The sequence below is a fragment of the Pantoea sp. Ap-967 genome, assembly GCF_011752565.1.
Lineage (GTDB): Bacteria > Pseudomonadota > Gammaproteobacteria > Pseudomonadales > Pseudomonadaceae > Aquipseudomonas.
On record NZ_VWXK01000018.1, the window covers coordinates 1 to 113,187 of the forward strand.

At 64.6% G+C, this 113,187-nt stretch carries 100 protein-coding genes; 52 read left to right on the plus strand and 48 right to left on the minus strand.

All coding sequences use genetic code 11. The annotated features are described in order from the left end of the window. Window positions 1-364 precede the first annotated feature (364 nt). The 4 genes from flhB to F3J45_RS18730 all read left to right on the plus strand — a co-directional run bounded on the left by flhB (window position 365) and on the right by F3J45_RS18730 (window position 5,787). On the plus strand, window positions 365-1,534 hold the full coding sequence (gene flhB, locus F3J45_RS18715) for a flagellar biosynthesis protein FlhB (RefSeq protein ID WP_167066000.1): 1,170 nt from the start codon (window positions 365-367) through the stop codon (window positions 1,532-1,534). Continuing rightward, window positions 1,531-3,624 carry a flagellar biosynthesis protein FlhA gene (flhA, locus tag F3J45_RS18720; RefSeq protein ID WP_167066003.1) on the plus strand — a complete coding sequence of 698 codons (2,094 nt, stop codon included), beginning with the start codon at window positions 1,531-1,533 and terminating at the stop codon, window positions 3,622-3,624. Before flhB ends, flhA begins: the two co-directional genes overlap by 4 nt. Before the next feature lie 113 nt (window positions 3,625-3,737). Further along, a complete protein-coding gene (locus tag F3J45_RS18725; protein WP_167066006.1) occupies window positions 3,738-4,430 on the plus strand; it encodes an RNA polymerase sigma factor FliA in 693 nt (230 codons plus the stop codon). Window positions 4,431-4,458: 28 nt separating this feature from the next. Next, entirely contained in the window at window positions 4,459-5,787 is a 1,329-nt protein-coding gene (locus F3J45_RS18730; RefSeq protein ID WP_167066009.1) for a UDP-glucose/GDP-mannose dehydrogenase family protein, read from the plus strand. A gap of 84 nt (window positions 5,788-5,871) precedes the next feature. Here the strand turns inward: F3J45_RS18730 and F3J45_RS18735 are convergent, their stop codons facing one another. Together F3J45_RS18735 and F3J45_RS18740 are read right to left on the minus strand one after the other, a co-directional pair. Next, window positions 5,872-8,586 (minus strand): tetratricopeptide repeat protein, encoded by a 2,715-nt coding sequence (locus F3J45_RS18735; protein ID WP_167066012.1) that lies wholly within the window; start codon window positions 8,584-8,586, stop codon window positions 5,872-5,874. Window positions 8,587-8,785: 199 nt separating this feature from the next. Continuing rightward, window positions 8,786-9,838 carry a FliC/FljB family flagellin gene (locus F3J45_RS18740; RefSeq protein WP_167066015.1) on the minus strand — a complete coding sequence of 351 codons (1,053 nt, stop codon included), beginning with the start codon at window positions 9,836-9,838 and terminating at the stop codon, window positions 8,786-8,788. 231 nt (window positions 9,839-10,069) lie between these two features. Between F3J45_RS18740 and F3J45_RS18745 the strand changes: the two genes are divergently transcribed. From F3J45_RS18745 to F3J45_RS18755, 3 genes are all read left to right on the plus strand, one after another. Further along, window positions 10,070-10,894 carry a motility protein A gene (locus F3J45_RS18745; protein ID WP_167066018.1) on the plus strand — a complete coding sequence of 275 codons (825 nt, stop codon included), beginning with the start codon at window positions 10,070-10,072 and terminating at the stop codon, window positions 10,892-10,894. After that, entirely contained in the window at window positions 10,891-11,766 is an 876-nt protein-coding gene (locus F3J45_RS18750; protein WP_205300589.1) for an OmpA family protein, read from the plus strand. Before F3J45_RS18745 ends, F3J45_RS18750 begins: the two co-directional genes overlap by 4 nt. A gap of 424 nt (window positions 11,767-12,190) precedes the next feature. Beyond that, window positions 12,191-13,681 carry a YifB family Mg chelatase-like AAA ATPase gene (locus tag F3J45_RS18755; protein WP_167066021.1) on the plus strand — a complete coding sequence of 497 codons (1,491 nt, stop codon included), beginning with the start codon at window positions 12,191-12,193 and terminating at the stop codon, window positions 13,679-13,681. An 89-nt stretch (window positions 13,682-13,770) separates the two neighbouring features. Here the strand turns inward: F3J45_RS18755 and F3J45_RS18760 are convergent, their stop codons facing one another. The 4 genes from F3J45_RS18760 to F3J45_RS18775 all read right to left on the minus strand — a co-directional run bounded on the left by F3J45_RS18760 (window position 13,771) and on the right by F3J45_RS18775 (window position 16,495). After that, window positions 13,771-14,199: a DoxX family protein gene (locus F3J45_RS18760; protein ID WP_167066024.1), complete on the minus strand. Its 429-nt coding sequence runs from the start codon at window positions 14,197-14,199 to the stop codon at window positions 13,771-13,773. Between the two features lie 85 nt (window positions 14,200-14,284). After that, window positions 14,285-15,076 carry a hypothetical protein gene (locus F3J45_RS18765; RefSeq protein ID WP_167066027.1) on the minus strand — a complete coding sequence of 264 codons (792 nt, stop codon included), beginning with the start codon at window positions 15,074-15,076 and terminating at the stop codon, window positions 14,285-14,287. A gap of 67 nt (window positions 15,077-15,143) precedes the next feature. After that, complete coding sequence (locus F3J45_RS18770; RefSeq protein WP_205299771.1) at window positions 15,144-15,518, minus strand: response regulator transcription factor; 375 nt, start codon at window positions 15,516-15,518, stop codon at window positions 15,144-15,146. Next, on the minus strand, window positions 15,515-16,495 hold the full coding sequence (locus F3J45_RS18775) for a response regulator (RefSeq protein WP_167066030.1): 981 nt from the start codon (window positions 16,493-16,495) through the stop codon (window positions 15,515-15,517). The genes F3J45_RS18770 and F3J45_RS18775 overlap by 4 nt, the downstream gene beginning before the upstream one ends. A 242-nt stretch (window positions 16,496-16,737) precedes the next feature. Here F3J45_RS18775 and F3J45_RS30390 point away from each other — a divergent pair, with 242 nt between their 5' ends. Beyond that, complete coding sequence (locus tag F3J45_RS30390; RefSeq protein WP_167066033.1) at window positions 16,738-21,783, plus strand: ATP-binding sensor histidine kinase; 5,046 nt, start codon at window positions 16,738-16,740, stop codon at window positions 21,781-21,783. A gap of 101 nt (window positions 21,784-21,884) precedes the next feature. Here the strand turns inward: F3J45_RS30390 and ycaC (F3J45_RS18785) are convergent, their stop codons facing one another. Together ycaC (F3J45_RS18785) and F3J45_RS18790 are read right to left on the minus strand one after the other, a co-directional pair. Further along, window positions 21,885-22,511 carry an isochorismate family cysteine hydrolase YcaC gene (gene ycaC / locus F3J45_RS18785; protein WP_060498171.1) on the minus strand — a complete coding sequence of 209 codons (627 nt, stop codon included), beginning with the start codon at window positions 22,509-22,511 and terminating at the stop codon, window positions 21,885-21,887. A 72-nt stretch (window positions 22,512-22,583) separates the two neighbouring features. After that, window positions 22,584-22,946, minus strand: coding sequence for an AraC family transcriptional regulator (locus F3J45_RS18790; protein ID WP_167066036.1), 363 nt, complete (start codon window positions 22,944-22,946; stop codon window positions 22,584-22,586). 132 nt (window positions 22,947-23,078) lie between these two features. Between F3J45_RS18790 and F3J45_RS18795 the strand changes: the two genes are divergently transcribed. Then, window positions 23,079-24,053, plus strand: a complete 975-nt coding sequence (locus tag F3J45_RS18795; RefSeq protein WP_167066039.1) for a GlxA family transcriptional regulator — start codon at window positions 23,079-23,081, stop codon at window positions 24,051-24,053. A gap of 229 nt (window positions 24,054-24,282) precedes the next feature. Further along, on the plus strand, window positions 24,283-26,070 hold the full coding sequence (locus F3J45_RS18800; protein WP_167066041.1) for a monovalent cation:proton antiporter-2 (CPA2) family protein: 1,788 nt from the start codon (window positions 24,283-24,285) through the stop codon (window positions 26,068-26,070). 154 nt (window positions 26,071-26,224) lie between these two features. Here F3J45_RS18800 and F3J45_RS18805 read toward each other — a convergent pair whose 3' ends face one another. The 3 genes from F3J45_RS18805 to ycaC (F3J45_RS18815) form a co-directional block, all read right to left on the minus strand. Then, on the minus strand, window positions 26,225-27,085 hold the full coding sequence (locus tag F3J45_RS18805; protein ID WP_167066044.1) for a hypothetical protein: 861 nt from the start codon (window positions 27,083-27,085) through the stop codon (window positions 26,225-26,227). A gap of 57 nt (window positions 27,086-27,142) precedes the next feature. After that, window positions 27,143-27,577 (minus strand): hypothetical protein, encoded by a 435-nt coding sequence (locus F3J45_RS18810; protein ID WP_167066047.1) that lies wholly within the window; start codon window positions 27,575-27,577, stop codon window positions 27,143-27,145. Between the two features lie 431 nt (window positions 27,578-28,008). Continuing rightward, a complete protein-coding gene (gene ycaC, locus F3J45_RS18815; protein ID WP_167066050.1) occupies window positions 28,009-28,638 on the minus strand; it encodes an isochorismate family cysteine hydrolase YcaC in 630 nt (209 codons plus the stop codon). Between the two features lie 135 nt (window positions 28,639-28,773). Here ycaC (F3J45_RS18815) and F3J45_RS18820 point away from each other — a divergent pair, with 135 nt between their 5' ends. The 3 genes from F3J45_RS18820 (at window position 28,774) to F3J45_RS18830 (ending at window position 32,784) form a co-directional block, all read left to right on the plus strand. After that, a complete protein-coding gene (locus tag F3J45_RS18820) occupies window positions 28,774-29,685 on the plus strand; it encodes a LysR substrate-binding domain-containing protein (protein ID WP_167066053.1) in 912 nt (303 codons plus the stop codon). A gap of 239 nt (window positions 29,686-29,924) precedes the next feature. Next, entirely contained in the window at window positions 29,925-31,187 is a 1,263-nt protein-coding gene (locus F3J45_RS18825; protein WP_167066056.1) for an OprD family porin, read from the plus strand. A gap of 1 nt (window position 31,188) precedes the next feature. Next, window positions 31,189-32,784 carry an MFS transporter gene (locus tag F3J45_RS18830; RefSeq protein WP_167066059.1) on the plus strand — a complete coding sequence of 532 codons (1,596 nt, stop codon included), beginning with the start codon at window positions 31,189-31,191 and terminating at the stop codon, window positions 32,782-32,784. 115 nt (window positions 32,785-32,899) lie between these two features. On the opposite strand, the gene F3J45_RS18835 is transcribed toward F3J45_RS18830, so the two are convergent. The 4 genes from F3J45_RS18835 to ycaC (F3J45_RS18850) all read right to left on the minus strand — a co-directional run bounded on the left by F3J45_RS18835 (window position 32,900) and on the right by ycaC (F3J45_RS18850) (window position 37,083). Beyond that, window positions 32,900-34,741, minus strand: coding sequence for an amidohydrolase (locus tag F3J45_RS18835; RefSeq protein ID WP_167066061.1), 1,842 nt, complete (start codon window positions 34,739-34,741; stop codon window positions 32,900-32,902). 172 nt (window positions 34,742-34,913) lie between these two features. Next, on the minus strand, window positions 34,914-35,732 hold the full coding sequence (locus F3J45_RS18840) for an alpha/beta fold hydrolase (RefSeq protein ID WP_167066064.1): 819 nt from the start codon (window positions 35,730-35,732) through the stop codon (window positions 34,914-34,916). A 39-nt stretch (window positions 35,733-35,771) separates the two neighbouring features. Beyond that, the gene (locus F3J45_RS18845) at window positions 35,772-36,338 is read right to left on the minus strand and encodes an antibiotic biosynthesis monooxygenase (protein ID WP_167066067.1); all 567 of its coding nucleotides are present in this window, start codon (window positions 36,336-36,338) and stop codon (window positions 35,772-35,774) included. Between the two features lie 115 nt (window positions 36,339-36,453). After that, window positions 36,454-37,083, minus strand: coding sequence for an isochorismate family cysteine hydrolase YcaC (gene ycaC, locus F3J45_RS18850; protein WP_167066070.1), 630 nt, complete (start codon window positions 37,081-37,083; stop codon window positions 36,454-36,456). Window positions 37,084-37,383: 300 nt separating this feature from the next. Between ycaC (F3J45_RS18850) and F3J45_RS18855 the strand changes: the two genes are divergently transcribed. Further along, window positions 37,384-38,811, plus strand: a complete 1,428-nt coding sequence (locus F3J45_RS18855; protein ID WP_167066072.1) for a mechanosensitive ion channel family protein — start codon at window positions 37,384-37,386, stop codon at window positions 38,809-38,811. A gap of 58 nt (window positions 38,812-38,869) precedes the next feature. On the opposite strand, the gene F3J45_RS18860 is transcribed toward F3J45_RS18855, so the two are convergent. Together F3J45_RS18860 and F3J45_RS18865 are read right to left on the minus strand one after the other, a co-directional pair. Beyond that, window positions 38,870-40,156 carry an FAD-binding oxidoreductase gene (locus F3J45_RS18860; protein WP_167066075.1) on the minus strand — a complete coding sequence of 429 codons (1,287 nt, stop codon included), beginning with the start codon at window positions 40,154-40,156 and terminating at the stop codon, window positions 38,870-38,872. Window positions 40,157-40,286: 130 nt separating this feature from the next. Further along, on the minus strand, window positions 40,287-41,777 hold the full coding sequence (locus tag F3J45_RS18865) for an aldehyde dehydrogenase family protein (protein WP_167066078.1): 1,491 nt from the start codon (window positions 41,775-41,777) through the stop codon (window positions 40,287-40,289). Window positions 41,778-41,913: 136 nt separating this feature from the next. Between F3J45_RS18865 and F3J45_RS18870 the strand changes: the two genes are divergently transcribed. Together F3J45_RS18870 and F3J45_RS18875 are read left to right on the plus strand one after the other, a co-directional pair. After that, window positions 41,914-42,804: a LysR family transcriptional regulator gene (locus F3J45_RS18870; protein WP_167066081.1), complete on the plus strand. Its 891-nt coding sequence runs from the start codon at window positions 41,914-41,916 to the stop codon at window positions 42,802-42,804. Window positions 42,805-42,971: 167 nt separating this feature from the next. Beyond that, the gene (locus tag F3J45_RS18875; protein ID WP_167066083.1) at window positions 42,972-44,357 is read left to right on the plus strand and encodes a VOC family protein; all 1,386 of its coding nucleotides are present in this window, start codon (window positions 42,972-42,974) and stop codon (window positions 44,355-44,357) included. A 100-nt stretch (window positions 44,358-44,457) separates the two neighbouring features. On the opposite strand, the gene F3J45_RS18880 is transcribed toward F3J45_RS18875, so the two are convergent. After that, window positions 44,458-46,356, minus strand: coding sequence for a methyl-accepting chemotaxis protein (locus F3J45_RS18880; RefSeq protein ID WP_167066086.1), 1,899 nt, complete (start codon window positions 46,354-46,356; stop codon window positions 44,458-44,460). A 256-nt stretch (window positions 46,357-46,612) separates the two neighbouring features. Then, window positions 46,613-47,539 carry a LysR substrate-binding domain-containing protein gene (locus F3J45_RS18885; protein WP_167066089.1) on the minus strand — a complete coding sequence of 309 codons (927 nt, stop codon included), beginning with the start codon at window positions 47,537-47,539 and terminating at the stop codon, window positions 46,613-46,615. Between the two features lie 156 nt (window positions 47,540-47,695). Between F3J45_RS18885 and F3J45_RS18890 the strand changes: the two genes are divergently transcribed. After that, window positions 47,696-49,078 carry a NorM family multidrug efflux MATE transporter gene (locus F3J45_RS18890; protein WP_167066092.1) on the plus strand — a complete coding sequence of 461 codons (1,383 nt, stop codon included), beginning with the start codon at window positions 47,696-47,698 and terminating at the stop codon, window positions 49,076-49,078. 65 nt (window positions 49,079-49,143) lie between these two features. On the opposite strand, the gene F3J45_RS18895 is transcribed toward F3J45_RS18890, so the two are convergent. Continuing rightward, window positions 49,144-50,811 (minus strand): bifunctional diguanylate cyclase/phosphodiesterase, encoded by a 1,668-nt coding sequence (locus F3J45_RS18895; RefSeq protein WP_167066095.1) that lies wholly within the window; start codon window positions 50,809-50,811, stop codon window positions 49,144-49,146. A gap of 300 nt (window positions 50,812-51,111) precedes the next feature. Here F3J45_RS18895 and rep point away from each other — a divergent pair, with 300 nt between their 5' ends. Both rep and F3J45_RS18905 read left to right on the plus strand, forming a co-directional pair. Further along, window positions 51,112-53,121, plus strand: a complete 2,010-nt coding sequence (gene rep / locus F3J45_RS18900; RefSeq protein WP_167066097.1) for a DNA helicase Rep — start codon at window positions 51,112-51,114, stop codon at window positions 53,119-53,121. A 65-nt stretch (window positions 53,122-53,186) separates the two neighbouring features. Further along, window positions 53,187-53,759: a xanthine phosphoribosyltransferase gene (locus F3J45_RS18905; RefSeq protein WP_003253535.1), complete on the plus strand. Its 573-nt coding sequence runs from the start codon at window positions 53,187-53,189 to the stop codon at window positions 53,757-53,759. A gap of 116 nt (window positions 53,760-53,875) precedes the next feature. On the opposite strand, the gene F3J45_RS18910 is transcribed toward F3J45_RS18905, so the two are convergent. From F3J45_RS18910 to dadA, 6 genes are all read right to left on the minus strand, one after another. Beyond that, complete coding sequence (locus F3J45_RS18910) at window positions 53,876-55,732, minus strand: acetyl-CoA hydrolase/transferase family protein (protein ID WP_167066100.1); 1,857 nt, start codon at window positions 55,730-55,732, stop codon at window positions 53,876-53,878. Between the two features lie 155 nt (window positions 55,733-55,887). Further along, the gene (locus tag F3J45_RS18915) at window positions 55,888-56,781 is read right to left on the minus strand and encodes an RHS repeat-associated core domain-containing protein (protein ID WP_167066103.1); all 894 of its coding nucleotides are present in this window, start codon (window positions 56,779-56,781) and stop codon (window positions 55,888-55,890) included. A 238-nt stretch (window positions 56,782-57,019) separates the two neighbouring features. Further along, window positions 57,020-57,442, minus strand: a complete 423-nt coding sequence (locus F3J45_RS18920) for a c-type cytochrome (protein ID WP_205299772.1) — start codon at window positions 57,440-57,442, stop codon at window positions 57,020-57,022. 136 nt (window positions 57,443-57,578) lie between these two features. Beyond that, window positions 57,579-58,127, minus strand: coding sequence for a cupin domain-containing protein (locus tag F3J45_RS18925; RefSeq protein ID WP_167066106.1), 549 nt, complete (start codon window positions 58,125-58,127; stop codon window positions 57,579-57,581). A gap of 109 nt (window positions 58,128-58,236) precedes the next feature. Continuing rightward, window positions 58,237-59,310, minus strand: a complete 1,074-nt coding sequence (gene alr, locus F3J45_RS18930) for an alanine racemase (RefSeq protein WP_167066109.1) — start codon at window positions 59,308-59,310, stop codon at window positions 58,237-58,239. A gap of 130 nt (window positions 59,311-59,440) precedes the next feature. Further along, on the minus strand, window positions 59,441-60,745 hold the full coding sequence (dadA, locus tag F3J45_RS18935; protein WP_167066111.1) for a D-amino acid dehydrogenase: 1,305 nt from the start codon (window positions 60,743-60,745) through the stop codon (window positions 59,441-59,443). A 154-nt stretch (window positions 60,746-60,899) separates the two neighbouring features. Here dadA and dadR point away from each other — a divergent pair, with 154 nt between their 5' ends. Next, window positions 60,900-61,388, plus strand: coding sequence for a transcriptional regulator DadR (gene dadR / locus F3J45_RS18940; protein WP_003258963.1), 489 nt, complete (start codon window positions 60,900-60,902; stop codon window positions 61,386-61,388). Between the two features lie 2 nt (window positions 61,389-61,390). Here dadR and F3J45_RS18945 read toward each other — a convergent pair whose 3' ends face one another. Beyond that, window positions 61,391-61,744, minus strand: coding sequence for a YkgJ family cysteine cluster protein (locus F3J45_RS18945; RefSeq protein ID WP_167066114.1), 354 nt, complete (start codon window positions 61,742-61,744; stop codon window positions 61,391-61,393). A gap of 195 nt (window positions 61,745-61,939) precedes the next feature. Between F3J45_RS18945 and F3J45_RS18950 the strand changes: the two genes are divergently transcribed. Then, on the plus strand, window positions 61,940-63,235 hold the full coding sequence (locus F3J45_RS18950; protein ID WP_167066117.1) for an FAD-binding oxidoreductase: 1,296 nt from the start codon (window positions 61,940-61,942) through the stop codon (window positions 63,233-63,235). A 120-nt stretch (window positions 63,236-63,355) separates the two neighbouring features. Here F3J45_RS18950 and F3J45_RS18955 read toward each other — a convergent pair whose 3' ends face one another. Next, window positions 63,356-63,577, minus strand: a complete 222-nt coding sequence (locus tag F3J45_RS18955; protein WP_205300591.1) for a DUF1127 domain-containing protein — start codon at window positions 63,575-63,577, stop codon at window positions 63,356-63,358. Window positions 63,578-63,766: 189 nt separating this feature from the next. Between F3J45_RS18955 and F3J45_RS18960 the strand changes: the two genes are divergently transcribed. Together F3J45_RS18960 and F3J45_RS18965 are read left to right on the plus strand one after the other, a co-directional pair. Beyond that, window positions 63,767-65,197 (plus strand): PLP-dependent aminotransferase family protein, encoded by a 1,431-nt coding sequence (locus F3J45_RS18960; protein ID WP_167066123.1) that lies wholly within the window; start codon window positions 63,767-63,769, stop codon window positions 65,195-65,197. 60 nt (window positions 65,198-65,257) lie between these two features. Continuing rightward, window positions 65,258-66,814, plus strand: a complete 1,557-nt coding sequence (locus tag F3J45_RS18965; RefSeq protein ID WP_167066126.1) for a phospholipase D family protein — start codon at window positions 65,258-65,260, stop codon at window positions 66,812-66,814. 120 nt (window positions 66,815-66,934) lie between these two features. On the opposite strand, the gene F3J45_RS18970 is transcribed toward F3J45_RS18965, so the two are convergent. Together F3J45_RS18970 and F3J45_RS18975 are read right to left on the minus strand one after the other, a co-directional pair. Further along, window positions 66,935-68,074, minus strand: coding sequence for an MFS transporter (locus F3J45_RS18970; protein WP_167066128.1), 1,140 nt, complete (start codon window positions 68,072-68,074; stop codon window positions 66,935-66,937). Between the two features lie 142 nt (window positions 68,075-68,216). Then, window positions 68,217-69,710 (minus strand): aldehyde dehydrogenase, encoded by a 1,494-nt coding sequence (locus tag F3J45_RS18975; RefSeq protein WP_167066131.1) that lies wholly within the window; start codon window positions 69,708-69,710, stop codon window positions 68,217-68,219. 196 nt (window positions 69,711-69,906) lie between these two features. Between F3J45_RS18975 and F3J45_RS18980 the strand changes: the two genes are divergently transcribed. Beyond that, window positions 69,907-70,266: a cupin domain-containing protein gene (locus F3J45_RS18980; RefSeq protein WP_167066134.1), complete on the plus strand. Its 360-nt coding sequence runs from the start codon at window positions 69,907-69,909 to the stop codon at window positions 70,264-70,266. 83 nt (window positions 70,267-70,349) lie between these two features. Continuing rightward, a complete protein-coding gene (locus F3J45_RS18985) occupies window positions 70,350-70,553 on the plus strand; it encodes an I78 family peptidase inhibitor (protein ID WP_167066137.1) in 204 nt (67 codons plus the stop codon). Between the two features lie 68 nt (window positions 70,554-70,621). Here the strand turns inward: F3J45_RS18985 and rpmG are convergent, their stop codons facing one another. Both rpmG and rpmB read right to left on the minus strand, forming a co-directional pair. Next, window positions 70,622-70,777: a 50S ribosomal protein L33 gene (gene rpmG / locus F3J45_RS18990; protein ID WP_003253507.1), complete on the minus strand. Its 156-nt coding sequence runs from the start codon at window positions 70,775-70,777 to the stop codon at window positions 70,622-70,624. 11 nt (window positions 70,778-70,788) lie between these two features. Then, window positions 70,789-71,025 carry a 50S ribosomal protein L28 gene (rpmB, locus tag F3J45_RS18995; RefSeq protein WP_054894119.1) on the minus strand — a complete coding sequence of 79 codons (237 nt, stop codon included), beginning with the start codon at window positions 71,023-71,025 and terminating at the stop codon, window positions 70,789-70,791. A 383-nt stretch (window positions 71,026-71,408) separates the two neighbouring features. Between rpmB and F3J45_RS19000 the strand changes: the two genes are divergently transcribed. Continuing rightward, window positions 71,409-72,998, plus strand: a complete 1,590-nt coding sequence (locus F3J45_RS19000) for an ABC transporter substrate-binding protein (protein ID WP_167066140.1) — start codon at window positions 71,409-71,411, stop codon at window positions 72,996-72,998. A 92-nt stretch (window positions 72,999-73,090) separates the two neighbouring features. Here the strand turns inward: F3J45_RS19000 and radC are convergent, their stop codons facing one another. After that, window positions 73,091-73,771: a DNA repair protein RadC gene (gene radC / locus F3J45_RS19005; protein WP_167066143.1), complete on the minus strand. Its 681-nt coding sequence runs from the start codon at window positions 73,769-73,771 to the stop codon at window positions 73,091-73,093. Window positions 73,772-73,899: 128 nt separating this feature from the next. On the opposite strand from radC, the gene coaBC reads away from it, so the two are divergent. The 7 genes from coaBC (at window position 73,900) to F3J45_RS19040 (ending at window position 79,858) form a co-directional block, all read left to right on the plus strand. Further along, window positions 73,900-75,111, plus strand: coding sequence for a bifunctional phosphopantothenoylcysteine decarboxylase/phosphopantothenate--cysteine ligase CoaBC (gene coaBC, locus F3J45_RS19010; RefSeq protein ID WP_167066146.1), 1,212 nt, complete (start codon window positions 73,900-73,902; stop codon window positions 75,109-75,111). Between the two features lie 5 nt (window positions 75,112-75,116). Then, complete coding sequence (gene dut, locus F3J45_RS19015) at window positions 75,117-75,572, plus strand: dUTP diphosphatase (protein ID WP_167066149.1); 456 nt, start codon at window positions 75,117-75,119, stop codon at window positions 75,570-75,572. A gap of 120 nt (window positions 75,573-75,692) precedes the next feature. Beyond that, entirely contained in the window at window positions 75,693-77,081 is a 1,389-nt protein-coding gene (locus F3J45_RS19020) for a phosphomannomutase/phosphoglucomutase (protein ID WP_205300599.1), read from the plus strand. Between the two features lie 30 nt (window positions 77,082-77,111). Next, entirely contained in the window at window positions 77,112-78,017 is a 906-nt protein-coding gene (gene argB / locus F3J45_RS19025; protein WP_167066154.1) for an acetylglutamate kinase, read from the plus strand. Window positions 78,018-78,125: 108 nt separating this feature from the next. After that, window positions 78,126-78,806 (plus strand): CsgG/HfaB family protein, encoded by a 681-nt coding sequence (locus F3J45_RS19030; protein WP_167066157.1) that lies wholly within the window; start codon window positions 78,126-78,128, stop codon window positions 78,804-78,806. Between the two features lie 27 nt (window positions 78,807-78,833). Beyond that, window positions 78,834-79,202 carry a DUF4810 domain-containing protein gene (locus tag F3J45_RS19035; protein WP_167066160.1) on the plus strand — a complete coding sequence of 123 codons (369 nt, stop codon included), beginning with the start codon at window positions 78,834-78,836 and terminating at the stop codon, window positions 79,200-79,202. Continuing rightward, entirely contained in the window at window positions 79,199-79,858 is a 660-nt protein-coding gene (locus F3J45_RS19040) for a DUF799 domain-containing protein (protein WP_167066163.1), read from the plus strand. Before F3J45_RS19035 ends, F3J45_RS19040 begins: the two co-directional genes overlap by 4 nt. A 122-nt stretch (window positions 79,859-79,980) precedes the next feature. On the opposite strand, the gene pyrE is transcribed toward F3J45_RS19040, so the two are convergent. Further along, entirely contained in the window at window positions 79,981-80,622 is a 642-nt protein-coding gene (gene pyrE, locus F3J45_RS19045; RefSeq protein ID WP_011536401.1) for an orotate phosphoribosyltransferase, read from the minus strand. A gap of 80 nt (window positions 80,623-80,702) precedes the next feature. Here pyrE and F3J45_RS19050 point away from each other — a divergent pair, with 80 nt between their 5' ends. Then, window positions 80,703-81,482, plus strand: a complete 780-nt coding sequence (locus F3J45_RS19050) for an exodeoxyribonuclease III (protein WP_008091582.1) — start codon at window positions 80,703-80,705, stop codon at window positions 81,480-81,482. A gap of 105 nt (window positions 81,483-81,587) precedes the next feature. On the opposite strand, the gene rph is transcribed toward F3J45_RS19050, so the two are convergent. Further along, the gene (gene rph / locus F3J45_RS19055) at window positions 81,588-82,310 is read right to left on the minus strand and encodes a ribonuclease PH (protein WP_167066166.1); all 723 of its coding nucleotides are present in this window, start codon (window positions 82,308-82,310) and stop codon (window positions 81,588-81,590) included. Window positions 82,311-82,517: 207 nt separating this feature from the next. On the opposite strand from rph, the gene F3J45_RS19060 reads away from it, so the two are divergent. Then, window positions 82,518-83,369 carry a YicC/YloC family endoribonuclease gene (locus F3J45_RS19060; protein ID WP_240164654.1) on the plus strand — a complete coding sequence of 284 codons (852 nt, stop codon included), beginning with the start codon at window positions 82,518-82,520 and terminating at the stop codon, window positions 83,367-83,369. A 13-nt stretch (window positions 83,370-83,382) separates the two neighbouring features. Further along, window positions 83,383-84,003 (plus strand): guanylate kinase, encoded by a 621-nt coding sequence (gene gmk, locus F3J45_RS19065; protein ID WP_167066172.1) that lies wholly within the window; start codon window positions 83,383-83,385, stop codon window positions 84,001-84,003. A gap of 97 nt (window positions 84,004-84,100) precedes the next feature. On the opposite strand, the gene F3J45_RS19070 is transcribed toward gmk, so the two are convergent. From F3J45_RS19070 to F3J45_RS19080, 3 genes are all read right to left on the minus strand, one after another. Continuing rightward, the gene (locus tag F3J45_RS19070) at window positions 84,101-85,639 is read right to left on the minus strand and encodes an APC family permease (protein WP_167066175.1); all 1,539 of its coding nucleotides are present in this window, start codon (window positions 85,637-85,639) and stop codon (window positions 84,101-84,103) included. 118 nt (window positions 85,640-85,757) lie between these two features. Beyond that, window positions 85,758-86,513 (minus strand): gamma-glutamyl-gamma-aminobutyrate hydrolase family protein, encoded by a 756-nt coding sequence (locus tag F3J45_RS19075; protein ID WP_167066178.1) that lies wholly within the window; start codon window positions 86,511-86,513, stop codon window positions 85,758-85,760. A 4-nt stretch (window positions 86,514-86,517) separates the two neighbouring features. Then, window positions 86,518-87,900: a glutamine synthetase family protein gene (locus F3J45_RS19080; protein WP_167066181.1), complete on the minus strand. Its 1,383-nt coding sequence runs from the start codon at window positions 87,898-87,900 to the stop codon at window positions 86,518-86,520. 207 nt (window positions 87,901-88,107) lie between these two features. Here F3J45_RS19080 and F3J45_RS19085 point away from each other — a divergent pair, with 207 nt between their 5' ends. From F3J45_RS19085 to F3J45_RS19105, 5 genes are all read left to right on the plus strand, one after another. Further along, a complete protein-coding gene (locus F3J45_RS19085; RefSeq protein ID WP_167066185.1) occupies window positions 88,108-88,980 on the plus strand; it encodes a LysR family transcriptional regulator in 873 nt (290 codons plus the stop codon). Between the two features lie 261 nt (window positions 88,981-89,241). Beyond that, the gene (gene rpoZ / locus F3J45_RS19090) at window positions 89,242-89,505 is read left to right on the plus strand and encodes a DNA-directed RNA polymerase subunit omega (RefSeq protein WP_016394025.1); all 264 of its coding nucleotides are present in this window, start codon (window positions 89,242-89,244) and stop codon (window positions 89,503-89,505) included. Between the two features lie 59 nt (window positions 89,506-89,564). Continuing rightward, window positions 89,565-91,673: a bifunctional GTP diphosphokinase/guanosine-3',5'-bis pyrophosphate 3'-pyrophosphohydrolase gene (gene spoT / locus F3J45_RS19095; protein ID WP_167066188.1), complete on the plus strand. Its 2,109-nt coding sequence runs from the start codon at window positions 89,565-89,567 to the stop codon at window positions 91,671-91,673. Between the two features lie 23 nt (window positions 91,674-91,696). Then, complete coding sequence (locus F3J45_RS19100; protein WP_009684531.1) at window positions 91,697-92,077, plus strand: RidA family protein; 381 nt, start codon at window positions 91,697-91,699, stop codon at window positions 92,075-92,077. 54 nt (window positions 92,078-92,131) lie between these two features. Next, a complete protein-coding gene (locus F3J45_RS19105) occupies window positions 92,132-92,857 on the plus strand; it encodes a hypothetical protein (protein ID WP_167066191.1) in 726 nt (241 codons plus the stop codon). Between the two features lie 158 nt (window positions 92,858-93,015). Here F3J45_RS19105 and F3J45_RS19110 read toward each other — a convergent pair whose 3' ends face one another. Then, entirely contained in the window at window positions 93,016-93,873 is an 858-nt protein-coding gene (locus tag F3J45_RS19110) for an SDR family oxidoreductase (protein ID WP_167066195.1), read from the minus strand. Between the two features lie 191 nt (window positions 93,874-94,064). Here F3J45_RS19110 and exbB point away from each other — a divergent pair, with 191 nt between their 5' ends. The 6 genes from exbB to F3J45_RS19140 all read left to right on the plus strand — a co-directional run bounded on the left by exbB (window position 94,065) and on the right by F3J45_RS19140 (window position 100,769). Further along, window positions 94,065-95,024 carry a tonB-system energizer ExbB gene (exbB, locus tag F3J45_RS19115; protein WP_167066198.1) on the plus strand — a complete coding sequence of 320 codons (960 nt, stop codon included), beginning with the start codon at window positions 94,065-94,067 and terminating at the stop codon, window positions 95,022-95,024. 3 nt (window positions 95,025-95,027) lie between these two features. Further along, the gene (exbD, locus tag F3J45_RS19120) at window positions 95,028-95,456 is read left to right on the plus strand and encodes a TonB system transport protein ExbD (RefSeq protein ID WP_167066201.1); all 429 of its coding nucleotides are present in this window, start codon (window positions 95,028-95,030) and stop codon (window positions 95,454-95,456) included. Between the two features lie 17 nt (window positions 95,457-95,473). After that, window positions 95,474-96,184, plus strand: a complete 711-nt coding sequence (locus tag F3J45_RS19125) for an energy transducer TonB (protein ID WP_205300594.1) — start codon at window positions 95,474-95,476, stop codon at window positions 96,182-96,184. Between the two features lie 94 nt (window positions 96,185-96,278). Further along, window positions 96,279-97,205 (plus strand): hydrogen peroxide-inducible genes activator, encoded by a 927-nt coding sequence (locus tag F3J45_RS19130; RefSeq protein ID WP_054884745.1) that lies wholly within the window; start codon window positions 96,279-96,281, stop codon window positions 97,203-97,205. A 3-nt stretch (window positions 97,206-97,208) separates the two neighbouring features. After that, on the plus strand, window positions 97,209-99,287 hold the full coding sequence (gene recG / locus F3J45_RS19135) for an ATP-dependent DNA helicase RecG (protein WP_167066207.1): 2,079 nt from the start codon (window positions 97,209-97,211) through the stop codon (window positions 99,285-99,287). Between the two features lie 78 nt (window positions 99,288-99,365). After that, entirely contained in the window at window positions 99,366-100,769 is a 1,404-nt protein-coding gene (locus F3J45_RS19140; RefSeq protein WP_167066210.1) for an aminoacyl-tRNA deacylase and HDOD domain-containing protein, read from the plus strand. A 140-nt stretch (window positions 100,770-100,909) separates the two neighbouring features. Here F3J45_RS19140 and F3J45_RS19145 read toward each other — a convergent pair whose 3' ends face one another. The 4 genes from F3J45_RS19145 to F3J45_RS19160 form a co-directional block, all read right to left on the minus strand. Then, entirely contained in the window at window positions 100,910-101,284 is a 375-nt protein-coding gene (locus F3J45_RS19145) for a helicase (RefSeq protein WP_167066213.1), read from the minus strand. 143 nt (window positions 101,285-101,427) lie between these two features. Next, the gene (locus F3J45_RS19150) at window positions 101,428-101,724 is read right to left on the minus strand and encodes an HU family DNA-binding protein (protein WP_167066215.1); all 297 of its coding nucleotides are present in this window, start codon (window positions 101,722-101,724) and stop codon (window positions 101,428-101,430) included. Between the two features lie 187 nt (window positions 101,725-101,911). Further along, window positions 101,912-103,060 (minus strand): NAD(P)/FAD-dependent oxidoreductase, encoded by a 1,149-nt coding sequence (locus tag F3J45_RS19155; RefSeq protein WP_167066217.1) that lies wholly within the window; start codon window positions 103,058-103,060, stop codon window positions 101,912-101,914. A 16-nt stretch (window positions 103,061-103,076) separates the two neighbouring features. Next, window positions 103,077-103,244 carry a rubredoxin gene (locus F3J45_RS19160; protein ID WP_008091623.1) on the minus strand — a complete coding sequence of 56 codons (168 nt, stop codon included), beginning with the start codon at window positions 103,242-103,244 and terminating at the stop codon, window positions 103,077-103,079. Between the two features lie 231 nt (window positions 103,245-103,475). Here F3J45_RS19160 and F3J45_RS19165 point away from each other — a divergent pair, with 231 nt between their 5' ends. After that, window positions 103,476-104,033, plus strand: a complete 558-nt coding sequence (locus F3J45_RS19165) for a chorismate lyase (protein WP_167066219.1) — start codon at window positions 103,476-103,478, stop codon at window positions 104,031-104,033. After that, a complete protein-coding gene (gene ubiA, locus F3J45_RS19170; protein ID WP_167066222.1) occupies window positions 104,033-104,923 on the plus strand; it encodes a 4-hydroxybenzoate octaprenyltransferase in 891 nt (296 codons plus the stop codon). Before F3J45_RS19165 ends, ubiA begins: the two co-directional genes overlap by 1 nt. Window positions 104,924-105,045: 122 nt before the next feature. Here the strand turns inward: ubiA and F3J45_RS19175 are convergent, their stop codons facing one another. Beyond that, entirely contained in the window at window positions 105,046-105,417 is a 372-nt protein-coding gene (locus F3J45_RS19175) for a hypothetical protein (RefSeq protein WP_167066224.1), read from the minus strand. A gap of 174 nt (window positions 105,418-105,591) precedes the next feature. Between F3J45_RS19175 and phoB the strand changes: the two genes are divergently transcribed. The 3 genes from phoB (at window position 105,592) to F3J45_RS19190 (ending at window position 109,183) form a co-directional block, all read left to right on the plus strand. Next, the gene (gene phoB / locus F3J45_RS19180; protein ID WP_003253341.1) at window positions 105,592-106,281 is read left to right on the plus strand and encodes a phosphate regulon transcriptional regulator PhoB; all 690 of its coding nucleotides are present in this window, start codon (window positions 105,592-105,594) and stop codon (window positions 106,279-106,281) included. Between the two features lie 48 nt (window positions 106,282-106,329). Then, window positions 106,330-107,637: a phosphate regulon sensor histidine kinase PhoR gene (gene phoR, locus F3J45_RS19185; RefSeq protein WP_167066227.1), complete on the plus strand. Its 1,308-nt coding sequence runs from the start codon at window positions 106,330-106,332 to the stop codon at window positions 107,635-107,637. Between the two features lie 205 nt (window positions 107,638-107,842). Then, window positions 107,843-109,183, plus strand: coding sequence for a hemolysin family protein (locus F3J45_RS19190; RefSeq protein WP_167066229.1), 1,341 nt, complete (start codon window positions 107,843-107,845; stop codon window positions 109,181-109,183). A 36-nt stretch (window positions 109,184-109,219) separates the two neighbouring features. Here the strand turns inward: F3J45_RS19190 and F3J45_RS19195 are convergent, their stop codons facing one another. The 4 genes from F3J45_RS19195 to pstB form a co-directional block, all read right to left on the minus strand. Beyond that, window positions 109,220-110,122 (minus strand): peptidoglycan DD-metalloendopeptidase family protein, encoded by a 903-nt coding sequence (locus F3J45_RS19195; protein ID WP_167066232.1) that lies wholly within the window; start codon window positions 110,120-110,122, stop codon window positions 109,220-109,222. Between the two features lie 187 nt (window positions 110,123-110,309). Then, window positions 110,310-111,203, minus strand: a complete 894-nt coding sequence (locus tag F3J45_RS19200) for a response regulator (RefSeq protein ID WP_167066235.1) — start codon at window positions 111,201-111,203, stop codon at window positions 110,310-110,312. 165 nt (window positions 111,204-111,368) lie between these two features. Beyond that, window positions 111,369-112,136, minus strand: a complete 768-nt coding sequence (gene phoU / locus F3J45_RS19205; protein ID WP_167066238.1) for a phosphate signaling complex protein PhoU — start codon at window positions 112,134-112,136, stop codon at window positions 111,369-111,371. A 139-nt stretch (window positions 112,137-112,275) separates the two neighbouring features. Beyond that, window positions 112,276-113,076, minus strand: coding sequence for a phosphate ABC transporter ATP-binding protein PstB (gene pstB / locus F3J45_RS19210; RefSeq protein ID WP_240158403.1), 801 nt, complete (start codon window positions 113,074-113,076; stop codon window positions 112,276-112,278). Between the last annotated feature and the right edge of the window lie 111 nt (window positions 113,077-113,187).

Here is a 113,187-nt window from a genome sequence, read left to right on the forward strand (position 1 = left end):
TGCTGTCATGCGCAAGTATCTGACAGGCATCTGGGCGTGCATGCGTGGGGATGAGCCATTTGATACGGCCAAGCTTTTCAGCTCTGAACACCTCAGAAAAGCTTGACCATCAACAGAGTATCTACATCTGTTTCGGGCCAATGTTCCTGTTGCCTGCGCGCGCGGCCCCTTGGCGCGCGACTGTAGGAGCAGGCTTGCCTGCGATGCGCCGCGCGGGCGGCGCTCGATCTCACAGGCCCTGAAAAACTCAAGCCAGGCACCCCATCAAAAAAACAAACCCGCATTTCACCGGTTGTTCCCCCCTTAACCCCACCCCGCCGCCGCCCACAATAGCGCCCCCAGCATCACCCCGGGTGGCCGAGCCATGGCCGAGACCAGCACAGAAGACCGGACGGAAGCGGCCACCCCGCGCCGCATCGAAAAGGCCCGCGAAGAAGGCCAGGTCGCCCGTTCCCGCGAACTGAGCACCTTCATCATGCTGCTGGCCGGCATCGGTGGCCTGTGGAGCCTGGGTGGCCACCTGTACGACCGCCTGGGCGGCATCGTCGAGCGTGGGCTGCTGTTCGACCGCGCCCAGCTGTTCGACACCGCGCTGATGCTCAGCACCCTCGCCTCCCTGGCCAGCTCTGCGCTGCTGGCGCTGGTGCCGTTCTTCGCCCTCATGCTGCTTGCCGCCATCGCCGCACCCACCCTGCTCGGCGGCCTGGTAATTACCCTGGGCGCGCTGAAACCACGGTTTTCCAGGCTCAACCCCGTCAGTGGCCTGGGCCGCCTGTTTTCCCTGCAGGTGCCGGTGGAACTGGCCAAGGCCGTGGCCAAGGCAGCGCTGATCGGCACCGTGCTGTACCTCTACCTGAAGGCCCATGTCGGCCAGCTGCTGGGCCTGCCCAAGCTACCGCCGCACCAGGCCCTGGCCACCTTGCTGGCCTTGACTGCCAAGTCCTGCGCCACCTGCGTGGCCGCGTTGATCGTGGTGGTCGGTATCGACACCCCCTACCAACTGTGGACCTACGCCAAGAACCTGCGCATGTCCAAGGAGGAGGTGCGCCAGGAACACAAGAACGCCGACGGCGACCCCCACGTCAAGGCGCGCATCCGCCGCCTGCAACAGGCCCGCGCGCGGCGGCGAATGATGAGCAAGGTGCCCAAGGCCGACGTGGTGGTCACCAACCCCAGCCACTTCGCCGTGGCCCTGAGCTACCGCCGCGACAAGGACGGCGCGCCGCGGGTCATCGCCAAGGGCGCCGATGCCGTGGCCCTGCGCATTCGCGAGATCGCCGCCGAACACCAGTTGCCGATTCTGCAAGCCCCGCCCCTGGCGCGGGCCCTGTACTTCAACGTCGACCTCGACCGGCAGATTCCCGGCGAGCTCTACACGGTGGTGGCCGAGGTGGTGGCCTGGGCCATTCGCCTCAAGCGCGTCGCCGAGCACGGCGGCCTGGTGCCGCCTACCCCCGTCAACCTCAACGTCCCTGAAGGCATGGACCAACCAGGGCGCAGCCGAACCCGAACCGAGGACCCAACACCCCCATGAAAGGCCTGACCGCCCTGCTCCGCCGCGACAACTGGCCCGCTGGCGCCGACCTGAAGATCATGACCGGCCCGGTGCTGATCGTGCTCATCCTGTCGATGATGATCCTGCCGCTGCCAAGCTTCATCCTCGACCTGCTGTTCACCTTCAACATCGCCCTGGCGATCATGGTGCTGATCGTCAGCATGCTCACCGAGAAGCCGCTGGATTTCTCCGCCTTCCCCTCGGTGCTGCTGTTCACCACCCTGCTGCGGCTGTCACTGAACGTGGCCTCCACGCGGGTCATCCTGATGCACGGGCACACCGGCACCGACGCTGCCGGCAAGGTCATCGAAGCGTTCGGCGAGTTCCTGGTGGGCGGTAACTTCGCGGTGGGCCTGGCGCTGTTCCTGATCCTGGTGACCATCAACTTCATGGTGATCACCAAGGGTGCCGGGCGTATCGCCGAGGTGGGCGCGCGCTTCACCCTCGACTCGATGCCCGGCAAGCAGATGGCCATCGACGCCGACCTCAACGCCGGCCTGATCGGTGAGCCAGAGGCGCGCAAGCGCCGCCGCGAGGTGGCCCAGGAGGCCGACTTCTTCGGTTCCATGGACGGCGCCAGCAAGTTCGTGCGCGGCGACGCCGTGGCCGGCCTGGTAATCATGGGCGTGTGCGTGGTCGGTGGCCTGGCCATCGGCCTGCTGCAACACGGCATGAGCTTCGCCGACGCCGCCCACACCTACACCATGCTGACCATTGGCGACGGCCTGGTGGCGCAGATTCCCGGGCTGGTGATTTCCATTGCCGCCGGCGTGATGGTGTCGCGGGTCAACACCGAGGAAGACGTCAGCCGGCAGATGATCGGCCAGCTGTTCAGCCGGCCCAAGATGCTGATGATGACGGCCGGGGTGATGGGCCTGCTGGGCCTGGTGCCGGGCATGCCGAACCTGGTGTTCCTGCTGCTCACCGCCCTGCTCGGCGGCCTGGGCTGGTGGTTCTCGCGCCAGGAGCAGGAAGCCGCGCAGGCCCCTGCCTTGGACGCCCAGCCCAAGGCCGCGGTGCAGAGCAGCGAGGCCAGCTGGGATGACGTGAAGCTGGTGGAAACCTTGAGCCTGCGGGTGGGCCACCGCCTGATCCCGCTGGTGGACGTGCGCCAGCAGGGCGAACTGAGCACGCGCATCAAGAGCCTGCGCAAGAAGTTCGCCCAGGACGTGGGCTTCCTGCCGCCCGTGGTGCATGTGCGCGACAACCTGGAGCTGCCGCCCAACACCTACATCATCAGCCTCAAGGGCGTGGAAGTGGGGCGCGGCGAGATCTACCCCGGCAAGTGGCTGGCGATCAACCCCGGCAAGGTCACCGGCCAGCTGGAGGGCAAGGAGGCCGTGGACCCGGCCTTCGGCCTGCCCGCCATCTGGATCGAGCAGAACCTGCGCGAGCACGGGCAGATCTACGGCTACACCGTGGTCGACGCCAGCACCGTGGCCGCCACCCACCTGAACCACCTGCTGCACCAGCACGCCAAGGATCTGCTGGGGCGCAGCGAGGTGCAGAAGCTGCTGGACAAGCTGGGCAACGACGGCAAGAGCCTGGCCGACGAGGTGGTGCCCAAGCTGCTGAGCCTCACCCAACTGCAGCGTATTCTGCAGAGCCTGCTGGAAGAACAGGTGCCGATTCGCGACCTGCGCACCCTGCTCGACACCCTGGCCGAACACGCCGGGGCCCAGCAGCCGCCAGACATCGCCGAGCTGACCGCACTGGTGCGCGTGGCCCTGGGCCGCTCCATCGTCAACCAGTACTACGCCAACAAGCCCGAGCTCAATGTCATCGGCCTGGACTTCAACCTGGAGCAGGTGGTGATGCAGGCGGTGGGCAATGGCGGCGCGCTGGAACCCAGCCTGGCAGACACCCTGATGAAGGAAACCACCCAGGCCTTGAAGCGCCAGGAGCTGGGCAACAACCCCGCCGTGCTGGTGGTGCCCAATCGCCTGCGCCCGGTGCTGTCGCGCTTCCTGCGCCGGCGCCTGCGCCAGTTGGCGGTGATCGCCCTCAGCGAAGTGCCCGACGACCGCACCCTGCGCATCACCAGCATCATTGGCGCGCCGGCCGGTTAAGGGGCGAATACCCCTGCAACTTCGGGGTTGTTCTCGGCTTAGCCTGCGCCCCGTCACGCCGATAATCGCGCCGTTACCCCCATCGCCACCCTTGTTCTTCACAGGCACGCACGATGTATACGGCACAAGGCAAGATGCACCAGCAGGAGCTGCTTCAGCAGTACTTGCCCTTGGTCAAGAAGCATGCGCTGAACCTCAAGACCCGCCTGCCGGCTGGCGTCGACATGGATGACCTGATCCAGGCCGGCAGCATCGGCCTGCTCGATGCCCTGACCCGCTACGACCAGAGCCTGGGCATTCCCTTCGGCACCTTTGCCGCGCACCGCATCCGCGGCGCGATGATCGACGAACTGCGCACCCGCGATTGGGCGCCACGGCGGGTGCGGCGCTACGCCCGCCTGCTCGAAGACACCCTGCACCGCCTGGAGCAAAGCCTGGGCCGCCCCCCCGGCGAGCGCGAGATCGCTGCCGCCATGGGCATGTCCCTGGGTGAATACCAGCAGCTGCTGTGGGACATCAACGGCAGCCACATGCTGGCCATCGACCAGGTGCACGAAGACACCCTGGAACACGACGAGCCCCATGGCCGCAACCCGCTCAATGCCTTGCTCGACGAACGCAACCACAGCGGCCTGATCCGCGCCATCGAGAACCTGCCGGAACGCGAGCGGCTGCTGATGGTGCTGTACCACCAGGAGAAGCTGAACATGCGCGAGATCGGCCTGGTGCTGGAGATCAGCGAATCGCGCGTGTGCCAGTTGCACAGCCTGGCAATCGCCCGGCTGCGCGCCTCGTTGGCGGCCTGACCGCCTTTTTGCCGAACGGAACCTCACCATGAAAATCAGCGTATTCGGCTCGGGCTACGTCGGCCTGGTGGCCAGCGCCTGCCTGGCCGATGTTGGCCATGACGTGCTGTGCATGGACATCGACCCGCAACGCATCGCCCAGCTTGAGCAAGGCGAAGTGCCTATCCATGAACCCGGCCTGGGCCTGCTGGTGCAAGCCAACCTGCGCGCCGGCCGGCTGCGCTTCAGCACCGGCGCGGCCGATGCGGTGGCCTTTGCCGAAGTGTTGTTCATCGCAGTGGGCACGCCACCTGACGAGGACGGCTCGGCCGACCTGCGCCACGTGCTGGCGGTGGCCCGCGACATTGGCCGCCACATGAATGCCTACAAGCTGGTGGTGGGCAAGTCCACGGTGCCGGTCGGCACCGGTGAGAAGGTGCATGACACCATTGCCGCCGAGCTGGCCGCACGGGGCCTGACGCTGCCGTTCGATGTGTGCTCGAACCCGGAATTTCTCAAGGAAGGCGCCGCCATCGAGGACTTCACCCGTGGCGCGCGCATCGTCGTCGGTAGCGACTCCGAGCAGGTGAAACGCCTGATGCGCGAATGCTACGCGCCGTACAACCGCCACCACGACAAGCTGATGTTCATGAGCCTGCGTGCCGCCGAGCTGACCAAGTACGCCGCCAACGCCATGCTGGCGACCAAGATCAGCTTCATGAACGAAATGGCCAACCTGGCCGAGCACCTGCAGGTCGACATCGAGCAAGTGCGCCTGGGCATCGGCAGCGACCCGCGTATCGGCTACGACTTCATCTACCCCGGCTGCGGCTATGGGGGCTCGTGTTTCCCCAAGGACATCCAGGCCCTGAGCCGCAGCGCCCAGGCGGTGGGCTACGAGGCGCAATTGCTGGAGGCGGTGGAGGCGATCAACCAGCGGCAGAAAGCTTCGCTGTTGCGCAAGTTGCAGCAGGCCCTGGGCGGTGAACTTGAAGGCCGGACCATCGCGGTATGGGGCCTGGCATTCAAGCCGAACACCGACGACATGCGCGCCGCGCCCAGCCGCGCGCTGATGGAGGCGCTGTGGCAGGCCGGTGCGCGGGTGCAGGCCTACGACCCGGAAGCCATGGCCGAATGCCGCCGCTTGTATGGCGAGCGCGATGACCTGTTGCTGGCCGGTGACCGGATTCAGGCCGTGAAAGGCGCCGATGCGCTGGTGATCTGCACCGAGTGGAAGGCGTTTCGCAGCGTCGATTTTCACTGGCTGCGCCAACAGCTGCGCTGCGCGGTGGTGATCGACGGGCGCAACCTCTACGACCCCCAGGCGGTGGCCGAAGCCGGCCTGATCTACCGGGCCGTGGGCCGCCAGTCCCTGTAGGAGCGGGCTTGCCCCGCGAACACCGGCGCAGCCGGTGCCATGCACCGCGTCGCTTGCTTCGCGGGGCAAGCCCGCTCCTACAGGTCACGCGCGGCAATGGCGCCGGTAGTGCTCGGCAACATCACCCTGCAGCACCTGCAGGGCCGCATCCTTGGCGTCGTAGACCGTGTGCAGCAGAAACGCCAGTTTCAGCCGCTGGTTATCGCTCAAGCTCGCCAAGCGCGTGGCATCTGGCAGATACAACGCATCTGCGCACATCAACTGCGACGCGCCCAGCCCAGCGCTTGGGGCATCGCCCTGGGTATAGCGGCGGTACTGCAGGTTATGCAGCCCGCACAGGCTGAACCCCAGCGGCGCCAGGCACTGGCTGAGGCGGCTGGCATCCGCCTGGCCCTCATGGGTCGGGGTGAAGTTGACCCGCGCTTGCACCAGCAGGCAATCGGCCAGTGTACGGCTGCCGTGCTCAAGCACCTTCAGGCTGTCATTGAGGTTGTCGAGCAGCAACCAGTCCAGCGAGCCCAGGCCCTCGATGGCGTCCAGGCGCAGGGACGGCATCGGCAGGCGCGCCAGCACCCGCGCAGGGTCCAACGCGCCAGCCGCGGGCAGCGGCGCCAGGGTCGCGCTCAGCGCTGGGTCCAGGCAGGCATGCAAGGTCAGCGGCTGGCCGTCGCCCAACGCCACCTTGGGGAAATGATGCAGCTCGCCCAACTGCGCCAGTTGTTCGGCGTTGCCCACACGCCCGGCCGGGTCGAAGGCCAGGGTCGACAGCACCCCCAGGCGCTGCAGCGCGACGTAGTGCGGCGAGGCCAGCAAGCTGGCGCCATGGTCGAGGGTGACGATGCGGCCCTGGAACTTGAAGCTGAACGCCTGCGCCTGGGCCGGGGCTGCCGGGTGCTGCAGCACCACCGCTTGGCTGTCGCCGTCGAACACTGCCTGCCCTTGCGGGTTCAGGGCCAGCGCCGCCGGTGCCTGGCCCGCGCAGTGGCGCTGCCAGATGGCCCGCAGGGCATTGCCCAGGTGGCCGGCAAAGCGCTTGCTGTCGCACACCGGTGAATTCATCAGCACCCCGCGCAGCAGGCTACGAATGGTGGCCAGGCTGCGCAGGTCGCGGGCCAGGCCCGCTGCGCGCTGGCAATAGGCATCCCAACTGTCGACCACCAGCTCAGGCAGCCCGGCATTGACCAGGTGCGTGGCAGAGTGACGGCCAGCGAAGGTCGGCCCTGGCAGCGTGACCACAGGCACCCCCATCAACAGCGCTTCGCAGGTGGTCAGGCCACCGGAATAGGGCCAGGGGTCGAGGGCGATATCGACTCGGTTGTAGCTTTCCAGCAGGCCCTTGTGGCCCACCGGCCCTTCGATCTGCACCCGCTCTGGCGCGATGCCGTGGTCTTGCAGCACCCCGTGCACATGCTGCTGCAGGCCAGGGTTGGCGAAGGCTCCGCCCTTGAGCAGCAGGCGCGAGCCGGGCACTTCGTGCAGCAGCTCGGCCCAGCGGGCCAGCAGCAGGTCGTTGACCTTGGTGGGGTTGTTGAAACAGCCGAAGGTGACATAACCGTTGGCCTGCGCCGGCAACGCCTGCACGTCCGGGGCGTAGGGCGGTGGGTCGTAGCAGATGTAGTCATCAGGCAGGCGGATCAGCTTTTCGGTGTAGAAGGCGTCTTCACCCGGCGGTGACTCGATGGCATCGCTGAGCAGGTAGTCGATGGCCGCAAGGCCTGTGGTGTTGATCAGGCCACCGACCCATTTGACCAGCAGCGGCGCTGGCTGCAAGGCCATGCAGCCCATGCGGTTGCCGGCGTTGTGGCCGCTCAGGTCGATCAGGATGTCGACCTGATCGTCGCGAATCTGCTGGGCCAGGCGCTCATCGTCCATGTGCTTGATCGGGCGCCAGGCCTGCACGCGGGCGCGGATGCGCCGGGTCAGGTGATCGCTGACCTGGCTGCTGCTGTAGGCCAGCAGCTGGAATTGATGAGCCGGCAGGTGTTCCAGCACGCCGACGATCATGTTGCCCACCGGGTGCTGGCGCAGGCCATCGGAAACCAGGCCGATGCGCAGGCACTTGTCAGGTGCCAGGTCGGCCATCCGTGGCCGTGGCGGCACATGGGCCGGGCCGAAGCGGGTTTGCCACTGCTTGCAGACCTCGAAGATGTAGTCGCGGCTGCGGGTGGGGTCGTAATGCAGGGTGGTCAGGCGGTTGGAATACGGCAGTACGTCCTTGCGCCCAGCCAGCTCGACGGCGCGGCTGTAGTGTTGGTCAGCCAGGGCCAGTTGGCCGATGTCCTTGTACAGGTTGGCCAGGTTGTTCCAGTGGCTGTAGTCGGTGGGTTCTTTTTTGACCAGCGTCTCGAACAGCGCGATGGCTTCGCCATGGCGGTCGAGGCGGCCCAGGGTCAGGGCCTTGCGCGAGAGCATGCGGCCATTGCCGGGCTCGGCGTGCAGGGCCTGCTCGATATGCGCCAGGGCCTGGGTGAAACGGCCTTTTTCGAAATGCAGCGTGGCCAGGCGGTGGTGCGCCGGGGCGAACTGCGGGGCCAGTTGCACGGCGTGGTTGGCCAGGGTTTCGGCACGCTCGCTGTCGCCCAGCTTCTGGGCTGCCTTGGCCACCAGCTCCAAGGCTTCGGGATGCGCGGGGCGCAGCTGCAGGGCTTGCTCGAAACTGGCCAGGGCCTGCTCCGGTGCCAAGGCCAGTTGCAGGTTGCCGAGGGTTTGCCAGGCAGCGGCATCGTCCGGGCGGCGCTGGCAGAGGCGGCGGGCCTGGGCGAGGTCGGTGGGGGCAGTGGAGCGGCTGGGTTTGGGCATGGGGGACGGCCTTGTGGCGGTGGAAGCTTGGGGAATCCTATGCCTGGGTCGCGCGGTTCAAAGCCGGGATAAACCCCATAAAAAGCAGCGCCGCCTTCGCGACGCATCGCGAGCTGCGCTCGCTCCTACGGGTTGTATGCAAAACCGGTAGGAGCGAGCGCAGCTCGCGATGCGCCGCGAAAGCGGCGCCCGTTGCGCATTACTGCAGCAGCGACAGCATCTGCTGTGGCATCGAGTTGGCTTGCGACAACACCGAAGTACCTGCCTGCTGCAGGATCTGCGCGCTGGTCATGGCCGACACTTCGGTGGCGTAGTCCACATCCTGAATCCCCGAACGCGCCGAGGTCAGGTTGGTCACCGTGGTGGAGATGTTGGTGATCGCCGAGTCGAAGCGGTTCTGGATCGCACCCAAGTCCGAACGCATCGAGTCGATGGTGTTCAGCGCGCTGTCCAGGGCAGTCAGGGTGTTGGTCGACTTCTTGGTGACCGCGTTGTCGGTGTCGATGGTGATGGTTGCGGTGGTGGTCGAGCCGCTGGTGGTGGTGTCCACGGTGGCCGCGTAAGTCTTGCCGCCCACGGTCAGGAAGTAGTCGCCATCGGCGTCCTGGGACAGGGTGCCGCCGCTGACGGTGGTGCCCGAGCTGTCGACGTAGCTGGTGTTGGTCGAGGTGATCGCGGTGCCCGAGTCGTCAGTCAGGGTAGTGGCGGTCAGGGTGGTGTCGTAGCCGTTGACGTTGAAGTCGCCCAGGCCCAGGGTGGTGGCGTTGATCTGGCTCAGGGAAATGCTGATGGTTTCACCGTCGTTGGCACCGACCTGGATGCTGATGGTCTGGTCCTTGGCCAGCACGCTCACGCCGTTGAACGAGGTCTGGTCGGAGATACGGTTGATCTCGTCCAGGCGCTGGGTGATTTCATCCTGGATCGACTGCAGGTCGGACTGCGAGTTGGTGCCGTTGGCAGCCTGTACCGCCAGCTCACGGATACGCTGCAGGTTGTCGTTCACCTGGTCCAGTGCGCCTTCGGTAGTCTGCGCCAGGGAGATGCCGTCGCTGGCGTTGCTGCTGGCCTGGTTGAGGCCGGTGATCTGCGAGGTCATGCGGTTGGCGATGGCCTGGCCGGCGGCGTCGTCGGAGGCGCTGTTGATCTTCAGGCCCGAGGACAGGCGCTCGATCGAGGTGCTCAGGCTGCTTTCCGAAGCGCTGAGGTTCTGCTGGGCGATAAGCGAGGTGATGTTGGTATTGATGACAGACATCGTGCAGTTCCTTTCGTGGTTGGGCAGTTGTCCTGCTGACAGCGCGAACATCGGCGCCTCGAAAACCCACCTTTAGCCCCACGCAAAAAAATTTTTGCCCCTGCTGCCGTCCCCCACGGTCGCTCAAGCTGAACGGCAAAAGTGCCTGTATTAGCGCCTTTGCCCAACCCGGGCTGGCGCTATAAAGCTCGCCATCATTGTTTACGGCCGGCTGCCGTCCACGGAGTGCCCATGAACCCCTCGACCCTGGTCGGGCTGCTCGCCAGCCTGCTCCTGCTGACCGTCCTGCTGCTGTTCACCGCCCAGCAACCGTCGCTGCTCATCGACCTGCCGGGCCTGGGCGTGGTGCTGCTGGGCACCTTCGCCGCCACCTGCATCAGCTACCCGCTGGCCGAAATACGCCGGGTGCCGCGCTTGTTCGGGGCGGTGCTGCGCACCGAACCGGACCGCACCGAGCGCGACATCGACGACCTGGTCAACCTGGCCCGGCGGCGCCTGGACGGCGACAGCCGCGCCGTGGAAAACGCCCTGGCCCAGGTGCACAACCCGTTCGTTTGCCACGGCGTGCAGCTGTTGGTGGACCAGGTGGCCGAGGAAGACATTCTGGAGCTGATGCAATGGCGCATCGCCCGCCTGCGCGCCAAGGAGCGCGCCGAAGCGCAGATTTTCCGCACCATGGCCAGCTACGCGCCAGCCTTCGGCATGCTTGGCACCCTGGTGGGCCTGGTGAACATGGTGTTCGTGCTGGGCGACGGTGACCTGGGCAGCGTTGGCCGGCAAATGGCCCTGAGTCTGACCACCACCCTGTATGGCGTGCTGCTGGCGAACCTGCTGTTCAAGCCGGTGGCGCTGAAGCTTGAGCGCCGTACCGAGCGGCGCGTGGTAATCATGAACATGATCCTGCAGGGCATCTCGATGATGGCGCGCAAGCGCAGCCCTGGCCTGATGCGCGAAACCCTCAAGGCCTTCGTCGCCCATTACCACGACGAACTGCAGGCCGAAGGCGCCCGGCCGGCACGCAAGCCACTGTCGCTGGCCTGGCGCAAACGCCCATGATGCCCACCACCTCCCCCAGCAGCCTGGCCGATAACCGCCACTGGCTGGCCCACCAGCGCACACTGGAAGTCGAGCTGAACAAGGCCCGCGAGCGCCAGAACAACCTCAAGCGCGCAGCCACCACCCCCGCCTGGCTGGACGAACCTGCGCCGGAGCCGGAAAGCGACAGCTGGATGCTGACCTACCTCGACTTGATGACCCTGTTGCTGGTGATGATCCTGGCAATGCTGGCCCAGGCGATGATCCACCATACCCCTGTGCCGCAAGCACCTGCCCGCTTCGCGTTGCCGGTCGACCTCGACCAGCTGACCCACATCGACCCACCGGGCACGCTGCTGCGGGTGCCGCCCGCCCCGGTCGAACCTGTGCCTGTCGAGCCCGTCATTGCCCAAGTGCCCGCCATCGAGGCCACCCCTGCCGCACCGCCGGAGCCTGAACCCGACCCACTGGCCGAGTTGCCGGTGGAGCAGCTGGGCGCTGATGTCGAAGTCATCCGCAACGCGCGCAGCGTGAGTTTTCGCATCGACAGCAGCATCCTGTTCCCTTCCGGGCAAACCGAACTCGACCCAAAGGGCATGCAGGTACTCCAGCGCCTGGCGCGGGTACTGGCCACGGTGCCGCACAGCATCGTCGTGGCCGGCCACACCGACACCCGCACCATCCGCAATGCCCGCTACCCGTCGAACTGGGAGCTGTCCGGGGCACGAGCAGGCAGCGTGGTGCGCTACCTGCAGCAGCAGGGTATTGCTGGCGGCAGGCTGAGTGCCGTCGGGCTCGCGGATACCCAACCGCTGGCGGACAACGGCACGGCTGAAGGGCGGGCGAAGAATCGGCGGGTGGAGTTGACGCTGGAGCAGCGGGAACAGCCGTGAGCTGCCCGGTTTGATCGCGTACCAGTCAACAAAGGGTATCCCCTATTGTTGGCTACAGATGATCGTTGAGTTACCGCTGCCCTCTTCCACGAGATCCCCTTGAGCATCCGGCATGGCCAGGTCGGCTTTCTCAGCAGGCACTTCGGTGCCCTTCTGGTGCTCGGGATTCCTTGCCCAAAAACACGAAAACCCGCTGCTTTCGCAAGGCGGGTCTCGGAAGGTAGGCACGAGAGTTAACCCTCATGCGTTGAGAAAAATGTAGGGATGGGAGATACGCATGTCAACCACATTACCCTCGAACAGCTGCTCTGGCTGCAATGCCCGACATTCCGTGACTCACTTTCCAACAGGATCGTTGATCTAGCCGATCTATGCTTGCCAAGCCGCAGGAAGCGGCCTCCCCATTTGCGACAACGGAGCGTCCATGTCCCTCGCCCTCGTCCACAGCCGCGCCCAGGTTGGCGTGCAGGCCCCAGCGGTCAGCGTCGAAACCCACCTGACCAACGGCCTGCCGCACCTGACCCTGGTTGGCCTGCCGGAAACCACCGTCAAGGAAAGCAAGGACCGGGTGCGCAGCGCCATCGTCAATTCCGGGCTGAACTATCCGCAGCGGCGGATTACCCAGAACCTCGCCCCGGCCGACTTGCCGAAAGACGGTGGGCGCTATGACCTGGCCATTGCCCTGGGCATCCTCGCCGCCGACGGCCAGGTGCCGATGGCCGCGCTGGCCGACCTGGAATGCCTGGGCGAGCTGGCGTTGTCGGGCAGCTTGCGCCCGGTGCAGGGGGTGCTGCCGGCAGCATTGGCGGCGCGCGAAGCCGGGCGGGCGTTGGTGGTGCCCAGGGAGAACGCCGAGGAGGCCAGCCTGGCTGGTGGCCTGGTGGTGTATGCCGTGGGGCACCTGCTGGAGCTGGTGGCGCACCTGAACGGGCAGGTGCCGCTGCCGCCATTCGCGGCCAATGGCCTGGTGCTGCATAGCCAGCCCTACCCCGACCTGAGCGAGGTGCAGGGCCAGGTTGGCGCCAAGCGCGCCTTGCTGCTGGCGGCGGCAGGGGCGCATAACCTGCTGTTCACAGGGCCGCCCGGTACCGGCAAGACCTTGCTCGCCAGCCGCCTGCCCGGCCTGCTGCCGCCCCTGGATGAGCAAGAAGCGCTGGAAGTGGCGGCGATCCAGTCGGTGAGCGGGCACACACCCCTGAGCAGTTGGCCGCAGCGGCCGTTTCGCCACCCCCACCACTCCGCATCGGGCCCGGCGCTGGTCGGTGGTAGTAGCCGCCCGCAACCAGGCGAAATTACCCTGGCCCACCATGGGGTGCTGTTTCTGGATGAACTGCCCGAGTTCGAACGGCGCGTGCTGGAAGTGCTGCGCGAACCCCTGGAGTCCGGCGAGATCGTGATTGCCCGGGCGCGGGACAAGGTCCGCTTTCCTGCCCGCTTCCAGTTGGTGGCGGCAATGAACCCCTGCCCCTGTGGCTACCTGGGCGACCCGACTGGCCGCTGCCGCTGCAGCACCGAGCAGATCGCGCGCTACCGCAACAAGTTGTCCGGGCCGTTGCTCGACCGCATCGACCTGCACCTGACAGTGGCACGTGAAACCACCACGCTCAACAACCAGCCCTGCGGCCAGAGCAGTGCCGAGGTGGCGGCGAAGGTGGCCCAGGCGCGTGAGGTGCAACAGCGGCGCCAGGGGTGCGCCAATGCATTTCTCGACCTTGAGGGGCTGCGCCGGCATTGTGCGTTGCAGGCGGCGGACCAGGCATGGCTGGAGAGTGCCTGTGAGCGGTTGAGCCTTTCCTTGCGGGCGGCGCACCGGTTATTGAAGGTGGCGCGGAGCTTGGCCGACCTGGAAGCAAGCCAGGCCATTGGCCGGGCGCATCTGGCTGAGGCCCTGCAGTACCGACCGGGGAGCGGATAGCGCCGGGGACCGCGAGATCGGTCAGGTGGCGTGATGCGTCGTAGGAGCGACCGCAGGTCGCGATAGGGCCCTCGAACGCCCCACAAACCTCAGGCCATCCCACGCCGCCCCATCAACCCGGCAATCGAATACGCCCCCGGCCCGGTCAACGCCAACCCGCCATACAGCGCCACCAGCAACCAGGCGAACTGCCCCTGTTCCAGCGTCCACTCCGGGTGCACCACCACCAGCGCCACCAGCAGCACGGCCAGCACCGGCAGGCACGCCAGCCGTACCATCACCCCCAGCAGCACCAACACCGGGCACAGTACCTCGGCAAATACCGCCACGCCCAAGGTCAACGGCGCGCCCAGGCCAAACGGGTCTTCGATCCGCTGCAATTCGCCACTCCAGTCCAGCACCTTGGGCAGGCCATGCACGAACAGCAGCAGCAAGGCCGCCATTACCCGCATGAACAGCAGGCCAGCAGCGGTCGAAGTGGCAGAAGCAGGGTTGAGCCAGTGTGTCGGGCGGTTCATGGGCAAGGCCTCGCGGATCGGTCAGCCGCCGAGCATCACCGATCCAGCACCCGATTGCTTGCTCAGGTGTGCTGAGCTGCGCAGGTCACGCCCGTAGGCCGGCGACCTGCTCGATCAGCAGTTGCCAGTTGCGCGCTTCCTGCCAGTCGTCGGCAAAGGGCAACTGAACCCAGAACGGCGCCTGCCCTTCGCACTGCAATTGAACCTGCAGGGTGAAGGTGCGCACCGTCTTGTGGGTGGTCGTGGTCGTCGAGCGGGACTTGCCGCCGCCAATCACGGCGATAAAACTGTTACTGGGCCCATAGATATTGCGCCAGCCATGTTTGGTAGTGGTCTTGCTGGTGCTGCTGGTGGTGGCCTGCTCATCCACGCTGACCTGCTTGACCACCCGCGCAGCGTCCATCAGCAGGTGGCGGTCGCCCACATCAGGCGCCAGCAGGTACAGTGCCCGGCTTTCCGGAAACACCCCAAGCATGCGCCCGCCACGGCTGACCCAGCGGTAAGGCCCCAGTGCCTGGCTGGCCAGAAATGCCTTGCCCGCCTCCATCCGCTCGGCGTCGGCCGCCCGGCAGGCCTGCTCGAACGCCCGCTGGCGCGGGTACCACAGCAGGCTGACCGGGTAGTAGAGGAACATCAGCAGGCCCCAGACCAGCACGGCGTAGATTGGCCCGCCGATGTAGTGCCCCTGCCAGATCCACTTGAGCATCAGGTACAGGCAGTAGCCCGTCTGCACCGCCAGGAACGCCTTGGACACCTGGCGCCTGCGGGCATGCAGGGCAAGCTCGGCCTGTGCCTGGCGCTCAAGCGCAGCGCGCAGTGAGTCCGAGGTCGGGGTGATTGTGGTATCGGGAGGGGTCGCGAGTTGCTGGGTCGACATGGGGCGTCCTTGCGCTGGGAAATCACAGCGCGCCAGTATACCTGTGGTCAAAAGCAGGTTCGACCCGTCAGGGGAGCCCGTCACCGGCCAGTGCCTCTTCAACCCCTTTGAGCAGCACATCTTCGGAAAACGGCTTGCCCAGGCACGCCAGTGCCCCCTCGCGCATGGCCGCCTGCAGCGTGCCCTCATCCCAATGCGCTGACATGCAGATCACCGGCACCCGCCAGCCCTGGCGCGCCAGTTCGCGCTGCACCTCCAGGCCGCCCAGCCCCGGCATCTTCAGGTCGAGCAGCAGGCACCCGGCGTCACGTGAAAGGTCCGAGGCCAGGAAGGCTTCCCCGGCTGCGAACGCCAACGTCTCGTACCCCGCCGAGCGCAGCAGGTTGGCCAGGCTTTTGCGCACCGACGCATCGTCGTCGACGATGCACACCACTCTGCTCATGCGCCTGGCCGCACCCCGATCACCTGGTGCATGGCCACCAGCTCCACCAGCGAGCGGGACTGCATCTTGTTCATGATGTTCTTCTTGTGCACCTTGGTGGTCACTTCACTGGTGCCGATCTGCTTGGCGATCTGTTTGTGCGACAGGCCGCCGACCACCAACGAGAACACCTCGCGCTCGCGCTGGGTCAGGCGCTGGTACTTCTCTTGCACCTGGCGCGCATGGCGCCATTTGCGCCCCTCGGCCACGGCGCGGGTACGCACCGAGGCCAGCAGTACCAGCAGTTGGTCTTCGTCGAAGGGCTTGGTAAGGAACTCCACGGCGCCCGCGCGCATGGCCTGCACCGTCATGGGAATGGTGCCGAACCCGGTCATGAACACGATCGGCCAAGGCAGCGCCAGCTGGCGCAACGCGGCCTGCACCTCCAGGCCGCTGGTTTCGGGCAGGTGCATGTCCAGCAGCAGGCAGGCGTAGGGGGTTTCCAGGCGCGCCTCGAAAAGCGCCTCGGCACTGGCGAACAGGCGATGGGGGATGTCTTGCGAGCGCAGCAGGCGGGACAGCGCCGTGCGTACCGACGGGTCATCGTCCACCACCAGCACGGGCACACCGGCGCTGTCGTCAAGCGGCTCGGCAGCCTCGGCGGTGTCGCTCAGCGGCGAGGCGGCCAGCGCCTGGCAGGGCACGTCGAAACTCATCTCGGCCGCCAGCCGATAGCCCCGGCGCGGCACGGTCTGAATCAGGCCACGGTCGCCGAATGCCTTGCGCAGCAGCGACACCTGCACCTGCAGGTTGTTGTCTTCGACCACCGTGCCGGCCCACACCTGGCTGAACAGCTCGTCCTTGCCAACCACCCGGCCCTTGGCCTTGATCAACGTGGCCAGCACCTCGAAGGCGCGCCCGCCCAGCGGGATCGGCCTGCCGTCGAGAAATGCTTCTCGCCGCTCCAGCGACACCTGGGCATTGCCTAGTCGGATCATGGTTTCCTCGCGCGGGCACGGGCGTTTGCGCAAACCCAACGAGCCTAGGGCAGCGCACGCATTCAGACAATTATCCCGAGGGATAGGTGGAACTGAAGGACTATACAAACCCCACGTCGCGGCCCAGGGGGCGATAACGGACAACAGCGTGCCCGTTCCTGCCAAGCCGGCTACAGGCCGCGTCCGCACTGGGCCCGCTGCGTATACTCGCGGCTCTGGATGTCGCTAGCAGGGGGTGCTTGATGCTCGATGAACGCCTTGCTCACAGGCCCATCGATTTCGACCAGTCGATCGACGAGGGCTGGCTGCAGCGGTGCGACATCACACCGCTGGGCCAGGAAGGAGAGCTCAGTTACTTCCGCTTGAGCGACCCGGTCACCCGCCAGGCCTGGACCGCCGTGCGCGCCCCGGTCGAGGCCCCGGCCGCCTGCCAGCGCCTGGAGCGTGATTACCGCCTGCAACTCGACCCGCAGTGGGCAGTGATCCCTTCGGCCTTCGTGCGTTCGGCCGAAGGCCCGTTGCTGGTGTACCCGGCCGGCCGCTCCCTGGCCGACCTGATCAGCCAGGGCCCGCTCGCCCTGGGGCCGTTACTGGACATTGCGGTGAACGCCGCCAACGCCCTGGCCCTGGCCCATGAACGCAACGTGCTGCACGGCGCGCTGCAGCCGGCGCACCTGTGCCTGCACAACCAGCGCGTGCGGCTGGGCTGCTTTCGCGCCGACACCCCGGAGCTGGTCAGCGACCAGGGCACCGCGCTGGGCAACTGGGCGTACCTGGCGCCCGAGCAGGTCTGCCCCCACGGCAGCAGCAGTGACCGGCGCAGCGATATCTACGCCTTGGGCGCGATTTTCTACCAGGCGCTGCTCGGCGAGCTGCCCTTGGCCGGGCGCGACACCCAGCACTGGCGCCAGCTGCACGCCGGCGTGCAGCCACGCGCGGCCCATGAGGTCAACGCCGATGTGCCGCCAGCACTGGGCCAGATCCTCGCCAAGGCCCTGGCCAAGGAGCCGGACGCCCGCTACCAGAGCGCCCGCGCCCTGGCCGTGGACCTGGCCCATTGCCAGCGACAATGGGCCAGCAATCAGGCTATCGAGCCTTTCGCGCCCGGCTGCGCCGACCCGGTTTCAACTGGCTGCGAGCGCTTGTATGGGCGCGACGCCGAGCAAAAGGCCATCGCCCTGCTGCTCAAGGCCCTGCGCCGCGAAAGCCAGCCGCACGCGCTGTTCATCAACGGCGCCGCCGGCATGGGCAAGACGCGCCTGGTCGAAACCACGCTGAAGGCCCACGCCCAGGGCTACTGGGCCGTCGGCAAGTGCAACAGCCTGGAGCAGGCAGTGCCCTACGCGCCCTGGGTCGAAATCCTTGGCGCACTGGCGACCCAGTTGCTGGCCAAGAACAGCCACGACCTCGACACCTTGCGCCGCGACATCCTGCGCCGCATCAAGGGCCAGGGCCGGCTACTCGGCAAACTGGCGCCAGACCTGCAACTGATCCTCGGCCCCCTGCCCGACCTGCCGGCCAAGCCCACGCGCCTGGCACTGCAGAAGGAGTACCGGGCCATCGTCGAATTCCTCCAGGCGCTCAGCCGCCCCGGCCAGCCGTTGGTGCTGTTTCTCGACGACCTGCAATGGGCCGACGACGCCTCACGGCACCTGCTGAGCCAACTGCTCGCCCAGGCATCGGGCAACCTGTTGCTGGTCTTCGCCCGGCGAAACGACCCGCAGGCGCCGGGCACGCCGCTGGCCACGCCCGCCTCGGTGCGCAGCACCACCCTGAACCTGCGCCCGCTGGCGGTTGGCGCGGTGACCGAGCTGATCGCCGAGCGCTACCACGTCCACCCCGATGCGGCCTTGCAGGTGGCCGAACTGGTGCACGACAAGACCGCGGGCAACCCGTTCTTCATCAACCAGATCCTGCGGGCGATGGTCGAAGACCAGCTGTTCACCTTCGACACCCAGGCCATGCGCTGGTCGTGGTGCCTGAAGGCCGTGGCTCGGCACCGTTACTCCGACAACGTCGCCGACCTGATGATCCACCGCCTGGCGCGCCTGCCAGCGCCACAGCGCGATGTGCTGCGCATCGCCAGCGCGTTGGGCAGCCGCTGCGACGGCAAACTGCTGGCCCAGGTGCTCGAAAAACCCCTGGGCGAGCCGTTGCGGGCCTTGATCGGCGCGGGTTTCCTGCTGCCTGGCCAGAAAGGCCTGGGCTTTGCCCATGATCGGGTCATGGAGGCCGCCTACGAACTTACCCCCGTGAACGAGCGCCCGGCGTTGCACGCCCGCATTGCCCAGGCCATGCACCAGGCCTGGCAGGGCGGCCAGAGCGAGGAGCTGTTCGAGATCGCCAACCAGCTGCAACGCGCCAGCCCACGCGGGTTTGCAGCGAATGACTGTGCGCTGTTCCTGGGGCTTTTGCATGAGGCTGCCCTGCGCACCCGCGACAGTGGCGCCCCGGAGCAGGCCGCCGCCTACCTGCGCACAGCCGAACACCTGCTGAGCCAGGCCGAATCGCGTGAAAGCCACGCCACGCACGGCTTTGCCATAGCCTGCCTGGCCTCCGAGTGCGACCTGCAACTGGCGCGCACGGGCGAAACCGAAGCCCGCATCATCGAATGCCGGCAACGGGCGCGTTCGGCGCTGGAGCAAGCCCAGGTCAGCCGGTTGCAGGCACGCCTTCACACCTTGCACGGCGACTACCAGGCGGCCATCGCCTGCGCGCTTTCGGGCCTTGAACTGCTAGGCATCGACTTGGCCCGCGGCAACGACCCACAGCACCTGGCAACCTGCTACGCCCATGTACAAGGCCTGATCGAGCGCAAGGGCCGCCACTGCCTGGAGTCGCTGCCGCGCACCGATTCACCCGAGGTAGCGGTGGCGATCAGCCTGCTGGCCACCCTGTCTGCTTCGTTTTCCGTGCAGGGTGATCTCTGCTTCCTGCACCTGGCGAAGATCATGGAACTGTCGCTGCTGCACGGCGTGGCGCCGGGCAGCACCTATGGCCTGGCCTGGTACGGGGTGATGATTGCCGAGCGCTTCGGCGCCTACCACGACGGCCATGCCTGCTGCCTGGCGGCGCTCAAGTTGATCGAGCGGCATGGCTTCGAAGCCGACCTCACCAGCGCGCTGCTGGCCCTGGACCAGGCCAGCGCCTGGACCTCGCCCATGGAGTTTGCCCGCCGCACCGCCCAGGAGGCCGTGGACTCGGCGCGCCTGAGCGGCGACCTGGCGATGACCTGCTACGCCTGCAGCCACCGGGTGTCCGACTCGCTGTTCATGGGCCGCTACCTGCCGGATGTGGCCGAGGAAGTCACCCAGGGCCTGGCCACCGTGCGCCGCCACGGCTACCCGGCCAACGAGCGGATCCTGCAGGCCCAGCAGGCGTTCGTCGCCAACCTTGGCGGTGCAACCTGCCCGCCCGTACCTGGGGCGGTGAACGCCCCCGCCACGCTGTTCTTCCAGCAGCTGTTCAACGGCATGTCGGCGTTCTACCTGGGCAACATCCCCCAGGCGATTTCCAGCCTGGCCCAGGCTGGCAACCACGCCTGGGCGGTGCCTGCGCACATCAACCTGGCCGATTACCACCTGTTCCGTGGCCTGGCCCTGGGCAGCCCGGAAGCCCCCGGCCAGGTGGCCGACAAACTGGCTGAACTGCAGGCCCTGCGCGAGCGCTTCAGCCACTGGGCCGGTTTCAACCCGGCCACGTTTCGCAACAAGCTGTTGCTGATCGAAGGTGTGATCGCCAAGCTCGAAGGTGACGGCCTGGCCGCCATCCGCTGTTTCGACCAGGCGCAGATTGCCGCCACCGCCGCCGGGTTCATTCACGAACAAGCCCTGGCCCACGAGCAACTGGCCGAGGTGTGCATTCCCAGTGGCCTGATTTCCGGCGCCAACCTGCACCTGCGCATTGCCCGCGATTGCTTCCATATCTGGGGCGCGACCGGCAAGGTGCACCAGCTGGAGGCCCTGCACCCGTTCCTGCGCACCCAGCCGATTCAGGAAACCTACCGCGCCACGCAGCAGGCCAGGCTCGACCTTGAGGCCGGCATCGAGGCGGCGCGAGCATTGTCCGAGGAAGTGCTGCTCGAAGGCCTGATCGAAACCTTGATGGGCCACCTGACCCAGCACTCCGGTGCCGACCACGGCGCCCTGCTGATCGTCAGTGGCGCCGAATTCCAGATGGCCGCCCTGGCCGATATCGACGACAGCGGGCTGCACGTGCGCATGGACAACTGCCAGAAGTTCATGACCCAGGCGCCGCTGTCGATCATCAACGCCACCCTGCGCACCAAGAAGCCGCTGCTGCTCAACGATGCCTTGAGCGACTGCCCTGAGGCCTTTCGCCAGGAACTGCTGGCACGGGGCGCTCGCTCGGTGCTGTGCCTGCCCCTGGTGATCCAGGGTGTGCTGATCGGCCTGGTGTACCTGGAAAACCGCCTGGTGCCGAACCTGTTCGGCAGCCAGCGCCTGGCCATGCTGGAAATCCTGGCGTCCCAGGCGGCGGTGTCGCTGCAAACCGCCAAGTTCTATACCCGCCTGGCCGAAGACAACCAGAGCCGTGCGCAAATGGAGGCCGAGCTGCGCCGCTCACGCGCCGAACTTGCGCGCAGCGCGCACCTGCAGGTGATGAACGAGCTGTCGGCGTCGATCGCCCACGAAATCAGCCAGCCGCTGTTGGGTATCACCTCCAATGCAGCCGCCAGCCTGCGCTGGCTCAAGCGCGCCGAGCCGAACCTGGAAGAGGCCATCGCCGGCCTGGAAGATATCCGCAACGACGGCGAACGGGCGGCGAATATCGTGCGTGCCCTGCGCTCGCTGGCCAAACAGTCGCCGATGCAGCTCAAGGCGGTGAAAGTGGATGAGCTGATCCGCGAAGTGGTTCGGCTGACCTCGGCCGATGCCGGCAAAGGTGCAGTGCAGGTGCAGACACGGTTGCAGGCGGGCGTCAGCGTGATGGCCGACCCGGTGCAGTTGCAGCAATTGGTGTTCAACTTGATCACCAATGCCCTGGAGGCGCTGGCCGGGTACCGTGACGACGGGCTGCTGCGCATTGGCTCGGCAGTGGTGGGTGACGCGGTGGAGATCTGCGTGGACGACAACGGGCCGGGAATTGCGGCCGAAGAGCGGGCGCGGGTGTTCGAGGCGTTCCATACCACCAAGCGCGAAGGGCTGGGGATGGGCTTGGCGATCTGCAGCTCGGTGGTGCAGGCCCATGGCGGGCAGTTGCAGGCGTTGGTGTCGGAGTGTGGCGGGTGCCGGATTCGCTTTACGTTGCCTTTGGGGCATGCGTAGTCTGTACCGGCCTCATCGCGAGCTCTGCTCGCTCCTACCAAGCGTTGAACTGCGCCTGTAGGAGCGAGCAGAGCTCGCGATGAGGCCGGTACAGGTCTACATCAACGCGAAGTCAAAGCCGCATAGCTGTTCATCAGGTTGCGGTAGTTGGGAATGCGCTGCGACAGCAGGTTGCCCAGGCCTTCGATGTCGTTGCGCCAGTCGCGGTGCAGCTCGCAGGCTACCGAGAACCAGTTCATCATCTGCGCACCGGCCTGGGTCATGCGCACCCACGCCGCCTGTTGCACCGTCTCGTTGAAGGTGCCCGAAGCATCGGTGACCACGAACACCTCGAAGCCTTCAGCCAGCGCCGACAGGGTCGGGAAGGCCACGCACACGTCGGTGACCACACCGGCGATGATCAGTTGCTTGCGGCCGGTGGCCTTGATCGCCTTGACGAAGTCTTCGTTGTCCCAGGCGTTGATCTGGCCAGGGCGGGCGATGTACGGCGCGTCCGGGAACATTTCCTTGAGTTCCGGCACCAGCGGGCCGTTCGGGCCTTGCTCGAAGCTGGTGGTGAGGATGGTCGGCAGGCCGAAGAACTTGGCCAGGTCGCCCAGCGCCAGCACGTTGTTCTTGAACTCGTTGGGCGAGAAGTCTTGCACCAGCGAGATCAGGCCGGTCTGGTGGTCCACCAGCAGCACCACGGCGTCGTCTTTGTTCAGGCGCTTGTAATCGGGTTGGCTCATTGGGGTGACTCCTTGGGTTGGGAAAACGAACCGGCACTGCCCGATGGGGCTATACCGGCGGATAGATCCGGCTTAAGGATGGGCCTGCGCCTGGCGCCAGGCCTTCGGTGGCTGGCCGACCAGGCGGCTGAAGGCGCGGGTGAAATGGGCCTGGTCGCAGAAGCCGCACTCCAGGCTCACATGGGTAATCGGGGCTTCGGTGGCAAGCAGGCGCTTGGCCTTCTCCATGCGCGCCAGCAGGCGCCAGGCCTGGGGCGAAAGGCCGGTGTTGACCTTGAAGGCGCGGGAAAAATGGCTGCGGGTCAGGTTGCACACGCTGGCGATCTCGATGATCGAAAGCGAACTGCGCAGCATCAGTTCCTTGGCCTGGCGCAGCCGCGCGGGCGTCAGGGCGCCGGTCGGCTGCAGGGGTTGTTGGGGCATCCCAGGGGGCATGGCGACTCTCCTGTTCAATGCAGAAAGTCTGGCCCCCGGCACATGACAAAGTCCTGAGCCAAAGCTGAATTGTTCTTAATTGTGCGGCACTGCCCTAAGATGCAGAGGTCACGACATGCAGGACTCTGGGGTATGCAGGAAAATCGCGCTCATCGAACCGTGGCCATGGTGCTGTTCAACGATGTATTGCTGCTGGATGTGACCGGGCCGATGGATGCCTTCGCCATCGCCAACCGGTTCCTCCCTGAAAACAAGCAATACCGGTTGCTCACTGTTGCCGAGCACCCCCACCCCATTCGCGGCTCATGCGGGCTGAAGGTGGTGGCCGACCTTTCTCTGCAGGACCTGCCTGCTGGCCTCGACCTGCTGCTGGTCCCCGGCGGGCCGGGCGCCTATGACGTGGCCCTGCCGGCGCTGGAGCGCTGGCTGCCGCAGGCGGTGGGCGCGGCGAAGCGCTTTGGCGCTATCTGCACCGGGGTGTTCCTGCTCGGCCGTGCCGGGTTGCTGGGCGGCTACCGCTGCACCACCCACTGGAACTACCTGGAACGCCTGGCGAAGGCATTTCCCGAGGCCAAGGTGCAAACCGAGCAGATCTACGTGATGGACCGCAACCTGATTACCTCCGGCGGCATTACCGCGGGTATCGACCTGGCGCTGGCCATCGTCGCCGAAGACCATGGCAAGGCGCTGGCGCTTGAGGTGGCCAAGGTGCTGCTGGTGGCACGCCACCGCCAGGGCGGGCAGACGCCTTACGGGCCGCTGCTGGCGGCCGTGCCGCGCGATGGGTCGCCGGTGGCCCGGGTGCAGGCCTACGTGGTCGACCATATCGACCAGGCGTTCACGGTGCAGAAGATGGCCGACCTGGTGGCCATGAGCGGGCGCAACTTTGCCCGCACGTTCCAGCGCGAAGTCGGCATCACGCCGCTGCAGTACCTGCAGAACGCGCGGATCGACCAGGCGCGCAAGTTGCTCGAAGGCAGCGACCTGCCATTGAAGGTGGTGGCGGCGCGCTGTGGGTTTGGCAGTGACCGGCACATGCGCAAGGTGTTCTGCGAGCGAATTGGCATGACACCGGCGCAGTACCGGGCGCAGTTCGGTGGGGTTTGAGTCGGGCTTCGTCCTGTGCGGGCGTTTTCGCGGGGCAAGCCCGCGCCTGCAACGCTCACGCTGGCCTTTGTAGGAGCGGGCTTGCCCCGCGAAGAGGCCCAAATAGGTTGTCTCATTTATCAGGACAATGTTTCTCCATCCAGGCAGATTGTCTGGCTCACCCCCAACCCACAGAATGGTCGGCCATATTGTTCTAACGCTGCCCCGGCAGCTCATGGAGTACGAGCCAATGCCACACGAAGGCAGCCTTCTGCAAACCGCGGTGATCTTCCTGCTCGCCGCTGTCCTCGCCGTTCCCTTGGCCAAGCGCCTGCAACTGGGGGCCGTGATCGGCTACCTGCTCGCAGGCGTCGCCATCGGCCCGCAGGCCCTGGGCCTGATCCGCGACACCGAAAGCGTCGCGCACATTTCCGAACTGGGCGTAGTCCTGCTGCTGTTCATCATCGGCCTGGAGCTTTCGCCCAAGCGCCTGTGGTTGATGCGCAAGTCGGTGTTCGGCGTTGGCACCGCCCAGGTGTTGCTGACCGGCGCGGTGATCGGCGCCATTGCCCTGTTCGGCTTTGGCCAGTCGCTGCCGGCGGCCATCGTGCTGGGCCTGGGCCTGGCGCTGTCGTCCACCGCCCTGGGCCTGCAGAGCCTGGCCGAAACCAAGCAGCTCAATGCCCCCCATGGCCGCCTGGCATTTGCCATCCTGCTGTTCCAGGACATCGCCGCGATCCCGCTGATCGCGCTGGTGCCACTGCTGGCAGCCAGCGGGCCGGACACCAGCCACGGCGACAGCCTGCAGCACGGCCTGAAGGTGTTCGCCAGCATCGCAGTGGTCATCATCGGCGGGCGCTACCTGCTGCGCCCGGTGTTCCGCACCGTGGCCCGCACCGGCCTGCCGGAGGTGTCCACGGCCACTGCGTTGCTGGTGGTCATCGGCACCGCCTGGCTGATGGAAGAAGCCGGCATTTCCATGGCCCTGGGCGCCTTCCTCGCGGGCCTGCTGCTGGCCGACTCGGAATACCGCCATGAACTGGAGTCGCAGATCGAGCCGTTCAAAGGCCTGCTGCTGGGGCTGTTCTTCATCAGCGTGGGCATGGGCGCCAACTTGAGCCTGCTGCTGGAAATGCCGCTGGTCCTGCTGGGCCTGACCCTGCTGCTGGTTGCCGTGAAGCTGGTGCTGCTGATTGGCGTCGGCCGCCTGGCCGGTGGCCTGAACAGCGCCAGCGCGCTGCGCCTGGGCATGGTGCTGGCGGCCGGTGGCGAGTTTGCCTTCGTGGTGTTCAAGCTGGGCAAGGACCAGGGCCTGTTCGACACCCAGACCTACGACCTGCTGCTGATGACCATCACCCTGTCGATGGCCATAACCCCACTGCTGATGCTCGGCTGCGCCCGCGCCCTCAAGCGCCCGCAGCCGGCGCGTGAGGTGCCGGAGCAGTACAAGAGCATCGATGCCGGTACGCCGCGGGTGGTGATCGTCGGCATGGGCCGCATGGGCCAGATCGTCGCGCGCATTCTGCGGGCGCAGAAGATCCCGTTCATTGCCCTGGAAACCTCGGTGGACACCATCGAGATGACGCGCATGTTCGAGCAGGTGCCGGTGTTCTACGGCGACCCCCTGCGCCCGGAGGTGCTACATGCGGCCAAGGTGGGCGAGGCGGAGTATTTCATCATCACCATCGATGACCCTGAAGCCGCCATTCACACGGCAGAACGGGTAAAACGCCTGTACCCGCACCTGAAAGTGCTGGCCCGCGCGCGTAACCGCCAGCATGTGCACAAGCTGGCCGACGTGGGCGCCGAGCCGATTCGCGAGACGTTCTATTCGAGCCTGGAGATGACCCGCCGGGCGCTGGTCGGGCTGGGCTTGAGCGAAGCGCAGGCCAGCGACCGCATCGAGCGCTTCACCCAGCATGACGAGGAAGTGCTGGAGGCCCAGGGGCAAGTGCGCGATGACCGGGCCAAGGTGATGCAGACGGCCAAGGAGGCACGGGTGGAATTGGCGCGGTTGTTTGATTCGGACGCCGATTGAGGCTTGTTGCGCCTGCCTTGAGGGCTGCAGCGTTATTGAGATCGGGCGCCGCCTGTGCGGCGCATCGCGAGCGTTGCTCGCTCCTACGGGATTGTTGAGCATTCCCGGTAGAAGCGTGGCTCGCGATGTGCAGCCACTTGATACCGAAGACAATCTAAATGTCTTTGGCTTGCCCCTTAGGTTGTTGATTGTAGATATCGATGAGTCTCGAAAGAAAATCCAGCGAATCGTCTGTCGCACTGCACAGTCCGGTTCTTGGGTTCAGAAGATACTCGACAAAGTCACCGGCCAGGCCTGTACCACCTTGTAGCTTGTTTCTGATTTCATCAGCTTTTTGCGTAATGGAGCCTGGCAACTGATTTTTCGCAGCGGCAATTTTATCCGGGTCAGTTTCGCTAAAGTCCCAGCCGTAGGGATAGATGTCGAATTCCTTCAATGTACTTCCGTACCGATTCTGAATACCTCGATCAATGGCCAAGCCGGCGACCTGCTCAAGGTCCAAGCCGTTTTCTTTGGCCGCTATATAAATGTCAGTAAAGTTGTCCAGGTCGGAAGATGTCAAGTTGTAGAGCACACTCTCTGCTCCCGCCCTACTCTTGCGATTCCGCTCATCCATTTGGATGTCGGCAATATCTTGGTTGTCCACTTTTAGCTGCGCCAGCACATCAGACACCTTCAAGGTTATACCAAGATCGCTCGCGGCCGACACCATCTTACCCGCCGCCTTTTCGAACAGGTAGTTATTATATTTTTCAATATTTATATAACCACTTGGCGGTGAATTTCCATTGACCCTGCCTGCATAGGGTTCCATGTACTGCCCTCTCACGTAATCACCAGCAGAAGCGTAAAGTTTCAATAATGCTTTGGCCTCATCCGAAATGGCGGGTTCATCGCCAACTTGCAGGGTGGTAGGCTGCTGACTCACGGAGTTTGCACCGCCCGTGGAAAGGTCCGATTTAGCAATGCGTGCTGAGTGGAGTTGATCGAGAGGGGTTGCGCTGATATGAACCATGAATTTCTCCCTGAAAACAATGCCTGCGCCTTGTTAAAGGCATCCTTGGCGGACTAATCAGTAATGGTAATCGACCTTGATGGTGTTCCTGTGGCTGGGATAGACAGGGTAGGAGCCGCCTGTTAGAACTCCGGTGATTTTAAATTTACCCTTGGCATCCTTCCCCTTGAAGTAATCGGTTGTACCGACACGACTTGCAGATATATCCCGGCACTCGCCGTAAGAGGTCTCATACCTTCCCGCATAGCAGATCTTAAAGTTCTGACTGGTAGCACCATTGGCATAGGCACCTACATTCCAAGATAGGGAGCTAATCAAGGCACCTTTAGGTACAGACTGAGGAGTGATATAGAAGTTTGAATTTTCAATTCCAGCACCGTAAACATTAGGTGCCAGATTGTTCGCTGTCCAACTGCCTGTCGTTGCCGCGAGCGATGCATGAGCCAGGCAGAGTGCGCTGAGCCCGAAGAGCACATGAGGAATTACGTTCATTTTTAGCCTCCCGCCAAAAAACGTGTGCCCTCCGTGGCGCTTCTAAGTATTGTTTCGTGCAGGCGACTTAATTTGCCTACCCTGCAAGCCAAAATGACTTGCCTAGTAGCGTATCGGCTTAACCCCTAGCAGCTTTAGAAAAAATATTATGTTTCAGATATTCATATTTTGATACACACTGATTTATCCAGACGTATGGAACAAGCAGCCCACGCATTATGGCCACCCGTTTACTGGCCCGAAAAAAACGTAGGAGCGAGCGCAGCTCGCGATGCGCCGCGCGGGCGGCGCTCGTTCTCATAGGCGCCACAACCATCAAGGCATACACCTGCTAGCCCTGACACGCCATGAAGGCAGGCATATCATCGCCATCACGCAAAAAAACCGGCCCCGCAATCGGGGCCGGCCTCTTCAACCAAAAATTGTCGCTATTACTTAGTCGCCGTCAGCGCATTGTAACTAGTCATCAGGTTGCGGTAGTCCGGGATGTGGTTGGAGCACAGCGCCGCCAGGCCTTCGATGTCGTTGCGCCAGTCGCGGTGCAGCTCGCAGGCCACGCCGAACCAGGTCATCAGTTGCGCGCCCGCCTGGCTCATGCGGTCGTGGGCGGCATCACGGGTCATTTCGTTGAAGGTGCCGGAAGCATCGGTCACCACGAACACATCGAACTCTTCTTCCAGGGCCGACAGGGCCGGGAAGGCGACGCACACTTCGGTCACCACGCCAGCAATGATCAGCTGCTTCTTACCGGTGGCCTTCACCGCTTTCACGAAGTCTTCGTTGTCCCAGGCGTTGATCTGGCCTGGGCGGGCGATGTACGGGGCGTCCGGGAACAGTTCCTTGAGTTCCGGCACCAGCGGGCCGTTGGGGCCTTGCTCGAAGCTGGTGGTGAGGATGGTCGGCAGGTTGAAGAACTTGGCCAGGTCAGCCAGGGCCAGCACGTTGTTCTTGAACTTGTCCGGCTCGATGTCGCGTACCAGGGACAGCAAGCCAGCCTGGTGGTCGACCAGCAGGACAGCGGCGTCGTCTTTGTTCAGGCGGTTGTAGGTGAATTTGCTCATGGTCTGTGCTCCTAAGGTTTATGAATTTTTCAGCAATTCGGGGTGTTTCGCGTTGATGGGCACAGATTAAAATCATCACCCTAAGGGCGGTAGTCAGCAGATTTTGGCTTTAGCGTTCCATCTGGAGAACGATCATTGGAAGACCTCAATTCCCTCTACTACTTCACCCAAGTGGTCGAGCACGGCGGCTTCGCACCCGCCGGGCGGGCGCTGGACATGCCCAAGTCGAAGCTCAGCCGGCGCATCGCCGACCTCGAAGACCGCCTGGGCGTGCGCCTGCTGCACCGCACCAGCCGCCTGTGCTCGCTGACCGAGATCGGCCAGGCCTATTACAACCGCTGCCTGGCCATGCGGGTGGAGGCCGAGGGCGCGGCAGAGATCATCGAGCGCAACCGCAGCGAGCCGCGCGGGCTGGTGCGCATCAGTTGCCCCACTACCCTGCTCAATTCCTGGGTCGGGCCGATGCTGACCCGCTACATGCTCAAGTACCCCCAGGTGGAGCTGTTCATCGAAAGCACCAACCGCCGCGTCGACCTGCTGCACGAAGGTTTCGACCTGGCCCTGCGGGTGCGCTTCCCGCCGCTGGAAAACACCGACATGGTGATGAAGGTGCTGAGCAACAGCACCCAGTGCCTGGTGGGCCAGCCGCAGTACCTGGAGCAGCTGCCCGAAGGCTTCGACCCGCAGCTGCTTGGCACCCTGCCCAGCCTGCACTGGGGCAGCGCCCAACGGGAGTACCAGTGGGAACTGTTCCAGGGCGAGGACACCAGCCGCAGCATCGTCATCCCGCACACCCCGCGCATGGTGACCGATGACCTGTTCGCCCTGCGCCATTTCGTGGTGGCCGGGGTGGGCATCGCGCACTTGCCGCGGGTGGCGGTGCGCGATGACCTGGCGGCGGGGCGGCTGGTGGAGCTGATTCCGGATTGGCACCCTCGGTGCGGCATCGTGCATGCAATTTTCCCGTCGCGGCGTGGGTTGCTGCCGTCGGTGCGGGCGCTGATCGATCACTTGGCCGAAGAGTTCGCCATCAGTGACATGGCTTGAGGCTAACTCGTCTCACCGGCCCTTTCGCGGGGCAAGCCCGCTCCTACAACCGCTGTTTTTGTAGGAGATAACCCAGCCCTCGCGCAGGGAACATTGCCAGCAGCCGCGCCGCAATTCCCTGTAGGAGCGGGCTTGCCCCGCGAAAGGGCCCGCACAGCCCCCCACACCAGCACACCCTTACAAGACCCCCACCCCACGCTTACCCCAAAGTCCCGGATCATAGCCCCCTCGGAGCCCCCATGATCCGCGCCACCCACGGACCAGGCCGCGCCCTGCTCGTCACCCTTGCCTTGTACCCGGCACTCAGCCAGGCCGACGAACCCGGCTGGTCGCTGCTCAGCCGCAACTATTTCCTCCACAGCGATTTCCGCTCCCCCTCCCCCAGTGGCCAGAACTACCGCCAGGAATGGGCCCAGGGTTTCATCGGCGAAGTGCGCTCCGGGTTCACCGAAGGCGTGATCGGCGTTGGCCTGGATGCCCACGGCTTTGTTGGCCTGAAGCTCGACGGTGGCCGTGGCCACGCGGGCACCGGCCTGCTGCCACGCGACAGCGATGGCCGCGCCGAGTCCGATTACGCCAGCGCCGGGGCCGCCCTCAAGCTGCGCCTGGGCGACACCCAGCTGCGCTATGGCGAGATGACCGTGGAAACCCCGGTGTTCGACACCGGCGACAAGCGCCTGCACCCCGAATACGCCACCGGCTGGTTTGTGGAAAACACCAGCCTGCCCGACTGGCGCCTGCAGGCCGGGCGTTTCACCGCGTTCAACAACCAGGACAACAGCTCCACCCACGATGACTTCACCGGCTACGGCGCCACCACCCGCAACCATGCCATCAGCCTGGCCGGGGCCACCTTCGCCCCGCACGGCCCCTTCGGCGGCGCGCTGTACGCAGGCCAACTGGAAGACACCTGGCGCCAGGCCTACCTGAACCTGAACCTGGCCCAAGGCAACTGGCGCCTGGACGGCAATGTCTACAAAACCCGCGACACCGGCAACGCCAGCGCCGGGGCCATCGACACCCTGGCCTACAGCCTGCTGGGCAAATACAGCTTCGGCGCCCAGGCCCTGACCCTGGCCTACCAGAAAGTCGAGGGCAACACCCCGTTCGACTTCGTCGGCGGCGACTCCATCTACCTGGCCAACTCGATCAAGTACGCCGACTTCAACGGCCCCGGCGAGCGTTCCTGGCAACTGCGCTACGACCTCAACTTCGCCAGCCTCGGCGTGCCCGGCCTGAGCCTGATGGGCCGCTACGTCAGCGGCCGCGGCATCGACGGCAGCCATGCCCCGGCTGGCGGCGTGTATGTCGGCCAGCAAGGCCAGGGCGGCAAGCACTGGGAGCGCGACATCGACCTCAAGTACGTGGTGCAGTCGGGCGCCGCCAAGGACCTGAGCCTATCGTTCTCCCACGTCAGCCACCGCGCCAACCAGGCCCAGGCCGGCGACGATATCGACCGTATCTACCTGATCATCGAATACCCACTCAAAGGCAGCTTCTGACATGAGCACATCCCCTTCAGGCGCCTGGAGCCCGTTGCGCAACCTCACGTTCCGCATGCTGTGGATCGCCACCATCGCCTCCAATATCGGCACCTGGATGCACGAAGTGGGCGCCGGCTGGCTGATGACCACACTGTCGGCCAGCCCCCTGCACGTGGCATTGATCCAGGTGGCAGGCTCCTTGCCGATGTTCTTCCTGGCCCTGCCCGCAGGCGCGGCGGCCGATATCGTCGACAAGCGCCGCTACCTGCTGCTGGTACAGCTGTGGATGTCCGCGGTGGCGGTGGTGCTGGCGGCACTGACCCTGCTGGGGTTGATGAACGTCACCCTGCTGCTGGTGCTGACCCTGGCCCTGGGTATCGGCACGGCGCTGATGATGCCGGCCTGGAGCGCGCTCACCCCGGAGCTGGTGGGCAAGGAAGACCTGGCCAATGCCGTGGCGATTTCCAGCGTTGGCATCAACGTGTCGCGGGCCATCGGCCCGGCCTTGGCCGGCGTGGTGGTGAGCCTGGTCGGGCCGTGGCTGACCTTCGCACTCAATGCGGTGTCGTTCGCCGGGGTGATTCTGGTGCTGGTGCTATGGAAGCGCGAGGTGAAGGAGCCGCTGCTGCCGGCCGAGCGTTTCGTCGGCGCCATGCGCACCGGGCTGCGTTTTGCGCGCAGCGCCAAACCCTTGCAGGCGGTGCTGCTACGGGCACTGGCGTTCTTCTTCTGCGCCAGTGCCGGCACCTCGTTGCTGCCACTGATCGTACGCGGCGAGATGCACGGCACGGCCGCCGATTTTGGCTTGTTGCTGGCGGCCATCGGCATTGGTGCGGTGGCGGGCGCCACCCTGCTGCCGCGCCTGCGCGAGCGCATCAGCCGCGACCGCCTGGTGATGCTTGCCAGCCTGTTGTATGCCCTGTTCCTGCTGATGCTCGCGTTGGTACGCGACTTCTACCTGCTGCTGCCGGCGATGCTGCTCAGTGGCGCGGCGTGGATCGCCGTGCTGTCCAACCTGCAGGTAGCGGCACAAACGTCAGTGCCGGCCTGGGTACGGGCCCGGGCGTTGTCGGTGTATATCCTGATCTTCTTCGGCGCCATGGCCTGCGGCGGGCTGCTGTGGGGCACCCTGGCCAGCCATGGGTCGATCACCTTGAGCTTGTTGCTGGCAGCCGGTGGCCTGGCGCTGGGCACGCTGCTGACCTGCAAGGTGACGCTACCGGAAACCGAGGCCGAGGAACTGACACCGTCGCTGCACTGGCCAGTGCCGGTGCTCGGTGATGACCTGGACAAAGACCGCGGCCCGGTGATGGTCACCGTGGAATATCACATCGAGCCGGCCAAGGCCGAGGCGTTCCAGGTGGCGGCGCGGGAGCTGGAAGCCATGCGCAAACGCAATGGCGCGTTGTCCTGGGGGTTGATGCGCGACAGCGCCGACCCTGCCTTGTGGCTGGAGTTCTTCTTCGAAGAGTCGTGGCTTGAGCATTTGCGGCATCACCATCGGGTGACCCGGGGTGAGCTGAAGATCGAGGCGCGGGTGCGGATGCTGCAGAGCGAGGGGGTCGAGGTGAAGATCCGGCATTTGTTGGCTGGGGAGCACCGGGGCCATCATTGATGATGGGTTTGCCGGCCTCATCGCGAGCTTTGCTCGCTCCTACGGGGCGGCGGGAGCCTGGTAGGAGCGAGCGCAGCTCGCGATGCGCCGCGCAAGCGGCGCTGAGAGGGTCAGCTTAGAACGCGAAGCACGAGCAACCCAAAGCCCCCCAGAAGCCCTGGAAGTCATTGACCGGCACACTCGATTTGCGTGCCTTGTCATGGCTGTGCGCGTGCACCCCGCACGGCCCCGAGCATTGGTGCACGGATGCCGCCAGCGATGGCGTGCCCACGCGCCAGTGCCCTGGCACCTTGGCCACCGGGGACCACTCCGGCAGCACCGGCACCTGCGGTGGGCCGAGGCGGTCGAATTCGCCCGCCGCATACACCACCTTGCCGTCGACGATGGTCAGCACCGACTCGATGCCCTTGATCGCCTCTTCTTCAACGCTGAAGAAGTCCAGCGACAACGCCGCCAGGTCAGCCAGCTGGCCTACCTTGATCTGGCCCTTCTTGCCCTGCTCGCTGGAGAACCAGGCACTGCCCTGGGTGAACAGCTGCAGCGCGGTGTCGCGGTCCAGGCCTTCTGGGTACAGCTCCATGCCACCCACGGTTTTGCCGCTGACCAGCCAGTACAGCGAAGTCCAAGGGTTGTAGCTGGACACGCGAGTGGCGTCGGTACCGGCGCCCACCGGCACGCCCATGTCGAGCATGCGCTTGATCGGCGGGGTTTGCTCGGCAGCCTTGGCGCCGTAGCGGTCGACGAAGTACTCGCCCTGGAAGGCCATGCGGTCCTGGATGGCGATACCACCGCCCAGCGCACGCACACGCTCGATGTTCTGCGGGGTGATGGTTTCAGCGTGGTCGAAGAACCACGGCAGGCCATTGAACGGGATGTCGCGGTTGACCTTCTCGAACACGTCGAGCATGCGCGTGATCGATTCGTTGTAGGTGGCGTGCAGGCGGAACGGCCAGCGCTGTTCCACCAGGTGGCGGACCACCGGCTCCAGCTCTTCTTCCATGGTTTGCGGCAGGTCCGGGCGCGGTTCGAGGAAGTCCTCGAAGTCGGCGGCGGAGAACACCAGCATCTCGCCGGCGCCGTTGTGGCGCAGGAAATCGGTGCCGCTGTGCAGCTTGACGCTGGAGGTCCACTTGCGGAAATCGTCCAGCTCTTCCTTGGGCTTCTGGGTGAACAGGTTGTAGGCAATGCGTACGGTCAGCTGGTTGTTGTCGGCCAGCTCCTGGATCACCGAGTAGTCATCGGGGAAGTTCTGGTAACCGCCGCCGGCGTCGATGGCGCTGGTCAGGCCCAGGCGGTTCAGCTCACGCATGAACTGGCGGGTGGAGTTGACCTGGTATTCCAGTGGCAGCTTCGGCCCCTTGGCCAGGGTGGCGTAGAGGATCATCGCGTTCGGGCGAGCAATCAGCATGCCGGTGGGGTTGCCGAACTTGTCGCGCTGGATTTCGCCACCCGGCGGGTTCGGGGTGGTCTTGTCGTAGCCAACGGCCTTGAGCGCGGCGCGGTTGAGCAGTGCGCGGTCGTACAGGTGCAGCAGGAACACCGGGGTATCGGGGGCTGCCTGGTTGATTTCTTCCAGGGTCGGCATGCGTTTTTCAGCGAACTGGAATTCGTTCCAGCCACCGACCACGCGCACCCACTGCGGCGTTGGCGTGCGTGCGGCCTGGTCCTTGAGCATGCGCAGGGCATCGGCCACCGACGGCACGCCTTCCCAGCGCAGTTCCAGGTTGTAGTTCAGGCCGCCGCGGATCAGGTGCAGGTGCGAGTCGTTCAGGCCCGGAATCACCGTGCGCTGCTTGAGGTCGATGATCTGCGTGACGGCGCCTTTGTGGGCCATGGCCTCGGCGTCGTTGCCCACGGCGATGAAGCGGCCATCCTTGATGGCGACGGCGGTGGCGGTGGGCTTTTCGCGGTCAACGGTGTGCAGTTTGCCGTTGAACAGAATCAGGTCGGCGGTCATGGAACCTCCTCGGATGAATGTGTGGACGCAACCGCAGAGCATGCCGGTTGGCTTGGCGTCAGGGATTGGATGGATGTGCTGCCAGGTCTGGCCTCTTCGCGGGGCAAGCCCGCGCCTACAGGTTTCGCGCAACCCTGTAGGCGCGGGCTTGCCCCGCGAATGCCTCACACCATTACTTCTGGAGGAACGCCAGCAGGTCTTCGTTCAGCTGCTGGGCATGGGTTACGGCGAACCCGTGGGGCGCCCCGGCATACACCTTCAGCTCAGCCCCGCGAATCAGCTCGGCCGCCCGCTTGCCCGTGACCTCGAACGGCACGATCTGGTCGTCGTCGCCATGGATCACCAGGGTTGGCACATCGATCTTGGCCATGTCCGGGCGGAAGTCGGTTTCGGCGAACGCGGTCACGCAGTCCAGGGTGCCCTTGATCGAGGCCAGCAATGCGATATTCAGGGTCTGGCTCTGCACGCCCTGGGATACTTTTTGCCCGTGGTTGATGCCATAGAACGGTGCGGCGAAATCGGCGATGAACTGCGCGCGGTCGGCACGCAGGCCGTCGCGAATGCCTTCGAACACCGACAGGTCGACGCCCTCGGGGTTGTCGTCACGCTTGCCGAACACCGGCGTCACCGCCCCCAACAATACCAAGCCGGCCACCCGCTCGCTGCCATGGCGGGCGATGTAGCGGCTGACATCGCCACCGCCCATCGAGAAGCCCACCAGGGTGACGTCGCGCAGGTCGAGGTGTTCGATCAACTGGGCGATGTCATCGGCGAAGGTGTCGTAGTCGTAGCCGCTCCACGGCTGGCTCGAACGGCCGAAACCGCGGCGGTCGAAGGCGATGGCGCGGTAGCCGCGGCTGGCCAGGAACTCCATCTGCGAATCCCACATGTCGGCATCCAGGGGCCAGCCGTGGCTGAACAACACGGGCTTGCCACTGCCCCAGTCCTTGTAATAGATCGAAGTGCCGTCGCGGGTAACGAGCGTGGTCATGTCGGTATCTCCTTGAAGTGTCGAGGTGAAGGCGTTGCTTCAGCCGCGCAGCCAGGTGGCGCAGCGGCGGGTTACCCAAGGCATGATGTAGAACACCACGGGCAGGATGACGAACAGGTTGGCGATCAGGTTGCCGCTGATCGGGCCGCCCAGGTGTGGGAAGCGCGCGAACAGGGGCGCCAGCAGCTGCGGGATGATCATGGTCATGGGGCAGATCACCAGGTAGGTCAACAGCGCCTGCTTCCAGCGCGGCGGTTGCGGCGCGCTGGTGCTGGGCGGGGTGAACCAGAACTCCGGGTCGTCGTGGACCTGGGTGTGGTCACCGCCTTCGAGCAACGGCAGCACTTCACTGACCAGTGCCTGGCGCTCGGCGGAGTTGACCCAGGCCTGCAACAGGCCAGCGTCGGCGAAACGCACCACGGTGGTGAAGTGTAGCCCGCCCTCGTCGGGGCGAATGACGTTGACGTCCAGGTGCCCTGGCTGGCGACGCGCGGTGCTGACCGTGCGCTTGAGCCAGGCCTCGTAGCCCGCCAGTGACTCGGCGCGGACCTTGTGCTGGATGACCAGGGTCACCACGTTGCGGTTGTCTTGGAATGCGGTGTTCATCGGCGTTCCTTGGGATGAGCTTGCCCGCATCCACTGTGCAACGGTGGACGGGCGGAGGATTGGATAGGTGTGCTGCGCTGGGCGGGCACCGACTGGCGGTGCCCGGGCGCAAGGCTTACTTGTTGGCGTTGAAGGCGTTGTAGCTGGTCATCAGGTTGCGGTAGTCCGGGATGTGGTTGGAGCACAGCGCCGCCAGGCCTTCGATGTCGTTGCGCCAGTCGCGGTGCAGCTCGCAGGCCACGCCGAACCAGGTCATCAGTTGCGCGCCCGCCTGGCTCATGCGGTCGTGGGCGGCATCACGGGTCATTTCGTTGAAGGTGCCGGAAGCATCGGTCACCACGAACACATCGAACTCTTCTTCCAGGGCCGACAGGGCCGGGAAGGCGACGCACACTTCGGTCACCACGCCAGCGATGATCAGCTGCTTCTTGCCGGTGGCCTTCACCGCTTTCACGAAGTCTTCGTTGTCCCAGGCGTTGATCTGGCCTGGGCGGGCAATGTACGGCGCGTCCGGGAACAGTTCCTTGAGTTCCGGCACCAGCGGGCCGTTGGGGCCTTGCTCGAAGCTGGTGGTGAGGATGGTCGGCAGGTTGAAGAACTTGGCCAGGTCCGCCAGGGCCAGCACGTTGTTCTTGAAGGCATCCGGCTCGATGTCACGCACCAGGGACAGCAGGCCAGCCTGGTGGTCGACCAGCAGGACAGCGGCGTCGTCTTTGTTCAGGCGGTTGTATTTGAAGTTGGTCATTTGGGTAGCTCCTAAGGGTTTTGATGTTTAGTAAGTTGGGTGTTTCGCGTTGATGGGAGAAGATTAAAACCATCACCTTTGGAGCGGTAGATAGTGGTTTTTGGCTTTAGCGTTCTGTTTTAGGAACGATGGATTGGCGCTGCTGTGCAGCGCATCGCGAGCTTTGCTCGCTCCTACCCAGCCAGTGCACGGCCTGTAGGAGCGGGCTTGCCCCGCGAAGAGGCCGGCACAGGCCCATTGCCTGCCCGGCCAACCTGCTCTATTACTACGCACAGCCCTCCCCTCACCCCCGAGACGCCCATGCTGGCATTCATCCAGTCATCCCCGTTACTGCTCGGTACCGCCCTGCTCCTGCTCGACCTCGTTCTCTGGCAGCTGATCCCGATGCAGCGCCGTGCCTGGCGCATCGGTACTCGGCTGGTGATCTTCCTGCTGTTCAGCTCAGTGCTGGTGGCCGCCGGCATGAGCCCGCTGCAACCGCCGCCGTGGCCGGACGACGTTTCGCGCAACCTCATGGCCACGGTGCTGGCGATCGGCTGGTGGCTGTTCGGCGCGCGCACGGTGACGGTGGTGTTCGGCCTGCTGCTGGTCGCCCGTGGCAGCCATGGCGGGCGCCTGCTGCAGGATGTGCTGGGGGCGCTGATCTTCCTCGCTGCCGTGGTCGCCGCTGCTGGCTATGTGATGCAGCTGCCGGTGAAGGGCCTGCTGGCCACTTCCGGGGTTATGGCCATCGTCATCGGCCTGGCGCTGCAAAGCACCCTGGCCGACGTGTTCAGCGGCATCGTGCTGAACACCACGCGGCCCTACCAGATTGGTGATTCGATCTCCATCGACGGCACCGAAGGCAAGGTGCTGGACATCGACTGGCGCGCCACCCGCCTGCTCACCGGCAGCGGCAGCCTGGCGGTGATCCCCAACTCGGTGGCGGCCAAGGCGCGGCTGCTCAACCATAGCCGCCCGGCCGATGTGAACGGGGTGTCGATCAGCGTGGTGGTGCCGGCCAAGGTCCGGCCCAAGCGGGTGTTCGATGCGCTGGAGAAGGCCCTGCAGGGCACCAGCGCGATCCTTGCCTCACCCAAGCCCAAGGTCACGGTGAAGGCCTCGTCGCTGGAGTCGGTGGAATATGAGGCCAGTGGTTTCATTGCCGACATGGCCGGCAAGACCGAGGCGCGCAACCAGCTGTTCGACCTGGCCCACCGGCACCTGGAGGCCAGCGGTGTGATGTGGAACGTCGACCTGGCGATGCCGCCGCGCACGCGCCAGCGTGAAGTGCTGGACGAAGTGCGGGTGTTCCGCTCATTGACCGAGGAGGAACGCGATGCCCTGAGCCAGCGCATGACGACGGTGGAGTACCTGGCCGACCAGGTGATCCTGGGCGTGGGCGAGCATTCCGAGCATTTGCTGGTGATTGGCAGCGGCGTGGTGTCGGCGTCGGTACGTGAGGGTGACCGGCTGCTGGAGGCCGGGCGCATGGGGCCGGGCGAGGTGCTGGGGATCGAGGGGATCATCGACGAGGAGGCGTCGCTGGCCGAGTTCCGCACCTTGACCAGCTGCGTGCTGTACCGAATCGACAAGGCGCAGGTGAAGAACTGCCTGGAACAGCGGGGTGATGTGCAGACCGCGTTGAGCAAGCTGCAGCGGTTCCGGCGCCAGAGCCGGGAATCGCTGTTGTTGCAGAAGCCGGTTTCGATCAAGAAGGGCGGCTTCTTGAGCTGGTTGCACAAGTAAGCCTGGGCGGGCCCTTTCGCGGGGCAAGCCCGCTCCTACACCGCGAAGGGGCCGGTGCCTACAACACAACTCTTAGGCATTGCCCCGCGTGGTACAGCGAGAACCCGGACTCGTAGAACGCGGTTCGCAACGAAGGCGCACTCACCCCGCGCATCGGCGAGAACGGAATCGGCAAGCTGTCCGCCTCCCCCTTCAACAGAAACTCGGCAAACGCCCGGCCAATCACGGTGCCGGTGGTATTGCCGCGCCCGTTGTAGCCGGTGACCGCCACCAGCCCTGGCGCCGGTTCGAACAAACGCATCAGGTGGTCAGGGGTGAAGTCGATGCAACCGGTCCAGTGCATTTCCCACTCGACCTTGCCCAGCTGCGGGTAGTAGTGCCCCTGAATCCGGTCTGCCCAGCTGCGCACGAACCAGGCCGGCTTGTTGTCGACCCGGCCAAGGCTGCCAAGCAGCAGGCGGCCCTGGTCGTCACGGCGGATGCTGCTGAGCACGGTGCGGGTGTCCCACGAGCCTTGCCCGTGTGGCAACACCTTGTCGGCGGCGGCGCCGTGCAGCGGCTTGGAAGCCACCTGGTAGTAGTAACCGCGGAAGAACTGCTTTTGCAGGTTGCTCCAGTCGCCTTCGGTGTAGGCGCCGGTGGAAATCACCACCTTGTCGGCGCGCACCGAACCCCGCGCGGTCTTCACCCGCCAGGCATCGCCCTCACGCTCAAGGCCTTCGACCGAGGATTGCTGGAACAGCTTGCCGCCCAGGCCCGCCACGGCAACGGCCAGGCCCTGGGTGTAGCCCATCGGGTTGATGGTGCCAGCGCGGCGGTCGAGCAGCGCGGCGGAAATCTTGTCGGTACCGCAGTATTCCTGGCACTGGGCGCCGGTCAGCAATTCGACATCAGCCCCGCGGCGGCGCCATTGTTCGTGGCGGGCTTCGAGGTCGGCGATACCGGTGGCGTTGTGCGCCATGTGCAGCGTGCCCTGGTGCCGGGCCTGGCAGTCGATGCCCAGGCGGTCGATCAGTGCGAACACCTCGCCAGGGGCTTCACCAAGCACCTTGTTCAGGCGGCTGCCCTGCTTCTGGCCGAGGGTGGCCTCGACGTCATCGGGGCGGATCCAGGTGCCGGCATTGACCAGGCCGACGTTACGCCCGGAGCCACCATGGCCGATTGTCCAGGCTTCCAGCAGGATCACCGACTTGCCCTGTTCGAGCAGGTGGATGGCTGCCGACAGGCCGGTGATGCCGCCGCCGATCACGCAGACATCGGCCTTGTGCTCACCGGCCAGGGCCTGGGTGGCGACGGTCGGTTGGCTGACGTGTTCCCACAAGCATTGTTGACGCAGTTCGGACATGGCCCGGCTCCAGCAGTGTTGTTCTTGTTGGGGCTGCTGTGCAGCCCATCGCAGGCAAGCCAGCTCCTACAGGGATCTCCATTGCCTGCGCGAACCGGGGGCAAGCCCCCGGCCATACCGCCTCATTCCATCAATCGAACACGATACCCTGGGCCAGCGGCAGCTCACGCGAGTAGTTCACGGTATTGGTCTGGCGGCGCATATAACCCTTCCAGGCATCCGACCCGGACTCGCGCCCACCGCCGGTTTCCTTCTCGCCGCCAAACGCCCCGCCGATCTCCGCACCGCTGGTACCGATGTTGACGTTGGCAATGCCGCAATCGCTGCCCGAAGCACTCTGGAAGCGCTCGGCCTCGCGAATGTCGGTGGTGAAGATGCACGAGGACAGGCCCTGTGGCACTTCGTTGTTCAGGCGCAGGGCCTCTTCGAAGTCATCGTAGGCCAGCACGTACAGAATCGGCGCGAACGTCTCGTGGCGCACCACATCGCTCTGGGCTGGCATTTCGGCAATGGCCGGCGACACGTAGTAGGCATTCGGGTACTGCTCGGCCAGTTGGCGCTCACCGCCGAACACCTGGCCACCCTCGTCGCGGGCCTTGGCCAGTGCGCCTTGCATGGCGTCGAACGACAGCTTGTCGATCAGCGGGCCGACCAGGTTGTCCTTGCGAGGGTCGCCGATGCGCACCTTGCCATAGGCGGCTTTGACGCGGGCCACCACTTCGTCCTTGATCGAGCGGTGCACGATCAGGCGGCGCAGGGTGGTGCAGCGCTGGCCGGCGGTGCCTACGGCCGAGAACAGGATGCCGCGCACGGCCAGGTCCAGGTCGGCGCTCGGGGCCAGGATCATGGCGTTGTTGCCGCCCAGCTCCAGGATGCTGCGGCCAAAGCGGGCCGCTACCCGTGGGCCCACTTCACGGCCCATGCGGGTGCTGCCGGTGGCGCTGACCAGCGGCACGCGCGGGTCGTCGACCAGGGCTTCGCCGGCTTCACGGCCACCGATCACCAGCTGGGCCAAGCCCGCCGGGGCATCGCCGAAGGCGTTCAGGGCTTTTTCGAACAGCGCCTGGCAGGCCAGGGCAGTCAGTGGGGTTTTCTCGGACGGTTTCCACACCACGGCGTTGCCGGCCACCAGGGCCAGGGAGGTGTTCCACGCCCACACGGCGACCGGGAAGTTGAAGGCGCTGATCACGCCGACCACGCCCAGCGGGTGCCAGGTTTCGCGCATGTGGTGGCCGGGGCGTTCGGAGGCAATGGTCAGGCCGTACAGCTGGCGCGACAGGCCAACGGCGAAGTCGCAGATGTCGATCATTTCCTGCACTTCGCCCAAGCCTTCCTGGGTGATCTTGCCGGCTTCGATGGACACCAGTTCGCCAAGGTCGGCCTTGTGCGCACGCAGCACTTCGCCAAACAGGCGCACCAGTTCGCCACGGCGCGGGGCCGGCACGCTGCGCCAGGCTTCGAAGGCGCGCTGGGCCTGGTCGATGCGGGCGGTGGTCTCGGCCTTGCCGAGCAGTTTCACCGAGGCGATCTGGCTGCCGTCGATCGGCGTGTGAACAGGGTAGTCGCCCTGGGTGTAAGCCTCGGCGGCAACGCCAAGGCGCTCGAGCAATCCAGCAACCATTTGTGCTTCTCCTACATCGGGTGATGGGGTGGAAAAATGATGTGGATCAGTATTAATCCGATCACACCGGTGCAACAAACGACCTTTATTCCGCATATCATTCCGTCAGGTAATGATCCGAGCCACAGAGACCGCTATGTCCAAACGCCTGGTGCCTTCCATGACCGCGCTGCAGTGCTTCGAGGCCGCAGCCCGTCACCTGAGCTTTACCCGTGCCGCCGAAGAACTGCACCTGACGCAAAGTGCGGTCAGCAAGCAGGTGGCGCAGCTTGAAGACATGCTGCGCCACCACCTGTTCCTGCGCATCCGCCGGCGCCTGCAACTGACCCCGGCCGGCAGCCTGTACCTGGCCGAGGTCAACAAGATCCTCACCCAGGTCGACATGTCCAGCCGCTACGTGCTGACCTACGGCGAGCAGACCGAGATATTGAAGGTAGCCACTCAACCGAGTTTTGGCGTGCGCTGGCTGATTCCGCACCTCAAGGGCTTCGGCAAGCGCCACCCCAATATCCACCTGGATATCCGCAACGAGATGGAGCCGTTTGCCCTGCTGCAAGGCTCGGCGGATGCGGTGTTCTTCTATGGGCAGGGCACCTGGCCGGGGGCAACCTGCATCGAGCTGTTCGGCGAGGAAGTGGTGCCGGTGTGTGCCCCGGAGTTGCTGGCCGGGGGTGAGCCAGACAGTGCCGAGGCATTGGCGCAGCGGGTGCTGCTGCAAAGCACGTCGCGGCCGGAGGCCTGGCATGAATGGTTTCTGGAGCTGGGGTTGCACAGTGTCAGTGCCTACCACGGGCCGCGCTTCGATACGTTCTATATGGCGCTCAGTGCAGCGCAGGCCGGCTGTGGGGTGGCGTTGGTGCCGCGGTACCTGGTGGCGAAGGAGTTGGCCGAGGGCAGTCTGGTGATTGCCTGGGACCATGCGATGAAAAGTGCCGGGAAGCATTACCTGGCGTTTGCCGAGCATGCGGCGGAGGTGCCGAAGGTGCGGGCGTTGGTGGAATGGATTCGCGAGCAGCTTCCGGGTTGAGGGCCTCTTCGCGGGGCAAGCCCGCTCCTACAAGGCGCGGGCTTGCCCCGCGAAGAGGCCCTAAAGGTCGATCGCAAATGGAATGACTGGCGCACTTTTTTTCGCTTGTGAGCCAAGTGCATTCCCAGCTTTCATGTAAGTGTCCGAACCCAACCAGGAAGCTTGCGATGCCCGCCCACGATTTCGTCAGCCCCGACAGCATCCGCGCGCAGTTCTCTGCCGCCATGTCGCTCATGTACAAACAGGAAGTGCCGCTGTATGGCACGCTGCTGGAGCTGGTGAGCGAAATCAACCAGCAGGTGATGGCCGAACAGCCTCAGGTGGCGCAGGCCCTGCGCTGGACCGGCGAGGTCGAGCGCCTGGACCAGGAGCGCCACGGCGCCATCCGCGTTGGCAGCGCCGAGGAGCTGGCGACCATCGCCCGCCTGTTCGCGGTCATGGGCATGCAGCCGGTGGGCTACTACGACCTCAGCTCAGCCGGCGTGCCGGTGCATTCCACGGCCTTTCGCGCCGTGCACGAGCAATCGCTGCACGTCAGCCCGTTCCGTGTGTTCACCTCGCTGCTGCGCCTGGAACTGATCGACAACCCGCAACTGCGCGCCATGGCCCAGGGCATCCTCGCCAAGCGCCAGATCTTCACCCGCCGCGCCCTGGAGCTGATTGCCCAGTGCGAACGCGATGGCGGCTTGAGCGCGGCCGATGCCAACGAATTCGTGCAAGAAGCGCTGCACACCTTCCGCTGGCACCAGGAGGCAACGGTCACCGCCGAGCAGTACCAGCAGCTGCACGACCAGCATCGCCTGATCGCCGACGTGGTGGCCTTCAAGGGCCCGCACATCAACCACCTGACCCCACGCACCCTGGACATCGACGCCATCCAGCTGGGCATGCCGGCCAAGGGCATTCCGCCGAAGGCCGTGGTCGAAGGCCCGCCCACCCGTCGCCACCCGATTCTGCTGCGCCAGACCAGCTTCAAGGCACTGCAGGAGAAGGTGGCCTTCAGCGACCACCAAGGCAGCCACACGGCTCGCTTCGGCGAAATCGAACAACGTGGCGCGGCACTGACGCCCAAGGGCCGCCTGCTGTACGACAAGCTGCTCGATGCCACCCGCGCCGCCCTGGGGGGCGTGCCGGCCGAAGCCAATGCCGAGCGCTACAGGGCGCTGTTGCAGGAAACCTTCGCCCAGTTCCCGGATGACCTGGCGCAGATGCGTGAGCAGGGCCTGGCGTATTTCCGCTATTTCGCGACCGACAAGGGCCTGGCGGCGCGTGGTCAGGCTGACCGCCCGACCACGCTGCAGGGGCTGATCGAGGCTGGTCACGTGCACTTCGAAGCGCTGGTGTACGAGGACTTCCTGCCCGTGAGCGCTGCGGGGATCTTCCAGTCCAACCTCGGCGATGAAGGCCAGGCCGACTATGGCAGCAATGCCAACCGCGAGGCGTTCGAGGCGGCGCTGGGGTTGCAGGTGCAGGATGAGTTGGCGCTGTATGCGCAGAGTGAACAGCGCTCGTTGCAGGCGTGTGCCCAGGCGTTGGGCCTGAGTTCAATGTAGGGCCCCGATCGCGACCTACGATCGCTCCTACCAGGGATTGCACGCCCCGGTAGGAGCGACCGCAGGTCGCGAATGGGCCGCAACGCGGCCCCGTACGGTGTCAGCGGAAGCGCCCCACTTCCTCGCGCAACTGCGCCGCCAACCCTTCCAGCTCACGAGCGGTAAAGGCCAGTTCATTGGCCACATCCCGCTGCTCGCTGTTGGCCTGGGCAATGCTCTGCAGGTTGCGGCTGAGCACCGTCGCAGTGCTGCTCTGCTCCTGGGTCGCCGTGCTGATCACGGCAAACTGCTCACCCGCCGTGCGGCTTTGTTCATCGATCCGCGCCAGCGCCTGAGCCACCTTGTCGTTACGCTCCAGCCCCTGCTGCATCAATTGGTTACCCTGCTCCAGGGTGGTGATGGCATGCCCGGTCTGCTGCTGGATGCTGGTAATCATCCCGGAAATTTCATCGGTGGCCTGGCGGGTACGGGCCGCCAACCCACGCACTTCGTCGGCCACCACGGCAAAGCCGCGGCCCTGCTCACCAGCACGGGCGGCCTCAATGGCTGCGTTGAGCGCCAGCAGGTTGGTTTGCTCGGCAATCGACGTGATCACGCTGATGATGCCGCCGATCTCCTGCGAGCGCGCGCCCAGGCTGTCCATCACCGTGGCGGTGCCACCGAGGGCTTCGGCAATCTGTTTCAGCGAGCTGGACGCCTCGTCCATGGCGCTGCGGCCGATGCGGGTTTGCTGGGCGTTGTCGCGGGCCATGCGCTCGGTGCCGGCCATGTTGTCGGCGATGTTCATGGACGTGGCGCTGAACTCTTCCACGGCGCCGGCCATGCTGGTGATCTCCCCTGACTGCTGGTCCATGCCCTCGCACGCCCCGGTGGACAACCCCGAGAGCGACCGGGCACGGCTGCTGACCTGTTCGGAGGCGCTACGGATGTGCTCGACCATGGTCGACAAGGCATCGCCCATGCGGTTGAAACTGCGCGCCAACTGGCCGATCTCGTCATGGCTGGTGACGTTCAGGCGTGCACTGAGATCGCCTGCGCCGAGGGCTTCGGCCTGGCGAACCAGGTCGTCCAGCGGGCGCAGCCTGCGGCGCAGCAGCCACAGGGTGGCGGCCACGGCCAGCAGCATCGCCAGCAGGCTACCAATGGCCAGGCGCAGGCCAACGCTCCAGGTCACCTCGCGGATTTCCGCTTTGGGCATGCTGGCGACCACGGTCCAGGGGCCTTCGGCGAAGGGTGCGCTGGCGCTGAACAGGTCCTGGTCGGCATTGGCCGGGGGCACCAGCCACTGGCCCTGCTCGTCGCGAATGGCCAGGGAACCGGTTTCGCCGATGCGAAAGCGCTTGAGGTTGGCGAACTGGGCATTCTGCGCATCGGTGTAGTCGAAGCCGACGAACAGCACGGCGATCACCCGGCCGCTGCTGTCGCTGACCGGCACGTAGCGGGTCATGTAGTTGCGCTCGAACAGCACCGCGCGGCCAACGTACATCTGCCCGGCCAACAGCTTGGTGTAGGCCGGGTGCTTGCGGTCGAGCAGGGTACCGATGGCGCGGCTGCCGTCTTGCTTCTTCAGGTTGGTGCTGATGCGTACGAAGTCATCGCCGCTGCGCACGAACAGGGTCGCGATGCCGGCGGTCATCTGCTGGAATTCGTCGACCACCTGGAAGTCGTTGTTGAGCAGCTGATCGCCCTGGTACAGCGCAGGCGTAGCCTGGCCTGCAACCTCTACCGTCTCACCCGGGCGCAGCGCCAGGCCTGCGGCAAAGCGGCGCTCGAACAGGCCGCTGAGGCGTTGGGTGTTTTCCTTGAGCGAGCCGTGGAAGGTGTCGAGCTGGTCGGCCAGCAGCCGAGCTTCGCTGGCCAGGTGCGCCTGGCGGGTGGCGAGGTTGGCGTCGTCCAGCGCGCGCAGGGCGAACAGGGTACTGCCGGAAATCACCAAGGCCAGCACGATGGCGAGGGCGACACCGAGCTGGGAGGCGATTCGGGCACGCGGTTGAGACATGAAAAGGCTCCTGGCAAGAGGCTGGGATCGATCCTGATCACGCTGACCGCCTGCTGATAATCGACGGGAAAGCGCGTCCTCTTCCGGGACGCTGGTACCAGTAGATCGGCGTCGGTTTTGAATACTTGAGTGTCGGGTTGGGGTATTGGCAAACGTTTTCTTTTGCCTGTGCCGGCGCTTTCGCGGGGCAAGCCCGCTCCACAAGGAAGGTGGATGTAGGAGCGGGCTTGCCCCGCGAAAGGGCCGGCACAGGCAATCAAAAGGCCGGCAGGATATCCACAGCTGGCAACGCCACCGCCGCCGCCTCTTCCTGCAAGAACACGCTCAAGCGCCGTAACCGCTCGCCACCGGGCCGGGTCCGAGGCCACACCAGGTAGTAGTCCATCCCGCTGGGCACCGCCGTTGGCCACGGCAGGCTCAAACGCCGCTGGGCCACATCCTCGGCCACCATCAGCAAGTCGCCCATCGAGATGCCGTACCCTCGCGCCGCCGCGATCATGCCCAGCTCCAGGGTGTCGAACACCTGCCCTCCCTTGAGCGATACCTTGTCGCTCAGGCCCATGCGCTCCAGCCATTCGCGCCAGTCACGCTTGTCTGGCGTGGGGTGCAGCAACTCGATACCGGCCAGCCTGCGCTCGTCCCAAGGCCCCTGCTCCAGCAGATCGGGCGCGCCCACGGGAATCAGCAGCTCGGAAAACAGCCGGCGCACTTCCCAGTCGGCGGGAAATACCCCATCGCTGAGCAACACCGCGCAATCGAACGGTTCCTGGTTGAAGTCGACATGGTCGACATCCATCCAGGCGCTGGTCAGTTGCACCTCGTTGCCCGGCTGCAGGTGCCGGAAATGGCTCAAGCGTGCCAGTAGCCAGCGCATGGTCAGGGTCGAGGGGGCTTTCATGCGCAAAATGTCATCTTCCCCACGCAAGGTATCGCAGGCCCGCTCCAGCGCGGCGAAGCCTTCACGCACGCCGGGCAACAGCACCCGCGCTGCCTCGGTCAATTGCAGGTTGCGACCGCTGCGCACGAACAAGCGGCAGGCGAAGTGCTCTTCCAAGGTGCGAATATGCCGGCTGACGGCACTCTGGGTAATCGACAGCTCTACCCCGGCACGGGTAAACGAACTCAGCCGGGCCGCGGCTTCGAATGCGCGCAGCGCATACAACGGGGGCATCTGACGAGACATGAGGCACCTGCCATGTTTGGGCGCGACGAACATGGGAGAAATCATACGCGCATGACTTTAACTCATGCCATGCATCGCTTTTATCCTTTTGTGCAAAGCTGACCGAAGCCTCAGAATCGTCCCTCGCCCACAGGCCCAGGAAGAAGGATTTCACCCATGCACGTTGCGCCCACCACTGAACTCAAGGCTTTGCTGCGCCTGGCCGGGCCGCTGATCGCCTCGCAGTTGGCGCACATGCTGATGGTGCTGACCGACACCCTGATGATGGCCCGCATCAGCCCCCAGGCCCTGGCCGGCGGTGGCTTGGGGGCGGCGAGCTATTCGTTCGTGTCGATCTTCTGCCTGGGCGTGATCGCCGCAGTCGGCACCCTGGTGGCGATTCGCAAGGGCGCCAAAGACATCGAAGGCGCCACGCGCCTGGCGCAGAACGGCTTGTGGCTGGCCTGGGGCCTGGCGCTGCTGGCGGCATTGGCACTGTGGAACCTCAAGCCGGTGCTGTTGCTGTTCGGCCAGCAGCCAGCCAACGTCGACGCGGCCAGCGAGTTCCTGACCCTGCTTCCACTGGCCCTGCCCGGCTACCTGACCTTCATGGCCCTGCGTGGTTTTACCAGCGCCCTGGGCCGCTCCACCCCGGTCATGGTCATCAGCCTGGTGGGCACGGTGCTCAACTACCTGCTCAACGTGGCCCTGATCGAGGGCATGTTCGGCCTGCCCAAGCTGGGCCTGATGGGCATTGGCCTGGTGACGGCGGTGGTGTCGATGGGCATGGCCATCGCCCTGGCGCTGTACATTCGCTGGCACCCGGCCTATGCCGACTACCCACTGCGCAAGGGCCTGTCGCGCCCGTCGCTGGCGGCGCTGCGCGAGTTGTGGCGGCTGGGGCTGCCGATTGGCGGCACCTACATGGTGGAAGTGGGGCTGTTCGCCTTTGCCGCGCTGTGCATGGGTGTGCTGGGCAGCACCGAGCTTGCGGCGCACCAGATCGCCCTGCAGATCGTGTCCACCGCGTTCATGGTGCCGACCGGGCTTTCCTATGCGGTAACCATGCGCGTGGGGCTGTACTACGGCGGCGGCAACCTGCTTGCGGCGCGCAGCGCCGGGCGCGTGGGGATCGGCTTCGGGGCGATGATCATGTTCGGCTTCGCGGCATTGTTCTGGCTGCTGCCCGAGGCATTGGTGGGTGTTTTCATCAACCGTAGTGACCCAGGCTTTGCGGCGATCTATCAACTGGCCGTGCAACTGCTGATGGTGGCGGCCTGGTTCGAGCTGTTCGACGGCATGCAGACCATCGCCATGGGCTCGATCCGTGGGCTGAAGGACGCCAAGACCACCTTCCTGATCGGGCTGTGCTGCTATTGGCTGGTGGGGGCGCCGAGCGCCTGGCTGTTCGCCTTCAACCTTGGTGGTGGCGCGGTGGGGATCTGGTGGGGGCTGGCGTTGGGGCTGGCCTGTGCAGCGGTGGCGTTGACCTTGGGGTTCGAGTGGCGGATGAAGCGGTTGATGGTGAAGGCCGGGGTTGGGGTGGCGGTTTCGGCCTGACATGAGGGCCCTTTCGCGGGGCAAGCCCGCTCCTACCAAGAGCAGGCGGGCCCCGCGAAAGGGCCCTAGAAGGCTGCCGCCAGCTCCAGGCCTGAGGCCTGTACCAGGTATTCGATCAACTCCCCCACCGGCAGCGGCTTGCTGACCAGGAACCCTTGCACCTGGTCACAGCCGAACTCGCGCAGCAAGGCCATCTGCTCGGGGGTTTCAACCCCTTCGGCTACGACTTCCAGGTTGAGGTTGTGCGCCAGGTTGATCATCGCATGCACCAGCTTGCGGTTCTCCTCGCGCATCTCCATTTCAGCGACGAAGCTGCGGTCGACCTTGAGCAAGGTAATCGGCAGGCTGTTCAGGTGCACGAACGATGAGAAGCCGGTGCCGAAGTCGTCCAGCGAGAAACGCACCCCCAGCCGGCCCAGGGCGTCCATGGTCTGGCGCACCAGCTCGTTACGGCGCATCACTGCGGTTTCGGTGAGCTCGAACTCCAGCCAACGGGCGTCCACCCCATGCTCGATGATCAGGCGGCTCAGGGTTGCCAGCAGCTGGCTGTCCTGGAATTGGCGGAAGCTCAGGTTCACCGCCATGTGCAGCGGCGCCAGCCCGCGCTCGCGCAGGGCCTGCATGTCGCGCAGGGCGCGGGAGATCACCCAGTAGCCCAGCGGCACGATCAACCCGCTCTGCTCTGCCAGCGGCACGAACTCGCTGGGCGGCAGCAGCCCGCGCTCGGCGTGGCGCCAGCGCACCAGCGCTTCCAGGCCGACGATGCGGCCATCGGCCAGGTTCAGCCGCGGCTGGTAATGCAGCTCCAGCTCATCGCGGCGCAGGGCGCGGCGCAGCTCGCTTTCCAGGTCGGCCAGGCTGCGCGCGTTGCGGTTGATACGCTCGTTGAACACATGGAACGTGCACCCCTGCACGCCCTTGGCCTGGCGCATGGCAATGTGCGCGTGCCACATCAACGGGTCGGCGCCGCCCTGGGTACGGGCATGGGCGATGCCCAGGCTGCAGCCCAGCAGCAGGCTTTCGCCGTCGATCCAGTAGGGCTCGGCCAGGGCCTCGACGATACGCTCGGCGATCCACTCGGCGCGGTTGGGGTCGCGGCGGGTGTCGATCAGCAGGGCGAACTCATCGCTACCCAGGCGCGCCAGCTGGTCGCTGGCTTCGAGCTCTTTCTTGAGCCGCGACACCACCTGCAGAATCAGCCGGTCGCCGCCTTGGTGGCCAAGGGCGTCGTTGACGTGGCGGAAGTTGTCGAGGTCGAGATGGCCCAGGGCCAGGCCGCGACCGTCGTTTTCCGCCAGGCGTGCGGTGAGCAGGGCCTGGAAGCCCTGGCGGTTGGCGATGCCAGTGAGCGGGTCCTGCTCGGCCAGGCGCTGCAAAGTCGCCACCAGCACCCCGCGCTCACGCACATGGCGCAGCGAACGGCGCAGGGCATCACTGGTGAGCTGGCCGCGTACCAGCCAGTCGCTGACGCCCGTGGGGGTGGCCGCAGGTTCGTGGTCCAGCAACAGGATGGTCGGCAGTTCGCAGCGCCCCGCAGCCGGTTGCAACGCTGGCGTGGCCAGCACCACGGCCTGGCGGTCGTGGCTGAACAGGCTGTCGACCGCCGCCCAGTTCGGCGCGGTCAGCAATACCGCGGCGTCGCCCAGGGGCTTGAGGCGCTCGCGCAACAAGGCGGCCCACTCCGGCTCATCGGCCAACAGCAGCAAACGCAGAGGTTCGGCAGGCGTGGACAAGCGGGCTCCTTAAGGCTTGGGCGTAATACGTTGGGCGCACGATATGCTACTGCATAAATGAAAATGATTTTCACTTTTAGACATATCCTTTGCCTGCAGCGCCTCCCGTCGCAATTTGACGTGCATCCTGAGGGAAACGCGCTAAAGCAGCAATTAGGTTTTTTTCGGTGAATACCATTAGTTTGATTCATGCTATGGGCCGCAAGAGAAAGTCTGACTCAAACGTCAGACGGTCACGCCACAAACGCCCCATGCCTGTTAGAATGCGCGGCTATTTTCTGGCGACCCCCGGTTTCTAGCATGTCCCGACTCAATCCCCGGCAACAGGAAGCCCGTGACTACGTCGGCGGCCCTCTATTGGTGCTCGCCGGTGCAGGTTCGGGCAAGACCAGCGTGATTACGCGCAAGATTGCCCACCTCATCCAGAACTGCGGCATCCGTGCCCAGTACATCGTGGCGATGACCTTCACCAACAAGGCTGCCCGCGAGATGAAGGAACGGGTCGCCACCCTGCTGCGCCCGGGGGAAGGCCGCGGCCTGACGGTGTGTACCTTCCACAACCTGGGCCTGAACATCATCCGCAAGGAGCATGAGCGCCTGGGCTACAAGCCGGGCTTCTCGATCTTCGACGAGTCCGACATCAAGGCGTTGCTGTCGGACATCATGCAGAAGGAATATTCCGGCGACGACGGCATCGACGAGATCAAGAACATGATCGGTGCCTGGAAGAACGACCTGATCCTGCCCGCCGAAGCCCTGGAAAACGCCCGCAACCCACGCGAGCAGACCGCCGCCATCGTCTACACCCACTACCAGCGCACGCTCAAGGCGTTCAACGCGGTGGACTTCGACGACCTGATCCTGCTGCCGGTCAAGCTGTTCCAGGAACACCCCGACGTGCTCGAACGCTGGCAGAACCGCGTGCGCTACCTGTTGGTGGACGAATACCAGGACACCAACGCCAGCCAGTACCTGCTGGTGAAGATGCTGATCGGCATGCGCAACCAGTTCACCGTGGTAGGCGACGACGACCAGTCGATCTACGCCTGGCGGGGCGCGCGCCCAGAGAACCTGATGCTGCTCAAGGAGGACTACCCCTCCCTGAAGATCGTCATGCTCGAACAGAACTACCGCTCCACCAGCCGCATCCTGCGCTGCGCCAACGTGCTGATCGCCAACAACCCGCATGCCTTCGAGAAAGAGCTGTGGAGCGAGATGGGCGTGGGTGACGAAATCCGCGTGATCCGCTGCAAGAACGAGGAAGCCGAGGCCGAACGGGTGGCCATGGAAATCCTCACCCTGCACCTGCGCACCAACCGCCCGTACAGCGACTTCGCCATCCTCTACCGTGGCAACTACCAGGCCAAGCTGATCGAACTGAAGCTGCAGCACCACCAGGTGCCGTATCGCCTGTCCGGTGGCAACAGCTTCTTCGGCCGCCAGGAGGTCAAGGACCTGATGGCCTACCTGCGCCTGCTGGTGAACCCGGACGACGACAACGCCTACCTGCGGGTGATCAACGTGCCGCGCCGGGAAATCGGTTCCACCACCCTGGAAAAGCTGGGCAACTACGCCACCGAGCGCAAGATCTCGATGTATGCCGCCAGCGAGGAGCTGGGCCTGGGCGAGCACCTGGACGCCCGCTACACCGAGCGCCTGCAGCGCTTCAAGCACTGGCTGGACGGGGTACGCCACAAGGTCGCCCTGGAAGACCCGATTGCCGCGCTGCACGAGATGATCCGCGACATCGACTACGAGAACTGGATTCGCCAGCAAACCGCCAGCGACAAGGCTGCCGAGTTCCGTATCAGCAACGTCTGGTTCCTGGTCGAGGCGCTGAAGAACACCCTCGAAAAGGACGAAGAGGGCGACATGACCATCGAGGACGCCATCGGCAAGCTGGTGCTACGCGACATGCTCGAACGCCAGCAGGAAGAGGAAGAGAACGCCGAGGGCGTGCAGATGATGACCCTGCATGCCTCCAAGGGCCTGGAATTCCCTTACGTGTTCATCATGGGCATGGAGGAGGAAATCCTCCCCCACCGTTCCAGCATCGAGGCCGACACCATCGAAGAAGAGCGCCGCCTGGCCTACGTGGGCATCACCCGCGCCCGCCAGACCCTGGCCTTCACCTTCGCAGCCAAGCGCAAGCAGTACGGTGAAATCATCGACTGCACGCCCAGCCGTTTCCTCGACGAACTGCCGCCCGACGACCTGGCCTGGGAAGGCCTGGACGATGCGCCGGTCGAGGTGAAGGCCGCACGTGGCAACAACGCCCTGGCCGACATCCGGGCAATGCTCAAACGCTGATCAACCCTTATCCTTTAAATCTGCCGCTTTCAGCGGCCACCTTTGTTACATCGAGGAATACCACAGTGGAAGCACTGCATCAGAAGATTCGCGAAGAAGGCATCGTGCTTTCCGACCAGGTTCTCAAAGTCGACGCGTTTCTCAACCACCAGATCGACCCGGCGCTGATGCAGCTGATCGGTGACGAGTTCGCCCGCCTGTTCGCCGATGCCGGCGTGACCAAGATCGTCACCATCGAAGCCTCCGGCATCGCCCCGGCGGTGATGACCGGCCTGAAGCTGGGTGTACCGGTGATCTTCGCACGCAAGCACCAGTCGCTGACCCTGACCGAGAACCTGCTGACGGCCTCGGTGTACTCCTTCACCAAGCAAACCGAGAACACCGTGGCGATCTCGCCGCGCCATCTCAACAGCAGCGACCGCGTGCTGGTGATCGACGATTTCCTGGCCAACGGCAAGGCGTCGCAGGCGCTGATCTCGATCATCAAGCAGGCCGGCGCCACCGTGGCGGGCCTGGGCATCGTGATCGAGAAGTCGTTCCAGGGCGGCCGCGCCGAGCTGGACAGCCAGGGCTACCGCGTTGAATCGCTGGCCCGGGTGAAGTCGCTGGAAGGTGGTGTGGTCAGCTTCATCGAGTGATTGCCCTTGGGGCCGCTTTGCGGCCCATCGCGACCTGCGGTCGCTCCTACAGACGGATCGCCCCCTGTAGGAGCGACCGCAGGTCGCGATGGGCTGCAAAGCAGCCCCGGCCTTCTTCAGGTAGCCGCCAACCCCGCCAGCAACAACCGCTGGTAAAGCTCCTGTTTCAACCCCTGCGGCTTGTCGAGCTGCATGCGCACCAGGTGCGCCTCATACCCCTGTGGCCCCGGCGCCTCCAGCGCGGCCTTGCCCAGTTCCAGCACCTCGCTCAGCTTGAACTTGCTCTTCAGCCAGTTCAGCGCCCGCAGCAAGTCCCGCTCCTCAACCGTGAAATCGGTGCCCATCGGATACTCCGGGAACAGCCTCGCATGCCGTGCCCTGACCGCTTCCAACCGTTGCGGGGTGTTGCCTGAAAAACGCGGATCCAGCTCGAAATCCTTGGCCAGCTTGCCTGCGCGCTTGGCCTGCGCCATCAACTCAGCCTGGAACCGCGAATCGCTCACCGCCAGCAAGCGTGCGATCACCTCGCTGTCGGTTTGCCCACGCAAGTCAGCGATGCCGTACTCGGTCACCACGATATCGCGCAGGTGCCGTGGAATCGTGCAATGGCCATAGTTCCAGAACAGGTTCGAGGTCACCTCCCCGCCCGCCTCGCGCCAGCTGCGCAGCAGCAGAATCGAACGCCCGCCTTCCAGTGCATGGCCCTGGGCGACGAAGTTGTACTGCCCACCCACGCCACTGAGCACCCGCCCATCTTCCAGCTGGTCGGCCACCCCGGCCCCGAGCAGGGTCATGCCGAACACGGTGTTGACGAAGCGCGCATCGCGGCGCTGACGGCGCTTGAGGTCTTCCTCGCCGTACAGCTCGTTGATGTAGCTGATGCGGGTCATGGCGAACCGGGCGCGCTGCTCCAGCGGCATTTCCCGCAAGCGCTGGTAGAACGCCCGTGGGCCGAGGAAGAAACCGCCGTGTACCAGCACCCCCTGCTCGTCCGCCGGGCGCCTCACCACGCCGGCATCGGCCAGCGCCAGCAGGCCGTTGACGAACATCTCGCTGCAGCCATACAGGCCCTGGGCGAATGCACCCAGGCCACCCTCGCGCTCGATCAGCGCCTGCCAGGGGCCGACATCCAATTCGTCGAGCAAGGCGCGGTAGCCCGGGTTGTCACCCTGGCGCGCAAGCAACGCCGCCGCCAGCGCATCGCCCATGGCACCGATGCCGATCTGCAAGGTGCCGCCATCGCGAACCAGTGAGCTGGCATGCAGGCCGATGCAGTGGTCCTGGGTGGTTACCGGCATGTTCGGCGTGGAGAACAGCCGGCGCTGCTCGGCCTGGTCGATCAGCAGGTCGAAGGCATCGATCGGCAGCTCGGCATCGCCGGGCATGTAGGGCAGTTCGGCGTGCACCTGGCCGAGCATGAGGATGGTTTCACCCGCCGCACGGCGCTTGGCGATCATCGGCTGCAGGTCGAGGGTGATGTCGGGGTTGCAGGCCAGGCTCAGGTGCACCGGCTTTTCCGGGGTGGCGGCCACCAGCTGGGCGATCAGGTTCAGGCCCTTGGCGTTGATGTCGCGGGCGGCGTGGCTGTAGTTGCTGCTGATGTAGTCCTGCTGGGCGGTTTCGCTGCTCAGCAGGCTGCCGGGCTGCATGAAGAACTGCTCGACGCGAATGTTCGGCGGCAGGCGGTCGTGGCGCAGGTCGGCGAGGTAGGTGAGTTCTTCGTAGTCGGCGAAAATGCGCTCGACGAAGGGTTCGAGAAAGCGCCGTTGCAGGCCGTCGCCCAGGGATGGGCGGCCCAGGGACAGGGCGGTGTAGAGGGTCAGCCGGCGCTCGGGCAACTCACGCACGCGGGCATACAGTGCGTTGACGAAGGCGTTGGGTTTGCCCAGGCCCAGGGGCAGGCCCATGTGGATGTGGGCTGGCAGGCGGGCGAGAACCTGCTCGACGGCGTGGTCGATGGAGCAGAGGTGCATGGGGCCTCCTGAGTCATCCTTGGGGTCAGGGATTGGACAGAGCTCAAGCGGGTTGGTTGCCTGGGCCGGCCCTTTCGCTTGGCAAGCCCGCGCCTACACGCCGCGCCATACGCTCACGAATATCTAAACGGTGGCTTCAAAGCACCGTGAAAAACCTAGAACCACTCCCTGCCCGCATAGAGTTCGTTAGAGGGTTGCCTTATGTATTCGGCACTGAAACGCATTGGCAGAATGATGTCTCGGCGCACTATAAATTTGTCATAGGCCTTGGGGTAAACGACCATTACATCTTTGCGAAAAAATGAATAGTCGCTACCTTCAACCAATCGAGAGAGGCCTTTTGTATATACCCCTACCACAGTCCCGTCAGGGCCTGCAAAATGCTTGGCCAGCTCAACGGATTGTGTAAAGTAGAGCCCGCGCCCCATCAGTCCAGCGCCGGAGAATTCGACATTCAACCCGGCTTCCAAACTTCTAACGCTTTCTTCCGATCTTGTTCCATGAAGCCCAACTAATTGATAACCACGCGGAACTTTATCGGATGAACCAACGACATTCATGACATCTTCAACGCCTTTATATTCATGTTTATAGTAATTTCGCTCCGAATAAATGCGATCCGGCAGCTTTCGTACTCTCGGCGAAGACGCAGATGCAACAGGGCGCGCTGTAAAATGGCGCCTGAACGATTTCCTCATAGACTCAAACACCGGAACGCTGCCGCTGGGGTCCCGCCGGTTAACCGGGTCGCCCAGACAGTAGGCATATGAGTTTAACCCCCCGGCTGCAAACGGGCTCATGCGGTCGGCACTGGTGAAACGCATCAGTGAAGGGCTGAATGCTCGACGGCCATTACCTAATAAATAACATCTCGTCACCCTATCCGGTCGGCTGCCATTGAAACCGAGCAGGGTTTGCCTTGTTGTGTCATAGCCGTAGGCTGAATAGCCAAAACAGTCCAGTGCCCTACCCGGGACCGGACGTTGCGCCTGTGCCCGATTGATTGCAGTATGCGCTGGGCAATGGTCGCCGCCTTCTGCCGGTTTCATAGCCTACCTCCTACTCATCTAAGCAGCGGTTTGAGTGTTCCTGAGCAGGAAGAAAAATGAAACTGGTAAAAATGACGGGCCTCGCCACCCCACCCAAACGCATAGGTGGGACCTTTTGATGGGCCCTTGGGCTACTGGGGCAAGCATTGGCCTAGGTCGATAGATGACCGGGGCCGATTCAGCCACATAAAAACAAAGCCCGCCAAATAAGGCGGGCTTCATGTGATTGATCTGTAATTTACAGCCCAGACATCTTCTTGATGGCCCCTTTGAGGTCATCATCCGAGCAATCGGCGCAGGTGCCCTTGGGCGGCATGGCGTTCACACCGGTAATGGCCTTGGCCAGAATCCCGTCCACGCCACCTTGTTCATCGGCACGTTTCTTCCAGGCCGCGGTATCGCCAATCTTCGGCGCGCCCAGCAAGCCGGTGCCATGGCAGGCGTTGCAGTGCTTGGCGATCACGTCGTCGGGTGTTTTCGCACCACCACCGCCGGCTGCGGCGGCCACTTCCATGCCCTTGCATTCCTGGCCCTGCACGCACACCTGGCCCACGGGTTCAAGGCGCTTGGCGAGTTCATCATTGGTCGCTGCGCTTGCGCTCATTGCCCATAGGGCGAGTACGGCTGCTGGTACGGCCAGCATCTTCTTGATTTGGTTCACGCGAACACCCTCATGGTGGCTAATCACGCCCGCGGCCACGGTTCTGCGAGCGTTGAAAAGTATAGCGGGAACCCTGAGCGCGTGAAACGACCCTACTCCGGAAAGGGGTATTAGCGAATCAATGCACTGCGCTGGATCAAAAATTCGAGGGGGTGGCCGCACTGATCAGGCGCGCAGGCGCATCGAACGGGTTGCGGAAACGGTGCGGGCGGGTGCTTTCGAAGTAGTAGCTGTCGCCCGCTTCGAGGATGAACAACTCGTTGCCCACCACCAACTCCAGGCGCCCTTCGAGCAGGATGCCGGTTTCTTCGCCATCGTGGGTGAGCATTTCAGCACCGGTGTCGGCGCCCGGCGGGTACACCTCGGTGAGGAAGGCAATGGCGCGGTTGGGGTGCGACTTGCCCACCAGCTTCATGGTCACCGCACCGTCGGAGATGTCGATCAGCTCGTGGGCCTTGTAGACGATCTGCGTGGGGCTCTCGGGTTCGAGTTCGACCGAGAAGAATTCGACCATGGACATGGGAATGCCGCTGAGCACCTTGCGCAGCGAGCTGATCGAGGGGCTGACGCTGTTCTTCTCGATCATCGAGATGGTGCTGTTGGTCACCCCAGCGCGCTTGGCGAGTTCCCGCTGGGACAGGCCCTTGAGCTTGCGGATAGCTTGCAGTCGTTCGCCGACGTCCAAAGCTTGCGCCTCCTGAAACGGTGTGATGGCGGGGTGAATGTGAACGATATCATGGCAATGCCGTTCAGTATTTACAACACACCGCCCTCACGCTGACCGCTTCGGCGCCTTATTCGCCGTAATAGTCCAGCGGCACGCGCCTCAGGTTGCAGAAGATCTGGTAAGGAATGGTGCCGGCCTGCTGGGCCACGTCGCTGGCCAGCACCTGCTTGCCCCACAGCTCCACCGGGCTGCCGACAGTGGCTTCGGGCACATCGGTGAGGTCGATGCAGAGCATGTCCATCGATACCCGGCCGATCAATTGGCTGCGCTTGCCGGCGACCATCACCGGTGTGCCGGTGGGCGCATGGCGCGGGTAGCCGTCGGCATAGCCCATGGCGACCACGCCGACCCGGGTCGGGCGTGGGCTGATGAATTTGGCGCCGTAGCCCACCGGCTCGCCCGCGGGCAGTTCACGCACGCTGATGACGCGCGATTGCAGGGTCATCACCGGCTGCAGGCGCGCAGCCTGGGGCTGTTCGGCCTCGAAAGGCGTGGCGCCGTACAGCATGATGCCGGGGCGCACCCAGTCGCTTGGTGCTTGCGGCCAGGCCAGCACGCCGGGCGAGTTGCGCAGGCTGCACTCGGCCACCAGGCCTTCACGGGCGGCGTTGAACACAGCGATCTGCTGCTCGGTAGTCTCGGCGTCCGGCTCGTCAGCGCGGGCGAAGTGGCTCATCAGCACGATGCGCGACACCCTGCCGGTAGCCAGCAGGCGCTGGTAAGCCTCGTGGTAGTCCTTGGGGTGCAGGCCGACGCGGTGCATGCCGCTGTCGAGCTTGAGCCAGACGGTCAATGGCTTGTGTACCCGGGTTTGCTCGATCGCTTCGAGCTGCCACAGCGAGTGCACCACGCACCACAGGTCGTGCTCGGCGATCAGCGCCAGCTCGCTGGCCTCGAAGAAGCCTTCCAGCAGCAGCACCGGGGCCTTGATGCCGGCGGCGCGCAGTTCCAGCGCCTCCTCGATGCAGGCCACGGCAAAGCCATCGGCTTCGGGTTCCAGGGCCAGGGCACAGCGCACGGCGCCGTGGCCGTAGGCGTCGGCCTTGACCACGGCGAGGGCCTTGGCAGCGGACAGTTCACGGGCCAGGCGGTAGTTGTGGCGAAGGGCTTGCAAGTCGATCAGGGCGCGGGCGGGACGCATGGCGGCTGCCTTATGGTGTTCGGGTTGAAAACGGTGTTGGGTTCTTCGCGGGGCAAGCCCGCGCCTACAAGGAGCCACACGGTCCCTGTAGGCGCGGGCTTGCCCCGCGAAAAGGCCGGCACAAGCAACCTCACTGCTGGTGGGCAGGCTCGGTCCGACCGTGCTCGGCCACTTTCGGGCTATTGCCGTAGCGCGAGATGTCCAGGCCTTCGGCGCTGATCTGCGGCTTCTTGCGCGCAATCAGGTCGGCCAGCAGGCGCCCGGAGCCGCAAGCCATGGTCCAACCCAGCGTGCCGTGGCCGGTATTGAGGAACAGGTTGCGGAACGCGGTGGCGCCCACGATCGGCGTGCCGTCCGGGGTCGCCGGGCGCAGGCCGGTCCAGAAACTGGCTTGGCTCAGGTCGCCGCCGCGAGGATAAAGGTCGTTGACGATCATCTCCAGCGTTTCACGTCGACGCGGGTTCAACGAAAGGTCGAAACCGGCGATTTCCGCCATGCCGCCCACCCGGATGCGGTTGTCGAAACGGGTGATCGCGACCTTGTAGGTTTCATCGAGAATGGTCGAGGTCGGGGCCATGTCGGCGTTGGTGATCGGCACGGTCAGCGAGTAGCCCTTGAGCGGGTACACCGGCGCCTTGATGCCCAGCGGCTTGAGCAGCTGCGGCGAATAACTGCCCAGCGCCAGCACGTAGCGGTCGGCGGTTTCCAGCTTGCCGTCGATCCATACACCGTTGATGCGGTCACCGGCGAAGTCCAGGCGCTGGATGTCCTGGCCGAAGCGGAACTCAACACCCAGCTTCACCGCCATGTCGGCCAGCTTGGTGGTGAACAGCTGGCAGTCGCCGGTCTGGTCGTTGGGCAGGCGCAGGGCGCCGGCAAGGATGCCTTTCACACCGGCCAGCGCCGGTTCGACCCGGGCGATGCCGTCGCGGTCGAGCAGCTCGTAAGGCACGCCGGACTGTTCGAGCACGGCGATGTCCTTGGCCGCGGCGTCCACCTGGGCCTGGGTGCGGAACAGCTGGGTGGTGCCCAGGCTGCGGTTTTCATAGGCGATGCCGGTTTCGGCGCGCAGCTCGTCGAGGCAGTCGCGGCTGTACTCGGACAGGCGCACCATGCGCTCCTTGTTCACCGCGTAGCGGCTGGCGGTGCAGTTGCGCAGCATCTGCGCCATCCACAGGTACTGGTCGACATCGCCAGTGAGCTTGATGGCCAGGGGCGCGTGGCGCTCCAGCAACCACTTGATGGCTTTGAGCGGCACACCCGGGGCAGCCCAGGGCGAGGCATAGCCGGGCGAGATCTGGCCGGCATTGGCAAAGCTGGTTTCCAGGGCCACGGCCGGTTGGCGGTCGACCACAGTCACTTCGAAGCCTTGCCGGGCCAGGTAATAGGCACTGGCGGTACCGATTACCCCGCTACCAAGTACCAATACTCGCATCGTTGATCCCTCGCACGCGGCGCACCGCTGATTTTGTTGATATGGCATGGATGCGCGCAGTATAAGAAGCTAAGCCCAGTGCAATTCACTATATAAAAGCCTAATATTGGCGAGAATTCTCGGCAAAATCGCCTTTCACGGAGGGGCATCCCCTATGAGAACCCAGCACCAGAGCAAGCGTGAACTGGACAAGATCGACCGCAACATCCTGCGGATTCTGCAGAATGACGGGCGTATTTCCTTCACCGAACTGGGCGAGAAAGTTGGGCTTTCCACCACCCCTTGCACCGAGCGCGTGCGCCGCCTGGAGCGCGAGGGCATCATCATGGGCTACAACGCCCGGCTCAACCCGCAGCACCTGAAGGGCAGCCTGCTGGTGTTCGTGGAAATCAGCCTGGACTACAAGTCGGGCGACACCTTCGAGGAGTTCCGCCGCGCGGTGCTCAAGCTGCCCCATGTGCTGGAATGCCACCTGGTGTCGGGCGACTTCGACTACCTGGTGAAGGCGCGCATTTCCGAGATGGCCTCGTACCGCAAGCTGCTGGGCGATATCCTGCTGAAGCTGCCGCACGTGCGCGAGTCGAAGAGCTACATCGTGATGGAAGAGGTGAAGGAAAGCCTTTGCCTGCCGATTCCGGACTGAGGCTAGACCAGCACCTGGCGGGTGCTGGCGATGAACTGGTGGACCAGTTGCTCGGCCTCGGGCTCGATCATCGGGTCGGGGCCACGCCCGCGTGGGCAGGCCATGCGCGGGGTGGTGCCGAACAGGCGGCAGATCATCGGGCGCTCTCCATACACCGTGCAGCCGTTGGGGCCCAGGTGCACGCAGTCCAGGCGCTGCAGCGCTGCGTCCTGCTCGGCCTGGGTTTTGCGCGGCAGGCGGGCCATTTCTTCCGCCGAGGTGGTGACCGGGCCGCAGCAGTCGTGGCAGCCGGGTACGCACTCGAAGGACGGGATGAGTTCGCGCAGGAAGTGGATCTTGTGGCGGTTGCAGGACATGGCGGGTACAGGGCTGAGAAATTGGCTGGATTATAGGCCCATTCGCGGGCAAGCCCGCGCCCACAGGTTCGAACCCTTTGGCCAACCTGTGGGAGCGGGCTTGCCCGCGAACGAGGGCGCAGCCCTCGCTGGTTGCCCCACCTCGATGGCTCGGCTTATCCTCGCGCCTCCCTCCACGTTCAAGGGCCGCCCTTCATGATCCACAGCGCGCAGCACGCCGCCTCCTACTACGCCGCCAGCAGCGCGCCACACCCGGACCATTCCTTCCTGCAGGGCGAGCACCGCGCCGATGTGTGCATCGTCGGCGGCGGCTACTCAGGCCTGAACACCGCCATCGAACTGGCCGAACGGGGCTTCTCGGTGATCCTGCTGGAAGCACGCAAGCTCGGCTGGGGCGCCAGCGGGCGCAATGGTGGCCAGCTGATTCGCGGCGTTGGCCATGGCCTGGAGCAGTTCCTGCCGGTGATCGGTGAACAAGGGGTGCGTAGCCTCAAGCTGATGGGCCTGGAGGCCGTACAGATCGTTCGCGAGCGCATCGAAAAGCATGCCATCGCCTGCGACCTGACCTGGGGCTACAGCGACCTGGCCAACAAACCCGGCGAGCTGGAAGGCTTCGCCGAGGAAGCCGAGGCGCTGCGCAGCCTGGGCTACCGCCATGAACTGCGCCTGGTCGGCAAGGACGACATCCATAGCGTGGTCGGCTCCGACCGCTATGTCGGCGGGCTGGTCGACATGGGCTCGGGGCACCTGCACCCGCTTAACCTGGCCCTGGGCGAAGCGGCCGTGGCCAGCCGCCTGGGCGTGCAGCTGTTCGAGCAGTCCGAGGTCACCCGCATCGACTACGGCGCCGAGGTGCAGGTGCACACCGCCCAGGGCCGGGTACGTGCCAGGAACCTGGTGCTGTGCTGCAACGCCTACCTCAACGACCTCAACCCAGAGCTGGGCGGCAAGGTGCTGCCGGCCGGCAGCTACATCATCGCCACCGAGCCATTGGGCGAAGCACGCGCCCGCCAGTTGCTGCCGCAGAACATGGCGGTGTGCGACCAGCGCGTGGCGCTGGACTACTATCGCCTGTCCGCCGACCACCGCCTGCTGTTCGGTGGCGCCTGCCATTACTCTGGCCGCGACCCGAAGGACATTGCCGGCTACATGCGGCCGAAGATGCTCAAGGTATTCCCGCAGCTGGCGGATGTGCGCATCGATTACCAATGGGGCGGCATGATCGGCATCGGCGCCAACCGCCTGCCCCAGGTGGGCCGCCTGGCCAGCCAGCCGAATGTCTATTACGCCCAGGCCTATGCCGGGCATGGCCTGAACGCCACGCACCTGGCCGCGCGCTTGCTGGGTGAAGCGATCAGTGGCCAGGAAAGCGGGCGCTTCGACCTGTTCGCCAAGGTGCCGCATATCACCTTCCCAGGTGGCAAGCACTTGCGCTCGCCCATCCTGGCGCTGGGGATGCTTTGGCACCAGCTCAAAGAGCTGGTCTTGTAGGAGCGGGCTTGCCCCGCGAACACCGGCGAAGCCGGTGCCCTACCGCGCTGGCTGGCACCGGCTTTGCCGGTGTTCGCGGGGCAAGCCCGCTCCTACAGGGGCCGCGCGGGTGGCAGACTATCAGGCCTTCCAGAAGGGTTTGCGGCCCTCTTCCCTTGCCTGCTGGCGGCTCAGGCCGATGTCCCGCAGTTGGTCATCGTCGAGTTCCAGCAGCGCGCGGCGGGTGTGCCAGCGATGCAGCATCAGCCCCACAACGCCCAGCCCTGCCGGCGCGCTGAAAACCTTGGTCTGCTGCCCGGCGTCCAGTTCCTTGGCCAACAGTTGCAAGCGTACATCGCTCATGCCACCCATCGCTGCTCTCTCCCATTCAGTGTGTAACCGTGGGGACAGCATGCGCGTTCGCGCCATCGCCAATACAGATCCAATACAGGCTTATTATTCCCATACAGAATTGGCCGTTCTGCAGCTGAATGCTGTATTTTCAGCGCATCTGTACTGGTCGCTTCCTACAACAATAACCAGGAGTATGCCGTGACCCTCTACCTGAGCCTCGCCGAACTGCTGGGTGCGCGCATCGAGCAGGGGCTCTACCGCCCCGGCCAGCGCCTGCCCTCGGTCCGTGCCCTGAGCGAGGAGCACGGTGTCAGCCTTAGCACCGTACAGCAGGCCTACCGCATGCTCGAAGACAGCGGCATGGTTTCGCCACGGCCCAAGTCCGGCTATTTCGTCAGCGACCATCGCCCACTGCCCGCCCTGCCCGCCGTCAGCCGCCCGGCCCAGCGCCCGGTGGACATCTCGCAATGGGAACAGGTGCTGGAGCTGGTGCGCAGCACACCGCGCCAGGACGTGATCCAGCTCGGCCGGGGCATGCCCGACATCGACAGCCCCAGCCTCAAGCCCCTGCTGCGCAGCCTGGCCCAGCTCAGCCGCCGCCAGGACATGCCAGGCCTGTACTACGACACTATCCATGGCAACCTGGCCCTGCGCGAACAGATCGCCCGGCTGATGCTCGACTCCGGTTGCCTCCTGGGCCCGGCCGACCTGGTGGTGACCACCGGTTGCCATGAAGCGTTGTCGTGCAGCATTCGCGCGGTGTGCCAGCCGGGCGACATCGTCGCGGTGGACTCCCCAAGCTTCCACGGCGCCATGCAAACCCTCAAGGGCCTGGGCATGAAGGCGCTGGAAATCCCCACCGACCCGGTCACCGGTATCAGCCTCGAAGCCTTGGAGCTTGCCCTGGAGCAGTGGCCGATCAAGCTCATCCAGCTCACCCCCAGCTGCAACAACCCGCTGGGCTACATCATGCCCGAGGCGCGCAAGAAGGCCCTGCTGAGCCTGGCCCAGCGCTACGACGTGGCGATTCTCGAAGACGATGTGTATGGCGACCTGGCCTACACCTACCCACGCCCGCGCACCCTGAAGTCGTTCGACGACGATGGCCGCGTGCTGCTCTGCAGCTCGTTCTCCAAAACCCTCGCGCCCGGCCTGCGCATCGGCTGGGTGGCCCCTGGGCGCTACCTGGAGCGGGTGCTGCACATGAAGTACATCAGCACCGGCAGCACCGCCAGCCAGCCCCAGCTGGCGATCGCCGACTTCATCGCCGGCGGCCACTACCAGCCCCATGTGCGGCGCATGCGCAGCCAGTACCAGCGCGCCCGTGACCTGATGAGCGACTGGGTGACCCGCTACTTCCCGCCAGGCACCCGGGTCAGCCGGCCCCAGGGCGGGTTCATGCTGTGGGTGGAAATGCCGGAACATTTCGATACGCTGCGGCTGAACCGCGCTTTACTGGAGCAGGGCGTGCAGATTGCCGTGGGCAGCATCTTTTCGGCCTCGGGCAAGTTCCGTCATTGCCTGCGCATGAACTTCGCCGCGCGGCCCACGCCGCAGATCGAAGCGGCGGTGCGCAAGGTGGGTGAAACCGCCCTTCGTCTACTGGATGAAGACCACGGGCCGGCGTAACTTTGCGCCGCCCTTTGTAGTCCAACCCCCAAGCGCTTAGCCGTACAGGACGACCCACCCTTGAGACTCCAGCGAGCCTTGCCTCTGCTGCTGTTGCTGCTGCTCGGCCTCAGTGGCTGCGCCAGCGTCGACACGCCCCGCCTGACCAGCCAGGCGCTACCTGCCAACGAGTCGGCCTTCGGCCGTTCGGTGCTGCGCCAGGCTGCGCCCTACGCGGGGCGCTCGGGCTTTCGCCTGCTGCCCAACAGCAACGAGGCGTTCCGCGCCCGCGCCGAGCTGATCCGCAACGCCCAGGCGAGCATCGACCTGCAGTACTACATCGTCCATGACGGCCTCAGCACCCGCGCGCTTGTGCATGAGCTGCTGCGCGCCGCCGACCGTGGCGTGCGTGTGCGCATCCTGCTCGACGACACCACCAGCGATGGCCTGGACACCCTGATGGGCACCCTCGCCGCCCACCCGAACATCCAGATTCGCGTGTTCAACCCGCTGAACCTGGGCCGCAGCACCGGCGCCACCCGTGCCGTGGGCCGCCTGTTCAACCTGTCGCGCCAGCACCGGCGCATGCACAACAAGCTGTTCCTGGTGGACAACAGCATGGCCATCGTTGGCGGGCGCAACCTGGGCGACGAATACTTCGACGCCGAGCCCAACCTCAACTTCACCGACATCGACCTGCTGGGCGTGGGTCCGGTGGCCGAGCAGCTGGGGCACAGCTTCGACCAGTACTGGAACACCGCCCTGAGCCGGCCGATCAGCGATTTCCTCTGGCGCAAGCCCGATGCCGACGACCTGCGCGCCAGCCGCCAGCGCCTGGAAGTGTCGCTGGCCCAGGCGCGGGTGCAGCGCAAGGCGCTGTATGAACGGCTGATGGCCTACCAGACCCAGCCACGCCTGGATGTGTGGCGCAACGAGTTGATCTGGGCCCACGCCCAGGCGTTGTGGGATGCACCAAGCAAGGTGCTGGCCGACGACGAGCCAGACCCACAGCTGCTGCTGAGCCAGCAACTGGCACCGGACCTGGCCAGCGTGCACCGCGAGCTGATTCTGGTTTCAGCCTACTTCGTGCCGGGCGAGCCGGGGCTGCTGTACCTGACCGGCCGCGCCGATGCCGGTGCCTCGGTGAAGCTGCTGACCAATTCCCTGGAGGCCACCGACGTGCCGGCCGTACACGGCGGCTACGCGCCCTATCGCCGGGCCTTGCTGGAGCATGGCGTGCAGCTGTTCGAGCTGCGCCGCCAACCGGGCGCGCCGCCACCTTCGCGCCTGGGGCTGCATGGCAGCAGCTCGGATTCGAGCCTGCACAGCAAGGCGATGGTGTTCGACCGGCACAAGACGTTCATCGGCTCGTTCAACTTCGACCCGCGTTCGGTGCTGTGGAACACCGAGGTTGGCGTGCTGGTGGACAGCCCGGAGCTGGCCGAGTACACCCGCGCCCTGGCCTTGCAGGGCATGGCACCGGCGTTGAGTTACCAGGTGAAGCTGGTGGGGGGCAAGCTGGTGTGGGCGACCGAGGACAATGGCCAGCGGCATATGCTGACCGCCGAGCCTGGGGGTATCTGGCGGCGGTTCAATGCCTGGATCAGCAAGGCGGTGGGGTTGGAGAAGATGTTGTAATCGCGATTGCCGGGGCTGCTGAGCAGCCCATCGCGACCTACGGTCGCTCCTACCGGAACGCGAGCCCCTTGTAGGAGCGACCACAGGTCGCGATGGGCCGCAAAGCGGCCCCAAAATCGATCAGGCAGACGCAACCTCAAACGCCCCAGGCCGCCGGGTCAGCAACACCAACCCCGCCGCCCCCGCCGCCATCAGCCACAGCAATGCGTGCCCACTGACCCACTGGCTCCCCGCCCCCGCCAGCAACGGCCCGAGCAGGCAGCCAATACCCCAAAGCTGCGCCACATGGGCATTGGCCCGCACCAGTGCATCATCGCGATAGCGCTCGCCGATCAGAATCAGCGACAAGGTGAACAAGCCCCCGGCACTGGCCCCGAACAACACCCACAGCGGCCAGATCACCGGCGTATCCAGCAGCAGGGGGATCGCCAGGCTGGACACCATCAAGGTCACCGCGCAGCCGGTGAACAGCGACTGGCGCGACATATGGTCGGCCAACGCACCAATCGGCAGTTGCAGCACCGCATCGCCCACCACCACGGTACTGACCATGAACAGGGCAATCTCGGTGCTAAAGCCCTGTTGCAGGCAGTACACCGGCAGCAGGGTCAGAATCATCGCCTCGAACGCGGCGAACAGGGCAACGGCCCAGGCAATCACCGGCAGGCGTCGGCAGAAGGCGAACAGGTCGCCAAAGGTGACGCTGCACGCTTCGGTACTGGGCGCCCCGCCACGGCCCAGCAACACCAGGGGTGCCAGCAGCAGCAACGCGGTCGCGGCCCAAAAGCCGAAGTCATCGTCGGAACCCAGGAAGCCCAGCACCAACGGCCCGGCCAGCTGGCTCAGGGCGTAACTGCTGCCATACAGCGCCACCAGGCGGCCACGCCATTGCTCGACCACCAGCTGGTTGATCCAGCTTTCACCGAGGATGAACACCACGGTCAGCGACATGCCGATCAGCAGCCGCAGGGCCAGCCACAGGGGGTAGCTGGGCAGCAGTGCCACCAGGCCAATCGACAACGCCCCCCCCCACAGGCACAGGCGCATCGCCGCGGGCACGCCGACCCAGCCGGCCAGGCGGCTGGCCAGGCTTGCGCCAAGCAGCACGCCCAATGCCGGCATCGCCGCCATGACCCCGATGGCAAACCCGCCGTAGCCCCAGGCCTCCAGGCGCAGGGACACCAGCGGCATGCTCACGCCGAGCGCGAGCCCGACACTGAGCACCGACGCCAGCACGGCAAAGTAGGTTCCCCAACGCATTGCAGCCTCCCAGGCAGAAATTCTCAGGCCTATTCGCGGGCAAGCCCGCTCCCACAGGTACAGCGCCGGCCTTGAGCGCAGCGGCGTACCTGTGGGAGCGGGCTTGTCGGACCGCCGCACCGCCGCGAAGAAGACTACCGGATTACAGCTTGATCCAGGTCGCCTTCAGCTCGGTGTACTTCTCCAGCGCATGCAGCGACTTGTCACGGCCGTTGCCCGACTGCTTGAAGCCACCGAACGGCGCGGTCATGTCGCCGCCGTCGTACTGGTTGACCCAGACGCTGCCAGCGCGCACGGCGCGGGCAGTCTTGTGGGCCTTGGAGATGTCCGAGGTCCAGATGCCAGCGGCCAGGCCATACGGGGTGTCGTTGGCAATGGCGATGGCCTCTTCGGCGGTGTCGAAGGCGATCACCGACAGCACCGGGCCAAAGATCTCTTCCTGGGCAATGCGCATGGCATTGGTCACGCCGTCGAAGATGGTCGGCTCAACATAGGTGCCGCCCGTTTCTTCCAGGGTACGCTTGCCACCGGCCAGCAGTTTGGCGCCGTCCTTGTGGCCGGCGTCGATGTACGACAGCACGGTGTTCATCTGCTGGGTGTCGACCAGGGCACCCACGGTGGTTTGTGGGTCCAGCGGGTTGCCAGGCTTCCAGCCCTTGAGGGCCTCGACCACCATCGGCAGGAACTTGTCCTTGATCGAACGTTCCACCAGCAGGCGCGAGCCTGCGGTGCAGACCTCGCCCTGGTTGAAGGCGATGGCGCTGGCAGCGGCTTCGGCAGCGGCTTGCAGGTCCGGTGCGTCGGCAAAGACGATGTTCGGGCTCTTGCCGCCGGCTTCCAGCCAGATGCGCTTCATGTTCGACTCGCCCGCGTAAACCATCAGCTGCTTGGCGATCTTGGTGGAGCCGGTGAACACCAGGGTGTCGACGTCCATGTGCAGGGCCAAGGCCTTGCCCACGGTGTGGCCGTAGCCTGGCAGCACGTTCAGCACGCCTGCCGGAATGCCGGCTTCGATGGCCAGCTGGGCGATGCGAATGGCGGTGAGCGGGGATTTCTCGGACGGCTTGAGCACCACCGAGTTACCGGTGGCCAGTGCCGGGCCGAGCTTCCAGCAGGCCATCAGCAGTGGGAAGTTCCACGGTACGATGGCACCGACCACGCCAACCGGCTCACGGGTCACCAGGCCCAGTTGGTCGTGCGGTGTTGGCGCGACTTCGTCGTAGACTTTGTCGATGGCCTCGGCGGTCCAGTGAATGGCATTGGCCGCGCCTGGGATGTCGATGCTGGAGGAGTCGCCGATCGGCTTGCCCATGTCCAGGGTTTCCAGCAGCGCCAGCTCTTCGACGTTCTTGCGCAGCAGGTCGGCGAAGCGAATCAGCTTGGCCTTGCGCTTGGCCGGGGCCAGTTGCGACCAGGCACCGGAATTGAAGGTGGCGCGGGCGTTTTCCACGGCGCGGTTGGCGTCGGCCAGATCGCAGCTGGCAACCTTGGCCAGGAAGCGTCCGTCGACCGGGCTCAGGCAGTCGAATGTTTCACCGGATGCGGCGTCGGTGTATTCGCCGTTGATGAAGGCGCGGCCTTCGATCTTCAGTTGCTGGGCACGTTGTTCCCAGTCCGCACGGGTCAGGGTGGTCATACGAAACTCCTCCTCTTGTTTAGGTGCAACGCCGCACTGAGGACTCACTGGCGTTGTCAGAATTCTGGCCGGGCGACGAGCGCACACGGGCAAGCGATACCCTAAACCAGGGCGGGTAAAGTATCAATATATTTGACACGAACAGCCTAAAAGCCTACTGATGTTCATTTTATTAAACAACAACAGGAGCCGCACCATGAGCATCGACAGCATTATCGATTTCGCCCAGGTTCTCACCGAGGCCGAGCGCTACCGCCCGGCAGCCGAGAAAATCCTCAAGGGCGAGCCGGACCAGGCTGTCTACAACCACTATTCCAGCCCATGCGGGCAGTTTGCCGCTGGCGTCTGGGAAGGGGCGGTGGGGCAATGGACGGTGAACTACACCGAACATGAATACTGCGAGATCGTCCAGGGCGTTTCGGTGCTGCGCGACCAGGATGGCGGGGCAAAAACCCTGCGCGCCGGTGATCGGTTCGTGATCCCGGCGGGCTTCAAGGGCACCTGGGAAGTGCTGGAGCCTTGCCGCAAGATCTATGTGATGTTCGAGCAGCGGTAACCTTGTAACACATGGCCCTCGCCTGCCTGGATGACCATGGCCCGGCCCATTTCGGGCCAACATCCAGCTAAAGGCATCGAACCATGAACAACGACGAAGTCCTGCAAGCCCTCGCCCATCTCGTCGGCACCGACTATGACGACGCGGTGAAAGACACCATCACCAGCCTGACCGGCCGCGCCCGTGTTGTAGGCCCTCGCGATTTCAGCACCCGCGAGTTCGACCCCAACCGGATTCACGTCACGGTCGATGGCCAAGGCCGCATCAAGGGCTTTGAGTTCAACTGAGGCTGAACGCAAGGCATAAAAAAACCCGCATCCTTTCGGAGGCGGGTTTTTTTCAGGTTGCCGATCAATTACTTGATCTTGGCTTCCTTGTACACCACGTGCTTGCGAACAACCGGATCGTATTTCTTGATCTCGATTTTGTCCGGGGTGGTGCGCTTGTTCTTGTCGGTGGTGTAGAAGTGGCCGGTACCGGCACTCGAAACCAGACGGATCAATTCACGCATGATGCTCTCCCTTAAACCTTGGCGCCAGCTTTACGGATGTCAACCAGAACGGCGTCGATGCCGCGCTTGTCGATGATACGCATGCCTTTGGCGGATACGCGCAGACGCACGAAACGGTTCTCGGATTCAACCCAGAAACGGTGGTGCTGCAGGTTCGGCAGGAAACGACGACGGGTTTTGTTGTTTGCGTGGGAAATGTTGTTCCCGGTTACTGGACCCTTACCAGTAACTTGACAGACTCTCGACATGACTCAGCCCTCTAAAACCACATGCCCAACCCGGCATGGGTTGGCCGCTTAATCTCTCAGTCTTTGGCGCCAGGCGCCGTGATTCTGGAGGTCTTATCGACCGGATCCGCTGATGCGACAGGCCGAGCCCCTAGAAAAGAGCGCTGCTTTATACCAGAAAGACTCGGGCGCAACAACATTTGACGAATATTGTCACGGACATTAGGCATCAATTGACGCTGCGCCCGGCGCGGCAGCCAGCATAGCGGCAGTCTCTGTCAGGCGTCGACCATTCGTCGCCGGTTTTGTAAAAAAGGGTGTGGTCATTTGCCGGCGGGCCCACTAGGGTAGGACGTTTCCAGACTGCACCGGCAGATGGGCCATCGACCAGCCAAGGAGCCACCATGCGTGCTGCCGCCCTTTCCTTATTGTTCACCTCCCTGTTTGCCGCAGGCATCGCCCAGGCTGCACCGCTGAGCGTCTGCACCGAGGCCAGCCCCGAAGGCTTCGACGTGGTCCAGTACAACTCGCTGACCACCACCAATGCGTCGGCCGATATGCTGATGAACCGCCTGGTCGAGTTTGACGCAGGCCAGGGCAAGGTCGTGCCGAGCCTGGCGCAGAGCTGGACGGTGTCGGCGGACGGCCTGGTCTATGACTTCAAGCTGCGCGACGGGGTCAAGTTCCACACCACGGCGTACTTCAAGCCGACCCGCGAGCTGAACGCCGACGACGTGCTGTTCAGCTTCCAGCGCATGCTCTACCCCGCCCACGCCTGGCATAAAACGGCCCCGGGCGGTTACCCGCATGCCCAGTCGCTGCAGCTCGACAGCCTGATCAAGGCGATCGAAGCCCCTGAGCCGAACAGCGTGCGCTTTACCCTGACCCATGCCGACGCGACCTTCCTGGCCACCCTGAGCATGGGCTTCGCGTCGATCTACTCGGCCGAATACGCCGACAAGCTGCTCAAGGAAGGCGCCCCGGAAAAGCTCAACAGCCAGCCGATCGGCACCGGCCCGTTCGTGTTCCAGCGTTTCCAGAAGGACGCCGTGGTGCGCTACCGCGCCAACCCTGACTACTTCGGTGGCAAGCCGGCGGTCGACCCGCTGATCTTCGCCATCACCACCGATGCCAACGTGCGCCTGCAGAAACTCAAGCGGGGCGAATGCCAGGTGGCCCTGTCGCCCAAGCCGCTGGACATCGCCGAAGCGGGCAAGGACGGCAACCTCAAGGTGGCCACCACGCCTGCATTCATGACTGCCTTCGTGGCCATCAACAGCGAACACCCGCCGCTGGACAAGCCCGAGGTGCGCCAGGCGATCAACCTGGCCTTCGACAAGCAGGCCTACCTCAAGGCGGTGTTCGAAGACACCGCCACCGCCGCCAACGGCCCCTACCCGCCCAACACCTGGAGCTACGCCAAGGACCTGCCCGGCTACCCGCTCGATGTGAACAAGGCCAAGGCCCTGCTGGCCAAGGCTGGCCTGGCCGAAGGCTTCAGCACCACGATCTGGACCCGCCCGTCGGGCAGCCTGCTCAACCCCAACCCGAGCCTGGGCGCGCAGATGCTGCAGGCGGACCTGGCGAAAATCGGCATCAAGGCCGAGATCCGCGTGATCGAGTGGGGCGAGCTGATCCGCCGTGCCAAGGCAGGCGAGCATGACCTGCTGTTCATGGGCTGGGCCGGTGACAACGGTGACCCGGACAACTTCCTCAGCCCGCAGTTTTCCTGCGCGGCGGTGCAGTCGGGCACCAACTTCGCGCGGTTCTGCGACAACCGCCTGGACCAGCTGATCAGCGCCGGGCGCACCACCAATGACCAGAGCGTGCGCAGCCGGTTGTACCAGCAGGCGCAGACGCTGATCCAGCAGCAGGCGCTGTGGGTGCCGCTGGCGCACCCAACGGCGGCGACGCTGTTGCGCCAAGGGGTGGAAGGGTTCCAGGTGAGCCCGTTCGGGCGGCTGGATTTCAGCAAGGTGTCGGCGGGGCGGTGAGGTTGCCTTGAGGTATTGGTCGCCTGTGAGATCGAGCGCCGCGCGGGCGGCGCTCGATTTCACAGACGCTACAAATTTCCAGACAGGCCCATCTAAGCCACCACCCACCCCTGCTCGACCATCGACAACGGCTCTCCGTCCCCGATGATGATGTGATCCAGCACCCGCACATCAATCAGCGCCAAACCTCGCTTCAACGAAACCGTCAGGTGCACATCATCCTGGCTGGGCTCACTGTGCCCCGAAGGGTGGTTGTGGCACAAAATCAACGCCGCTGCATTGTGCTGCAGCGCCCGGCGTACCACTTCACGGGGGTAGACACTCGCCCGGTCGATCGTGCCCCGAAACAGAATCTCGAACGCCAGCGGCCTGTGTTTGCTGTCCAGGAACAAGCAACCGAACACCTCGCTCACCTCATGGCGCAACATGGACTTCAGGTAGCGGCGCACCGCTGCCGGGCTCTCCAGGGCCGCTGTGCGCTCGATTTTTTCATCCAGATAGCGCCTGCCAATCTCAAGCAGCGCCTGTAACTGCGCATATTTCACAGGCCCCACCCCCGGCTCGCGCAATACCGCCTCGCGGTCGGCTTCAAGAAACAGCCTAAGCCCGCCAAAGCGCGACAAAAGCCCACGCGCAAGGTCCAGCACATTGCGACCGGCAACGCCCGACCCCAGCAACACGGCCAGTAACTCAGCGTCCGACAGCACCGCCGCCCCACGCTCCAACAACTTTTCCCTTGGCCGCTCATCGGTCGGCCATTCCCTGATGTTCATCCCTACTCCCTGCCTTTGCTGCGGCCCGTTTCGGCCCTGTGGTAATCTATTTCGCCTCGTACATGCGACGTTCTGCCGCAGGCAGTTTCAGACGTCGCGGCCCGCGTTCACTGGAAAAAGGCAAGCCTATGCAGCGGCTGTATCGCAAGCGCATCGTTCTCGGCGTCGGGGGTGGCATTGCCGCCTACAAAAGCGCCGAGCTGATTCGCCGACTCCTGGAGCACGGCGCGCAGGTGCGCGTCGTCATGACCCGTGGGGGTGCCGAATTCATCACCCCGCTGACCCTGCAGGCGCTGTCTGGCCACCCGGTGCACATGGACCTGCTCGACCCCGCCGCGGAAGCGGCCATGGGCCACATCGAACTGGCCAAGTGGGCCGACCTGGTGCTGATCGCCCCAGCCACCGCCGACCTCATGGCGCGCCTGGCCCAAGGCATGGCCGACGATTTGCTGACCACCCTGGTGCTGGCCACCGATGCCACCGTGGCCGTGGCCCCGGCCATGAACCAGGCCATGTGGCGCGACCCGGCCACCCAGGCCAACCTCGACCTGCTCAAGAGCCGTGGCATCCAGGTGTTCGGCCCGGCATCCGGCAGCCAGGCCTGTGGCGACGTGGGCCTGGGCCGCATGCTCGAAGCCACCGACCTTGCCTGGTGCGCGGCCGAAAGCTTCAAGCGCCAGGCGCTGACCGGCAAGCACGTGCTGATCACCGCGGGCCCCACCCAGGAAAACATCGACCCGGTGCGCTACATCACCAATCATAGCTCCGGGAAGATGGGCTTCGCCCTGGCCGAAGCGGCCGCCGAAGCCGGGGCTCGGGTGACCCTCGTGACAGGCCCGGTGCACCTGCAGACCCCAGACCGGGTGCAGCGCATCGACGTGGTCAGCGCGCGGGACATGCTCGCGGCCTGTGAAGCGGCCATGCCGTGCGACCTGTTCATCGCGTCCGCAGCGGTCGCAGACTACCGCCCGGAGGTGGTTGCCCCGCAAAAGCTCAAGAAAGATCCTACGACCGGCGACGGCATGCTGCTGCAGATGGTGCGCAATCCCGATATCCTTGCCACCCTTGCTGGCCGCACCGACCGCCCGTTCAGCGTCGGCTTCGCCGCCGAAACCGAACACCTGCTCGATTACGCCACGCGCAAGCTCAAGGACAAGAACCTCGACCTGATCGTCGCCAATGATGTGGCCAACCCCAGCATCGGCTTCAACAGCGAGGAAAATGCCCTGACCGTGATCGACCGCCAGCAGCACCAGACCCTCTTCGCGCAGACCAGCAAGGGCAAGATCGCCCGCCAGCTGGTCGCCTTCATCGCCGAACGGCTCAACCAGGTTCAATAAGTTACATGCACGCTCTTCAAGCCAAGATCCTCGACCCACGCCTGGGCAGCGAATTCCCGCTGCCGCAATACGCAACGCCTGGCTCTGCCGGCCTCGACCTGCGCGCCCTGCTCAAGGAAGACACGGTCCTCGAACCGGGCCAGACCCTGCTGATCCCGACCGGCCTGTCGGTCTACATCGGTGACCCGGGCCTGGCGGCAATGATCCTGCCGCGCTCGGGCCTGGGCCACAAGCACGGCATCGTGCTTGGCAACCTGGTCGGCCTGATCGATTCGGACTACCAGGGCGAACTGATGGTGTCGTGCTGGAACCGTGGCAATACGCCGTTCACCATCACCGTTGGCGAGCGCATCGCGCAGCTGATTCTGGTGCCGGTGGTGCAGGCGCACTTCGACATCGTCGAGGCCTTCGACGAAACCCAGCGCGGCGCCGGTGGCTTTGGCCACTCCGGCACCCGCTAAGCCCCGGCAGCGACCGTTGGCGCCATGGAAGGCGAACTCTCGGGGCATTCCACCGTCCAAGCGTTCAGTTTGCGCCAGCCCAGAAAGCCTTAGACTATGGAGCTTCCAGAGATGAACGACATGGCCCACCTGGTCCCCGCATTGCCCGAGAGCATTTTCCGCGCCTATGACATCCGTGGCGTGGTCGGCAAGACCCTGCATGGCGAAACCGCCTACTGGATCGGCCGCGCCATCGGCGCGCAGACCCTCGCCCAGGGCGAACCGCAGATCGCCGTGGGCCGGGACGGCCGCCTCTCCGGCCCCATGCTGGTCGAGCAGTTGATCCAGGGCCTGGTCGACGCCGGTTGCCAGGTCAGCGACGTCGGCTTGGTGCCAACCCCGGCGCTGTACTACGCCGCCAACGTGCTGGCCGGCACCTCGGGGGTGATGCTCACCGGCAGCCACAACCCGTCGGATTACAACGGTTTCAAGGTGGTCATCGCCGGCGACACACTGGCCAACGAACAGATCCAGGCCCTGCTGGCGCGCCTGAAGGCCAACGACGTCCCGCGTGGCCAGGGTAGCGTGCAGAAGGTTGAAATCCTCGACCGCTACTTCCAGCAAATCGTCAGCGACGTGAAGCTTGCGAAAAGGCTCAAGGTGGTGGTCGACTGCGGCAACGGCGCGGCCGGCGTGGTCGCGCCACAGCTGATCGAAGCCCTGGGCTGCGAAGTGATCCCGCTGTTCTGCGAGGTGGACGGCAACTTCCCCAACCACCACCCGGACCCGGGCAAACCGGAAAACCTGCAAGACCTGATCGCCAAGGTGCGGGAAACCGGTGCCGACATCGGCCTTGCCTTCGATGGCGACGGCGACCGCGTGGGCGTGGTGACCAACACCGGCAGCATCGTCTACCCCGACCGCCTGCTGATGCTGTTCGCCCAGGACGTGCTGGCCCGCAACCCCGGCGCCGAAATCATCTTCGACGTCAAATGCACCCGCCGCCTGACCCCGCTGATCGAACAGCACGGTGGCCGGGCCCTGATGTGGAAAACCGGCCATTCGCTGATCAAGAAGAAGATGAAACAGACCGGCTCGCTGCTCGCAGGCGAGATGAGCGGCCACATCTTCATCAAGGAGCGCTGGTACGGTTTCGACGACGGTATCTACAGCGCCGCACGCCTGCTGGAAATTCTCAGCCATGCCGCGCAAAGCGCCGAAAACCTGTTCGCCGCGTTCCCCAATGATATTTCCACACCGGAAATCAACATTGATGTGACCGACGAGGGTAAATTCAGCATCATTGATGCACTGCAACGCGACGCCGACTGGGGCGCAGCCAGCCTGACCACCATCGACGGTGTGCGGGTCGACTATGCCAGCGGCTGGGGCCTGGTACGCGCTTCCAACACCACACCGGTGCTGGTGCTGCGTTTCGAGGCCGAAAGCGCCGCCGAGTTGCAACGTATCAAGGATGTTTTCCGTGCCCAGTTGCTGCGGGTTGCCCCTGAGCTGCAACTGCCGTTCTGACCGACTATCTGTTCCTTACAGGAGCCCTGCATGACCCTCGATCGCGATGCCGCTTCCCATGTAGCCGAGGTTTTGTCCGAAGCACTGCCTTACATCCGCCGCTTTGTCGGCAAGACCCTGGTCATCAAGTACGGCGGCAACGCGATGGAGAGCGAAGAGCTCAAAACCGGCTTCGCCCGGGACATCGTGCTGATGAAGGCCGTGGGCATCAACCCGGTGGTGGTGCACGGTGGCGGCCCGCAGATCGGTGACCTGCTCAAGCGCCTGTCAATCGAAAGCCACTTCATCGATGGCATGCGCGTCACCGACGCGGCAACCATGGACGTGGTGGAAATGGTCCTCGGCGGCCAGGTCAACAAAGACATCGTCAACCTGATCAACCGCCACGGCGGCAGCGCCATCGGCCTGACCGGCAAGGACGCCGAGCTGATTCGCGCGAAGAAGCTCACCGTCAGCCGCCAGACCCCAGAGATGACCCAGCCGGAAATCATCGACATCGGCCACGTTGGCGAGGTGGTGAGCGTCAACACCGACCTGCTGAACATGCTGGTCAAGGGCGACTTCATTCCGGTGATTGCGCCGATCGGCGTGGGCACCAACGGTGAGTCGTACAACATCAACGCCGACCTGGTGGCCGGCAAGGTGGCCGAGGCACTGAAAGCTGAAAAGCTGATGCTGCTGACCAACATTGCCGGGCTGATGGACAAGGAAGGCAAGGTCCTGACCGGCCTGACCACCGAGCAGGTCAACGAACTGATCGCCGACGGCACCATCTACGGCGGCATGCTGCCGAAGATCAAGTGCGCGCTGGATGCGGTCCAGGGCGGCGTGACGACCTCGCACATCATCGATGGCCGCGTGCCGAATGCGGTGCTGCTGGAAATCTTCACCGACAGCGGCGTAGGCACCCTGATCAGCAACCGCAAACGCCACTGATCCTGCTACACCCTCCCCCATCGCCGGCTTGCCGGCGATGATTTTTCTGCAAAAGACATGGCAAAATGCAGGCTCGCTGAATTTTGTTCTGTCTTTTGGAGAAAACGCGTGAAATACGCATCACAAGGACTCGTGCTGGCAGCCGCCCTGGCTGTCGGGTCCATCGCTGGCTGTGCCACTGAAACCTCCACCGCCATCGCCGTGCAACAGGTCGAAAGCGTCAGCCGCCCTTACAGCGGCGTGCGTGCACCGATTGCCGTGGGCAAGTTCGACAACCGCTCCAGCTACATGCGCGGCATCTTCTCCGATGGCGTCGACCGCCTTGGCGGCCAGGCCAAGACCATCCTCATCACCCACCTGCAGCAAACCAACCGCTTCAACGTGCTCGACCGCGACAACATGAGCGAGATCCAGCAGGAAGCGGCGATCAAGGGCCAGGCCCAGCGCCTCAAGGGCGCCGATTTCGTGGTGACGGGCGATGTGACCGAGTTTGGCCGCAAGGAAGTGGGCGATCACCAGCTGTTCGGCATTCTCGGCCGCGGCAAAACCCAGATCGCCTACGCCAAGGTGGCGCTGAACATCGTCAACATCAGCACCTCGGAAGTGGTCTATTCGAGCCAGGGCGCGGGTGAGTATGCCCTGTCCAACCGCGAAATCATCGGTTTCGGCGGCACCGCCAGCTATGACTCGACGCTCAACGGCAAGGTGCTCGACCTGGCCATGCGCGAAGCCGTGAACAAGCTGGTGAACGCGGTCGAAAGCGGCCAGTGGAACCCCAAGGCTCAGTAACCGATTCATTCCAGGAAGGACACATCAATGACTATCACTCTCCCGGCCCTGCGCAGCTGCGCGGGCCTGGTGCTGGGCGGCCTGCTGCTGGCCGGCTGCAGCGGCCCGAAGACCCTGTACCAGTGGGAAAGCTACCAACCCCAGGTGTACGGCTACCTCAAGGGCGACTCGAAGGAAGAACAGGCCACCGCCCTTGAGCGCGACCTGGAGAAGATCAAGGCCAAGAATGGCGCCGTGCCCCCGGGCTACCACGCCCAGCTCGGCCTGCTGTACTCCAGCCTGGGCAAGGATGACCAGATGATCCAGCAGTTTCGCACCGAGAAGGCCCTGTTCCCGGAATCGGCCGCCTACATGGACTTCCTGATCAGCAACGCCAGCAAGGGAGCCGTGAAATGATCAAGCGCCTGACCCAACTGATCGTCGGCGCCTGCGTGCTGGCCCTGTTCGCCGGCTGCGCCGAGCGCAAGAGCATCGACTACTCGGCTTACAAGCAGAGCCGGCCAAAGTCGATCCTGATCCTGCCGCCGCTGAACGAATCGCCGGACGTCAAGGCGACCTACAGCATGCTCTCGCAGGTCACCTACCCGTTGGCCGAAGCTGGCTACTACGTGATGCCGGTGGCGCTGGTGGACGAAACCTTCCGCCAGAACGGCATGACCACCCCGGCCGACATCCACCAGCTGCCAACCACCAAGCTGCACGATATCTTCGGCGCCGATGCCGGCCTGTACGTGACCGTGTCGGACTACGGCACCCGCTACATGGTGCTGAGCAGCGCCACCATCGTCACCGCCAGCGCCAAGCTGGTCGACCTGAAGACCGGCACCACCCTGTGGACCGGCACTGCCACGGCGTCCAGCCAGGAGAACCAGCAGAACCAGGGCGGCATCGTCGGCATGCTGATTACCGCGGCGGTGAACCAGATCATCAGCAGTGTGCAGGACGATGCCGGTTACCCGATTGCCGGCATGACCAGTGCCCGGCTGCTGACGCCGTATGCCAATGGCGGCATTCTGTATGGGCCGCGGTCGCCTAAGTACGGCACCGATTGAGTTCACCCGCACCGGCCTCTTCGCGGGGCAAGCCCGCTCCTGCAAGCGAAGAGGCCGGACCAGGCGGCACAAAAAAAGGCGACCTTCCAGGAAGGTCGCCTTTTTTCATTACCAGGCCAGGATCAGATCCCGTACTGCGCCCGGTAGGCCTCAACAGCCGGCAAGTGCTGCTTGAGCTGCGGGTCGTCCGCCAGGAACTCCAGTACCTGGGTCAGCGAAACGATGCTGACCACCGGAATACCGAAGTCACGCTCCACTTCCTGGATGGCCGACAGCTCGCCGTTGCCGCGCTCTTCGCGGTTCAGCGCGATCAGCACGCCTGCGGCCTTGGCCTGCTGGGCATTGATGATCTGCATGACCTCACGGATGGCAGTACCGGCGGTGATCACGTCGTCGATGATCAGCACGTCACCTGCCAGCGGCGCGCCTACCAGGCTGCCGCCTTCACCGTGGTCCTTGGCTTCCTTGCGGTTGAAGCACCAAGGCACGTCGAGCTGGTGCTGCTCGGCCAGGGCCACGGCCGTGGCTGCCGCCAGGGGGATGCCCTTGTAGGCCGGGCCGAACAGCACGTCGAACGGGATCTTGCTGTCGACGATGGCTGCGGCGTAGCAGCGGCCCAGCTGGGCCAGGGCGGAACCGGTGTTGAACAGGCCGGCATTGAAGAAATACGGGCTGGTACGCCCCGATTTCAGGGTGAATTCACCGAAGCGCAGCACGCCGCGATCGATGGCAAAACGGATGAAGTCGCGCTGATACGGCTGCATGTAAGGTCCCGGACACCACGGATTTAGCTAAATGGGTTGAGCTCGGGTATCATACACGCACGAGATTTTTGGGGCCATTTATGCGGATCATCAGTGTGAACGTGAATGGCATTCAGGCTGCGGCCGAGCGTGGTTTGCTCAGCTGGCTGCAAGCCCAGAATGCCGACGTCATCTGCCTTCAGGATACCCGCGCCTCGGCCTTTGAACTCGACGACCCAGCTTTCCAGCTCGATGGCTATTTCCTTTATGCCTGCGACGCAGAGGTGCCCGCCCAAGGTGGCGTAGCACTTTACTCGCGCATGCAGCCCAAGGCAGTCATCACCGGCCTGGGCTTCGAGACAGCCGACCGCTACGGGCGTTATCTGCAAGCAGATTTCGACAAAGTGAGTATTGCCAGCCTGTTGCTGCCTTCGGGCATGAACGGTGACGAAGACTTGAACCAGAAATTCAAGTTGATGGACGACTTCGCCAAGTATTTGGACAAGCAGCGCCGCAAGCGCCGCGAGTACATCTATTGCGGCTCGTTCTACGTGGCGCAGCAGAAGCTCGACATCAAGAACTGGCGTGACAGCCAGCAGTCGCCGGGCTTCCTGCCGCCTGAGCGCGCCTGGATGGATGCGATCACCGGCGACATGGGCTACGTCGATGCCTTGCGCGAAGTCAGCCGTGAAGGCGACCAGTACAGCTGGTGGCCGGACAACGAACAGGCCGAGATGCTCAACCTGGGCTACCGGTTCGACTACCAGATCCTCACCCCGGGCCTGCGCCGCTTCGTGCGCAACGCTCGCCTGCCGCGTCAGCCGCGCTTCTCCCAGCATGCGCCGTTGATTGTCGACTATGACTGGACGTTGACCATCTAAGAACGGCGGGGCCGCTTTGCGGCCCATCGCGAGCTGCGCTCGCTCCTACGCAGGCCATGCCATGTAGGCGCGAGCGCAGCTCGCGATGAAACCGCGTGCAATCACTCAGTCAGCCAGGGCGGCGTTCTGCAGCTCGAAGATCTCGCCCATGCCTTTCTGCGCCAGCGCCAGCATGGCGTTGAAGTCTTCAGGCTGGAATGGCGCGCCTTCGGCGGTGCCCTGCACCTCGATGAAACCACCGGCGCTGGTCATCACCACGTTCAGGTCGGTTTCGGCAGCCGAGTCTTCCAGGTAGTCCAGGTCGAGCACCGCTTCACCCTGGTACATGCCTACCGACACTGCGGCAATCATGTGCTTGAGCGGGTTGCCGGCCTTCAAGCCACCGCGCTTCTTGATCACTGCCAGGGCGTCGCACAGGGCAACCATGGCACCGGTGATGGACGCGGTGCGGGTGCCGCCATCGGCCTGGATCACGTCGCAGTCGACGTACAGGGTGATGTCGCCCAGCTTGCTCATGTCCAGCGCGGCGCGCAGCGAGCGGCCGATCAGGCGCTGGATTTCCAGGGTGCGGCCACCCTGCTTGCCACGGCTGGCTTCGCGCTGGTTACGCTCACCGGTGGAGCGCGGCAGCATGCCGTATTCGGCGGTCAGCCAGCCTTGGCCCTGGCCTTTGAGGAACCGTGGCACGCCATTTTCGACACTGACCGTGCAGATGACCTTGGTGTCACCGAACTCGACCAGTACCGACCCTTCGGCGTGCTTGGTGTAGTTGCGGGTGATGCGGATCGAGCGGAGCTGATCGGCGGCGCGACCACTTGGACGTTTCATCTGGAATACCTGTACTGGGACTTTGAATCTGACCGCCATTATAGGGCCCGTCGCCCGGCGAGAACACGCCTATCGTCGCGCCCCCGGCAGCCTGTCGCCTTTTCCCCTGGGTGAATGCCCGCTCTGTAACATGGGCGCCACGGGCGCACTGCGCTACAATCCCGCGCCTCAACTCATTTACGCGAGGTACTCCCCATGGTGCACAGCATGACCGCTTTTGCTCGTGTCGAGCGCGCCGGCAGTCAAGGCACCCTGGTCTGGGAGCTGCGCTCGGTCAACCACCGCTACCTGGAGCCGCACCTGCGCCTGCCCGACGCCCTGCGCGACCTCGAAGGCGCGGTGCGCGAGGGCCTGCGCCAGGGGTTGTCGCGGGGCAAGGTCGAATGCACCTTGCGCCTGCACGAAGACAGCAGCGGCAAGCCGCTGAAGGTTGACCGCGAGCGCGCCACGCAGTTGGTTGCCGCCGCCGAAGAGGTGGCCGGGCTGATCAAGCAGCCGGCTGCGCTCAACCCGCTGGAAGTGCTGTCCTGGCCGGGCGTGCTGGTGGCCGATACCAGCGACCCGCAAGCCCTGAATGCCGAGGCCGTGGCACTGTTCGACGAAGCCCTGGCCGAACTCAAGGCCGGGCGCCTGCGCGAAGGCCAGGAACTGGCGCGGCTGATCAACGAGCGGCTGGACAGCATGGCCGGCGAGGTCACCACCTTGCGCGCCCTGGTGCCGCAGATGCTCGCCGGCCAACGACAAAAGATCCTCGACCGCTTCGGCGACTTGAAGGCCGAGCTCGACCCGCAGCGCCTGGAGCAGGAAATGGTGCTGCTGGCGCAGAAAAGCGACGTTGCCGAAGAGCTCGACCGCCTCAGCACCCACGTCACCGAGGTGCGCCGGGTGCTCAAGTCTGGCGGTGCCGCAGGCCGGCGCCTGGATTTCCTGATGCAGGAACTGAACCGCGAAGCCAACACCCTGGGCTCCAAGGCCTTCGACCCACGCAGTACGCAAGCGGCGGTCAACCTGAAGGTGCTGATCGAACAGATGCGTGAACAAGTACAGAACATCGAGTAAGGCCAACCCGACCATGAACCACAGCAGCGGCACCCTCTATATCGTTTCGGCACCTTCGGGTGCCGGCAAGACCAGCCTGGTCACCGCCCTGATCAAGGCCGACCCGCGCGTCAGCGTCTCGGTCTCGCACACCACCCGCGCCATGCGCCCGGGCGAGCAGCACGGCGTGAACTACCACTTCGTCAGCCATGACGACTTCAAGGCGCTGATCGGCAAAGGTGATTTCCTTGAACATGCCGAAGTGTTCGGCAACTTCTACGGCACCTCGCGCAGCGCCTTGCAGGAAGTGCTCGACCAGGGCAACGACCTGATTCTGGAAATCGACTGGCAGGGCGCCAAGCAGGTACGCAAGCTGATGCCCGAGGCGCGCTCGGTGTTCATCCTGCCGCCAAGCCAGCAGGCCCTGCGCGAGCGCCTGGACGGCCGTGGCCAGGACAGCGAGGAGATCATTGCCGGGCGCATGCAGGAAGCGGTCAGCGAGATGGAGCACTACAACGAGTATGAGTACGTCATCATCAATGACGACTTTGCCGTGGCGCTGGAAGAATTGAAGGCAGTGTTCGTGGCCAACCGGTTGCTGCTGAGCAAGCAGCAGCAGCGTTACAGTGGGCTGCTGAAAGAGTTGCTGGCCTGATAGGGCCCTATCGCGACCTTCGGTCGCTCCTACGGGGGATGCGGTCCCTGGTAGGAGCGACCAAAGGTCGCGATGGGCTGCAAGGCAGCCCCTTGCATCAGTCCTGCAACGGCAAGCTAGCCTGCTGGCGCAAAGTGGCCCCCAGGAAGTAAGCCGGCGCGCGCATCCGCGAAATCATCATCAGCACGATCCCCAGTGCCGAAATGATCGCCGCAATCACGAACACCAACCCCAACCCCGCCACATGCGAGCCGCTGCCAAAGTCTGGCGAAGCGCTGTCGATGGCCGTGCGCACGAAGATCACCGACAGGATCACCCCACCCACCAGCGGGCACAGGCCACGCATGAAGAAGTGGCGCAGGCTGCCGAACAGGCTGCCTCGGAAGTACCAAACACACGCGAACGCCGTCAGCGAATAGTAGAAGCAGATCATCATGCCCAAGGCGGTGATGGTGTCAGCCAGCACGTTCTCGCTCAGGGTCCGCATGGTCACGTAGAACACCCCTGCCGCCACGCCAGCGCAAATGGTCGCGTAGCGCGGTGTTTGCGAACGCGGGCAAACGCTGGCGAACTTCTGCGGCACCGCGCCGTAATAACCCATGGCCAGCAGCGTGCGCGCCGGCGACACGAAGGTCGACTGCAGCGACGCAGCGGTGCTGGCCAGCACCGCAATCGACATCAGGATCGCCAGCGGCCCCATCACCGGCCCCGCCAGGTGGGCGAACACGTTTTCCTGGATGCGCGGGTTGTTCAGGCCAAGGCCGTGCTCACTGATGCCGGCGAACTGCAGGGTGGCGATAGCGGTGACCAGGTACAGGCCAAGAATCAGCAATACCGTCCAGGTGGCCGCCTTGCCCGGCACCTCATCGCTGCCAATCGACTCCTCGCTGACGGTCAGGCACACGTCCCACCCCCAGAAAATGAAAATCGACAGCGACAGGCCAGCGGCAAAGGCCGAGAACGACTCGACCCCAAACGGGTTGAACCAGGCGAAATCGAATTCCAGCGGCGGTGGCGCGGTGGTGCCGCCGAAGGCGGCGAAGGCAAAGCCCAGCAGCACCATCAACTGCAGCGCCACCAGGCCGTACTGCACGGTCATGGTGGTGGCCATGCCCCGGCAGCAGATCCACACCGCCAGGGCGATGAACACGCAACAGGTGGTGATGTTCACCAACAGGTTGTCGGCCAGGGCCGCCAGCGCATGCTGGCCGGTGATCTGGCTGAGGAACAGGTAGAAGAAGTCGACGGCCACACCGGCCAGGTTGGACAGCACGATGGTGGTGGCGACCACCAGCCCCCAACCGCCAATCCAGCCGATCATCGGGCCGAATGCGCGGGCCGACCAGGTAAACGAGGTGCCGCTGTCCGGCTCGGCGGAGTTCAGCTCACGGTAGCCCAAGGCAACCAGCAGCATCGGCAGGAAGCCGACGATGAACACGGCGGGAAGGTGGGCGCCGACCTCACGCACGGTCGGGCCAAGGGCGCCGGTCAGGGTGTAGACCGGGGCGATGGTGGAAATGCCCAGCACCACGCTGGCCAGCAGGCCAAGCCGGCCCTTGGCCAGGCCTTTGCTGCGCTGGGTGCTGCCCGAGTCGGCCACATCGGGTGGGCGGCCGGCTTCTGTGTAATTGCTCATGAGTTTATGCCGTAACTATTGGAATTGTTTTCACAGGCCCTGTTCCCAAGGCCTGCTTCCACTCATTGAAAGCGCGCTGCCGGGGGTGCGTCATCCCGGACTTTTGCCTGACTTGCGGTCAGGCCTCCCGTGCAGCATGGGCAATGCAGGCCTCGCGAAACGCCTGGAAGAGGCTCCGCGAGACCGGGTTTTCGGCGAAACGCCATTCCGGGTGCCACTGCACGCCAAGCACGAAGCCCGGCGCATCCGGCATAGACACCGCTTCGATCAGGCCATCCGGGGCCCGTGCCTCGGCCCGCAGGCCCGGGGCCAGGCGGTCGATGCCCTGGCTGTGCAGCGAGTTGACCTGAAACTGCGCAGGCAGGCCCAAGCGCTCGAACAGCCCGCCAGGGGCAACGCTCACTGCGTGGCGCGGGCCATACTGCACCTCCAGGGGGGCATCCTCCGGCTCGCGGTGGTCCAGGTAGCCGGGCAGTTCCTGCACCCGCTGGTGCAGGCTGCCGCCCAGGGCCACGTTCAGTTCCTGGAAGCCCCGGCAAATGCACAACACCGGCACGCCGGCAGCGATGGCCGCCTGCAGCAAGGGCAGGGTCAGGCGGTCACGCGCCAGGTCATGGCGGGTGCCTTCGGCGCTGACGGCGCCATTGTAATGATGCGGCTCGACATTTGAAGGCGAGCCGGTAAAAACAATGCCGTCGAGATGGGCCAGCAGCGCCTGCGGGTCGCTGCCACCGTCACGGGCCGGCAGGATCAACGGCAACCCGGCGAAGCCGGCGGCCTCCACATACTTGTCGCCCACCGTGTGCGACGAGTTCTTCCCCACCTGCTGGCGGCAGGCGCTGACACCGATCAAGGGGACCGCAGTTGCGCTCATGGGCTTACACCGTGTGCAGGTACCAGTTGTACTCAAGGTCGGAAATCGACACTTCGAACTCGGCCAGCTCGCTTTCCTTGCAGGCCACGAAGATATCGATGTAGTCCGGGCTGATGTATTGGTTGAGGACTTCGCTGTCATCCAGCGCGCGCAGGGCATCGCGCAGGTTGTTCGGCAGGCTTTGCTCCAGTTGCTCGTAGGAGTTGCCTTCGATCGGCGCACCGGGTTCGAGCTTGTGGGTCAGGCCGTGGTGAATGCCGGCCAGGATCGCCGCCAGCATCAGGTACGGGTTGGCGTCGGCACCGGCCACGCGGTGCTCGATGCGCACGTTGTCGCTGCTGTCGGTGGGCACGCGCACGGCCACGGTACGGTTGTCCAGGCCCCAGCTCGGCGCGTTCGGCACGTAGAATTGCGCGCCGAAGCGGCGGTAGGAGTTGATGTTCGGGCAGAGGAAGGCCATCGACGCCGGCATGGTTTCCAGCACGCCACCGATGGCGTGGCGCAGGGCATCGCTTTGCAGCGGCTCGTCGTGGGCGAAGATGTTCTTGCCGGTTTTCTTGTCCAGCAACGAAATGTGCACGTGCAGGCCGTTGCCGGCCTGGCCCGGGTAGGGCTTGGCCATGAACGTGGTGTCCATTTCATGGTCGTAGGCGACGTTCTTGATCAACCGCTTGAGCAGGATCGCGTAGTCGCAGGCCTTGAGCGGGTCGGCCACATGGTGCAGGTTCACTTCGAACTGCGCCGGGGCGCTTTCCTTGACGATGGCATCGGCCGGCAGGCCTTGTTCCTTGGCCGCTTCGAGCATGTCCTGCAGGCAGTCGGCATATTCGTCGAGGTCGTCGATCAGGTACACCTGGGTCGACTGCGGGCGCTTGCCCGAAATCGGCGAACGCGGCGGCTGCGGGCGGCCGTTGAGGTTGTCCTGGTCGATCAGGTAGAACTCAAGCTCGAACGCGGCGCAGATATCCAGGCCCAGGGCGTCGAACTTGCTCACCACCTGGCGCAGCACTTCGCGGGGGTCGGCGAAGAACGGCTGGCCGTCGAGCTCGTGCATGGTCATCAGCAGTTGCGCGGTCGGGCGCTTTTGCCACGGCTCGTCGCACAAGGTGCCCGCAATCGGGTAGCAGATACGGTCGGCGTCGCCGATGTCCAGGCCCAAGCCTGTGCTTTCCACGGTGGAACCGTTGATGTCCAGGGCGAACAGTGACGCCGGCAGGTTGATACCCTTCTCGTACACCTTGTGCAGGCTGGCCCGCTCGATGCGCTTGCCGCGTACCACGCCGTTCATGTCGGAAATCAGCAGGTCGACGTACTGCGTGTCCGGATGGGCCTGAAGGAAGTCATTCATCTCGCTGGAAGTACTGGCGCACGGGGTGACCGACGTCATGGCTTACATCCTATGATTTGCTGCGGCGATGTGGGGGGATACGGCTGGCGCCTCACGGGCGACGATGGTTGCAGCTGTTGTTCTTTTCACTTTCCCATCGTGGGGATTGGTTACCCGACCGGGCGCATTGATTCCCGGGGGCCGTTTCACTATAAAATGGCCCTGACGCAACAGACATTGGCAATTCGGCAAGCAGAGCGTGCACCAATGCAATATCAGATTACCCACGCCGACCTCTCCCTGGTGCTGGCACTGGAGCGCGGCCGCTCATTGGCTAAGGCCGCCGAACTGCTCAAGGTCGACGTTTCGACCGTGTTCCGTTCGATCCGCCGGCTCGAATCGGCGCTTGGCACCGCGCTGTTCGTCAAGAGCCGCAAGGGCTACCTGCCAACCGACACCGCCCAGGCCCTGGCCGAGCAGGCCGAGCGCGCCGAACAAGCACTGGAAGCGGCGCGCATCGCCATGACCAGTGGCGAAACGGTGGTCAGCGGCACCGTGCGCCTGACCTGCACCGAGGCGGTGATGCACAGCCTGCTGCTGCCGGCGCTGGCGGCGTTCATGCCCAACTACCCGGCACTGTCGCTGGAGATGGGCACCTCCAATACCTTCGCCAACCTCAGCCGGCGCGATGCCGACATCGCCCTGCGCCTGACCAACACGCCACCGGAGCACCTGGTGGGCCGCTGCCTGGGCTCCACGTCCTATGTGATCTGCGGCCAGCCACAGTGGCGCGAGCGCCTGGATGCCGCGGCCGGCAGCGTGCCGTGGATCGCCCCGGACGATTCGATGCAGGACCACCCCACGGTGGTCTGGCGCAACCAGCAGTACCCCGGGCTGAGCCCACGCTACCATTGCAGCAGCATGTCGACCATCGCCCAGCTGGTGAGCACCGGGCTGGGGGTGGCGGCGTTGCCGGACTACATGGTCGATGCATTGCCCGGCGTGGATGCCCTGAGCGGGCCGCTGCCGGGGTGCGATACCCAGCTGTGGCTGCTGACCCGGCCCGATTGCCGGGCACTGCGCTCGGTGCAGACCTTGTTCGAGGAGCTTACGCCGCGGTTGCGGGATGCAATGCTCTGAGGTTATCGTCGGGATCATGCAGCGGGGGTGTCTGTTCCGGCCCTTTCGCGGGCAAGCCCGCTCCCACGGGGTGAGCGGCGCCGGTGAGAAATACTTCGTACCTGTGGGAGCGGGCTTGCCCGCGAAGAGGCAGACACAAGGCTCGAAGGCGACCACCCGACAAAACAGCGCTTCCCTATTGGCTGGTGATTTTTTAAACTATCGAGTCCGCCTGCCCAATATTGGGCTGCACGCCTACCGCATTTGCTACTGAGGAAGACCATGGCCCGCGTAACTGTTGAAGACTGCCTGGAACACGTGGATAACCGTTTTGAGCTGGTCATGCTCTCGACCAAGCGCGCCCGTCAGCTGGCTACCGGCGGCAAAGAGCCGCGCGTAGCGTGGGAAAACGACAAACCGACCGTGGTCGCCCTGCGCGAAATCGCCGAAGGTATCGTCACCCCTGAGTTCATCGCCGCCGAAGAGATCGTCACCGAGGATCCGGTCTTCGCCGCGTTCGAGGACGAGTCCAACGAGGCTGTCTGATCGATGCCCTGTCGACGTCGCGCGGCACAAGGCCCTCTTCCTCGGCAAGAGGTGAAACCATGCCGGGCATAGAAGCCTTAGCCGAACGGCTGTCGACCTACCTGGGGCCCGAACAGGTCAACCTGGTTCGCCGCGCCTATTTCTACGCCGAACAGGCACACGATGGGCAGCGCCGCCGCAGCGGCGAGCCCTACGTGACCCACCCGCTGGCCGTGGCCAGCATCCTCGCCGACATGCACATGGACCATCAGAGCCTGATGGCGGCCATGCTGCACGACGTGATCGAAGACACCGGCATCGCCAAGGAAGCCCTCAGCCAGCAGTTTGGCGAAACGGTGGCCGAGCTGGTCGATGGGGTCAGCAAGCTGACCCAGATGAACTTCGAAACCAAGGCCGAGGCGCAGGCCGAAAACTTCCAGAAGATGGCCATGGCCATGGCCCGCGACATCCGCGTGATCCTGGTCAAGCTGGCCGACCGCCTGCACAACATGCGCACCCTGGAAGTGCTGTCTGGCGAAAAACGCCGGCGCATCGCCAAGGAAACCCTGGAAATCTACGCCCCCATCGCCAACCGCCTGGGGATGCACACCGTGCGCGTGGAATTCGAGGACCTCGGCTTCAAGGCCATGCACCCCATGCGCTCGTCGCTGATTCACCGGGCGGTGAAAAGCGCACGTGGCAACCGCAAGGAAATCGTCGCCAAGATCGAGCACTCGCTGGCCAACTGCCTGGCCGCCGACGGCATCGAGGGCGAGGTCAGCGGCCGGCAGAAACACCTCTATGGCATCTACAAGAAGATGCGCGGCAAACGCCGTGCCTTCAACGAGATCATGGACGTGTACGCGTTTCGCATCATCGTCGACAAGGTCGACACCTGCTACCGCGTGCTGGGCGCCGTGCACAACCTGTACAAGCCACTGCCCGGGCGCTTCAAGGACTACATCGCGATCCCCAAGGCCAACGGCTACCAGTCGTTGCACACCACGCTGTTCGGCATGCACGGCGTGCCCATCGAAATCCAGATCCGCACCCGCGAAATGGAAGAGATGGCCAACAACGGCATCGCCGCGCACTGGCTGTACAAGTCCAACGAGGACGAGCAGCCCAAGGGCAGCCACGCCCGTGCACGGCAGTGGGTCAAGGGCATCCTTGAGCTTCAGCAGCGGGCCGGCAACTCGCTGGAATTCATCGAGAGCGTGAAAATCGACCTGTTCCCGGACGAGGTCTACGTGTTCACGCCCAAGGGCCGGATCATGGAGCTGCCCAAAGGCTCCACCGCCGTCGACTTCGCCTACGCGGTGCACACCGACGTTGGCAACAGCTGCATTGCCTGCCGCATCAACCGCCGCCTGGCGCCGCTTTCCGAGCCGCTGCAAAGTGGCTCGACCGTGGAAATCGTCAGCGCGCCAGGCGCCCGGCCGAACCCGGCCTGGCTCAATTTCGTGGTGACCGGCAAGGCCCGCACACACATCCGCCACGCACTCAAGCAGCAGCGCCGCTCCGAGTCGATCAGCCTCGGCGAGCGCCTGCTGAACAAGGTGCTCACCGGGTTCGACAGCAGCCTGGAGAAAATCCCCCAGGAGCGTATCCAGGGCATTCTGGCCGAATACCGCCTGGAGCTGATCGAGGACTTGCTCGAAGACATCGGCCTGGGCAACCGCATGGCCTACGTGGTCGCCCGCCGCTTGCTGTCTGCCGAAGGCGAACAGCTGCCGGCGCCGGAAGGCCCGCTGGCGATCCGTGGCACCGAAGGCCTGGTGCTGAGCTACGCCAAATGCTGCACGCCGATTCCAGGTGACCCGATCGTCGGCCACCTGTCGGCCGGCAAGGGCATGGTCGTGCACCTGGAAAACTGCCGCAACATCAGTGAAATCCGGCATAACCCGGAGAAGTGCGTACAGCTCTCCTGGGCCAAGGACATCGCCGGCGAGTTCAATGTAGAGTTGCGCGTGGAACTGGAACACCAGCGTGGCCTGATCGCCCTGCTGGCCAGCAGCGTCAACGCTGCCGACGGCAACATCGAGAAGATCAGCATGGACGAACGCGACGGCCGTATCAGCGTGGTCCAACTGGTGGTCAGCGTGCACGACCGCGTGCACCTGGCGCGTGTGATCAAGAAGCTGCGTACCCTGACCGGTGTGGTTCGCATCACCCGCATGCGTACGTAGTCCGCCAACCGCAAGGAGTCATCATGAGCAAGACCGTCATCAACAGCGACAAGGCCCCTGCCGCTATCGGCACCTACTCTCAGGCGATCAAGGCCGGTAACACCGTGTACATGTCGGGCCAGATTCCACTGGACCCAAAGACCATGGAACTGGTCGAAGGCTTCGAGGCCCAGACCGTGCAGGTGTTCGAAAACCTCAAGGCCGTGGCTGAAGCCGCTGGCGGTTCGTTCAAGGACATCGTCAAGCTGAACATCTTCCTCACCGACCTGAGCCACTTCGCCAAGGTCAACGAAGTGATGGGCCGCTACTTCGAACAGCCTTACCCAGCCCGCGCCGCCATCGGCGTTGCTGCGCTGCCAAAAGGCGCCCAGGTCGAAATGGACGCCATCCTGGTCATCGAGTGATGCCCTTGGTGACGGGCGCCCTGCCCGTCACCCTCCTCTGCAAGGTTTACCCGTATGCGTCAAGCACTGCCCCTCGCGCTGGCAGCCCTGCTTCTGAGCGGCTGCGCCAGCCACAAACCCGAAGATTTCAACGGCACCTGGATCAACCAGGACGCCATCAAGGCCGCGGTCAAAGGCGACAGCCTGCGCCAGGCCCTGAACGATCATGGCCCGGTTTTCGAGTGGAAGCTCGATGTGGGCAGCCAGCAGGCCAGCTACAGCAATGGCTTCGAAGCGGCCGACGGCCAGCTCAGCGCCAACGACAAGCAATGGCAGGCCAGCTTCCCAGGCGGCCAGACTGAACAACTGGCGCTCGATGGCGACGAGCTTGAAGCCACCGACCAGCAAGGTGCCAAGCAGACCTTCGTGCGCGCCAAGCAGCCGGGCAATACGCCACTGGGCGGCAGCTTCGAGAAAGCGCTGTACCAGGCCTACCTGGGCGGCGACTGGAAGATCCTCGAAGGCCAGGGCAAAGGCGGCGTGGTGCGCTTTGCCGACAACGGCGGCATCACCGGCCTGCCCGGCCCGGACCGCTACGCCCTGTGCCTGGCCGGCGACTGCGCCAGCATGGGCGGCAGTAACGACAGCCTGTGGCTGGAGCGCAACCAGCGCGGCGCGCCGTTCATCTTCAAGCGCGATGGCGACAAGCTGACCATCTTCCAGGCCGTGAATACCGCCCAGCCGGACGAGATTCCGCAACTGGTTGCCGGTGCCCAGCAGTGGGTGCTGGAGAAGGACTGAAGAAGTCCCCGTTTTCACCCGTTGACGGTGGACCTGGCCTGGTAGGAGCGAGCACAGCTCGCGATGGGCTGCAAAGCAGCCCCGGCATCATGTGCCGCGAAGCTGAGGCCATGGGGCCGCTACGCGCCCCATCGCGAGCTACGCTCGCTCCTACCAGGTCAGCGCGCTCCCTTCAGGATGGCCGCATAGCCTTCCTTATAGCTCGGATACACCGGCGCCCAGCCAAGCGCCTTGGCCCGGGCATTGCTGCAGCGCTTGCTGCCGGTGCGGCGCACGCGCTGTTCATCGGACCACTCGGTGACCCCCATGTACGCCCGCAGCCAGGCCACCACATCCGCCAATGGCGCCGGGTCGTCGTCGACACCGATGTAGCAGTCCTCCAGCGCCACACCCTCGGCATCGGCTTGCAGCAGGAACGCGATCAGGCTGGCGGCATCTTCGGCGTGGATACGGTTGCCGTACAGCGGTGGCGCCTCGGCAACCCGATAGCCCTGGCGCACCTGGCCCAGCAGCCACTCGCGGCCAGGCCCGTAGATACCGGTCAGGCGGATCACACTCGCCGGCAGGCCACTGGCCAGGGCCAGGCCTTCGGCTTCGAGCATTACCCGGCCGGAATAGCCCTCCGGCGCAGTGGCAGCGGTTTCATCGATCCACTCCCCATCCTTTTGCGCGAACACGCTGCTGCTGGAAACGAACAGCAGGCGGCGCGGGCGTTGGCCACGCTCGGCCAACCACCCCAGCACATGGCGCAAACCGTCTACATAGGCAGCCTGATAACCGGCTTCATCGTGCTGGCTGGCGGCAACGCAGTACACCAAATAGTCCGGTGAGCGCTGCGGCCACGCCTGTGGCATGGTCGGGTCGGCCAGGTCGGCCGCGATGGGCGCGACACCCTCGGGCAACGCGGTCACCGTGCGACGCAGGCCACTAATTTGCCACCCTTTAGCCATCAATTGCTGGGCCAAACGGCCGCCTACATCACCACACCCTACGATCATTGCGGAAAGGTCTGACATCACAAAACTCCCTAGACCAAAGGATCAGCCTAGCCGGACTACGCGATAGGCGGCTACACCTGAGCCGAAAAAAGCAACAAGATTACTTTTGTTAACAAGAATTACTTGCAATAATGGCACCCCTATCTGTTCTCGGCCGCTCTCGAGGCCTTGGAGAACGCTCACTTTTTTCTTCATCAGGTCCGGCCAGCATGACACGTACTCAACCTTCCGCTTCGCCAAACCCGTCGCGCGCCTGGCGCGCCATCGCCGCGCTGATGTTCAGCCTGGTGCTGGCCCCAGTGGCCATGGCCGATGAGCCTAATGCCAATGCCGCCGCCACCCCGGCTGCCGCAACGGCCCCGGCCACCCCGGCGCCAGCTGCCGAAGGCCAGGCCGCTACCCCGGTGGATGCACCTGCCGCTGCCGACCCGGCCGTTCAGGAACTGGTTGAAGACACCTCGCTGGGCATGGCCCACGACCTGTCCCCATGGGGCATGTACAAGAATGCCGACATCGTCGTGAAAATCGTGATGATCGGCCTGGCCATCGCCTCGATCATCACCTGGACCATCTGGATCGCCAAGGGCTTCGAGCTGCTGGGCGCCAAGCGTCGCCTGCGTGGCGAAATCGCCGCACTGAAGAAGTCGGTGAGCCTCAAGGAAGCCAGCGAAGTCTCCAACAAGGAAGGCACCCTGGCCCACACCCTGGTCCATGATGCCCTCGAAGAGATGCGCCTGTCGGCCAATGCCCGCGAGAAAGAAGGCATCAAGGAGCGCGTGAGCTTCCGCCTGGAGCGCCTGGTAGCCGCCAGCGGCCGCACCATGAGCAACGGCACCGGCGTGCTGGCCACCATCGGTTCCACCGCACCGTTCGTCGGCCTGTTCGGCACCGTGTGGGGCATCATGAACAGCTTCATCGGCATCGCCAAGACCCAGACCACCAACCTGGCCGTGGTTGCCCCAGGCATCGCCGAAGCCCTGCTGGCCACCGCCCTGGGCCTGGTCGCAGCGATTCCGGCCGTGGTCATCTACAACGTCTTCGCCCGCTCCATCGCAGGCTACAAGGCACAGGTGTCCGACGCCTCCGCCCAGGTACTGCTGCTGGTCAGCCGTGACCTGGACCACCAAGGCGGCGAGCGCGCTGCCCCGCACATGGTGAAAGTGGGGTAAGCCATGGGCCTGCATCTCAACGAAGGTGGCGATGACCTCGCCGAGAACCACGAAATCAACGTTACGCCGTTCATCGACGTAATGCTGGTGCTGCTGATCATCTTCATGGTCGCAGCCCCCCTGGCCACGGTCGACATCAAGGTCGACCTGCCGGCCTCGACCGCCAAGCCGGCGCCGAGGCCCGAGAAACCGGTGTTCGTCAGCGTCAAGGCCGACCAGAAGCTGTACGTCGGCGACGATCAGGTAGCCGCACCCGACCAGCTTGGCCCGATGCTCGACGCCAAGACCAAGGGTGACAAGGAAACCACCATCTTCTTCCAGGCCGACAAGGGCGTGGATTACGGTGACCTGATGGAAGTGATGAACACCATGCGCGCGGCCGGCTACCTCAAGGTCGGTCTGGTAGGTCTCGAGACGGCAGCCAAGAAATGACGAAAACGCGCTCAAACATGGCGCGCTACAGTGGCAGCCTGGCGATCGTGCTGGGCGTGCACGTGGTCGCCGTGCTGCTGACGCTCAACTGGTCGGTGCCCCAGGCCATCGAGCTGCCCCCGGCAGCCATGATGGTCGAGCTGGCACCGCTGCCGGAGCCCGCGCCACCGCCTCCACCGAAGGCCGCCCCACAGCCGCCGGCCGTGGTCGAAGAACCGCCGCTGCCAAAGCTGGCCGAGGCGCCGAAACCGAAAATCGCCATCGCCAAGCCAAAGCCCAAGCCCAAACCTCAGCCGCCCAAGCCTGAGAAGAAGCCTGAGCCGCCGAAGGACGAGCCACCGGCCAAGGAACAGGTCGTCGACACGCCACCGAGCAACACGCCACCACAGAAGTCAGCGGCACCGACGCCAAGCATCGCGTCCAACAGCCAGGCGCTGCCAACCTGGCAGAGCGACCTGCTGCGCCACCTGGCCAAGTACAAGCGTTACCCGGAAGACGCGCGCCGTCGCGGCCTGCAAGGCATCAACCGCCTGCGTTTCGTGGTCGACGCCGAAGGCAAGGTGGTGTCGTACGCCATGGCGGGCGGCTCTGGTAGCGCGGCCCTGGACCGTGCCACCCTGGAGATGATCCGCCGGGCCGGCACCGTACCGAAACCGCCTGCCGAGTTGTTGACCAATGGCACGATCGAAGTGGTAGCGCCGTTCGTCTACTCCCTGGACCGTCGCTGAGACTTTTGTTTCTGTCACAAATCGGCAAGTCTGATAACGTGCGTCTATCGATTGCAGCCGCTATGCTGGGCCCGCAACTTCATGGACGCACGTTATGACCCTCACCGAACTACGCTACATCGTCACACTCGCCCAGGAGCAGCACTTCGGCCATGCGGCCGAGCGCTGCCACGTCAGCCAGCCGACCCTGTCGGTCGGTGTGAAGAAGCTTGAGGACGAGCTTGGCGTACTGATTTTCGAGCGCAGCAAAAGCGCGGTGCGCCTGACCCCGGTCGGCGAGAGCATCGTCGCCCAGGCGCAAAAGGTGCTGGAGCAAGCCCAGGGTATCCGCGAACTGGCCCAGGCTGGCAAGAACCAGCTCACCGCTCCGCTCAAGGTCGGTGCCATCTATACCGTCGGCCCCTACCTGTTCCCACACCTGATTCCCCAGCTGCACCGGGTTGCCCCGCAGATGCCGCTGTATATCGAAGAAAACTTCACCCACGTGCTGCGCGAAAAACTGCGCAACGGCGAACTGGACGCGGTGATCATCGCCCTGCCGTTCAACGAGGCCGACGTGCTGACCCTGCCGCTGTACGACGAGCCCTTCTGCGCGCTGATGCCCGCCGACCACCCGTGGACGGCGAAGAAAACCATCGACACCGCCATGCTCAACGACAAGAGCCTGCTGCTGCTGGGCGAGGGCCACTGCTTCCGCGACCAGGTGCTGGAAGCCTGCCCAACGCTGAACAAGGGTGGCGAAGGCTCCAAGCACACCACGGTCGAGTCCAGCTCGCTGGAAACCATCCGCCACATGGTCGCATCGGGCCTTGGCGTGTCGATCCTGCCGCTGTCGGCGGTACACAGCCACCATTACGCACCGGGGGTCATCGAAGTGCGTCCGCTTACTCCTCCGGCGCCGTTTCGCACCGTTGCCATCGCCTGGCGTGCCAGCTTCCCGCGGCCAAAGGCAATCGAGATCCTTGCCGACTCGATTCGCCTCTGCTCGGTAGCCAAGCCGCCCGTGGAACAACCGGCCTGATCCATGACTGAGCTGTCGAAGGTCTCGGTCACCGCGCTCAAGGGCGTAGGCGATGCCATGGCGGAAAAGCTCGCCAAGGTGGGCCTGGAGAACTTGCAGGATGTGCTGTTCCACCTGCCCCTGCGCTATCAGGACCGCACCCGGGTAGTGCCCATCGGCCAACTGCGCCCCGGGCAGGACGCGGTGATCGAAGGGGTGGTCAGCGGCGCCGACGTGACCATGGGCAAGCGCCGCAGCCTCGTGGTGCGCCTGGGTGACGGCACCGGCGTGCTGAGCCTGCGCTTCTACCATTTCAGCAACGCGCAAAAGGAAGGCCTGAAACGCGGCACGCACCTGCGTTGCTACGGCGAAGCCCGCCCTGGCGCTTCGGGCCTGGAGATCTACCACCCCGAATACCGCGCGCTGAACGGCGACGAGCCGCCGCCCCCGGTGGAGCAGACCCTGACGCCGATCTACCCGTCCACCGAAGGCCTCACCCAACAGCGCCTGCGCCTGCTGTGCCAGCAGAGCCTGGGCATGCTCGGCCCACGCAGCCTGCCTGATTGGCTGCCCGACGAGCTGGCCCGCGACTATCATTTGGCGCCGTTGGACGATGCCATTCGCTACCTGCACAACCCGCCAGCCGACGCCGACCTCGACGAGCTCGCAGAAGGCCAGCACTGGGCCCAGCACCGCCTGGCCTTCGAGGAGCTGCTGACCCATCAGCTGTCCCAGCAACGCCTGCGCGAAAGCTTGCGCAGCCTGCGCGCGCCCGTGCTGCCCAAGGCCCAGCGCCTGCAAACCCAATACCTGGCCAACCTGGGCTTCAAGCCCACCGGCGCGCAGCAGCGGGTGGCCAGCGAAATCGCCTACGACCTGAGCCAGCACGAACCGATGCTGCGCCTGGTGCAGGGCGATGTCGGCGCCGGCAAGACCGTGGTCGCCGCCCTGGCAGCGCTGCAGGCCCTGGAAGCCGGCTACCAAGTGGCGCTGATGGCGCCCACTGAAATCCTGGCCGAACAGCACTACATCACCTTCAAGCGCTGGCTGGAGCCACTGGGCATCGAAGTCGCCTGGCTGGCCGGCAAGCTCAAGGGCAAGGCCCGTGCCAGCGCCCTGGAACAAATCGCCGGTGGCGCGCCCATGGTGGTCGGCACCCATGCCTTGTTCCAGGAAGAGGTGCAGTTCAAGCACCTGGCCCTGGCGATCATCGACGAGCAGCACCGCTTCGGCGTGCAGCAACGCCTGGCCTTGCGCAAGAAAGGCGTGGCCGGCGAGCTGTGCCCGCACCAATTGATCATGACCGCCACGCCGATTCCGCGCACCCTGGCCATGAGCGCCTACGCCGACCTCGACACCTCGGTGCTCGACGAGCTGCCGCCCGGCCGTACCCCGGTAAACACCGTGCTGGTCGCCGACAGCCGCCGTTTCGAAGTGGTCGAGCGGGTACGCGCCGCCTGCGCCGAGGGGCGCCAGGCCTACTGGGTGTGCACGCTGATCGAAGAATCCGAAGAACTCACCTGCCAGGCTGCCGAAAGCACCTTCGAGGAGCTGGGCAGCGCCCTGGGTGAGCTGCGCGTGGGCCTGATTCACGGGCGCATGAAGCCTGCGGAAAAAGCCGCGGTCATGGCCGAGTTCAAGCAAGGCGACCTGCAGTTGCTGGTGGCCACCACGGTCATCGAGGTGGGCGTGGACGTGCCCAACGCCAGCCTGATGATCATCGAGAACCCCGAGCGCCTGGGCCTGGCCCAGCTGCACCAGTTGCGTGGCCGCGTGGGCCGGGGCAGCGCGGTGAGCCATTGCGTGCTGCTGTACCACCCGCCGCTGTCGCAGATCGGCCGCGAGCGCCTGGGCATCATGCGCGAAACCAACGACGGCTTCATCATCGCCGAGAAAGACCTGGAACTGCGCGGCCCCGGCGAAATGCTCGGCACCCGCCAGACCGGCCTGCTGCAATTCAAGGTCGCCGACCTGATGCGCGACGCCGACCTGCTGCCGGCCGTGCGTGATGCGGCACAGGCGCTGCTGGCCCGCTGGCCCGAACATGTCAGCCCACTGCTCGACCGCTGGCTGCGCCACGGCCAGCAATATGGCCAGGTGTGACACCTGTCCCAGAATGGATCCAGCTTTGCCAACAGGCTGGTTATACTTTGCCTTCAAAAGAATTTGTGGATACAGACCATGACTGAAGTTGCCCTTGACACCGCAACCCCACACGCACCGTCTGTCATCCGGCTGTTGCTCGAAAAACTGCACGTGGCCTTTGAAGAGGTGGCGGAACACCCTGAGCTGCCAGCCGCCTCGCGGGTACAGGCGATTCTCCTCGATGACGAGATCGGTGCCCTGCTGGTGCTGTTCCCACAGAGCAAGCTGCTGGACCTGGCCCGCCTCGAAGAGCTGACCGGGCGCAAGCTCACGGCCGTGCCGGTGCCGCGCCTCAGGCAGATGCTCGACAAGCACCAGCTCAAGGCCCTGCCAGCCATTCCGGCGCTGACCAGTTCACCTTGCCTGTACGAAGGCAAGCTGCTCGACGCCGAGTACCTGCTGGTGCAGTCCGGCGAGGCTGGCCTGCTGCTGAAGATTCACCGTGACGACTTCAAGCGCATGCTCGCCAAGGCCAGCGCCGGCAACTTCGGCATCCCTGTGCGCGATATCCGCCCCAACCTCGACCGGCCGGACGACGACCCCAAGGAAATTACCCAGGCGGTGCAGGCCTTTACCGCCCGGCGTATCCAGAAGCGCCTTGAGGAAACCATCGAGATTCCGCCACTGGCCGACACCGCGCAAAAAATCATCAAGCTGCGGGTAGACCCCAACGCCAGCATCGACGACATCACCGGCGTGGTCGAAACCGACCCGGCCCTGGCCGCCCAGGTGGTCAGCTGGGCGGCCTCGCCCTACTATGCCTCACCCGGCAAGATCCGCTCGGTGGAAGACGCCATCGTCCGCGTGCTGGGCTTCGACCTGGTGATCAACCTGGCCCTGGGCCTGGCCTTGGGCAAGACCCTGAGCCTGCCCAAGGACCACCCGCAACAGGCCACGCCGTACTGGCAGCAGTCGATCTACACCGCTGCCATCATCGAGGGCCTGACCCGCGCCATGCCGCGCGCCGAGCGCCCTGAGGCCGGCCTGACCTACCTGGCGGGGCTGTTGCACAACTTTGGCTACCTGCTGCTGGCGCATGTGTTCCCGCCGCACTTCTCGCTGATCTGCCGCCACCTGGAGGTCAACCCGCACCTGAGCCACACCTATGTGGAGCAGCACCTGCTGGGCATCAGCCGGGAGCAGATCGGCGCCTGGCTGATGAAGCTGTGGGACATGCCGGAAGAGCTGTCCACCGCACTGCGCTTCCAGCATGACCCGGCGTATGACGGCGACCTGTCGGCATTCCCCAACCTGGTGTGCCTGGCGACGCGCCTGCTGCGCTCCAAGGGCATCGGCTCCGGGCCGCAGGAAGCCATTCCGGACGAGTTGCTGGAGCGGCTGGGAATCACCCGGGACAAGGCCGAGGACGTGGTGAACAAGGTGCTCGAAGCCGAGGCCTTGCTGCGCGACCTGGCCACCCAGCTAAACGCACCGCACTAAGGGAGCGGGCCCGCGCTCCATCTGATTTAACACAGAACCCTGTAGGCGACGCGGTGCATGGCACCGGCTGCGCCGGTGTTCGCGGGGCAAGTCGGGTCGCCGCACCGCCGCTCCTACAGGGAAATGCGGTGCGGTACAGGCTAGGCTTTCTTCTTGGGTTTCACGTACTTCATCAAGCCTTGGAACCACATCACCAGCGCCGGGTTACCCTTGATCTGGATGTTCTTGTCCTGAATCCCCTGCATGAACGCCAACTGCTTGTTGGCCGCCTGCATCGTCGCAAAGCCGTAGGCTGCATCCTTGAAGGCAATCGCGAAGGCCGGCTGTGGGTGGCTGCCGCCCTTGCTGCTGATACGCTCGCCGCTGACGATGAAGTGCCGTGCGACCTTGCCGTCCAGGGTCTGCATCTGGAACACCAGGTCCTTGTCCTTGAGCTGCTGCTGGAATGCCGGGTTGTTGCGGCTGGCCCTGGCCATCAACAGCCCCATGGCCCAAAGAAGAAAGCGAAACTTCATCAACGCGCCTCGAATGAAAAATGACTGGAGCGCGCAGTTTATCCTTTTCCTGAACTATTTATGCAAGATCGCAACATTTTGCCTGCACAAAGCACAACGGGCGCCGCAGGGCGCCCGTTTGGCTGACACTGGAGGTCAGGCGATCACTTTTTCTTGGCGGGCTTGGGCGGTTCGTTGACGGTGTCGCGCAGGTTCTTGCCGGGCTTGAAGGCAACGGTATTGCTGGCCTTGATCTTCACGGGCTCGCCCGTTTGCGGGTTCTTGCCGGTGCGGGCACCACGGTGGCGTTTTTCAAAGGTGCCGAAGCCGACCAGGGTAACCGTGTCCTTGTCCAGGGCACCGGTGATGCTGTCGAGAATCGCATTGAGCACCAGGTTGGCCTTTTCCTTGGTCAGGTCGGCCTTTTCAGCAATGACGGCGGCGAGTTCTGGTTTACGCATAGTGAAGCCTCTTTGACGGGATTTCTTGTTGTTATGCCGTGCTGCCATTGAGGCAGCGCTCAAGGCACCGCAGGCTCTAATCTGCGGCAGACGGAACTGAGAATGGCACGCTCACCGGGGCCGCGCCAGTATCTGGGCGGCCATTGTGGGGGCAACAACAGGATAAATCCGACAGAACGCCCGTTATTCAGGCCATCAGGGCAGGTAACTGGCGGTTCAGGGCGAGTTTTTCCATCACCGCGCTGCCGGTCAGGGCGTAGCCGAGCAACTGGCCGTCGGCGGCATGGCAGAGCACCTTGAGGTCGCCACCCTGCCCTTCGACTTGCCACGTACCGTCACGGCCCTGGGGCGGTGGCGAAACCACCAGTGGGCAGGCTGGGGTTTTCACGGTGATCGGCATTGGCCCGTAGCTGACGGCGGTCGGGTTGCCGGCCAGGGTCTGGGCCAGGGCCCGGGCGCAGGCCATCAAAGGCATCACGTAGAGCAGGTTGATGCCGTCGACCTCGGCGCAGTCGCCCAGGGCGAAGATGTTGCCGTGCGAGGTGCGCAACTGGCGGTCGACCACCACACCCCGGTTGGTTTGCAGGCCGGCGGCAGCCGCCAGGTCGGTGCGCGGGCGCAGGCCGATGGCCGATACCACCAGGTCGCAGGCGATCACCTGGCCATCGGACAGGTGCGCCTCCAGGCCTTCGCCTGCCCTGTTCAAACGCGCCAGCACCGGGCCCAGGTGAAAACGCACGCCCAGGCCTTCAAGGCCGGCCTGCACGGCGCGGGCAGCCGCCGGGTGCAGCAGGGTTGGCATCACCTGCTCGCAGGGCGCCACCACATCGACCTGGAAACCGCCCTGGTGCATGTCGTTGGCAAATTCGCAGCCGATCAGGCCAGCGCCAAGAATCAGCACGCGCTGCTTGCCCGCGGCGGCGGCGCGAAAGCGGGCGTAGTCTTCAAGGTCGTTGATCGGGAATACCAGGCCGGCGCCATCACCCTCGATGGGCACCTGCACGGTCTGTGCGCCCCAGGCCAGTACCAGGTCGCGGTACTCGACCGCTTCCTCACCGATCCACAGGCGCTTGTGGCCCGGGTCGATGCCGCTGATACGGGTGTGGGTGCGCACCTCGGCCTTGAGTTGCTCGGCCATGGCGCCGGGTTCGGCCATGCACAGGCCGTCGGCGTCCTTTTGCTTGGCAAAGCCGGTGGAGAGCATCGGCTTGGAGTACGAGCGGCCGTCATCGGCGGTAATCAGCAGCAGCGGGGTGTCGCCATCGAGCTTGCGGAACTCGCGGGCCAGGTTGTAGCCGGCAAGGCCGGTACCAATGATTACCACAGGGGACGTCATGTCGTGCTTTCCTCTATCAGCCAATGGCGATCATTTCGAAGTCGCTCTTGCCTACGCCGCAGTCAGGGCATAGCCAGTCTTGCGGCACGTCTTCCCAGCGGGTGCCGGGGGCGATGCCGTCGTCGGGCCAGCCTTCGGCTTCGTCGTAGATCAGGCCACAGACAATACATTGCCACTTTTTCATGGGGTCTTGGTCCTCAGTTCAGGCTCGGGGCGTGTGTTGCTGCTGATGGCCACTTCGCGGGCAAGCCCGCTCCCACAAGGGCTGCATTCAACCTGTGGGAGCGGGCTTGCCCGCGAAGGGGCCAGCGCGCAATTCTTGAGGGCTTTGTAGCGGCCCTGCCAGCAGGATGCAAGCGCTGGGGGCAATCATGCTAAGCTCGCCGCCTCTCTGGCTGTCATCAAGCATACCGACGTGTCGTACGAAACCCCGCAAGCAGCCGCTGTCGCGTGGCTGGCGTATTCACAACTGGCCACCGATACCGACCAGCCGACCCTGGACTGGCTGTTCGACGAAGGGTCGCTGACCCGCCGCCTCACCCGCCTGTCCCACGACCACTTCAGCGTCACGCCCCTGTTCGAGGGCTGGCAGCCGCTGCGCGCCGACGAATGCCAGGCCTTGGGCGTTGCGCCGGGTGCCGAGGGCTGGGTGCGCGAGGTGTACCTGCGCGGCCATGGCCAGCCATGGGTGTTCGCCCGTAGCGTCGCCAGCCGCAGCGCCCTGGAGCGCGGCGGGTTGGACCTGGAACACCTGGGCAGCCGCTCGCTGGGCGAACTGCTGTTCTGCGACCAGGCCTTCATTCGCCACCCGATCGAGGTGTGCCGTTATCCACAGGGCTGGCTGCCGGCCGCAGCTGCCCATGCCGGCCTGTGGGGGCGGCGCTCGCGTTTCGAGCGTGGCGGCCTCGACTTGCTGGTGGCGGAGGTGTTTCTGCCTACACTGTGGCAGGCGGCCAAGGAGGAGAACCGCTGATGTACCTGCAACTGCTCAAGTCGTTGAACCGCCTGCACCCGCGCGCCTGGGACTTCGTCCAGCTCAGCCGCATGGACCGCCCCATCGGCATCTACCTGCTGCTGTGGCCAACCCTGGCGGCGGTGTGGATTGCCGGGCAAGGTGCTCCCACCCTGGCCAACGTGCTGATCTTCGGCCTGGGCGTGGTGCTGATGCGCGCCGCCGGTTGCTGCATCAACGACTTCGCCGACCGCAAGGTCGATGGCCATGTCAAACGCACCGCCGACCGGCCGCTGGCCAGTGGCCGGGTGAAGTCACGTGAAGCCCTGGCACTGTTCGCGATCCTGGTCGGGGTGAGTTTCCTGCTGGTGCTGTGCACCAACAGCCGCACCGTGTGGCTGTCGTTCGGCGCGGTAGCCCTGGCGTTCTGCTACCCGTTCATGAAGCGCTACACCTACTACCCGCAAGTGGTGCTGGGCGCCGCGTATTCCTGGGGCATTCCCATGGCCTTCACCGCCGCCGGTGGCGAACTGCCGGCCAGTGCCTGGCTGCTGTACATCGCCAACCTGCTGTGGACGGTGGGCTATGACACCTATTACGCGATGGTCGACCGCGACGACGACCTGAAGATTGGCGTGAAATCGACCGCGATCCTGTTCGGCGAAGCGGACCGGGCAATCATCCTGACCTTGCAGTTGTTGTCACTGGGCTGCCTGCTGCTGGCGGGCAACCGCTTCGAGCTGGGCGGCTGGTTCCACCTTGGCCTGCTGGGCGCTGCGGCGTGCTTTGCCTGGGAATTCTGGTCGACGCGCAAGCTGGACCGTGAGTCGTGCTTCAAGGCCTTCCTGCACAACCATTGGGCGGGGTTGCTGGTGTTTATCGGGGTGGTGCTGGATTACGCACTTCGCTGAAGACTGGGGCTGCTCTGCAGCCCATTCGCGGCGCAAGGCCGCTCCTACATCGGCCGGTGTGTGCAGGCCCTTGTAGGAGCGGCCTTGAGCCGCGAATGGGCCGCAGAGCGGCCCCAGCTCTATCAAGGCTTGGCCACGTGCCAGACGTCTTTCATGCCGTCTCCGGTCATGTCGCCGTCCTTCTTGTCCTTGACGAAGGTGTACAGCGGTTTGCCACCGTAGGCCCACTGCATGGAACCGTCGTCACGCTTCACATGGGTCCACTTGCCCTTGGGTGCTTCGTCATCCTTCTTGACCATCAGCGGTGGCCAGTTCTTGGCGCAGTCGCCGTTGCACATGGACTTGCCGCCGGTGTCCTTGTCGAAGGTGTACAGGGTCATGCCGTTGTGGTCGACCAGCATGCCGTTCTTCTCCATGGCATGGTGGGCGGATGCCACCCCGGGCAACGCCAGTGCAGCGAATAGGGCCATCCAGCTCAGCGTATGTCGTGTCATTGGATTCACCTTGAATTCGGGCTTGGAATGCGTGTTGTTCGCCGCCTACGCGGCCTTGTGTAGCCTAGCCCAGTCACGGAATGTCGCCAGAACGGCCAACACCCTGTCACACAGCTGCAATAATTCCGTTATCTAATGCGGGCCAAGACACGAATCCTGGGAGAGGTTTTGAGCATGGTTGGCAGAAACATTCTGATCGTCGACGACGAAGCACCGATTCGCGAGATGATCGCCGTTGCCCTGGAAATGGCCGGCTATGACTGCCTGGAAGCCGAAAATTCCCAGCAAGCCCACGCCATCATCGTCGACCGCAAGCCCGACCTGATCCTGCTCGACTGGATGCTGCCCGGCACCTCCGGGATCGAACTGGCGCGCCGCCTCAAGCGCGACGAGCTGACCGGGGACATCCCGATCATCATGCTCACCGCCAAGGGCGAAGAGGACAACAAGATCCAGGGCCTGGAAGTGGGCGCCGACGACTACATCACCAAGCCGTTCTCGCCACGCGAGCTGGTGGCGCGCCTGAAGGCCGTGCTGCGCCGCACCGGCCCGAGCGACAGCGAGGCGCCGATCGAAGTCGGTGGCCTGCTGCTCGACCCGATCAGCCACCGCGTGACCATCGATGGCAAGCCGGCCGAGATGGGCCCTACCGAATACCGCCTGCTGCAGTTCTTCATGACCCACCAGGAGCGCGCCTACACCCGTGGCCAGTTGCTCGACCAGGTATGGGGCGGCAACGTGTATGTCGAGGAGCGCACCGTCGACGTGCACATCCGTCGTCTGCGCAAGGCACTGGGTGAAGCGTATGAAAATCTGGTACAAACCGTCCGGGGCACTGGCTACCGCTTCTCGACCAAGAGCTGATCGAGCCGAAAAGCGCCAAGCTGCACGTCGTTGTACAAGGACCGTCAATTGAACCAGAACTGGCACGCGACCCTGATTCGCCACCTGCTGCTGCTGGTCACCGTCTGCCTGATCGGTGGCCTGGCCAGCGGGTATTACGGCTGGAGCCTGGCCATCGGCCTGGCGCTGTACCTGGGCTGGACCCTCAAGCAGTTGCTGCGCCTGCACGACTGGCTACGCAACCACCAACCCGAGGAAGCCCCGCCCGATGGCTACGGCTTGTGGGGCGAGGTGTTCGACAGCATCTACCACCTGCAACGCCGCGACCAGCGCGTGCGCGGGCGCCTGCAGGCGGTGATCGACCGGGTGCAGGAGTCCACCGCCGCCCTGCGCGACGCGGTGATCATGCTCGACAGCGACGGCAACCTGGAGTGGTGGAACCGCGCCGCGGAAACCTTGCTGGGCTTCAAGACCCCGCAGGATGGCGGCCAACCGGTGACCAACCTGGTGCGCCACCCACGCTTCAAGGAATATTTCGAAGCGGAAAACTACGTCGAGCCGCTGGAAATCCCCTCGCCGATCAACGACCGCCTGCGCGTACAGCTGCACATCACCCGCTACGGCAACAACGAGCACCTGATGCTGGTGCGCGATGTCACCCGTATTCACCAGCTCGAACAGATGCGCAAAGACTTCGTCGCCAACGTGTCCCACGAGCTGCGCACGCCGCTGACGGTGATCACCGGCTACCTGGAAACCCTGCTGGACAACGTCGAGGACGTCAACCCGCGTTGGGCCCGGGCCTTGCAGCAGATGACCCAGCAAGGCTCGCGCATGCAAACCCTGCTCAACGACCTGCTGCTGCTGGCCAAGCTGGAAGCCACCGACTACCCGTCGGACAACCAGCCGGTGGCAGTCGACGCCCTGCTTGCCGCCATCAAGAACGACGCCCAGGCACTGTCCGGGCCGCGCAACCAGCGCATCAGCCTGGAAGCCGCACCAGGCCTGCGCCTGAAGGGCAGCGAGTCGGAACTGCGCAGTGCCTTTTCCAACCTGGTGTTCAATGCGGTGAAATACACCCAGGACGAGGGCAACATTCGCATTCGCTGGTGGGGCGACGAACAGGGCGCGCACCTGTCGGTGCAGGACTCGGGGGTCGGCATCGACGCCAAGCACCTGCCGCGCCTTACCGAACGCTTCTACCGGGTAGATTCCAGCCGCGCCTCGAACACCGGCGGCACCGGGCTGGGCCTGGCGATCGTCAAGCACGTGCTGATGCGCCACCGTGGCAAGCTGGAAATCAGCAGCGTACCGGGGCATGGCAGCACCTTTACCTGTCATTTTGCCCCGGCACAATTGGCGGGTGGCAAGGGCTGAGGTTGGGGCTGCCTTGCAGCCCATCGCGGGGCAAGCCCGCTCCTACAAGGGGGTGCGTGCGCCGCGAAAGGGCCGCGAAGCGGCCCCAATGAAACCAGCACCCTTTGCTTTTGCAGCCCCAGCCGCTACATTGGATCCCCTGTGCCAGCAAGAGCTGGCACTTTTTTTCTCTCCCAGCTAAGACGGACCCCGTAAAAACTCCATCATGGACCCTTCCCCTGGTATCAGCCTCACCTCGATATTCGCCGATTTCGGCATGATCATCTTCGCCTTCCTGCTGGTGCTGCTCAACGGCTTCTTCGTAGCCGCCGAGTTCGCCATGGTCAAGCTGCGCGCCACCCGCGTGGAATCCATCGCCGAAGAGCACGGCTGGCGCGGCAACATCCTGCGCAAGGTTCACAACCAGCTCGACGCCTACCTGTCGGCCTGCCAGCTAGGTATCACCCTGGCCTCGCTGGGCCTGGGCTGGGTCGGTGAGCCGGCCTTCGCCCACCTGCTCGAACCGCTGCTGGCGTACCTGGGCGTGGACAGCGCCGAGCTGGTCAAGGGGGTGTCGTTCTTCGTCGCCTTCTTCGTCATCTCCTACCTGCACATCGTGGTTGGCGAGCTGGCGCCCAAGTCGTGGGCGATCCGCAAGCCCGAGCTGCTGTCGCTGTGGACCGCGGTACCGCTGTACCTGTTCTACTGGGCCATGTACCCGGCCATCTACCTGCTCAACGCCAGCGCCAACACCATTTTGCGCATCGCCGGCCAAGGCGAGCCCGGCCCGCACCACGAGCACCACTACAGCCGCGAAGAGCTCAAGCTGATCCTGCACTCCAGCCGTGGCCAGGACCCCAGCGACCAAGGCATGCGCGTGCTGGCTTCGGCCGTGGAAATGGGCGAACTGGAAGTGGTCGACTGGGCCAACTCGCGTGAGGACATGGTCAGCATCGACGCCCATGCCCCACTCAAGGAAATCCTTGCGCTGGTGCGCCGCCACAAGTTCAGCCGCTACCCGTTGTACGACGCCGAGCGTGAAGCGTTCACCGGCCTGCTGCACATCAAGGACCTGCTCCTGGAGCTTGCGGAGCTTGAGCACCTGCCGGAAACGGTCGACCTCGAAGACCTCGCCCGCCCGCTGGAGCGGGTATCGCGGCACATGCCGCTGTCGCAACTGCTGGAGCAGTTCCGCAAGGGCGGCGCGCACTTCGTGCTGGTGGAGGAAGCCGACGGCAAGGTAATCGGCTACCTGACCATGGAAGACGTGCTGGAAGTGCTGGTGGGCGACATTCAGGACGAGCACCGCAAGACCGAGCGCGGCATCCTCGCCTACCAGCCGGGCAAGCTGCTGGTACGCGGTGATACGCCCCTGTTCAAGGTCGAGCGCCTGCTGGGCGTTGACCTGGACCACATCGAGGCGGAAACCCTGGCCGGGCTGGTCTACGAGACCCTCAAGCGCGTGCCGGAGGAAGAGGAAGTGCTGGAGGTCGAAGGCCTGCGGATCATCATCAAGAAGATGAAAGGGCCGAAGATCGTGCTGGCCAAGGTGCTGAAACTGGATTGACCGTGGGGGGGCTGCTACGCAGCCCATCCGCGTGGCTCAGGGGTTGCCGGCGGTGAAGTCGGGCAACCCGCCAATCGGCCGATCGAACTGGAACGGGATTGACTCCAGCGCCAGCCCCACGTTGCGTTGGATCACGAAATGCAGGTGGGGCCCAGTGCTGTTGCCGGTATTGCCCGACTTGGCCAGCGCCTGCCCCAACGCCACCTGCTGCCCCTCACGCACCACCACCGAACCACGCATCAGGTGCAGGTACACGCCCATGGTGCCGTCGGGGTGCAGAATTCGCACGAAATTACCTGCAGGGTTATTGCCACGCCCGTTTTGACTGTTCTCCACCTTGACCACCAAGCCGCCACGGGCAGCGATGATCGGCGTTCCCTCGGGCATGGCGATGTCCATTGCATAGCGGCTTCTGGGGCCGAAATGACTGAAACGGCCATTGGGGCCCTGTGTCAAACGAAAAGGCCCGCCCTTCCACGGAAATGGGTAGCGGTAAGCCAACGAACGCTGGCCGGGGTCACCCATGGCGTACTGGAAGTCGGTGGCATACTGCAGCTTGCCGCCCGGCGCCGCCAGCACCGAACTGAGCACCTTGCTTGACCGGGGCCCGACCACAGCACGAATGTTACGCGGTTGATTGCCGCCAAAGGCGTTGGCCAGCTTGTCGATGCGCAGCACCACCTGCATCGGCACATACAACTCATTGCGCACCATGAAGCGCACACCGCCGGGGAAGGTTTCCGCCTGCAGCCGCACCTTGCCATCGATGTGATCGAGGATCGGCTCGCGGAACTCGAAGGTTTTCGCCCCTGGGCTGTAACGGTCGGAATAGGAAACCACGCCGGTATCGTCGACGGTCTTGTAGATGGTCATACCCAGGCTCGACGCGGACGCCGAGAGCAAGGCACCGAACAACAGCAGGCGGGCGGTGGCTGGCATGATGGTGGCTTTTTGACAGTTACGGTCTGTCGAAGCCTAGCAGCGAGATTTGAGAGGGATATGACAGTTGGTCGGCTAATACCCCCTTGTGTAGGAGCGGGCTTGCCCCGCGAACACCGGCAAAGCCGGTGCCAGCCACCGCGGCGCCTGGTTCGCGGGGCAAGCTCGCCCCTACAAAGGGCCCCAATTACGCGCCGGGGGTGAAGTGCTTCTGCTGGGTCCCGCGGGCAATCAGGCGCGACAGGTAGTCGAGCTTCTGCGCATCCTGGTCGACGAACTTGAAGGTCAGCTGCAGCCATTCGCTCTCAGGCTTGGGCTCCAGTGCCGCAATGGCGTGCAGGTAGCCGTTCAGGCGGGCCACCTCGGCGTTCTCGCCCTGTTCCAGGTCCAGTACCGCACCTTCCAGTACCTGGGGCAGCGCCGCGCTGCGGCGCACCACCAGCAGCGCTTCCTTGAGGCTCAGGGCCTTGATCACGCAGGGCTGGGTGCCGCTGGACAAACGCAACTGGCCCTGGCCGCGGCCGGCCGTTGCGGCGGCGGCTGCCGATTGCGGCGTGGGCGCATTGATCAACGGCTTGGCCGGCGCGGGCGCCGCCATCTTGGCCGCTTCCGGCTTGGCGCCGGTCAGGGCGCTCAGCGAGTCATTGGCGAACGCCGAATTGGCCCGCGCCGCGGCGCCGCCCAGCAGGCTGTCCAGCTTGCCGATCTTGGCCAGGGCTTTTTTCACCTTGGTCAGCAGCTGCTCGTTGGTGAACGGCTTGCCGACAAAGTCGGAAACCCCGGCCTGGATGGCCTGGATCACGTTTTCCTTGTCGCCACGGCTGGTCACCATGATGAACTGCAGGTCTTTCATTTCCGCCTGCTGGCGGCACCAGGTGAGCAGTTCCAGGCCAGACATCTCGGGCATTTCCCAGTCGCACAGCACCAGGTCGAAGGTCTCCTTGGCCAGCATGGCCATGGCCTTGCGGCCGTTGACCGCGTCTTCGATGACCATGCCCGGGAAGGCATTGCGCAGGCACTTCCTGACCAGGTCACGGATGAACGGTGCGTCATCCACGACCAGCACATTGACTTTACTCATCGATACTCCTCTTGAATCCCGACTAGCCTACCGCGCAATGGTGGCCAATTGCCAATAACTGGGTCACGCCGGGACTTCTTCGCATCGTTCGCGGGTGCCTGCTGGTTGCGCTGCCACAAACGAAAACGCCCGGCACAGGCCGGGCGTCGATGCTCGGGAGCAATCTTATTTATCGTCCGCTTCGTCCGGAACATTAGCGCTTTCGGCCAGGCCAGCGGTGCCTTCCACCTCGGCCTTCATGCGCTTGAGGCCCATGTGCCGCACGTCGGTGCCGCGCACCAGGTAGATCACCAGCTCCGAGATGTTGCGCGCGTGGTCGCCGATGCGCTCCAGCGAACGCAGCACCCAGATCACGCTGAGCACCCGCGAGATCGAGCGCGGGTCTTCCATCATGTAGGTGACCAGCTCACGCAGGGCCGTCTTGTATTCGCGGTCGATGGTCTTGTCGTACTGGGCCACCGCCAGCGCCAGGTCGGCGTCGAAGCGGGCGAAGGCGTCCAGGGCGTCGCGCACCATGTTGCGCACCTGGTCGCCGATATGGCGCACCTCGACGTAACCACGTGGCGCCTCGCCCTCTTCGCACAGCTGGATGGCGCGGCGGGCGATCTTGGTCGACTCGTCGCCGATGCGCTCCAGGTCGATCACCGACTTGGAAATGCTGATGATCAGGCGCAGGTCGGACGCCGCCGGCTGGCGACGGGCGAGAATGCGCAGGCATTCCTCGTCGATGTTGCGCTCCATCTGGTTGATCTGCTCGTCAACCTCACGCACTTGCTGGGCCAGGCCCGAGTCGGCTTCGATCAGCGCGGTGACCGCGTCGTTGACCTGCTTCTCGACCAGGCCGCCCATGGCCAGCAGGTGGCTGCGTACTTCTTCGAGCTCGGCGTTGAACTGCTGGGAAATGTGGTGCGTCAGGCTTTCTTTGTTGATCATCGTTTTGTCCTTTGCTAGCGCGGCCCTGCAGGGCCGGGGTCACCCGCGAACACCGGCAAAGCCGGTGCCATGCACCGGGCCGCCCGGTTCGCGGTTGAACCCGCTCCCACAGGGGCCAGTCGCCCATCGCGAGCGGCGCTTAACCGTAGCGACCGGTAATGTAGTCTTCGGTCTGCTTCTTCGCCGGGTTGGTGAACAGTGTGTCGGTATCACCGAATTCGACCAGTTTGCCCATGTACATGAACGCGGTGTAGTCCGAAACGCGGGCTGCCTGCTGCATGTTGTGGGTCACGATAACGATGGTGTACTTGGATTTCAGTTCGTAGATCAGCTCTTCGACCTTCAGCGTCGAGATCGGGTCGAGCGCCGAGCAGGGTTCGTCGAGCAGCAGCACTTCCGGCTCCACGGCGATGGTACGGGCAATCACCAGGCGCTGCTGCTGGCCACCAGAGAGCCCCAGGGCCGAGTCGTGCAGGCGGTCCTTGACCTCATCCCACAGCGCCGCGCCCTTGAGCGCCCACTCCACGGCTTCGTCGAGCACGCGCTTCTTGTTGATGCCCTGGATGCGCAGGCCATAGACCACGTTCTCGTAGATGGTCTTGGGGAACGGGTTGGGCTTCTGGAACACCATGCCCACCCGGCGGCGCAGCTCGGCCACGTCCTCGCCCTTGCGGTAGATGTTGTTGCCGTACAGGTTGATCGCGCCGTCCACGCGGCAGCCGTCAACCAGGTCGTTCATGCGGTTGAAGGTGCGCAGCAGGGTCGACTTGCCGCAGCCGGATGGGCCGATGAAGGCGGTCACGCGCTGCTTGGGGATGTTCATCTGCACATCGAACAGGGCTTGCTTGTCGCCGTAGAACAGGCTCAGGCCCGGTACTTCGATGGCCACGGTTTCTTCGGCCAGGCGCAGGCCCTGTTTGCTGCGACCCAAGGCAGACATGTCGATGCCGTGGGTGTGGGATTCATGCTGCATGGTCAACTCCATACGCTATCAATTCGTTTCAAAGGGCCGCGCGGCCCGGCTGGGGGCGGCGCGGCACGCTTGCAGATC

What these genes read in the sequence shown, in the direction of transcription:
- flhB (WP_167066000.1), top strand. Translation starts at nt 365, where the DNA reads ATGGCCGAGACCAGCACAGAAGACCGGACGGAAGCGGCCACCCCGCGC.
- flhA (WP_167066003.1), top strand. Translation starts at nt 1,531, where the DNA reads ATGAAAGGCCTGACCGCCCTGCTCCGCCGCGACAACTGGCCCGCTGGC.
- F3J45_RS18725 (WP_167066006.1), top strand. Translation starts at nt 3,738, where the DNA reads ATGTATACGGCACAAGGCAAGATGCACCAGCAGGAGCTGCTTCAGCAG.
- F3J45_RS18730 (WP_167066009.1), top strand. Translation starts at nt 4,459, where the DNA reads ATGAAAATCAGCGTATTCGGCTCGGGCTACGTCGGCCTGGTGGCCAGC.
- F3J45_RS18735 (WP_167066012.1), bottom strand. Translation starts at nt 8,586, where the DNA reads ATGCCCAAACCCAGCCGCTCCACTGCCCCCACCGACCTCGCCCAGGCC.
- F3J45_RS18740 (WP_167066015.1), bottom strand. Translation starts at nt 9,838, where the DNA reads ATGTCTGTCATCAATACCAACATCACCTCGCTTATCGCCCAGCAGAAC.
- F3J45_RS18745 (WP_167066018.1), top strand. Translation starts at nt 10,070, where the DNA reads ATGAACCCCTCGACCCTGGTCGGGCTGCTCGCCAGCCTGCTCCTGCTG.
- F3J45_RS18750 (WP_205300589.1), top strand. Translation starts at nt 10,891, where the DNA reads ATGATGCCCACCACCTCCCCCAGCAGCCTGGCCGATAACCGCCACTGG.
- F3J45_RS18755 (WP_167066021.1), top strand. Translation starts at nt 12,191, where the DNA reads ATGTCCCTCGCCCTCGTCCACAGCCGCGCCCAGGTTGGCGTGCAGGCC.
- F3J45_RS18760 (WP_167066024.1), bottom strand. Translation starts at nt 14,199, where the DNA reads ATGAACCGCCCGACACACTGGCTCAACCCTGCTTCTGCCACTTCGACC.
- F3J45_RS18765 (WP_167066027.1), bottom strand. Translation starts at nt 15,076, where the DNA reads ATGTCGACCCAGCAACTCGCGACCCCTCCCGATACCACAATCACCCCG.
- F3J45_RS18770 (WP_205299771.1), bottom strand. Translation starts at nt 15,518, where the DNA reads ATGAGCAGAGTGGTGTGCATCGTCGACGACGATGCGTCGGTGCGCAAA.
- F3J45_RS18775 (WP_167066030.1), bottom strand. Translation starts at nt 16,495, where the DNA reads ATGATCCGACTAGGCAATGCCCAGGTGTCGCTGGAGCGGCGAGAAGCA.
- F3J45_RS30390 (WP_167066033.1), top strand. Translation starts at nt 16,738, where the DNA reads ATGCTCGATGAACGCCTTGCTCACAGGCCCATCGATTTCGACCAGTCG.
- ycaC (WP_060498171.1), bottom strand. Translation starts at nt 22,511, where the DNA reads ATGAGCCAACCCGATTACAAGCGCCTGAACAAAGACGACGCCGTGGTG.
- F3J45_RS18790 (WP_167066036.1), bottom strand. Translation starts at nt 22,946, where the DNA reads ATGCCCCCTGGGATGCCCCAACAACCCCTGCAGCCGACCGGCGCCCTG.
- F3J45_RS18795 (WP_167066039.1), top strand. Translation starts at nt 23,079, where the DNA reads ATGCAGGAAAATCGCGCTCATCGAACCGTGGCCATGGTGCTGTTCAAC.
- F3J45_RS18800 (WP_167066041.1), top strand. Translation starts at nt 24,283, where the DNA reads ATGCCACACGAAGGCAGCCTTCTGCAAACCGCGGTGATCTTCCTGCTC.
- F3J45_RS18805 (WP_167066044.1), bottom strand. Translation starts at nt 27,085, where the DNA reads ATGGTTCATATCAGCGCAACCCCTCTCGATCAACTCCACTCAGCACGC.
- F3J45_RS18810 (WP_167066047.1), bottom strand. Translation starts at nt 27,577, where the DNA reads ATGAACGTAATTCCTCATGTGCTCTTCGGGCTCAGCGCACTCTGCCTG.
- ycaC (WP_167066050.1), bottom strand. Translation starts at nt 28,638, where the DNA reads ATGAGCAAATTCACCTACAACCGCCTGAACAAAGACGACGCCGCTGTC.
- F3J45_RS18825 (WP_167066056.1), top strand. Translation starts at nt 29,925, where the DNA reads ATGATCCGCGCCACCCACGGACCAGGCCGCGCCCTGCTCGTCACCCTT.
- F3J45_RS18830 (WP_167066059.1), top strand. Translation starts at nt 31,189, where the DNA reads ATGAGCACATCCCCTTCAGGCGCCTGGAGCCCGTTGCGCAACCTCACG.
- F3J45_RS18835 (WP_167066061.1), bottom strand. Translation starts at nt 34,741, where the DNA reads ATGACCGCCGACCTGATTCTGTTCAACGGCAAACTGCACACCGTTGAC.
- F3J45_RS18840 (WP_167066064.1), bottom strand. Translation starts at nt 35,732, where the DNA reads ATGACCACGCTCGTTACCCGCGACGGCACTTCGATCTATTACAAGGAC.
- F3J45_RS18845 (WP_167066067.1), bottom strand. Translation starts at nt 36,338, where the DNA reads ATGAACACCGCATTCCAAGACAACCGCAACGTGGTGACCCTGGTCATC.
- ycaC (WP_167066070.1), bottom strand. Translation starts at nt 37,083, where the DNA reads ATGACCAACTTCAAATACAACCGCCTGAACAAAGACGACGCCGCTGTC.
- F3J45_RS18855 (WP_167066072.1), top strand. Translation starts at nt 37,384, where the DNA reads ATGCTGGCATTCATCCAGTCATCCCCGTTACTGCTCGGTACCGCCCTG.
- F3J45_RS18860 (WP_167066075.1), bottom strand. Translation starts at nt 40,156, where the DNA reads ATGTCCGAACTGCGTCAACAATGCTTGTGGGAACACGTCAGCCAACCG.
- F3J45_RS18865 (WP_167066078.1), bottom strand. Translation starts at nt 41,777, where the DNA reads ATGGTTGCTGGATTGCTCGAGCGCCTTGGCGTTGCCGCCGAGGCTTAC.
- F3J45_RS18870 (WP_167066081.1), top strand. Translation starts at nt 41,914, where the DNA reads ATGTCCAAACGCCTGGTGCCTTCCATGACCGCGCTGCAGTGCTTCGAG.
- F3J45_RS18875 (WP_167066083.1), top strand. Translation starts at nt 42,972, where the DNA reads ATGCCCGCCCACGATTTCGTCAGCCCCGACAGCATCCGCGCGCAGTTC.
- F3J45_RS18880 (WP_167066086.1), bottom strand. Translation starts at nt 46,356, where the DNA reads ATGTCTCAACCGCGTGCCCGAATCGCCTCCCAGCTCGGTGTCGCCCTC.
- F3J45_RS18885 (WP_167066089.1), bottom strand. Translation starts at nt 47,539, where the DNA reads ATGTCTCGTCAGATGCCCCCGTTGTATGCGCTGCGCGCATTCGAAGCC.
- F3J45_RS18890 (WP_167066092.1), top strand. Translation starts at nt 47,696, where the DNA reads ATGCACGTTGCGCCCACCACTGAACTCAAGGCTTTGCTGCGCCTGGCC.
- rep (WP_167066097.1), top strand. Translation starts at nt 51,112, where the DNA reads ATGTCCCGACTCAATCCCCGGCAACAGGAAGCCCGTGACTACGTCGGC.
- F3J45_RS18910 (WP_167066100.1), bottom strand. Translation starts at nt 55,732, where the DNA reads ATGCACCTCTGCTCCATCGACCACGCCGTCGAGCAGGTTCTCGCCCGC.
- F3J45_RS18915 (WP_167066103.1), bottom strand. Translation starts at nt 56,781, where the DNA reads ATGAAACCGGCAGAAGGCGGCGACCATTGCCCAGCGCATACTGCAATC.
- alr (WP_167066109.1), bottom strand. Translation starts at nt 59,310, where the DNA reads ATGCGTCCCGCCCGCGCCCTGATCGACTTGCAAGCCCTTCGCCACAAC.
- dadA (WP_167066111.1), bottom strand. Translation starts at nt 60,745, where the DNA reads ATGCGAGTATTGGTACTTGGTAGCGGGGTAATCGGTACCGCCAGTGCC.
- dadR (WP_003258963.1), top strand. Translation starts at nt 60,900, where the DNA reads ATGAGAACCCAGCACCAGAGCAAGCGTGAACTGGACAAGATCGACCGC.
- F3J45_RS18945 (WP_167066114.1), bottom strand. Translation starts at nt 61,744, where the DNA reads ATGTCCTGCAACCGCCACAAGATCCACTTCCTGCGCGAACTCATCCCG.
- F3J45_RS18950 (WP_167066117.1), top strand. Translation starts at nt 61,940, where the DNA reads ATGATCCACAGCGCGCAGCACGCCGCCTCCTACTACGCCGCCAGCAGC.
- F3J45_RS18955 (WP_205300591.1), bottom strand. Translation starts at nt 63,577, where the DNA reads ATGAGCGATGTACGCTTGCAACTGTTGGCCAAGGAACTGGACGCCGGG.
- F3J45_RS18970 (WP_167066128.1), bottom strand. Translation starts at nt 68,074, where the DNA reads ATGCGTTGGGGAACCTACTTTGCCGTGCTGGCGTCGGTGCTCAGTGTC.
- F3J45_RS18975 (WP_167066131.1), bottom strand. Translation starts at nt 69,710, where the DNA reads ATGACCACCCTGACCCGTGCGGACTGGGAACAACGTGCCCAGCAACTG.
- F3J45_RS18980 (WP_167066134.1), top strand. Translation starts at nt 69,907, where the DNA reads ATGAGCATCGACAGCATTATCGATTTCGCCCAGGTTCTCACCGAGGCC.
- F3J45_RS18985 (WP_167066137.1), top strand. Translation starts at nt 70,350, where the DNA reads ATGAACAACGACGAAGTCCTGCAAGCCCTCGCCCATCTCGTCGGCACC.
- rpmG (WP_003253507.1), bottom strand. Translation starts at nt 70,777, where the DNA reads ATGCGTGAATTGATCCGTCTGGTTTCGAGTGCCGGTACCGGCCACTTC.
- rpmB (WP_054894119.1), bottom strand. Translation starts at nt 71,025, where the DNA reads ATGTCGAGAGTCTGTCAAGTTACTGGTAAGGGTCCAGTAACCGGGAAC.
- F3J45_RS19000 (WP_167066140.1), top strand. Translation starts at nt 71,409, where the DNA reads ATGCGTGCTGCCGCCCTTTCCTTATTGTTCACCTCCCTGTTTGCCGCA.
- radC (WP_167066143.1), bottom strand. Translation starts at nt 73,771, where the DNA reads ATGAACATCAGGGAATGGCCGACCGATGAGCGGCCAAGGGAAAAGTTG.
- coaBC (WP_167066146.1), top strand. Translation starts at nt 73,900, where the DNA reads ATGCAGCGGCTGTATCGCAAGCGCATCGTTCTCGGCGTCGGGGGTGGC.
- dut (WP_167066149.1), top strand. Translation starts at nt 75,117, where the DNA reads ATGCACGCTCTTCAAGCCAAGATCCTCGACCCACGCCTGGGCAGCGAA.
- F3J45_RS19020 (WP_205300599.1), top strand. Translation starts at nt 75,693, where the DNA reads ATGGCCCACCTGGTCCCCGCATTGCCCGAGAGCATTTTCCGCGCCTAT.
- argB (WP_167066154.1), top strand. Translation starts at nt 77,112, where the DNA reads ATGACCCTCGATCGCGATGCCGCTTCCCATGTAGCCGAGGTTTTGTCC.
- F3J45_RS19035 (WP_167066160.1), top strand. Translation starts at nt 78,834, where the DNA reads ATGACTATCACTCTCCCGGCCCTGCGCAGCTGCGCGGGCCTGGTGCTG.
- F3J45_RS19040 (WP_167066163.1), top strand. Translation starts at nt 79,199, where the DNA reads ATGATCAAGCGCCTGACCCAACTGATCGTCGGCGCCTGCGTGCTGGCC.
- pyrE (WP_011536401.1), bottom strand. Translation starts at nt 80,622, where the DNA reads ATGCAGCCGTATCAGCGCGACTTCATCCGTTTTGCCATCGATCGCGGC.
- F3J45_RS19050 (WP_008091582.1), top strand. Translation starts at nt 80,703, where the DNA reads ATGCGGATCATCAGTGTGAACGTGAATGGCATTCAGGCTGCGGCCGAG.
- rph (WP_167066166.1), bottom strand. Translation starts at nt 82,310, where the DNA reads ATGAAACGTCCAAGTGGTCGCGCCGCCGATCAGCTCCGCTCGATCCGC.
- F3J45_RS19060 (WP_240164654.1), top strand. Translation starts at nt 82,518, where the DNA reads ATGACCGCTTTTGCTCGTGTCGAGCGCGCCGGCAGTCAAGGCACCCTG.
- gmk (WP_167066172.1), top strand. Translation starts at nt 83,383, where the DNA reads ATGAACCACAGCAGCGGCACCCTCTATATCGTTTCGGCACCTTCGGGT.
- F3J45_RS19070 (WP_167066175.1), bottom strand. Translation starts at nt 85,639, where the DNA reads ATGAGCAATTACACAGAAGCCGGCCGCCCACCCGATGTGGCCGACTCG.
- F3J45_RS19075 (WP_167066178.1), bottom strand. Translation starts at nt 86,513, where the DNA reads ATGAGCGCAACTGCGGTCCCCTTGATCGGTGTCAGCGCCTGCCGCCAG.
- F3J45_RS19080 (WP_167066181.1), bottom strand. Translation starts at nt 87,900, where the DNA reads ATGACGTCGGTCACCCCGTGCGCCAGTACTTCCAGCGAGATGAATGAC.
- F3J45_RS19085 (WP_167066185.1), top strand. Translation starts at nt 88,108, where the DNA reads ATGCAATATCAGATTACCCACGCCGACCTCTCCCTGGTGCTGGCACTG.
- rpoZ (WP_016394025.1), top strand. Translation starts at nt 89,242, where the DNA reads ATGGCCCGCGTAACTGTTGAAGACTGCCTGGAACACGTGGATAACCGT.
- spoT (WP_167066188.1), top strand. Translation starts at nt 89,565, where the DNA reads ATGCCGGGCATAGAAGCCTTAGCCGAACGGCTGTCGACCTACCTGGGG.
- F3J45_RS19100 (WP_009684531.1), top strand. Translation starts at nt 91,697, where the DNA reads ATGAGCAAGACCGTCATCAACAGCGACAAGGCCCCTGCCGCTATCGGC.
- F3J45_RS19105 (WP_167066191.1), top strand. Translation starts at nt 92,132, where the DNA reads ATGCGTCAAGCACTGCCCCTCGCGCTGGCAGCCCTGCTTCTGAGCGGC.
- F3J45_RS19110 (WP_167066195.1), bottom strand. Translation starts at nt 93,873, where the DNA reads ATGTCAGACCTTTCCGCAATGATCGTAGGGTGTGGTGATGTAGGCGGC.
- exbB (WP_167066198.1), top strand. Translation starts at nt 94,065, where the DNA reads ATGACACGTACTCAACCTTCCGCTTCGCCAAACCCGTCGCGCGCCTGG.
- exbD (WP_167066201.1), top strand. Translation starts at nt 95,028, where the DNA reads ATGGGCCTGCATCTCAACGAAGGTGGCGATGACCTCGCCGAGAACCAC.
- F3J45_RS19125 (WP_205300594.1), top strand. Translation starts at nt 95,474, where the DNA reads ATGGCGCGCTACAGTGGCAGCCTGGCGATCGTGCTGGGCGTGCACGTG.
- F3J45_RS19130 (WP_054884745.1), top strand. Translation starts at nt 96,279, where the DNA reads ATGACCCTCACCGAACTACGCTACATCGTCACACTCGCCCAGGAGCAG.
- recG (WP_167066207.1), top strand. Translation starts at nt 97,209, where the DNA reads ATGACTGAGCTGTCGAAGGTCTCGGTCACCGCGCTCAAGGGCGTAGGC.
- F3J45_RS19140 (WP_167066210.1), top strand. Translation starts at nt 99,366, where the DNA reads ATGACTGAAGTTGCCCTTGACACCGCAACCCCACACGCACCGTCTGTC.
- F3J45_RS19145 (WP_167066213.1), bottom strand. Translation starts at nt 101,284, where the DNA reads ATGAAGTTTCGCTTTCTTCTTTGGGCCATGGGGCTGTTGATGGCCAGG.
- F3J45_RS19150 (WP_167066215.1), bottom strand. Translation starts at nt 101,724, where the DNA reads ATGCGTAAACCAGAACTCGCCGCCGTCATTGCTGAAAAGGCCGACCTG.
- F3J45_RS19155 (WP_167066217.1), bottom strand. Translation starts at nt 103,060, where the DNA reads ATGACGTCCCCTGTGGTAATCATTGGTACCGGCCTTGCCGGCTACAAC.
- F3J45_RS19160 (WP_008091623.1), bottom strand. Translation starts at nt 103,244, where the DNA reads ATGAAAAAGTGGCAATGTATTGTCTGTGGCCTGATCTACGACGAAGCC.
- ubiA (WP_167066222.1), top strand. Translation starts at nt 104,033, where the DNA reads ATGTACCTGCAACTGCTCAAGTCGTTGAACCGCCTGCACCCGCGCGCC.
- F3J45_RS19175 (WP_167066224.1), bottom strand. Translation starts at nt 105,417, where the DNA reads ATGACACGACATACGCTGAGCTGGATGGCCCTATTCGCTGCACTGGCG.
- phoB (WP_003253341.1), top strand. Translation starts at nt 105,592, where the DNA reads ATGGTTGGCAGAAACATTCTGATCGTCGACGACGAAGCACCGATTCGC.
- F3J45_RS19190 (WP_167066229.1), top strand. Translation starts at nt 107,843, where the DNA reads ATGGACCCTTCCCCTGGTATCAGCCTCACCTCGATATTCGCCGATTTC.
- F3J45_RS19195 (WP_167066232.1), bottom strand. Translation starts at nt 110,122, where the DNA reads ATGCCAGCCACCGCCCGCCTGCTGTTGTTCGGTGCCTTGCTCTCGGCG.
- F3J45_RS19200 (WP_167066235.1), bottom strand. Translation starts at nt 111,203, where the DNA reads ATGAGTAAAGTCAATGTGCTGGTCGTGGATGACGCACCGTTCATCCGT.
- phoU (WP_167066238.1), bottom strand. Translation starts at nt 112,136, where the DNA reads ATGATCAACAAAGAAAGCCTGACGCACCACATTTCCCAGCAGTTCAAC.
- pstB (WP_240158403.1), bottom strand. Translation starts at nt 113,076, where the DNA reads ATGTCTGCCTTGGGTCGCAGCAAACAGGGCCTGCGCCTGGCCGAAGAA.